At 76.2% G+C, this 111,397-nt stretch carries 119 protein-coding genes, 1 tRNA gene, 1 pseudogene and 2 riboswitches (1 of these 123 cut by a window edge); of the genes and pseudogenes, 68 read left to right on the top strand and 53 right to left on the bottom strand.

The genetic code is table 11. The features are described from left to right. The 3 genes in view from ACI79C_RS15445 to ACI79C_RS15435 are tightly spaced (at most 41 nt apart) and all read right to left on the bottom strand, a layout consistent with a single transcriptional unit that may run on beyond the window. Positions 1–1,148, bottom strand: partial view of a penicillin-binding protein gene (locus ACI79C_RS15445; protein ID WP_456946544.1) — the 5' portion only. It extends 1,225 nt beyond the left edge of the window; 1,148 of the gene's 2,373 nt are visible here — the first part of the coding sequence; the start codon lies at positions 1,146–1,148; its stop codon lies beyond the left edge, outside the window. Positions 1,149–1,189: 41 nt separating this feature from the next. Next, complete coding sequence (locus tag ACI79C_RS15440; RefSeq protein WP_456946543.1) at positions 1,190–2,443, bottom strand: ArsA family ATPase; 1,254 nt, start codon at positions 2,441–2,443, stop codon at positions 1,190–1,192. Further along, positions 2,440–3,432 (bottom strand): ArsA-related P-loop ATPase, encoded by a 993-nt coding sequence (locus ACI79C_RS15435; protein ID WP_456946542.1) that lies wholly within the window; start codon positions 3,430–3,432, stop codon positions 2,440–2,442. Before ACI79C_RS15435 ends, ACI79C_RS15440 begins: the two co-directional genes overlap by 4 nt. A gap of 135 nt (positions 3,433–3,567) precedes the next feature. Between ACI79C_RS15435 and ACI79C_RS15430 the strand changes: the two genes are divergently transcribed. The 3 genes from ACI79C_RS15430 to ACI79C_RS15420 are packed head-to-tail and all read left to right on the top strand — an operon-like array spanning position 3,568 to position 5,019. Further along, a complete protein-coding gene (locus tag ACI79C_RS15430; protein WP_456921386.1) occupies positions 3,568–3,741 on the top strand; it encodes a hypothetical protein in 174 nt (57 codons plus the stop codon). A 7-nt stretch (positions 3,742–3,748) separates the two neighbouring features. Continuing rightward, positions 3,749–4,222, top strand: coding sequence for a RidA family protein (locus ACI79C_RS15425; protein ID WP_456946541.1), 474 nt, complete (start codon positions 3,749–3,751; stop codon positions 4,220–4,222). Further along, the gene (locus tag ACI79C_RS15420; RefSeq protein ID WP_456946540.1) at positions 4,219–5,019 is read left to right on the top strand and encodes an NUDIX hydrolase; all 801 of its coding nucleotides are present in this window, start codon (positions 4,219–4,221) and stop codon (positions 5,017–5,019) included. Before ACI79C_RS15425 ends, ACI79C_RS15420 begins: the two co-directional genes overlap by 4 nt. Before the next feature lie 183 nt (positions 5,020–5,202). Here the strand turns inward: ACI79C_RS15420 and ACI79C_RS15415 are convergent, their stop codons facing one another. Then, the gene (locus ACI79C_RS15415) at positions 5,203–5,877 is read right to left on the bottom strand and encodes a Crp/Fnr family transcriptional regulator (protein WP_456946539.1); all 675 of its coding nucleotides are present in this window, start codon (positions 5,875–5,877) and stop codon (positions 5,203–5,205) included. Between the two features lie 441 nt (positions 5,878–6,318). Further along, on the bottom strand, positions 6,319–6,561 hold the full coding sequence (locus tag ACI79C_RS15410) for a hypothetical protein (RefSeq protein ID WP_456946538.1): 243 nt from the start codon (positions 6,559–6,561) through the stop codon (positions 6,319–6,321). A 160-nt stretch (positions 6,562–6,721) separates the two neighbouring features. Between ACI79C_RS15410 and nth the strand changes: the two genes are divergently transcribed. The 5 genes from nth (at position 6,722) to ACI79C_RS15385 (ending at position 10,561) form a co-directional block, all read left to right on the top strand. Continuing rightward, complete coding sequence (gene nth, locus ACI79C_RS15405) at positions 6,722–7,507, top strand: endonuclease III (RefSeq protein ID WP_456946537.1); 786 nt, start codon at positions 6,722–6,724, stop codon at positions 7,505–7,507. Then, on the top strand, positions 7,504–8,088 hold the full coding sequence (locus ACI79C_RS15400; RefSeq protein WP_456946536.1) for a TlpA family protein disulfide reductase: 585 nt from the start codon (positions 7,504–7,506) through the stop codon (positions 8,086–8,088). Before nth ends, ACI79C_RS15400 begins: the two co-directional genes overlap by 4 nt. Next, on the top strand, positions 8,085–8,840 hold the full coding sequence (locus ACI79C_RS15395) for an NUDIX hydrolase (protein WP_456946535.1): 756 nt from the start codon (positions 8,085–8,087) through the stop codon (positions 8,838–8,840). Before ACI79C_RS15400 ends, ACI79C_RS15395 begins: the two co-directional genes overlap by 4 nt. Positions 8,841–8,962: 122 nt before the next feature. Then, positions 8,963–9,376, top strand: a complete 414-nt coding sequence (locus tag ACI79C_RS15390; protein ID WP_456946534.1) for a plastocyanin/azurin family copper-binding protein — start codon at positions 8,963–8,965, stop codon at positions 9,374–9,376. A 3-nt stretch (positions 9,377–9,379) separates the two neighbouring features. Further along, positions 9,380–10,561 (top strand): MarP family serine protease, encoded by a 1,182-nt coding sequence (locus tag ACI79C_RS15385; protein WP_456946533.1) that lies wholly within the window; start codon positions 9,380–9,382, stop codon positions 10,559–10,561. A gap of 55 nt (positions 10,562–10,616) precedes the next feature. Here the strand turns inward: ACI79C_RS15385 and ACI79C_RS15380 are convergent, their stop codons facing one another. The 3 genes from ACI79C_RS15380 to acs form a co-directional block, all read right to left on the bottom strand. After that, positions 10,617–11,543: an alpha/beta fold hydrolase gene (locus ACI79C_RS15380; protein WP_456946532.1), complete on the bottom strand. Its 927-nt coding sequence runs from the start codon at positions 11,541–11,543 to the stop codon at positions 10,617–10,619. Positions 11,544–11,565: 22 nt separating this feature from the next. Then, positions 11,566–12,069: a phage holin family protein gene (locus tag ACI79C_RS15375; RefSeq protein WP_456946531.1), complete on the bottom strand. Its 504-nt coding sequence runs from the start codon at positions 12,067–12,069 to the stop codon at positions 11,566–11,568. Between the two features lie 150 nt (positions 12,070–12,219). Continuing rightward, positions 12,220–14,169 carry an acetate--CoA ligase gene (gene acs / locus ACI79C_RS15370; protein WP_456946530.1) on the bottom strand — a complete coding sequence of 650 codons (1,950 nt, stop codon included), beginning with the start codon at positions 14,167–14,169 and terminating at the stop codon, positions 12,220–12,222. Positions 14,170–14,318: 149 nt separating this feature from the next. Between acs and ACI79C_RS15365 the strand changes: the two genes are divergently transcribed. Further along, positions 14,319–15,032, top strand: a complete 714-nt coding sequence (locus ACI79C_RS15365; protein ID WP_456946529.1) for a (2Fe-2S)-binding protein — start codon at positions 14,319–14,321, stop codon at positions 15,030–15,032. Here ACI79C_RS15365 and hflX read toward each other — a convergent pair. From hflX to ACI79C_RS15350, 3 genes are all read right to left on the bottom strand, one after another. Further along, on the bottom strand, positions 15,029–16,177 hold the full coding sequence (hflX, locus tag ACI79C_RS15360) for a GTPase HflX (RefSeq protein ID WP_456946528.1): 1,149 nt from the start codon (positions 16,175–16,177) through the stop codon (positions 15,029–15,031). The two genes, ACI79C_RS15365 and hflX, sit on opposite strands and share 4 nt — an antisense overlap. Before the next feature lie 154 nt (positions 16,178–16,331). Then, a complete protein-coding gene (locus tag ACI79C_RS15355; protein ID WP_456946527.1) occupies positions 16,332–17,351 on the bottom strand; it encodes an S-adenosylmethionine:tRNA ribosyltransferase-isomerase in 1,020 nt (339 codons plus the stop codon). Next, positions 17,348–18,043 carry an SDR family NAD(P)-dependent oxidoreductase gene (locus tag ACI79C_RS15350; protein WP_456946526.1) on the bottom strand — a complete coding sequence of 232 codons (696 nt, stop codon included), beginning with the start codon at positions 18,041–18,043 and terminating at the stop codon, positions 17,348–17,350. The genes ACI79C_RS15355 and ACI79C_RS15350 overlap by 4 nt, the downstream gene beginning before the upstream one ends. A 70-nt stretch (positions 18,044–18,113) precedes the next feature. Here ACI79C_RS15350 and soxR point away from each other — a divergent pair, with 70 nt between their 5' ends. Together soxR and ygiD are read left to right on the top strand one after the other, a co-directional pair. Then, a complete protein-coding gene (gene soxR, locus ACI79C_RS15345; RefSeq protein ID WP_456946525.1) occupies positions 18,114–18,584 on the top strand; it encodes a redox-sensitive transcriptional activator SoxR in 471 nt (156 codons plus the stop codon). Positions 18,585–18,680: 96 nt separating this feature from the next. Next, a complete protein-coding gene (ygiD, locus tag ACI79C_RS15340) occupies positions 18,681–19,532 on the top strand; it encodes a 4,5-DOPA-extradiol-dioxygenase (protein ID WP_456946524.1) in 852 nt (283 codons plus the stop codon). On the opposite strand, the gene ACI79C_RS15335 is transcribed toward ygiD, so the two are convergent. The 4 genes from ACI79C_RS15335 to ACI79C_RS15320 are packed head-to-tail and all read right to left on the bottom strand — an operon-like array spanning position 19,529 to position 22,071. Next, complete coding sequence (locus ACI79C_RS15335) at positions 19,529–19,969, bottom strand: flavodoxin family protein (protein WP_456946523.1); 441 nt, start codon at positions 19,967–19,969, stop codon at positions 19,529–19,531. The two genes, ygiD and ACI79C_RS15335, sit on opposite strands and share 4 nt — an antisense overlap. Positions 19,970–19,991: 22 nt before the next feature. Next, positions 19,992–20,273 (bottom strand): helix-turn-helix transcriptional regulator, encoded by a 282-nt coding sequence (locus ACI79C_RS15330; RefSeq protein WP_456946522.1) that lies wholly within the window; start codon positions 20,271–20,273, stop codon positions 19,992–19,994. Continuing rightward, positions 20,270–21,151, bottom strand: coding sequence for an ABC transporter permease (locus tag ACI79C_RS15325; RefSeq protein WP_456946521.1), 882 nt, complete (start codon positions 21,149–21,151; stop codon positions 20,270–20,272). The genes ACI79C_RS15330 and ACI79C_RS15325 overlap by 4 nt, the downstream gene beginning before the upstream one ends. Continuing rightward, positions 21,148–22,071, bottom strand: coding sequence for an ABC transporter ATP-binding protein (locus ACI79C_RS15320; protein WP_456946520.1), 924 nt, complete (start codon positions 22,069–22,071; stop codon positions 21,148–21,150). The genes ACI79C_RS15325 and ACI79C_RS15320 overlap by 4 nt, the downstream gene beginning before the upstream one ends. 77 nt (positions 22,072–22,148) lie before the next feature. Between ACI79C_RS15320 and ACI79C_RS15315 the strand changes: the two genes are divergently transcribed. Both ACI79C_RS15315 and ACI79C_RS15310 read left to right on the top strand, forming a co-directional pair. Next, complete coding sequence (locus ACI79C_RS15315) at positions 22,149–22,733, top strand: hypothetical protein (RefSeq protein ID WP_456946519.1); 585 nt, start codon at positions 22,149–22,151, stop codon at positions 22,731–22,733. Positions 22,734–22,970: 237 nt separating this feature from the next. Further along, positions 22,971–24,620, top strand: a complete 1,650-nt coding sequence (locus ACI79C_RS15310) for a DUF222 domain-containing protein (RefSeq protein ID WP_456946518.1) — start codon at positions 22,971–22,973, stop codon at positions 24,618–24,620. A 124-nt stretch (positions 24,621–24,744) separates the two neighbouring features. Here the strand turns inward: ACI79C_RS15310 and cobA are convergent, their stop codons facing one another. The 11 genes from cobA to ACI79C_RS15255 form a co-directional block, all read right to left on the bottom strand. Then, positions 24,745–26,004 (bottom strand): uroporphyrinogen-III C-methyltransferase, encoded by a 1,260-nt coding sequence (gene cobA / locus ACI79C_RS15305; RefSeq protein WP_456946517.1) that lies wholly within the window; start codon positions 26,002–26,004, stop codon positions 24,745–24,747. Positions 26,005–26,077: 73 nt separating this feature from the next. Beyond that, the gene (gene cobT, locus ACI79C_RS15300) at positions 26,078–27,130 is read right to left on the bottom strand and encodes a nicotinate-nucleotide--dimethylbenzimidazole phosphoribosyltransferase (RefSeq protein ID WP_456946557.1); all 1,053 of its coding nucleotides are present in this window, start codon (positions 27,128–27,130) and stop codon (positions 26,078–26,080) included. A gap of 44 nt (positions 27,131–27,174) precedes the next feature. Next, the gene (cobC, locus tag ACI79C_RS15295) at positions 27,175–28,254 is read right to left on the bottom strand and encodes an Rv2231c family pyridoxal phosphate-dependent protein CobC (RefSeq protein ID WP_456946516.1); all 1,080 of its coding nucleotides are present in this window, start codon (positions 28,252–28,254) and stop codon (positions 27,175–27,177) included. Next, a complete protein-coding gene (locus ACI79C_RS15290) occupies positions 28,247–28,615 on the bottom strand; it encodes a cobalamin biosynthesis protein (RefSeq protein ID WP_456946515.1) in 369 nt (122 codons plus the stop codon). The genes cobC and ACI79C_RS15290 overlap by 8 nt, the downstream gene beginning before the upstream one ends. Further along, on the bottom strand, positions 28,612–29,451 hold the full coding sequence (locus ACI79C_RS15285) for an energy-coupling factor ABC transporter ATP-binding protein (protein WP_456946514.1): 840 nt from the start codon (positions 29,449–29,451) through the stop codon (positions 28,612–28,614). Before ACI79C_RS15285 ends, ACI79C_RS15290 begins: the two co-directional genes overlap by 4 nt. After that, the gene (gene cbiQ / locus ACI79C_RS15280) at positions 29,448–30,182 is read right to left on the bottom strand and encodes a cobalt ECF transporter T component CbiQ (RefSeq protein ID WP_456946513.1); all 735 of its coding nucleotides are present in this window, start codon (positions 30,180–30,182) and stop codon (positions 29,448–29,450) included. The genes ACI79C_RS15285 and cbiQ overlap by 4 nt, the downstream gene beginning before the upstream one ends. After that, complete coding sequence (locus tag ACI79C_RS15275; RefSeq protein ID WP_456946512.1) at positions 30,179–30,532, bottom strand: energy-coupling factor ABC transporter substrate-binding protein; 354 nt, start codon at positions 30,530–30,532, stop codon at positions 30,179–30,181. The genes cbiQ and ACI79C_RS15275 overlap by 4 nt, the downstream gene beginning before the upstream one ends. Beyond that, positions 30,529–31,236: an energy-coupling factor ABC transporter permease gene (locus ACI79C_RS15270; RefSeq protein ID WP_456946511.1), complete on the bottom strand. Its 708-nt coding sequence runs from the start codon at positions 31,234–31,236 to the stop codon at positions 30,529–30,531. Before ACI79C_RS15270 ends, ACI79C_RS15275 begins: the two co-directional genes overlap by 4 nt. Next, positions 31,223–32,608 (bottom strand): cobyrinate a,c-diamide synthase, encoded by a 1,386-nt coding sequence (locus ACI79C_RS15265; RefSeq protein WP_456946510.1) that lies wholly within the window; start codon positions 32,606–32,608, stop codon positions 31,223–31,225. Before ACI79C_RS15265 ends, ACI79C_RS15270 begins: the two co-directional genes overlap by 14 nt. After that, on the bottom strand, positions 32,605–33,204 hold the full coding sequence (gene cobO, locus ACI79C_RS15260; protein WP_456946509.1) for a cob(I)yrinic acid a,c-diamide adenosyltransferase: 600 nt from the start codon (positions 33,202–33,204) through the stop codon (positions 32,605–32,607). Before cobO ends, ACI79C_RS15265 begins: the two co-directional genes overlap by 4 nt. 16 nt (positions 33,205–33,220) lie before the next feature. Continuing rightward, complete coding sequence (locus tag ACI79C_RS15255; RefSeq protein WP_456946508.1) at positions 33,221–35,278, bottom strand: putative cobaltochelatase; 2,058 nt, start codon at positions 35,276–35,278, stop codon at positions 33,221–33,223. Positions 35,279–35,335: 57 nt separating this feature from the next. Continuing rightward, positions 35,336–35,462: riboswitch (cobalamin riboswitch) on the bottom strand. A 104-nt stretch (positions 35,463–35,566) separates the two neighbouring features. Between ACI79C_RS15255 and ACI79C_RS15250 the strand changes: the two genes are divergently transcribed. From ACI79C_RS15250 to ACI79C_RS15235, 4 genes are all read left to right on the top strand, one after another. After that, positions 35,567–36,013: a hypothetical protein gene (locus ACI79C_RS15250; protein WP_456946507.1), complete on the top strand. Its 447-nt coding sequence runs from the start codon at positions 35,567–35,569 to the stop codon at positions 36,011–36,013. After that, entirely contained in the window at positions 36,010–36,303 is a 294-nt protein-coding gene (locus tag ACI79C_RS15245) for a transcriptional regulator (RefSeq protein WP_456946506.1), read from the top strand. Before ACI79C_RS15250 ends, ACI79C_RS15245 begins: the two co-directional genes overlap by 4 nt. Positions 36,304–36,350: 47 nt before the next feature. Continuing rightward, positions 36,351–37,412: an AbrB family transcriptional regulator gene (locus ACI79C_RS15240; protein ID WP_456946505.1), complete on the top strand. Its 1,062-nt coding sequence runs from the start codon at positions 36,351–36,353 to the stop codon at positions 37,410–37,412. Positions 37,413–37,576: 164 nt separating this feature from the next. Then, positions 37,577–37,786: a hypothetical protein gene (locus ACI79C_RS15235; RefSeq protein WP_456946504.1), complete on the top strand. Its 210-nt coding sequence runs from the start codon at positions 37,577–37,579 to the stop codon at positions 37,784–37,786. Between the two features lie 81 nt (positions 37,787–37,867). Here the strand turns inward: ACI79C_RS15235 and ACI79C_RS15230 are convergent, their stop codons facing one another. Continuing rightward, positions 37,868–38,404, bottom strand: a complete 537-nt coding sequence (locus ACI79C_RS15230; protein ID WP_456946503.1) for a type II toxin-antitoxin system PemK/MazF family toxin — start codon at positions 38,402–38,404, stop codon at positions 37,868–37,870. Between the two features lie 155 nt (positions 38,405–38,559). Between ACI79C_RS15230 and ACI79C_RS15225 the strand changes: the two genes are divergently transcribed. Then, on the top strand, positions 38,560–38,757 hold the full coding sequence (locus tag ACI79C_RS15225; RefSeq protein ID WP_456946502.1) for a hypothetical protein: 198 nt from the start codon (positions 38,560–38,562) through the stop codon (positions 38,755–38,757). A gap of 10 nt (positions 38,758–38,767) precedes the next feature. On the opposite strand, the gene ACI79C_RS15220 is transcribed toward ACI79C_RS15225, so the two are convergent. Continuing rightward, positions 38,768–39,358, bottom strand: coding sequence for an MSMEG_1061 family FMN-dependent PPOX-type flavoprotein (locus ACI79C_RS15220; RefSeq protein WP_456946501.1), 591 nt, complete (start codon positions 39,356–39,358; stop codon positions 38,768–38,770). A 33-nt stretch (positions 39,359–39,391) separates the two neighbouring features. On the opposite strand from ACI79C_RS15220, the gene ACI79C_RS15215 reads away from it, so the two are divergent. After that, positions 39,392–39,778: an acyl-CoA thioesterase gene (locus ACI79C_RS15215; RefSeq protein WP_456946500.1), complete on the top strand. Its 387-nt coding sequence runs from the start codon at positions 39,392–39,394 to the stop codon at positions 39,776–39,778. On the opposite strand, the gene ACI79C_RS15210 is transcribed toward ACI79C_RS15215, so the two are convergent. The 4 genes from ACI79C_RS15210 to yczR form a co-directional block, all read right to left on the bottom strand. Beyond that, positions 39,775–41,283, bottom strand: a complete 1,509-nt coding sequence (locus ACI79C_RS15210; RefSeq protein WP_456946499.1) for a cobyric acid synthase — start codon at positions 41,281–41,283, stop codon at positions 39,775–39,777. The two genes, ACI79C_RS15215 and ACI79C_RS15210, sit on opposite strands and share 4 nt — an antisense overlap. Continuing rightward, entirely contained in the window at positions 41,280–41,945 is a 666-nt protein-coding gene (locus tag ACI79C_RS15205) for a lysophospholipid acyltransferase family protein (RefSeq protein WP_456946498.1), read from the bottom strand. Before ACI79C_RS15205 ends, ACI79C_RS15210 begins: the two co-directional genes overlap by 4 nt. Positions 41,946–42,047: 102 nt before the next feature. Continuing rightward, the gene (locus ACI79C_RS15200; RefSeq protein ID WP_456946497.1) at positions 42,048–42,797 is read right to left on the bottom strand and encodes an ANTAR domain-containing protein; all 750 of its coding nucleotides are present in this window, start codon (positions 42,795–42,797) and stop codon (positions 42,048–42,050) included. 457 nt (positions 42,798–43,254) lie between these two features. Beyond that, a complete protein-coding gene (yczR, locus tag ACI79C_RS15195) occupies positions 43,255–44,706 on the bottom strand; it encodes a MocR-like transcription factor YczR (protein WP_456946496.1) in 1,452 nt (483 codons plus the stop codon). A 61-nt stretch (positions 44,707–44,767) separates the two neighbouring features. On the opposite strand from yczR, the gene ACI79C_RS15190 reads away from it, so the two are divergent. The 8 genes from ACI79C_RS15190 to ACI79C_RS15155 all read left to right on the top strand — a co-directional run bounded on the left by ACI79C_RS15190 (position 44,768) and on the right by ACI79C_RS15155 (position 52,319). Continuing rightward, complete coding sequence (locus ACI79C_RS15190; RefSeq protein WP_456946495.1) at positions 44,768–45,067, top strand: hypothetical protein; 300 nt, start codon at positions 44,768–44,770, stop codon at positions 45,065–45,067. Positions 45,068–45,162: 95 nt separating this feature from the next. Beyond that, the gene (locus ACI79C_RS15185; RefSeq protein ID WP_456946494.1) at positions 45,163–46,692 is read left to right on the top strand and encodes a glycosyltransferase; all 1,530 of its coding nucleotides are present in this window, start codon (positions 45,163–45,165) and stop codon (positions 46,690–46,692) included. Next, positions 46,689–48,020: a hypothetical protein gene (locus ACI79C_RS15180; protein WP_456946493.1), complete on the top strand. Its 1,332-nt coding sequence runs from the start codon at positions 46,689–46,691 to the stop codon at positions 48,018–48,020. The genes ACI79C_RS15185 and ACI79C_RS15180 overlap by 4 nt, the downstream gene beginning before the upstream one ends. Beyond that, positions 47,978–48,961 carry an ATP-grasp domain-containing protein gene (locus ACI79C_RS15175; protein WP_456946492.1) on the top strand — a complete coding sequence of 328 codons (984 nt, stop codon included), beginning with the start codon at positions 47,978–47,980 and terminating at the stop codon, positions 48,959–48,961. Before ACI79C_RS15180 ends, ACI79C_RS15175 begins: the two co-directional genes overlap by 43 nt. Next, positions 48,958–50,118, top strand: coding sequence for a non-hydrolyzing UDP-N-acetylglucosamine 2-epimerase (gene wecB, locus ACI79C_RS15170; RefSeq protein ID WP_456946491.1), 1,161 nt, complete (start codon positions 48,958–48,960; stop codon positions 50,116–50,118). The genes ACI79C_RS15175 and wecB overlap by 4 nt, the downstream gene beginning before the upstream one ends. Then, positions 50,115–50,852: an HAD family hydrolase gene (locus tag ACI79C_RS15165; RefSeq protein ID WP_456946490.1), complete on the top strand. Its 738-nt coding sequence runs from the start codon at positions 50,115–50,117 to the stop codon at positions 50,850–50,852. Before wecB ends, ACI79C_RS15165 begins: the two co-directional genes overlap by 4 nt. A gap of 209 nt (positions 50,853–51,061) precedes the next feature. Continuing rightward, positions 51,062–51,631 (top strand): hypothetical protein, encoded by a 570-nt coding sequence (locus ACI79C_RS15160; protein WP_456946489.1) that lies wholly within the window; start codon positions 51,062–51,064, stop codon positions 51,629–51,631. After that, positions 51,624–52,319, top strand: a complete 696-nt coding sequence (locus ACI79C_RS15155) for a PIG-L deacetylase family protein (RefSeq protein ID WP_456946488.1) — start codon at positions 51,624–51,626, stop codon at positions 52,317–52,319. The genes ACI79C_RS15160 and ACI79C_RS15155 overlap by 8 nt, the downstream gene beginning before the upstream one ends. On the opposite strand, the gene ACI79C_RS15150 is transcribed toward ACI79C_RS15155, so the two are convergent. Beyond that, complete coding sequence (locus ACI79C_RS15150) at positions 52,288–53,418, bottom strand: cobalamin biosynthesis protein (RefSeq protein ID WP_456946487.1); 1,131 nt, start codon at positions 53,416–53,418, stop codon at positions 52,288–52,290. The genes ACI79C_RS15155 and ACI79C_RS15150 overlap by 32 nt on opposite strands. Here ACI79C_RS15150 and def point away from each other — a divergent pair. The 3 genes from def to cobM are packed head-to-tail and all read left to right on the top strand — an operon-like array spanning position 53,417 to position 55,925. After that, positions 53,417–53,974, top strand: coding sequence for a peptide deformylase (gene def, locus ACI79C_RS15145; protein ID WP_456946486.1), 558 nt, complete (start codon positions 53,417–53,419; stop codon positions 53,972–53,974). The genes ACI79C_RS15150 and def overlap by 2 nt on opposite strands. After that, the gene (gene cbiE, locus ACI79C_RS15140; RefSeq protein ID WP_456946485.1) at positions 53,971–55,188 is read left to right on the top strand and encodes a precorrin-6y C5,15-methyltransferase (decarboxylating) subunit CbiE; all 1,218 of its coding nucleotides are present in this window, start codon (positions 53,971–53,973) and stop codon (positions 55,186–55,188) included. Before def ends, cbiE begins: the two co-directional genes overlap by 4 nt. Then, positions 55,185–55,925 carry a precorrin-4 C(11)-methyltransferase gene (cobM, locus tag ACI79C_RS15135; protein ID WP_456946484.1) on the top strand — a complete coding sequence of 247 codons (741 nt, stop codon included), beginning with the start codon at positions 55,185–55,187 and terminating at the stop codon, positions 55,923–55,925. The genes cbiE and cobM overlap by 4 nt, the downstream gene beginning before the upstream one ends. A 43-nt stretch (positions 55,926–55,968) precedes the next feature. Here cobM and ACI79C_RS15130 read toward each other — a convergent pair whose 3' ends face one another. Continuing rightward, positions 55,969–57,063 (bottom strand): cobalt-precorrin-5B (C(1))-methyltransferase, encoded by a 1,095-nt coding sequence (locus ACI79C_RS15130; protein ID WP_456946483.1) that lies wholly within the window; start codon positions 57,061–57,063, stop codon positions 55,969–55,971. Between the two features lie 26 nt (positions 57,064–57,089). On the opposite strand from ACI79C_RS15130, the gene ACI79C_RS15125 reads away from it, so the two are divergent. Then, complete coding sequence (locus ACI79C_RS15125; RefSeq protein ID WP_456946482.1) at positions 57,090–57,815, top strand: cobalt-precorrin-6A reductase; 726 nt, start codon at positions 57,090–57,092, stop codon at positions 57,813–57,815. Between the two features lie 5 nt (positions 57,816–57,820). Here the strand turns inward: ACI79C_RS15125 and ACI79C_RS15120 are convergent, their stop codons facing one another. Continuing rightward, positions 57,821–58,213: a hypothetical protein gene (locus tag ACI79C_RS15120; RefSeq protein WP_456946481.1), complete on the bottom strand. Its 393-nt coding sequence runs from the start codon at positions 58,211–58,213 to the stop codon at positions 57,821–57,823. A gap of 115 nt (positions 58,214–58,328) precedes the next feature. Between ACI79C_RS15120 and ACI79C_RS15115 the strand changes: the two genes are divergently transcribed. Both ACI79C_RS15115 and ACI79C_RS15110 read left to right on the top strand, forming a co-directional pair. Beyond that, complete coding sequence (locus tag ACI79C_RS15115; RefSeq protein WP_456946480.1) at positions 58,329–58,979, top strand: HAD hydrolase-like protein; 651 nt, start codon at positions 58,329–58,331, stop codon at positions 58,977–58,979. A gap of 65 nt (positions 58,980–59,044) precedes the next feature. Continuing rightward, the gene (locus ACI79C_RS15110) at positions 59,045–59,536 is read left to right on the top strand and encodes an FBP domain-containing protein (protein ID WP_456946479.1); all 492 of its coding nucleotides are present in this window, start codon (positions 59,045–59,047) and stop codon (positions 59,534–59,536) included. Between the two features lie 250 nt (positions 59,537–59,786). On the opposite strand, the gene ACI79C_RS15105 is transcribed toward ACI79C_RS15110, so the two are convergent. The 6 genes from ACI79C_RS15105 to ACI79C_RS15080 all read right to left on the bottom strand — a co-directional run bounded on the left by ACI79C_RS15105 (position 59,787) and on the right by ACI79C_RS15080 (position 66,458). Further along, a complete protein-coding gene (locus tag ACI79C_RS15105) occupies positions 59,787–61,013 on the bottom strand; it encodes an MFS transporter (RefSeq protein WP_456946478.1) in 1,227 nt (408 codons plus the stop codon). Between the two features lie 60 nt (positions 61,014–61,073). After that, the gene (gene mftD / locus ACI79C_RS15100) at positions 61,074–62,243 is read right to left on the bottom strand and encodes a pre-mycofactocin synthase MftD (RefSeq protein WP_456946477.1); all 1,170 of its coding nucleotides are present in this window, start codon (positions 62,241–62,243) and stop codon (positions 61,074–61,076) included. 141 nt (positions 62,244–62,384) lie between these two features. Beyond that, the gene (locus ACI79C_RS15095) at positions 62,385–63,893 is read right to left on the bottom strand and encodes a precorrin-2 C(20)-methyltransferase (RefSeq protein WP_456946476.1); all 1,509 of its coding nucleotides are present in this window, start codon (positions 63,891–63,893) and stop codon (positions 62,385–62,387) included. A 56-nt stretch (positions 63,894–63,949) separates the two neighbouring features. After that, positions 63,950–64,570: a precorrin-8X methylmutase gene (locus ACI79C_RS15090; protein WP_456946475.1), complete on the bottom strand. Its 621-nt coding sequence runs from the start codon at positions 64,568–64,570 to the stop codon at positions 63,950–63,952. Beyond that, positions 64,570–65,718, bottom strand: coding sequence for a precorrin-3B synthase (cobG, locus tag ACI79C_RS15085; RefSeq protein WP_456946474.1), 1,149 nt, complete (start codon positions 65,716–65,718; stop codon positions 64,570–64,572). Before cobG ends, ACI79C_RS15090 begins: the two co-directional genes overlap by 1 nt. Positions 65,719–65,753: 35 nt before the next feature. Further along, entirely contained in the window at positions 65,754–66,458 is a 705-nt protein-coding gene (locus tag ACI79C_RS15080) for a DUF4383 domain-containing protein (RefSeq protein WP_456946473.1), read from the bottom strand. A gap of 117 nt (positions 66,459–66,575) precedes the next feature. Here ACI79C_RS15080 and ACI79C_RS15075 point away from each other — a divergent pair, with 117 nt between their 5' ends. From ACI79C_RS15075 to ACI79C_RS15065, 3 genes are all read left to right on the top strand, one after another. Then, positions 66,576–66,905 (top strand): tetratricopeptide repeat protein, encoded by a 330-nt coding sequence (locus tag ACI79C_RS15075; protein WP_456946472.1) that lies wholly within the window; start codon positions 66,576–66,578, stop codon positions 66,903–66,905. A gap of 29 nt (positions 66,906–66,934) precedes the next feature. Next, on the top strand, positions 66,935–67,390 hold the full coding sequence (gene trxA / locus ACI79C_RS15070) for a thioredoxin (RefSeq protein WP_456946471.1): 456 nt from the start codon (positions 66,935–66,937) through the stop codon (positions 67,388–67,390). A 107-nt stretch (positions 67,391–67,497) separates the two neighbouring features. Beyond that, positions 67,498–67,878 (top strand): YunG family protein, encoded by a 381-nt coding sequence (locus ACI79C_RS15065; protein WP_456946470.1) that lies wholly within the window; start codon positions 67,498–67,500, stop codon positions 67,876–67,878. 2 nt (positions 67,879–67,880) lie between these two features. On the opposite strand, the gene ACI79C_RS15060 is transcribed toward ACI79C_RS15065, so the two are convergent. Both ACI79C_RS15060 and ACI79C_RS15055 read right to left on the bottom strand, forming a co-directional pair. Continuing rightward, a complete protein-coding gene (locus ACI79C_RS15060) occupies positions 67,881–68,663 on the bottom strand; it encodes a PIG-L deacetylase family protein (RefSeq protein WP_456946469.1) in 783 nt (260 codons plus the stop codon). 106 nt (positions 68,664–68,769) lie between these two features. Continuing rightward, positions 68,770–69,468 (bottom strand): methyltransferase domain-containing protein, encoded by a 699-nt coding sequence (locus ACI79C_RS15055; protein ID WP_456946468.1) that lies wholly within the window; start codon positions 69,466–69,468, stop codon positions 68,770–68,772. Positions 69,469–69,509: 41 nt separating this feature from the next. Continuing rightward, positions 69,510–69,577, top strand: a riboswitch (cobalamin riboswitch). A gap of 52 nt (positions 69,578–69,629) precedes the next feature. Between ACI79C_RS15055 and cobN the strand changes: the two genes are divergently transcribed. Next, positions 69,630–73,235, top strand: a complete 3,606-nt coding sequence (gene cobN / locus ACI79C_RS15050) for a cobaltochelatase subunit CobN (protein WP_456946467.1) — start codon at positions 69,630–69,632, stop codon at positions 73,233–73,235. A gap of 61 nt (positions 73,236–73,296) precedes the next feature. Beyond that, on the top strand, positions 73,297–73,554 hold the full coding sequence (locus ACI79C_RS15045; protein ID WP_456946466.1) for a hypothetical protein: 258 nt from the start codon (positions 73,297–73,299) through the stop codon (positions 73,552–73,554). Between the two features lie 66 nt (positions 73,555–73,620). Here the strand turns inward: ACI79C_RS15045 and ACI79C_RS15040 are convergent, their stop codons facing one another. From ACI79C_RS15040 to ACI79C_RS15030, 3 genes are read right to left on the bottom strand one after another with little or no spacing between them, the layout of a single operon-like run. Next, positions 73,621–74,376, bottom strand: a complete 756-nt coding sequence (locus ACI79C_RS15040; RefSeq protein WP_456946465.1) for an adenosylcobinamide-GDP ribazoletransferase — start codon at positions 74,374–74,376, stop codon at positions 73,621–73,623. Further along, positions 74,373–74,894, bottom strand: a complete 522-nt coding sequence (cobU, locus tag ACI79C_RS15035; protein WP_456946464.1) for a bifunctional adenosylcobinamide kinase/adenosylcobinamide-phosphate guanylyltransferase — start codon at positions 74,892–74,894, stop codon at positions 74,373–74,375. Before cobU ends, ACI79C_RS15040 begins: the two co-directional genes overlap by 4 nt. Before the next feature lie 38 nt (positions 74,895–74,932). Then, positions 74,933–75,484 (bottom strand): histidine phosphatase family protein, encoded by a 552-nt coding sequence (locus tag ACI79C_RS15030; RefSeq protein ID WP_456946463.1) that lies wholly within the window; start codon positions 75,482–75,484, stop codon positions 74,933–74,935. A gap of 141 nt (positions 75,485–75,625) precedes the next feature. On the opposite strand from ACI79C_RS15030, the gene ACI79C_RS15025 reads away from it, so the two are divergent. Continuing rightward, positions 75,626–76,414 carry an oxidoreductase gene (locus ACI79C_RS15025; protein ID WP_456946462.1) on the top strand — a complete coding sequence of 263 codons (789 nt, stop codon included), beginning with the start codon at positions 75,626–75,628 and terminating at the stop codon, positions 76,412–76,414. Between the two features lie 138 nt (positions 76,415–76,552). After that, on the top strand, positions 76,553–77,521 hold the full coding sequence (locus ACI79C_RS15020) for an aldo/keto reductase (protein WP_456946461.1): 969 nt from the start codon (positions 76,553–76,555) through the stop codon (positions 77,519–77,521). 92 nt (positions 77,522–77,613) lie between these two features. Here the strand turns inward: ACI79C_RS15020 and ACI79C_RS15015 are convergent, their stop codons facing one another. Then, positions 77,614–78,450, bottom strand: a complete 837-nt coding sequence (locus ACI79C_RS15015) for an HAD-IB family hydrolase (protein ID WP_456946460.1) — start codon at positions 78,448–78,450, stop codon at positions 77,614–77,616. 125 nt (positions 78,451–78,575) lie between these two features. On the opposite strand from ACI79C_RS15015, the gene ssd reads away from it, so the two are divergent. The 7 genes from ssd (at position 78,576) to ACI79C_RS14980 (ending at position 83,548) form a co-directional block, all read left to right on the top strand. Next, entirely contained in the window at positions 78,576–79,673 is a 1,098-nt protein-coding gene (ssd, locus tag ACI79C_RS15010) for a septum site-determining protein Ssd (RefSeq protein WP_456946459.1), read from the top strand. After that, positions 79,670–80,818, top strand: coding sequence for a TadA family conjugal transfer-associated ATPase (locus ACI79C_RS15005; protein ID WP_456946458.1), 1,149 nt, complete (start codon positions 79,670–79,672; stop codon positions 80,816–80,818). Before ssd ends, ACI79C_RS15005 begins: the two co-directional genes overlap by 4 nt. Beyond that, positions 80,815–81,603: a type II secretion system F family protein gene (locus tag ACI79C_RS15000; RefSeq protein ID WP_456946457.1), complete on the top strand. Its 789-nt coding sequence runs from the start codon at positions 80,815–80,817 to the stop codon at positions 81,601–81,603. Before ACI79C_RS15005 ends, ACI79C_RS15000 begins: the two co-directional genes overlap by 4 nt. Next, on the top strand, positions 81,600–82,313 hold the full coding sequence (locus tag ACI79C_RS14995) for a type II secretion system F family protein (protein WP_456946456.1): 714 nt from the start codon (positions 81,600–81,602) through the stop codon (positions 82,311–82,313). Before ACI79C_RS15000 ends, ACI79C_RS14995 begins: the two co-directional genes overlap by 4 nt. Positions 82,314–82,440: 127 nt before the next feature. Then, complete coding sequence (locus ACI79C_RS14990; protein ID WP_456946455.1) at positions 82,441–82,740, top strand: DUF4244 domain-containing protein; 300 nt, start codon at positions 82,441–82,443, stop codon at positions 82,738–82,740. A 77-nt stretch (positions 82,741–82,817) separates the two neighbouring features. Beyond that, on the top strand, positions 82,818–83,165 hold the full coding sequence (locus ACI79C_RS14985) for a TadE family type IV pilus minor pilin (protein WP_456946454.1): 348 nt from the start codon (positions 82,818–82,820) through the stop codon (positions 83,163–83,165). Further along, positions 83,162–83,548, top strand: coding sequence for an Rv3654c family TadE-like protein (locus tag ACI79C_RS14980; protein WP_456946453.1), 387 nt, complete (start codon positions 83,162–83,164; stop codon positions 83,546–83,548). The genes ACI79C_RS14985 and ACI79C_RS14980 overlap by 4 nt, the downstream gene beginning before the upstream one ends. A gap of 38 nt (positions 83,549–83,586) precedes the next feature. Here ACI79C_RS14980 and ACI79C_RS14975 read toward each other — a convergent pair whose 3' ends face one another. After that, entirely contained in the window at positions 83,587–86,142 is a 2,556-nt protein-coding gene (locus ACI79C_RS14975) for a DEAD/DEAH box helicase (protein WP_456946452.1), read from the bottom strand. Between the two features lie 284 nt (positions 86,143–86,426). Between ACI79C_RS14975 and ACI79C_RS14970 the strand changes: the two genes are divergently transcribed. The 5 genes from ACI79C_RS14970 to ACI79C_RS14950 all read left to right on the top strand — a co-directional run bounded on the left by ACI79C_RS14970 (position 86,427) and on the right by ACI79C_RS14950 (position 94,533). Next, positions 86,427–88,685 (top strand): sodium-translocating pyrophosphatase, encoded by a 2,259-nt coding sequence (locus ACI79C_RS14970; RefSeq protein WP_456946451.1) that lies wholly within the window; start codon positions 86,427–86,429, stop codon positions 88,683–88,685. 169 nt (positions 88,686–88,854) lie between these two features. After that, positions 88,855–89,172, top strand: coding sequence for a hypothetical protein (locus tag ACI79C_RS14965; protein WP_456946450.1), 318 nt, complete (start codon positions 88,855–88,857; stop codon positions 89,170–89,172). Beyond that, entirely contained in the window at positions 89,169–90,671 is a 1,503-nt protein-coding gene (locus ACI79C_RS14960) for an alpha/beta hydrolase (RefSeq protein ID WP_456946449.1), read from the top strand. Before ACI79C_RS14965 ends, ACI79C_RS14960 begins: the two co-directional genes overlap by 4 nt. Positions 90,672–90,877: 206 nt before the next feature. Then, positions 90,878–93,763, top strand: coding sequence for a type I DNA topoisomerase (gene topA / locus ACI79C_RS14955; RefSeq protein ID WP_456946448.1), 2,886 nt, complete (start codon positions 90,878–90,880; stop codon positions 93,761–93,763). 5 nt (positions 93,764–93,768) lie between these two features. Beyond that, a complete protein-coding gene (locus ACI79C_RS14950; RefSeq protein WP_456946447.1) occupies positions 93,769–94,533 on the top strand; it encodes a class I SAM-dependent methyltransferase in 765 nt (254 codons plus the stop codon). Here the strand turns inward: ACI79C_RS14950 and ACI79C_RS14945 are convergent. Together ACI79C_RS14945 and ACI79C_RS14940 are read right to left on the bottom strand one after the other, a co-directional pair. Next, positions 94,520–94,861, bottom strand: coding sequence for a winged helix-turn-helix domain-containing protein (locus ACI79C_RS14945; protein ID WP_456946446.1), 342 nt, complete (start codon positions 94,859–94,861; stop codon positions 94,520–94,522). The genes ACI79C_RS14950 and ACI79C_RS14945 overlap by 14 nt on opposite strands. Then, on the bottom strand, positions 94,858–95,286 hold the full coding sequence (locus ACI79C_RS14940; protein WP_456946445.1) for a hypothetical protein: 429 nt from the start codon (positions 95,284–95,286) through the stop codon (positions 94,858–94,860). Before ACI79C_RS14940 ends, ACI79C_RS14945 begins: the two co-directional genes overlap by 4 nt. 243 nt (positions 95,287–95,529) lie before the next feature. On the opposite strand from ACI79C_RS14940, the gene ACI79C_RS14935 reads away from it, so the two are divergent. Further along, positions 95,530–96,291 (top strand): hypothetical protein, encoded by a 762-nt coding sequence (locus tag ACI79C_RS14935; RefSeq protein ID WP_456946444.1) that lies wholly within the window; start codon positions 95,530–95,532, stop codon positions 96,289–96,291. On the opposite strand, the gene ACI79C_RS14930 is transcribed toward ACI79C_RS14935, so the two are convergent. Further along, positions 96,280–97,080, bottom strand: a complete 801-nt coding sequence (locus ACI79C_RS14930) for a trans-aconitate 2-methyltransferase (RefSeq protein ID WP_456946443.1) — start codon at positions 97,078–97,080, stop codon at positions 96,280–96,282. The genes ACI79C_RS14935 and ACI79C_RS14930 overlap by 12 nt on opposite strands. A 116-nt stretch (positions 97,081–97,196) precedes the next feature. Between ACI79C_RS14930 and tmk the strand changes: the two genes are divergently transcribed. The 5 genes from tmk (at position 97,197) to ACI79C_RS14905 (ending at position 101,185) form a co-directional block, all read left to right on the top strand. Beyond that, entirely contained in the window at positions 97,197–97,952 is a 756-nt protein-coding gene (gene tmk / locus ACI79C_RS14925) for a dTMP kinase (RefSeq protein WP_456946442.1), read from the top strand. Beyond that, a complete protein-coding gene (locus tag ACI79C_RS14920; protein ID WP_456946441.1) occupies positions 97,949–99,106 on the top strand; it encodes a DNA polymerase III subunit delta' in 1,158 nt (385 codons plus the stop codon). The genes tmk and ACI79C_RS14920 overlap by 4 nt, the downstream gene beginning before the upstream one ends. Before the next feature lie 168 nt (positions 99,107–99,274). Further along, positions 99,275–99,347: transfer RNA gene (locus tag ACI79C_RS14915), tRNA-Thr, on the top strand. Positions 99,348–99,669: 322 nt separating this feature from the next. Next, positions 99,670–100,209 (top strand): hypothetical protein, encoded by a 540-nt coding sequence (locus tag ACI79C_RS14910; RefSeq protein ID WP_456946440.1) that lies wholly within the window; start codon positions 99,670–99,672, stop codon positions 100,207–100,209. A gap of 229 nt (positions 100,210–100,438) precedes the next feature. Next, positions 100,439–101,185, top strand: a complete 747-nt coding sequence (locus ACI79C_RS14905) for an SAM-dependent methyltransferase (protein WP_456946439.1) — start codon at positions 100,439–100,441, stop codon at positions 101,183–101,185. Positions 101,186–101,278: 93 nt separating this feature from the next. Here ACI79C_RS14905 and ACI79C_RS14900 read toward each other — a convergent pair whose 3' ends face one another. Next, positions 101,279–101,773: an inorganic diphosphatase gene (locus ACI79C_RS14900; protein ID WP_456946438.1), complete on the bottom strand. Its 495-nt coding sequence runs from the start codon at positions 101,771–101,773 to the stop codon at positions 101,279–101,281. A 55-nt stretch (positions 101,774–101,828) separates the two neighbouring features. Here ACI79C_RS14900 and dacB point away from each other — a divergent pair, with 55 nt between their 5' ends. The 10 genes from dacB (at position 101,829) to ACI79C_RS14850 (ending at position 111,275) form a co-directional block, all read left to right on the top strand. Further along, positions 101,829–103,259: a D-alanyl-D-alanine carboxypeptidase/D-alanyl-D-alanine endopeptidase gene (dacB, locus tag ACI79C_RS14895; protein WP_456946437.1), complete on the top strand. Its 1,431-nt coding sequence runs from the start codon at positions 101,829–101,831 to the stop codon at positions 103,257–103,259. A 37-nt stretch (positions 103,260–103,296) separates the two neighbouring features. Continuing rightward, complete coding sequence (locus ACI79C_RS14890; RefSeq protein ID WP_456946436.1) at positions 103,297–104,379, top strand: zinc-dependent metalloprotease; 1,083 nt, start codon at positions 103,297–103,299, stop codon at positions 104,377–104,379. 11 nt (positions 104,380–104,390) lie between these two features. Then, positions 104,391–105,428, top strand: coding sequence for a tRNA lysidine(34) synthetase TilS (tilS, locus tag ACI79C_RS14885; RefSeq protein WP_456946435.1), 1,038 nt, complete (start codon positions 104,391–104,393; stop codon positions 105,426–105,428). Further along, the gene (hpt, locus tag ACI79C_RS14880; protein ID WP_456946434.1) at positions 105,425–106,009 is read left to right on the top strand and encodes a hypoxanthine phosphoribosyltransferase; all 585 of its coding nucleotides are present in this window, start codon (positions 105,425–105,427) and stop codon (positions 106,007–106,009) included. The genes tilS and hpt overlap by 4 nt, the downstream gene beginning before the upstream one ends. 236 nt (positions 106,010–106,245) lie before the next feature. Continuing rightward, a complete protein-coding gene (gene ftsH / locus ACI79C_RS14875; RefSeq protein WP_456946433.1) occupies positions 106,246–108,237 on the top strand; it encodes an ATP-dependent zinc metalloprotease FtsH in 1,992 nt (663 codons plus the stop codon). 31 nt (positions 108,238–108,268) lie between these two features. Continuing rightward, positions 108,269–108,892 carry a GTP cyclohydrolase I FolE gene (gene folE / locus ACI79C_RS14870; protein ID WP_456946432.1) on the top strand — a complete coding sequence of 208 codons (624 nt, stop codon included), beginning with the start codon at positions 108,269–108,271 and terminating at the stop codon, positions 108,890–108,892. Between the two features lie 78 nt (positions 108,893–108,970). Continuing rightward, a complete protein-coding gene (folP, locus tag ACI79C_RS14865) occupies positions 108,971–109,831 on the top strand; it encodes a dihydropteroate synthase (protein WP_456946431.1) in 861 nt (286 codons plus the stop codon). Further along, positions 109,824–110,246, top strand: a complete 423-nt coding sequence (gene folB, locus ACI79C_RS14860) for a dihydroneopterin aldolase (protein WP_456946430.1) — start codon at positions 109,824–109,826, stop codon at positions 110,244–110,246. The genes folP and folB overlap by 8 nt, the downstream gene beginning before the upstream one ends. Positions 110,247–110,262: 16 nt before the next feature. Further along, positions 110,263–110,769, top strand: a complete 507-nt coding sequence (gene folK, locus ACI79C_RS14855; RefSeq protein WP_456946429.1) for a 2-amino-4-hydroxy-6-hydroxymethyldihydropteridine diphosphokinase — start codon at positions 110,263–110,265, stop codon at positions 110,767–110,769. A 5-nt stretch (positions 110,770–110,774) separates the two neighbouring features. After that, positions 110,775–111,275, top strand: coding sequence for a DUF3180 domain-containing protein (locus ACI79C_RS14850; protein WP_456946428.1), 501 nt, complete (start codon positions 110,775–110,777; stop codon positions 111,273–111,275). A gap of 21 nt (positions 111,276–111,296) precedes the next feature. Here the strand turns inward: ACI79C_RS14850 and ACI79C_RS14845 are convergent. Next, positions 111,297–111,397, bottom strand: a pseudogene (locus ACI79C_RS14845) (IS982 family transposase); the annotation flags it as partial.

Below are 111,397 nucleotides of genomic sequence, written 5' to 3'. Positions count from 1 at the left end.
AAGTTCACCGACTCGCAGTCGGGGTCGTCGCAGCCGTAGCGGCGGTTGTTCGCCATCGCCAGCACGTGGCCGGTGCCCGGCTCCACGGCCGTGTAGGTGCCGACCAGCTCGTCGCCCATCGCGAGGGTGTTGAGCACCGCCTGGTCGCCGGCGACCTGCATGTCCGGCCGCAGCGTCGTCTGGATCGTCCAGCCGCCGTTCTTGATCTCGTCCTCGCCGAGCCCCAGCGTCCCCCGCAGGTAGCCGTAGAGGTAGTCGCAGAAGAACCCGCCGACGGCGGCGTCGATGCACCCGTTGGGCGGGGAGGTGCCCGGGCGGACCTCGACCGGCGTGGGGGAGATCTCGTCGAACTGGGCCTGGTCGATGTGGCCGAGGTCGAGCATCCGCTGCAGCACCTGGTTGCGGCGGACCTGGGCGTTCTCCGGGTTGGTGATCGGGTCGTCGTTGGTCGGGCTCTGCACGAGGCCGGCCAGCATCGCCGCCTGCGGCAGGGTGAGGTCGGCGGCGTTGACGCTGAAGTACCTCTGGGCGGCGGCCTGGATGCCGTAGGAGCCCTGCCCGAAGTACACGATGTTGAGGTAGCGGGTGAGGATCTCGTCCTTGCCGTACTTCTCCTCGAGGGCGAGCGCCAGCCGCGCCTCCTTGAGCTTGCGGCCCACGCTCTCCTCGGTCGCCGCCGTCCGCTCCTCGGGCGTGGTGGCGGTCTGCACCAGGGTCTGCTTGACCAGCTGCTGGGTCAGCGTCGACCCGCCCTCGCGCACCGCGCCCGCCGCCAGGTTGGTCGCCAGCGCCCGCAGCGTGCCCTGCACGTCGAGGCCGTTGTGCTGGTAGAAGCGCGAGTCCTCGATGTCGACCAGCGCCTGCTTCATGACGTCGGCGATCTGGTCGGACGCCACCGGGGTGCGGTTGTCCCGGTAGAAGTAGGTGATCAGCGAGCCGTCGGCGGCCAGCACGCGGGTGTTGCCCGCGGGGGCCTGGTCGGTGAGCTCGACGGGGAGGGCGTCCAGCAGCGAGGCGGAGTTGCGGGCGACCAGGCCCGAGCCGCCCACGAAGGGCAGCATCATGCCGGCGACCAGGGCACCGGCGAGCACGATCGTCGCGGCCAGCTTCGCGAGGACCCGGGCGCGGGGGGAGGCGGCGGGAGACATCGCGAGCCAATGTACGGTGCCGCGCGCTCCTGACGTCGCCGTCAGCGACGGCGCGCGGGGAGGACGCGTGTCCGGGGCACGCCCGTCGGCGTGTCGTCGTCCGGGCCGGTCAGTGCGTCGGCCATCCCGCGCAGCCCGTCGAGGTCGTGCACGTCGCCGGCGGCGGCGGGCACCGTGCGGACGGCGACCTCCGGGTGGGCGCTGGTGAACCGGTCGGCCAGCCGCTGCTCCCGGGCGGCGACGGTCATCCGGTCGGCGTGCACGCGCAGCGCGCCGGCGGCCAGCTCGGCGGCCTCCCCGCCGGCCTCGAGCACCTCCTCGGCGGCACCGTCGGCGCGGGTCGCGGTCAGCACCGTCGTCGCCGGCGGGTGGGTGCGGTTGAGCACCAGCCCGGCCAGCGGCATCTGCTCGGCCGAGAGCCGGTCGACGAAGTAGGAGGCCTCGCGCAGCGCGTCGGGCTCGGGCGTCGCGACGACGACGAACCACGTGCCCGGCCGGCGCAGCAGCTCGTAGGTCGCCGTGGCCCGCTCGCGGAACCCGCCGAACATGGTGTCCAGGGCCGAGACGAACGCGGAGATGTCGCGCAGCAGCTGCCCGCCGAGCACCTTGCTGATGATCCGGCTGAACACCAGGAACCCGGCGCCGACCAGGCGCATCCCGGCCCGGCCGCCGGCGCGGGCCGGCGCGGTCAGCAGCCGGATCATCGTGCCGTCGAGGAAGCGGCTCATCCGGTTGGGCGCGTCGAGGAAGTCCAGCGCCGACCGCGACGGCGGGGTGTCGACGACGATGAGGTCCCACTGCTCGCTGGCCCGCAGCTGGCCCAGCTTCTCCATCGCCATGTACTCCTGCGTGCCGGCGAAGGAGGACGACAGGGCCTGGTAGAAGGGGTTGGAGAGGATCTGCTCTGCCCGCTCGGGCGTCGAGTGCGCGCACACGATGTCGTCGAACGTGCGCTTCATGTCCAGCATCATCGCGTGCAGCTCGCCCTTGGCCCCCGGGACGTCGACCTGCCGCGGCTCGTTGTCCAGCTCGACCAGGCCGAGGGACTGGGCCAGCCGCCGCGCCGGGTCGATGGTGAGGACGACGACGGTGCGCCCGGCCTCGGCCGCGGCCAGGGCCAGCGCCGCCGACGTCGTCGTCTTGCCCACGCCGCCCGCCCCGCAGCAGACGAGGATCCGGGTCGCCGGGTCCTCGATGAGCTCCTCCAGCTCCAGCGGGAGGGCCTGCGGCGGAGGCGGCGCCGCCGGGCGCGGGTGCCGGTGCCGCTCAGCCGCCTGGGGTGCCGGCTGGGTCACGCCGCCACCGCCGTCCGGAGGTGCTCCTCGAGCCGCCCGGCGAGCTCGAAGAGGGCCCCGAGGTCGATCGGGCCGGGCAGCAGCGGCAGCTCCACCGTGGGCCGGTCCAGTGCCTCCACCTCGTCGCGCAACTCGTCCTGGGCGGCCCAGCGCCGGGCGTGGTCGATGGCCTCGGCGGCCAGCGCGTCGGCGACCTGGGGACCGTCGTGCACGTGGGCGGCGGCGAGGGCCGGGGCGAGCTCGGCGCCGGTGAGCCGGCCCTCGGCGGCGCGCAGCAGGTCCTCCTCGGGCAGCAGCGGCTCGGTCGCCATGTTGACGACCACCGACCCGACCGGCAGCCCGGTCGCGGTGAGCTCGGCGATCGCGTCGGCGGTCTCCTGCACCGGCATGTCCTCGAGCAGGGTCACCAGGTGCACCGCCGTCTGCGGCGACTTGAGCACCGCCATGACCCCGTCGCTCTGCGTCTTGATCGGGCCGGAGCGTGCCAGCCCGGCCATCTCCCCGGTCACGTTGAGGAACCGGGTGATCCGGCCCGTGGGCGGGGCGTCGACGACGACGGCGTCGTACACCCGCTTCCCGTCACGGCGGCGGGTGACCGCCTCCTTGATCTTCCCGGTGAGGAGCACGTCGCGCAGGCCCGGCGCGATGGTGGTGGCGAAGTCGATGGCGCCCATCTTGCGCAGCGCCCGGCCGGCCCGCTTGAGGTTGTAGAACATCTCCAGGTACTCGAGGAGCGCCTCCTCGACGTCGATGGCCAGGGCCTTCACCTCGCCACCGCCGCGGGCGACGGCCACCCTCCGCTCCTCGTAGGGCAGCGGCGGGGTGTCGAACAGCTGGGCGATGCCCTGCCGGCCCTCGGTCTCGACCAGCAGCACCTGGCGGCCCTCGGCGGCCAGGGCCAGGGCGAGGGCGGCCGCGACGGTGGTCTTGCCCGTCCCGCCCTTCCCGGTCACGACGTGACAGCGCACGGGGAAGGGTTCGGGGCTCACGGGAACCAGCCTAGGAGGCCACCGTCCTCCGGGCTCCCGCACCCGCCAGCAGCGCGGCCCTCCTGCAGGGGCCCGCCGCGAGCTCGCTCGCGGTGGGGGGCAGGGGGGTCCTCCCACTGCGCTAGCGTCGCGCCCATGAGCGAACCGGCCCGCGTGCGGTGGGAGTACGCCACCATCCCGCTGCTGATCCACAACACCAAGGCGATCCTCGACTCCTGGGGCGTCGACGGGTGGGAGCTGGTCACCGTGCTCCCCGGCCCCGCCGGCGCCGAGCAGCCGGTGGCCTACCTCAAGCGCCCCCTGGGCTGAGCTCGCCATGACCACGCCGCAGACCCAGAGCTGGCACGCCCGGCTGGCCGAGCTGGGCATCCGGCTGCCCCCGGTCGCCGCCCCGGTGGCGGCCTACGTCCCCGCCGTCCGCAGCGGTTCGCTGGTGTACACGTCCGGGCAGCTGCCCTTCGTCGACGGCGGGCTGCGCCGCACGGGCAAGGTCGGCGGGTCGGTCGACCCCGAGGACGCCGCCCACGACGCGAAGGTGGCCTGCCTCAACGCGCTGGCCGCGATCGACGAGCTGGTGGGGCTGGACTCGGTCGCCCGGGTGGTGCGGGTCGTCGGCTACGTCGCGAGCGCCGAGGGCTTCACCGGGCAGCCGCGGGTGGTCAACGGCGCCAGCGAGCTCCTCGGACGGGTGTTCGGCGAGGCCGGCCGGCACGCCCGCAGTGCCGTCGGTGTGGCCGAGCTCCCGCTGGGCGCGCCCGTCGAGGTCGAGCTCACCGTCGAGCTGAGGTGACCGGACCCCGCCAGGCGGCCACCGTCCTGTTGCTGCGGGACGGCACCTCGGGGCTCGAGGTCTACCTGCTGCGCCGCACCCGCGGGATGCCCTTCGCCGGCGGGATGACCGCCTATCCCGGCGGCGGCGTCGACCCGCGGGACGCCGACGTCCGGACCGCCTGGGTCGGCCCGTCCCCGGCGCAGTGGGCGACGGCGTTCGGCTGCGACGAGCCCACCGCCCGCGAGCTGGTGTGCGCCGCCGTCCGCGAGACCTTCGAGGAGGCCGGGGTCCTGCTGGCCGGTTCTCCCGACGGCGCCGACGGGATCGGGGTGGTCCCGGACGTCACCGGGGACGACTGGGAGGCCCAGCGGCAGGCCCTGCTGACCCGTGAGCTGTCCCTGGCCGAGCTGCTCGCCGACCGCGGCCTGGCGCTGCGCTCGGACCTGCTGCGCCCGTTCGCGCACTGGATCACCCCGCCGGACGAGCCGCGCCGCTACGACACCAAGTTCTTCGCCGCCGCGCTGCCGGTCGGGCAGGAGGCACGGCACGTCACCGGCGAGGCCGACGAGGCGAGCTGGCTCACCCCGGCCACCGCGCTGGCCGAGCTGTCGGCCGGCACCCGCCCCATGCTGCCGCCCACAATTCACACCCTCGGCCAGCTCGAGCCCTTCGCCGACGTGGCGGCGGTGCTGGCCGGCTCCCCGCCGGAGCCGCTGCACCCGATCAGCCCGACGTTCGAGGACGAGCCGGACGGCCGCTGGGCGGTGCTGCCCGACGGCACGCGTATCCGGCTGGTCGTGCCGCTTCCTTCGTGACCCTCCGGGTCACCTCGCGATGACGTCGTCTTCCCACCGGCCGTCGGTGGTCGATCACCGCGGTGTCGTCGCCGACCTCGCGGTACACCGCGCGCTCGGCGAGCACGAGGCGAGGTCGGTGACGCCGGATGCACGAGAGGCCCCGGGACCCATCCGGTCCCGGGGCCTCTCGGCGTGCGTCGCTCAGCGGGCGCGACGGCGCAGGCGCTCCTCGTCGAGGACGACGACCGACTTGCCCTGCAGCTGGATCCAGCCGCGGTGCACGAAGTCGGCCAGCGCCTTGTTCACCGTCTCCCGGGAGGCCCCGACCAGCTGGGCCAGCTCCTCCTGGGTGAGGTCGTGCTTGACCCGCAGGCCCTCGCCCTCACGGCTGCCGAACCGGTCGGCCATCTGCAGCAGCGCCTTGGCCACGCGGCCGGGGACGTCGGTGAAGATCAGGTCGGCCACCGAGTCGTTGGTGCGCCGCAGGCGGCGGGCCAGCACGCGCAGCAGCTGCTCGCCGATCTCCGGGTGCGCCTCGATCCACGGGCGGATCACCGACTGCGGCATCCGGGCCAGCTTGACGTCGGTGACGGCGGTGGCCGTCGCCGTGCGCGGCCCGGGGTCGAAGACCGACAGCTCGCCGAACTGGTCCGACGGGCCCATGACCGCCAGGACGTTCTCGCGCCCGTCCGGCGACCGCCGGGACAACTTGATCTTGCCCGACAGGATGATGTAGAGGCTGTCGCCGGGCTCGCCCTCGTTGAACACGACCCGCCCCCGGGGCAGGGTGAGGGTCTCGAGGCGGCTGATGACCGTTTCCACCGCCTCTTCCGACTGCCCCTGGAAGAGCCCGGACTGGGCCAGCACCTCGTCCACTACGCGTCCTCTCGCACGACCACCGGGGAGTGCCGACAACCGGCGGCTCCCGTCAGCGCGCGCGTCCGCGCCGCGCTGTCCGGTGTGAGTCTAGGGGGCTGTGCGCGTGGTCACCCGATCAGTGGGGAGGTGGGCACCCCCGAAGGGTGACGACGCCCTCCGTGACGGCCCTCGGGACGGGGTCCTCCCTCGGACGACGTCGACGGGTCTGACTCCGCGCCGCGGTCCGCTCCTCGCTCGCTGGCGCTCGCTGCGATGCTCCCGCGGCCGTCGTCAGACGACGTCGACGGGTCTGACTCCACGCCGCGGTCCGCTCCTCGCTCGCTGGCGCTCGCTGCGATGCTCCCGCGGCCGTCGTCAGACGACGTCGACGGGTCTGACTCCACGCCGCGGTCCGCTCCTCGCTCGCTGGCGCTCGCTGCGATGCTCCCGCGGCCGTCGTCAGACGACGGGCGGCTCGGCCTCGCGGCGGACCCGGGACCTGCGCCGCCGGCGCCAGCGGGCCATCGCGCGCCGGATCCCGGAGTTGGCCAGCGTGTCCACCTCGCCGGGGCTGGCGGTGTGGAGGAACTCCGCGACCTCGCGCGGCCCGGTCGGGCGCCGCAGCGGTTCCTCCACCCGTTCCATGACCAGCAGGAAGGCGATGAGCAGCGGGGGGAAGAGGATGACGATGAGGGCGACCACCCGGTACCTCCTCTGTCCTCGTCGGGGGCGGTTCCGGCCCGGCCGGCGCCCGCGCGCACTCCTGTGTACCCCGTCACCTGCGGTCCGACGCCCGGCCCGCGGCGGCTGCGATGATGGCACGGGCCCGGAGTCGTCAGGGGATCCGCCTACCCTCGACCGCGTGTCCTCGCCCGCCTACGCACGTCCCGTCCCCCCGCACGCGCGGCGCGCCGCAGCACGCGGTGGCACGCCGTTCGACCCGGAGGAGACGCCGCTGGCGCGCACCCGCCGCGCCCGGCGGATGGCCCGGGAGCTGGCGCTGATCCACCCCGACGCCCACTGCGAGCTCGACTTCACCAACGCCTTCGAGCTGCTCGTGGCCACCGTGCTGTCGGCCCAGACCACCGACAAGATGGTCAACCGGGTCACGCCGACCCTGTTCGCCAAGTACCCGGACGCGGTGGCCCTGGCCGGTGCCGACCGCGCCGAGCTGGAGGAGATCCTCAAGCCGACCGGGTTCTTCCGCGCCAAGGCCAACTCGGTGCTCGGGCTCGCCCAGGCCCTCGTCGAGCGCTTCGACGGCGAGGTGCCCGGCCGGATGGCGGACCTGGTCACCCTGCCCGGGGTCGGCCGGAAGACGGCCAGCGTCGTCCTGGGCAACGCCTTCGACGTCCCCGGGCTGACCGTGGACACCCACTTCGGCCGGCTGGTCCGGCGGTTCGGCTGGACGGCGGAGGAGGACCCGGTCAAGGTCGAGGCCGAGGTCGCCGAGCTGATCCCCAAGCGGGAGTGGACCATGTTCTCCCACCGGGTGATCTTCCACGGCCGACGGGTCTGCCACGCCAAGAAGGCCGCCTGTGGCGCGTGCGGCCTGGCCCGCTGGTGCCCGTCCTACGGCATCGGCCCGACCGACCCGGAGGTGGCCGTGAAGCTGGTGAAGACCCCGGCCGCCTCCGACACCGAATGAGCGACCGCGGCACGGGAGCCGCCGCCGCGCTGGTGCTGCTGGCGGCGGCGCTGGCCGGGTGCGGGACCGACGAGCCGGACGCCGCGGCCGCGCCGACCGCGCCGTCGGTGGAGAACACCACCGCACCCTGTCCCCCGCAGCCCGACCGGCCGGCGTACGGCGGTGAGGTGCTCGCCGACGTGACCGTGGAGTGCCTGGGCGGCGGCGAGCTGGCCCTCGGCCGGGCGCAGGGGCTGCCGACGGTGGTCAACCTCTGGGCGAGCTGGTGCGGGCCCTGCCGGGAGGAGCTGCCGCTGGTGCAGCAGCTCGCCGACGAGGCCGGCGACCGGCTGCGCGTGGTCGGGCTGGTCAGCCAGGACCCGGCGAGCAACGGGCTGGCCTTCGCCGCCGACGCGGGCATCACCATGCCCACCGGCGTCGACGCCCAGGGGGAGCTGGCCATCGAGCAGGGACTGCGGGGCCTGCCCTACACCTACCTCCTGCGGGCCGACGGCTCGGTCGCCCACTTGCAGCTGCGCCCGGTCACCTCGCTCGGGGAGCTCGAGGGCCTGGTGGCCGAGCACCTGGGGGTGACCCTGTGACGCCGCGGGACGACGACCTGCCCGAGTACCTCCACCGGCTGCTCGACGCATCGGTCGACCTGCCGCTGCGCCACCGCATGGGCCGGCCCTCGGCCACCGCCCGCCGCTCGGCGGTGCTCATCCTGTTCGGCGAGGGCCCGCGCGGCGCCGACGTCCTGCTCATCGAGAAGGCCGCGCACCTGCGCACGCACGCCGGCCAGCCGGCGTTCCCCGGTGGCGGGGCCGACCCGGACGACGACTACCCGGTCGGCACCGCGCTGCGCGAGGCGGAGGAGGAGGCCGGGATCGACCCCGACGGCGTCCGCGTGCTGGCCACCCTGCCGGAGCTCTTCCTCGGCCCGTCGGACAACCTCGTCGTCCCGGTCGTGGCCTGGTGGGACGACCCCCGGGACGTCGCCGTCGGGGACCCGCGGGAGGTCGCGCGGGTCGCCCGCGTGCCGCTCGCCGACCTGGCCGACCCCGCCAACCGGTTCCGCACCCGGCACCCGTCGGGCTACGTCGGCCCGGCCTTCGGCGTCGCCGGCATGGTCGTGTGGGGGTTCACCGGCGCCCTCCTCGACGCGATCCTGGAGGCGGCGGGGCTGGCCCGGCCGTGGGACCAGGACGACGTCCGCCCGCTGCCGGTCCTCGGGATCCGTCGTCCGCGGCTGCTGGGGACGTTCGACCCCGCCGAGGAGGAGGAGGCCGCCGCGCCGACGGTCGCCGATCCCGCGCCGGACGGGCCTCCGACGCGTACGGTTCCCCCGCGATGAGCGGCCGAAGGACCTCCGTGCCCCCCGTGCAGGACCCCCTTGCTCCCGACCACGCGCGGGCTCGCGAGCCCCTGCAGGGCGGCCGGTGGAGGCTGGCGGCGGGCCCCTGCCGGAAGGCCGCGGTGCTCGCTGCCGCAGCGGTCCTGCTCGCCGGGTGCGGCGGTGGGGACGACGGCGGCGCGGCGGCGCCCTCGTCCTCCGCGGGCCCCGCGGTCGGCACGGTGACCACGGCGCCCGACGGCGTCCAGGAGGTCACCCTGCAGACGCAGGACGACTACGTGTTCACCCCCGACCGGTTCACCGTCGCCCCGGGCCCGGTGCGGCTGACCGTGGTGAACGTGGCCGAGCAGCTCACCCACAACTTCCGCTTCACGCCGGGCGCGGGCCCCGCGGCGATCGAACCGGAGATCCCGCTGCTGGCCCCGGGGGAGAGCCGCACCATCGAGTTCACCGTGTCCGCGCCCGGCGACTACGGCTTCGAGTGCAGCTTCCACACCCAGCTCGGCCAGGTCGGGACCATGACGGTGAGCGGTTAGGCGATGTCGATCGTGGACCTCGTGATCATCGCACTCGCGCTGGCGTTCGCGTTCTCCGGTTTCCGGCAGGGGCTCATCGTCTCGGCCACGTCCTTCCTCGGCTTCTTCGGCGGAGCGGTGCTCGGCGCGCAGCTGTCGGGAGCGGTCGCCGACCGGGTGGACGGCTCGCCGGTGACCCGGGTCTTCGCCGCGCTGGTCGTCGTCCTCGCCGGCGCGCTGCTGGGACAGCTGGTGGCCGGGGCCGTCGGCCGCGCGGTGCGCACACGGGTGACCTGGGAGCCGGCCAAGGTGGTCGACTCGGTCGCCGGCGCGGTGGTCTCGGCCGCGGCGGTGCTGCTCGTCGCCTGGATGGTGGCCTCCCCGCTGGCCAGCGCCCCGTTCCCCGAGGTGGCCGGCCAGGTGCGGCAGTCGTCGCTGGTGCAGGCGGTCGACCGCAGCGTCCCCGACGGCGTGCGGGCGGTCTACGACTCGCTGCGGGAGGCGATCGACCGACCCGGCCTGCCCGACGTCCTCGACCCCCTCACCCCGACCCAGGCCCGGGAGGTGCCGGCGCCGGACCAGACCCTGTTGGCCAGCCCGGTGGTGGCCTCGGTGCAGGGTTCGGTGGTGCAGATCAGCGGCGTCGCGCCGTCCTGCTCGCGGCAGATCGACGGCTCCGGGTTCGTCTACGCGCCCCAGCGGGTGCTGACCAACGCGCACGTGCTCGCCGGGGTCCCCGACCCGGTGGTCACCGCGGAGGGGGAGGAGTACGACGCCACCCCGGTCTACGTCGACGAGGAGACCGACATCGCGGTGCTCGCCGTCCCCGGGCTGCCGCAGGTGCCGCTGACCTTCGCGCCCGGCCCGGTGGACACCGGCGCCGACGCGATCATCATGGGCTACCCCGGAGGCGGCGACCTGTTCGTCGGCCCGGCCCGGGTGCGCGACCGCCGGGACATCAGCGGGCCCGACTTCCGGGACACGCAGACCGTGGTGCGCGATGTCTACGCGTTGTACGGCGAGGTCCGGGCCGGGAACTCCGGTGGGCCGCTGTTCGACCGGGAGGGGCACGTCCTCGGGGTCGTGTTCGCCTCGGCCATCGACGACCCGATGACCGGCTACGCCCTGACCAACGCCCAGGTCGCCGACGCGGCGCAGTCGGGGACGACGGCGACGGCGGAGGTCCTGACCGGCGCCTGCGAGTAGGAGGACCCTCTGCCCCCCACGGCTCGCAGGCCCGCCACGGGCCCTGCAGGGGAGTTCAGCGGGCCCAGGCGGCCAGTGCGGCGCTGACCTCGTCGGGGGACTCCTCGTGCGGGAAGTGGCCGATGCCGGCCAGCTCGCGCCACTCGTAGGCGCCGGCGACGTAGCGGCCGGAGCCGCGCGCCGACGAGGGCAGCACGCAGGCGTCGAGGCCGCCGTGCAACTGCAGCGTCGGGGCGGTCACCGGTGCGGCCATCCGGCGGGCGTAGCGCAGCCCGTCCGGGCGCAGCTGCGAGCGGCCGGCCCAGCGGAAGTACTCCATGGAGCCGTAGGCGGCCTGCGGGATGCGCGCCGCGGACCGGTAGCGGGCGACCGCCTCGGCGAAGTCGGCGGTCGAGGTCCACACCGGGCCGGCCCAGCGGCGCATCAGCTCGGCCACCGGGTCGTCGTCGGCGCGGGTCAGGCGCCGCTCGGGCAGCCGCGGCAGCTGGAACCCCAGGACGTGCCGCAGCGCCCGCCGCTGGGCGCGGTCCCGCAACGCCGCACGCAGCATCCGCGGGTGCGCCATGGAGAGCACGGCCAGCCGGCGGACGCTGCGCGGGTGCAGGGCCGCCACCGTCCAGGCCACCAGACCGCCCCAGTCGTGCCCGACGACGACGGCGTCCCGCTCCCCGAGGGCCCGCACCAGCGCGGCGACGTCCGCGGCCGCGGTCGGCAGGTCGTAGCCACGGGGCGGCTTGTCACTGCCGCCGTACCCGCGCAGGTCCGGGGCGACGGCGCGGAAGCCGGCCGCGGCCAGCGCGGGCAGCTGGGCGCGCCAGGCCCACCAGAACTCCGGGAAGCCGTGCAGCAGCAGCACCAGTGGACCCTCGCCGGCCTCGGCCACGTGCAGCCGGACACCGTTGGCCGACAGGTCGCGGTGCGTCCAGGGGCCGGGCAGCAGGACGCTGGTGGCGTCGGGCGGCTCCTCCTCGGGGGCACTCACCGATCCGCGCGCGGTGCCCTGGTCAGACGGTGTAGTTGTCGTTGCCGCGCAGCTGCACGCGCCCGTTGCTGACCGTCGGGACCTCGCGGCGACGCTCGCCGGGGGCCTCCCGGTGCACCACCCCGGGCAGCTCGCGCAGCGTCTCGATCGTGCGCTCGGGCTTCTCGATCTTCTTGATCTGGCTGCGGCCCACCAGGGCGGCGATCGCGGCCAGCAGCACGATGAAGGCCCAGACGATCAGGTAGGAGATCCACCGCTGCAGGCCGAGCCAGGTGATGAACTCGGCGATGGTGACGAACAGGAAGATCCCGGAGAAGGCGAGCAGGACGCCCGCGGCGCCGAACGCGCCGGCGCCGATGCCGGCCTTCTTCGCCGACGTCCCGACCTCGGCCTTGGCCAGCTCGATCTCGCTGCGGATCAGCGTCGACACGTCGGCCATGGCGCTCTGCACGAGCACGCCGATGGAGGGCTCCTCCGCGCCGGCGATCCGGCCCTGGGACGGGGTCGACGATGCGCTGTGGGCCACGGGGGCACCTCCTGAGGTCGGTGGCGACTCTGGGGCCGCCCGGCGGGCGGTCCACCTGGAGGAATGGTGCCCCATGATCACCGGGCGCGCGTCCCGGTGTCCCCCGACCGGAGTGCGGGAGCGCAGGAACCCTGCGCTCCCGCACTCCGCTCAGTCGTCGGAGGACGACGCCGGCAGCTTGTCCTTGATCAGGTTCATCACCGACGAGTCGGTCAGCGTGGTGACGTCGCCCAGCTCGCGGTTCTCGGCGACGTCGCGCAGCAGCCGACGCATGATCTTGCCCGACCGGGTCTTGGGCAGCTCCTGCACGACCATGATCTGGCGCGGCTTGGCGATCGGGCCGATGTCCTTGGCCACGTGCTGGCGCAGCGTCTGGACCAGGTCGTCGCCGGAGTCCTCGGCGCTGCCGCGCAGGATGACGAACGCGACGATGCCCTGCCCGGTCGTCGGGTCGCTGGCCCCCACGACCGCGGCCTCGGCGACCGCCGGGTGGGCCACCAGGGAGGACTCCACCTCGGTGGTGGAGATCCGGTGCCCGGACACGTTCATGACGTCGTCCACCCGGCCCAGCAGCCAGATGTCCCCGTCGGCGTCCTTCTTGGCGCCGTCCCCGGCGAAGTACACGTCCTTGCCGAACCGCGACCAGTAGGTGTCGACGTAGCGGTCGTCGTCGCCCCAGATGGTGCGCAGCATCGCCGGCCACGGCTCGGTGAGCACCAGCAGCCCGGTGGTGTCGTCGCCGAGCTCGTTGCCCTCGTCGTCGACGACCTTGGCCGAGATGCCGGGGAACGGCGTCTGCGCCGAGCCGGGCTTGAGGTTGGTGACGCCCGGCAGCGGGGTGATCATGTGCGCCCCGGTCTCGGTCTGCCACCAGGTGTCCATGATCGGGCAGCGGCCGCCGCCGATGTTCGCGTGGTACCAGAGCCAGGCCTCGGGGTTGATCGGCTCACCGACCGAGCCGAGGATGCGCAGGCTGGTCAGGTCGAAGCCGGCGGGGATGTCCTCGCCCCACTTCATGAACGTCCGGATGACCGTCGGCGCGGTGTAGAGGATGGTCACCCGGTACTTCTCGATCAGCTCGAACCAGCGGCCGCGGTGCGGGGTCTCCGGCGTCCCCTCGTACATGACGCTCGTCGCCCGGTTGGCCAGCGGCCCGTAGACGATGTAGCTGTGGCCGGTGACCCAGCCGACGTCGGCGGCGGTCCAGTAGACGTCGGTGTCGGGCTTGAGGTCGAAGGTGGCCCAGTGGGTGTAGGCGACCTGGGTGAGGTAGCCGCCGCTGGTGTGCAGGATGCCCTTGGGCTTCGCCGTCGTCCCCGACGTGTACATGATGTAGAGCGGGTGCTCGGCGTCGAACGCCTCGGGCGTGTGCTCGGTCGACTGCCGGTCGACGACGTCGTGCCACCACAGGTCGCGGCCCTCGGTCCACTCGACGTCCTGCTCGGTGCGCTTGACCACGACGACGTTGCGCACGTCGCCGCCGCGGCCGACGGCGTCGTCCACCGCCGGCTTGAGCGCGCTGGGTGCACCGCGTCGATAGCCGCCGTCGGCGGTGATCACCAGGACGGCGCCGGAGTCGTCGAGCCGGCTGGCGAGGGCGTCGGCGGAGAAGCCGCCGAAGACCACCATGTGCACCGCGCCGATGCGGGCGCAGGCCAGCATGGCGATGACCGTCTCCGGGATCATCGGCATGTAGATGGCGACCCGGTCGCCGGCCTGGACGCCCAGCTCGAGCAGCGCGTTGGCGGCCTTGCAGACCTCGTCCTTCAGCTGGGCGTAGGTGATGGTCCGCGTGTCGCCGGGCTCGCCCTCCCAGTGGTAGGCGACCTGGTCGCCGTGGCCGTCCTCGACGTGCCGGTCGACGCAGTTGTAGGCGACGTTGAGCCGGCCGCCGACGAACCACTTGGCGAAGGGTGGGTTGCTCCAGTCGAGGACGTCGTCCCACTGCTGTGCCCAGGTCAGCCGCCCGGCCTGCTTCGCCCAGAACGCCAGCCGGTCGCGCGACGCCTCCTCGTAGACGTCGGGACCCACGTTGGCCTGCGCGGCCAGCTCGTCGGCCACCGGGAACCGGCGGCCCTCCACCTCGGTCGTCTCGCTCACGACTACCTCCTGCGTGTCCGACGCCGCGACGGCGCGACGTGCTCCCCGCCACACCGTATGGTCCGGGGCCGCCTCGCGTCTGCCCCGTGCACCGTCGCCGCGGCAGTCCCGCGCGGAGTCGGGCGCGGCGCGCCGGAGAGACTGGCCGTGTGACGGCGTCGGTGCAGGCCGAGGTGGCCGCGCGGGTGCCCGGGGCGGCCGCGCTGGGCCTGGTGGCGCCCCCGGCGGCGCGGGCCCTCCCCGCCGTCCTGCTCGCCGACGCGGACTGGACCGCCGGACGGATCGCGGCCCTGGCGGAGCGGTACCGCAGCGACGACCGGCGGGTGCTGGCCACCGTCTGGTGGTACTCGGCCTCGACGGTGCTGCTCACCCCCGCCCTGGCCGGGCTGGTGACCGGGCGGCCGCTGTCGGCCCGGCTGGCCGACACCACGCTGTACGCCCTGGCCGGGGGGACGCTGGTCGCCGCGACGTCGGCGGCCCCCGGCGGCGACCTGGCCGGCGAGCTGCGGGAGTCGCTCGCGGCCGTCGTGACGGCGGTGGCCGCGGCCGGCGGGGGGCGCCCGCGGCCGCTGTGGGCGATCGCGGCGGACTCGCTCGCCGGCCGCCTGCTGGAGCTGGGGCGGGCGCTCGGCGACGTCCCCCGCGCGACCGCCCTGGCCGCGCCACTGGCCGCGGGGATCGGCCCGCCGCTGCCGGTGCCCGGCTACGTCGACGTCACCGGCGTCCGCTTCGTGCGGCGGGTGTCCTGCTGCCTGCTGTACCGCCTGCCCGGCGAGCCGCTGTGCACGTCCTGCCCGCGCCGGCCCGCCGAGCAGCGGCGCGTGCTCCTGGAGGACGCCGCCGAACGGGTGCGCCAGCGCTAGCCCAGGCGCCGCTCGATCGCCTGCCGCAGGTCGTCGACCCCCTCACCGGTCACCGCCGAGACCGCGACGGCGTCGGGATAGGCCGCCCGCAGCGCGGCGACCCATCCCGGCGGGGCGATGTCGACCTTGTTGAGCGCGAGCAGCTCGGCCTTGTCGCGGGCGCCGATCTCGTAGAGCACGCCGCGGACCGTCGTCACCTGGGCCATCGCGTCGGGGGCGGCGGCGTCCACGACGTGCAGCACCAGGTCGGCCTCCGTGACCTCCTCCAGGGTGGAGCGGAACGCGTCGACCAGCTGGTGCGGCAGGTGGCGGACGAAGCCGACGGTGTCGCTGAGGGTGTACTCCCGGCCCGACGGCGTGCGGGCCTGGCGGACGGTCGGGTCCAGCGTGGCGAACAGCGCGTCCTGCACCAGGACGTCGGCGCCGGCCAGCCGGTTCATCAGCGCCGACTTCCCGGCGTTGGTGTACCCGGTCAGGGCCACCGAGGGCACCCGGTTGTGCCGGCGTCGCTGGCGGGTCCGTTCCCGCCGCCGGGCGGTGTCCTGCACCTGGCGGCGCAGCTGGGTGATCCGCCGCCGCAGGTGGCGGCGCTGCCGCTCCAGCCGCATCTCACCCGGCCCGCGGACGCCGGTGCCCGCGCCGCCGGCCGTCCGCCCGCCACCGATGCGGGACAGCTCCGTGCCGTGCCCGGTCAGCCGCGGGAGCCGGTAGGCGAGCTGGGCGAGCTCGACCTGCGCCTTGCCCTCGCTGCTGCGGGCGTGCTGGGCGAAGATGTCGAGGATCAGGGCGGTCCGGTCGACCACCCGCGCGCCCAGGCGGTCCTCCAGGTTGCGCACCTGCGCGGGGGAGAGGTCGCCGTCGGCGATCACCAGGGCGGCGTTGCGCTGCCGCACCAGGTCGGCCAGCTCGGTGACCTTGCCCGAGCCCAGGTAGGTCGCCGGGTCGGGCCGGTCGCGGGCCTGCACCAGCCGGCCGACGACGTCCACGCCGTCGGTCTCGGCCAGCCGCTCCAGCTCGTCGAGGGGGTCGGCCGCCCCGTCGTCCCCCGCCCGCACGCCGAGCAGCACCGCGCGGGCGCCGTCCCCGTCCCCGACTCCGCCGTCGGCCTGCTCGGCCTCCGCGCCGAGCAGCCACGTCCCTGGCATGTGTCCGCCTCCCCGAGCCCGGGCCGCACCGCCCGGTCCGCGGCCGGAGGGACGGGCCGTGCTGGCCCGCTCCGGCACCGTCAGCGTTCCCCCGGGCCGGCGGTCCTGCCACCGGAGTGCGACGGCGCGGGACCCGTGCGCCGTCGCGACCGGCTCACGGCAGGAACAGCATGGTGTCGCCGTACTCGTGCCAGAGGTAGCTGCCCGCGGCGGCGTGGGCGTAGGCCCGCTCGACGAGGGCCCGCCCGGCGACCGCCTGGAGCAGCAGCAGGTGGCTCGCGTCCGGTGCGTGCAGTCCGGTGACCAGGCCGGTGACCGCTCGGGCGGGGCGGTCGGGGCCGAGGACGAGGTCGGTCCAGCCGGCGGCGGGGCGCGTGACGCCGTCCTCCCCGGTCGCGGTCTCCAGGGCCCGGGTGACGGTCGTGCCGACGGCGACCACCCGCCGTCCGGCCTGCCGGGTGGCGTTGACCAGCCGCGCGGTGACCTCCGGGACGCCGAAGCGCTCCGGTGACGGCGGCTCGTGCAGCTCGGGGCTGGAGACCCCGGCGTGCAGCACGATCGGGACGACGGGCACCCCTCGGGCCATCAACCGCACGAGCAGCCGCTCGGTGAACGGCCGGCCGGCGCTGGCGTTCTCCGCGCTGCCCGGCTCGGTCGCGTAGACGTTCTGCGCGTCGGCGAGGGTCAGCGCGCCGCGGACGTAGCCGTAGCGGATCGGCTGCCCGTGTGCCGGCAGGTACGCGACCCGGTCGACGTGCGGCTCGGGCCGGGCCCGCCACAGCCGCGAGGGCCGGCCCGGGTCCGGGAACGCCGCCAGCAGCCGCAGCCGCACCCCGCCGGGGAGGTGCAGCTCGCTGCCCGGCTCCACGCCGCGGTCGGGTCCGTCGCCGCCCGGACGCCGCACCTCGACCACCCAGTCGCCGTCGTCGAGTTCCGTCGACACGTGCAGCGGGACGGTCGTGCCGTCGGCGCGGCGGACGTCGAGCCGGGCGGGCAGCGTCGCCGAGGTGTTGACCACGACGAGGTCGCCGGGCTCGAGGTGCTCGGGGAGGTCGCGGAAGACGGCGTCGCGCAGCTCGCCGGGCCGGGCGACCAGCAGCCGGACGCCGTCGCGGGTCAGGCCGCGGTGCTCGGGCGGCGCCGTGGCCTCGGCGCCCATGACCACGGTGCTCACCGGCCCGCCTCCGCCGTCGCGGCGAGCTCGGCGGCCCGGTACCGGCCGCTGGGCACGTCCCCGTCCACCAGCCGCAGCAGCGCCGGGACGACCGACTCCGGGGCCGGCAGCCCGGTCGCGTCGGGGTCGGCGGCGCGGTGCATGTCCGTGGCCATGTCGCCGGGGTCGACGGCGTGGACGCGCAGTGCGGGGTGCTCGACGGCGAGGACGGCGGTGAGCTGGTCCAGCGCCGCCTTGCTCGCGCCGTACCCGCCCCAGCCCTCGTAGGCCTCGACCGCGGCGTCGCTGCTCACGTGCAGCACCGTGCCGCCGGCCCGCTCGAGCGCCGGCAGCACCGCCTGCAGCAGCGCCAGGGGGGCGACGGTGTTGACCGCCAGCACCCGCTCGAGGGCGGCCGCGGGCAGGTCGGCGAGGCGGGGGAGCGGGGTCGGGCCCAGCTCGCTGGCGTTGTTGACCAGGAGGTCCAGGCGGTCGGGCACGGCCGCGGCGAGGGCGGCCCGGTGGGCGGGGTCGGCGACGTCGCCGGGGACCGCCGTGACCAGGTCGGGACGCGGCAGCGCGGCGACCGCCGCGGCCAGGCGGTCGGGGTCGCGGCCGTCGACGACGAGCCGCCAGCCGCGGCGGGCGAGGGCCTGGGTGAGGGCGGCGCCGAGGCCGCGGGACGCTCCGGTGACCAGTGCTGTGCGAGTCATGGGGCCACGGTGGATCTTCAACCGCACTTGAGGTCAATACTTGGAGTCGACTTGAGCAAGGGAGGTCGTCGTGGCCGAGGAGCTGACCATCGGGCAGGTGGCCGAGCGGGCCGGGATCGCCGCGTCGGCGCTGCGGTACTACGAGGCGCAGGGGCTGGTCTCGGCGTCCCGGACCGCCGGTGGTGCGCGCCGCTTCCCGCGCAGCGTGCTGCGCCGGCTGGCGTTCATCCGGGCCGCGCAGAACGTGGGGCTGACCCTGCCGGAGATCCGGACGGCGCTGTCGGCGCTGCCGGAGGGACGGACGCCGTCCGCGCGGGACTGGGCCCGGCTGTCGCAGGGCTGGCGGGACCGGCTCGACGAGCAGATCGCGGCGCTGGTGCAGCTGCGCGACGGGCTGTCCTCGTGCATCGGCTGCGGCTGCCTGTCCCTGACGCGGTGCGCGCTGTCCAACCCCGGGGACGTCGCGGCGGGCGAGGGGCCCGGGGCGCGCTGGCTCTCGCCGGCGCTGCGGCGCGTCCCGCCGACGTCCAACGCGGGATGACCAGCGGGTCCGACGCGGGGTGAGGGCGGTCGATCTCGCCTCGGGGCCGGGTGCGGGAGATGATCGACCGACCGGCGCCGGCAGGGGGAGGGGTCCATGACGGTCATGCCCGCCGCGTTCTTCGGCCACGGCAACCCGATGAACGCCCTGGAGAAGAACCGCTACACCGAGGCCTGGCGGGCGTTCGGGGAGTCGGTGCCCCGGCCGCGGGCGATCCTCGTCGTCTCGGCGCACTGGTACGTGCACGCCACGGCCGTGACGGCGATGCCGCGGCCGCGCACCATCCACGACTTCTTCGGCTTCCCCCGCGAGTTGTTCGAGGTCAGCTACGACGCGCCGGGCCTGCCGGAGCTCCACCAGGAGGTCGCCGACGTCGTGCACCCGACCTGGGTGGGCGCGGACCTGGACAGCTGGGGGATCGACCACGGCACCTGGTCGGTGCTGCGGCACGCCTTCCCCGGCGCCGACATCCCGGTCGTGCAGCTGTCGATCAACGCGCTCAAGCCGTTCGACTACCACCTGCAGCTCGGCGCCTCGCTGGCACCGCTGCGGGAGGACGGCGTCCTGGTGATCGGCAGCGGGAACGTCGTCCACAACCTCGGCGGGGTCAGCCGCGCGATGCCCGACGGTGGCTTCGACTGGGCGCGCCGGTTCGACGAGCAGGCGCAGGAGTTCATGCAGCTGGAGCCGACCGAGGTCCTCCGCCTCGACGGGCACCGCGACTACGACCTCGCCGTCCCGACACCGGACCACTTCCTGCCGCTGCTGTACATCGCCGGGATGGCGGGGGCGACCGGGACCACCGCCGACGTCCTGGTCGACGGCTACGCCTACGGCTCGCTGTCGATGACGGCCTACACCGTCGGCATGACCCCGCCCTCGGCGGACGGGGGTGGGTTCGCCGCGCCGCTGCCCGACGACCCGCCGCCGGACGGCGCCAACATCTAGAGGCTGACCGCGACGGTGGCGGCCAGCTCCCGGCAGGCCTCGAGGTCGGCCGGGCCGGGCGCGCCGGTGAGGCCCAGCGGTGCAGCGACCAGCTTCCAGCGCAGCGCGCCGGCGATCCGTTGGACGCTGGCCAGCGCACCTGCGGTGTCGTCGTTGCCGTGCACGTAGACGCCGAAGGGCAGCCCGACCGTGGCGTCCAGGCACGGGTAGTACACGGTGTCGAAGAAGTGCTTGAGCGCGCCGGACATGTAGCCGATGTTGGCCGGGGTCCCGAGCAGCACGCCGTCGGCGGCGAGCAGGTCCGCCGGTCCGGCCGACAGCGCCGGGCGGACGGCGAGCTCGACCTCCTCCACCAGGGCGGCACCCTCCCGCACCGCCTCGAGCACCGCCTGCATCGCGGGGGAGGGGGTGTGGTGGACGACGAGCAGGCGGGGCACCCCGGCATCCTCCCGGAGCCGCTCAGCCGGCGGCGGCCGGGCGGTTCCCGTCGGCGGGCCCGGCGAGGTCGCTGATCCGCGGGAACGGCCTCGTGGAGAAGACGACCTCGACCGGGACGCCGAAGAACTCCGCGATGCGCAGCGCCAGGTGCAGGCTGGGGTTGTACTCGCCGCGCTCCAGGTAGCCGATGGTCTGGTAGTGGACGCCCAGGGCGTCGGCCAGCTCCCGCCGGGTGACGCCCTGCTCGGCGCGGAGCAGGGCGATGCGGTTGTAGACGGCGTCCCCCGTGCGCTCCGAACTCACCGGACCCACTGCAGCGCCGCATCGCGGGCCGCCGCCACCTGCGAGCCGGACTGCCGCCGCGCCATGCGCCGCAGCACCACCGGGGTCACCAGCAGCCCGGCGACCGCCCAGGCGGCGAGCACGAGGACGACCTGCCCGGTCCGCCACGAGCCGCCCAGCTCGACCGCGGCCGCCGAGTCGGGCAGGAACGCCGAGCGCATGCCCAGGCCGATCCAGTAGGTGGGGAACACCTGCGCGACGGTCTGCACCCACCCCCACAGCGCCTGCACGGGGAAGAAGATCCCGGAGACCACCGTCACGACCGTGACCGGCAGCATCCCCCACGTGCCGACCTTCTGCGTGCCGGGCACCACCGCGCCCAGGACCATCCCCAGCGGCAGGGTGGCCAGCAGGCCCAGGGACAGCACCCACGCGACGGTGAGCCAGCCGCCGGCGCCCCGCGGCATGACGCCGTCGAAGAGCAGGGCGCCGGGCACGAGGATCACCAGCAGCATCGGGAACAGGCTCAGCGAGTGGTAGACCACCTGGCCGGTGACGTAGCCCTCCATGCCGTGCGGCAGCGCCTTGTGCCGCAGCAGCGTGCCGTCCTCGCGCTCCATCGCCAGCGCGAACGCCGGGCCGATGACCACGCCGAAGGCCGCCAGCGCGGCGAGGATGCTCGGCAGTGCGACCGACGGGTAGAGCAGGCTGGTGCCCTCGACCTCGGTGTCGCGGTTGAACCACAGGAAGACCAGCGTGCCCACGCCCATGAACAGGTAGAAGCCCTGGTCCTGCGCGCTGCGCACGCTGAGCAGGAACTCCGTCCAGCCCCGCCGCAGGCCGAGCCGGACCGCGTACGCGGCGCCGACCCGCCCGCCGCCCTCGACGCTCCGGGTCACCGGGTCACCTCCGCCAGCTCGGCCCGGCTGCCGGACTCGTGCCGGGCGACCATCTCGATGTAGGTGTCCTCCAGGCTGGCCCGGTGCACCTCGAGGTCGGCGATCTCGTCGCCGTACTGCTCGAACAGTCGCCGGACGAAGGCCGTGGAGTCCTCGGTGGCGTGCACGAACCGCTCGCCGCCGCGGGTCCAGCGCACCTCGCTGGTGCCGGCGACCTGCCGGGTCAGGGCCTCGGCGCTGCCGTCGGCGACGATCCGGCCGTCGGCGAGGATGAGGATCCGGTCGGCCAGCCGCTCGGCCTCGCCGAGGTCGTGCGTGGTGAGCAGGATGCTCGTGCCCTCCAGGTCGGAGAGCCGGTGCACCAGGTCGTGGAAGTCCCGGCGGGCCTGCGGGTCGAAACCGGCGGTCGGCTCGTCGAGGAACAGCAGCTCGGGGCGGCCGATGATGCCGACCGCGACGTCCAGCCGGCGCCGGCGGCCTCCGGAGAGGGTGGAGATCCGGCGGTCGGCGTCCGCGGTGAGACCGACGGTCTCCAGCAGCCAGTCGACGTCATAGGGGCGGGGCCGCTCCGGGGTGGCGTAGGGCCGGTAGTAGCCGCCCAGCTGGGTGAGCAGCCGGCGCGGCGTCCAGCGGGCGTGGTCGCGCCAGGACTGCAGGACGACGCCGACGCGGGCCCGCCACGCGTCGTCGGCGGAGGCCGGGTCCACGCCGAGCACCTCGACCTGGCCGGCCGAGCGCAGCCGGAAGCCCTCCAGCACCTCGATCGTGGTCGTCTTGCCGGCGCCGTTGGGTCCCAGGAGGCAGACCACCTCGCCGGCGTGCACGTCGAAGTCGACGCCGGTGAGGACCTCGTGCTGGCCGTACCTCATCCGCAGGCCGCGGACCCGGACGGCGGGCCGGTCGTGCGCGTCCCCACTCATGCGCCACTCCCTCGGGGCTCGTCGGTGGGGGGATAGTAGGTCTACTACATTGGCAGTACAACTGCTTACATGGCGGCATGGGGTTGCTGCAGAGCGTGGTGCGGTCGGAGGCCGGCATCGCCCGGGCGCTCGCCGACGGGGTGCGCGGTCGCGACGACGTCCGGCCGGGGGAGGTGGCGCTTCCCTACGCCGGCCGCTTCGGCCTCGTGGTGGGCGTGCTGTGCGCGCTGGGCGTGCTCGAGACCCTGGTGGTCCACGTGCTGCTGCCGTGGGAGGTCGCGCGGTGGGTTCTGCTGGCGGTGTCGGTCTACGCGCTGATGTGGATGGTCGGCTTCAGCCTCTCGCTGCGCCAGCACCCGCACGTCGTCCGGGACGGCGAGCTGGTGGTGCGGTTCGGCCACTTCCGGTCGGTGGTCGTGCCGCTGGCCGGGCTGGCCGCGGTGCGGCGCAGCGTCGAGACGGGGCACCGGCGCACCGTCGTCCGCGAGGGCGACCGGCTGGTCGTCTCGGTCATGGGCGACACGAACGTCGAGGTGCGCTGCGAACCGCCGGTACAGGTCCCGGGTCAGGACGGGCCGGTGGCCCGCGTGGCCCTGTACGCCGACGACCCGGCCGCGGCCGTCCGGGAGCTGCGGGCCCGCGCGGTCAGCGGGGCCGGCTGACCGCCCGCGGGCGTTCCCGCCGGGTCGCGGGCACCCGGCCGACTGGGCCCGTCCGGCGTTCCCGCGGGACCGCCGCGACCCGGCCGCTGAGCCGGTCCGGTGCTCCCGCGGGAACACCATGACCCGGCATGACTCCCCGCCGCGCAGTCTGTGGAGACGTCGCGGGTCGCTGACCTGCGGAACTGTCGCCCCCGCGACCTACTCTCCGAACACTCGTTCGATCGAGGAGGGGTCGCGGTGCAGGAAGCGGAGCTGTCGCTCGAGGAGCTCGCACGGCGCATCACCAGCGGTGCGGTGCGGCTGGCCGCGGCCACCGCGGCGTGGCTGACACTCGTCGCGGAGTTCGACCGCCGCGAGGGGTGGGGCGCGATCGGCATCCGCTCGTGTGCCCACTGGCTGGCCTGGCAGTGCGGCCTGTCGCCCGGTGCGGCCCGCGAGCACGTCCGGGTGGCCCGCGCGCTGACCGCGCTGCCGGCGACCGCAGATGCCTTCGCCGCCGGACGGCTGTCCTACGCCAAGGTCCGGGCGCTCACCCGGGTCGCCGAGCCGGACACGGAGCCGGCGTTGCTGGAACTGGCGCACGAGCTCACCGCCTCGCAGCTGGAGCGGGTGGTCCGCGAGTGGCGCAGGTCCGACGCCGTCGACGCCGGCACCGTCGCCGTCAAGCGCCGCTTCGACCACTGGTGGGACGACGACGGGATGCTGCACGTCCGGATGTGCCTGGACGCCGAGGAGGGCGCGGCCTTCCTGGCGGGTGTCGACTCCCTGGCCGAGCGCACCGCCCGCCGGGAGCGGGCCGCATCCAAGCGGGACGCTGCTGCCGCGCGGACCGACCAGGGCGTCGCCGCGGGCGACGGGGGCCTCGCCGAGGGCGATGGGGGCTTCGCCGAGGGCGATGGGGGCTTCGCCGAGGGCGACGGGGGCCGGGCGGAGGACGACGAGGTGGCGCTGGCCCGGGAGCGGACCACGGAGCGGCGCTGTGCGGCGGTCGCACGACTGGCCGCCGCGGCCGCCGACGCCGACCGGCGGCCGGGCGATCCCCCGCGCCGCGAGGTGGTGGTCCACGCCGACGCCGCAGTCATCGCCGCCGACGCCGCGGCCGGCCGCGCCCATCTCGAGGGCGGTCCGGCGCTCCACCCCGCTCACGTCCGGCGGATGCTGTGCGAGGCGACCGTCGTGACGATGCTGGAGCGCGGCCGCGAGCCGCTGGCCGTCGGCCGCACGAAGCGCTTCGCCACCCGTGCCCAGCGCCGGGCCCTGCACCGCCGCGACGGTGGCTGCGCCCGCCCCGGCTGCGCCGAGACCCGCATCGAGCGGCTGCACGCGCACCACATGCGGCACTGGCTGTTCGGTGGGGCGACCGACGTCGCCAACATGGTGCTGCTCTGCGACACCGACCACGGCCTGGCCCACGACCTGGACCTGGTCATGACCCGCCGCGACGGAGAGCTCGTCGTCACGTCGCCTGACGGCCGCCGCGTCTGGGGCCCGGCCGACGCCGCCTTCCGCGGGGGACTGCCGGCTCCGGGTGCCCCCACCACGGCCGTCGCGGACGACTGCTCCGCCGGGGTCTCTCCGATCGACTCCGTGGCGGACCGCCGACCCGCCACCGCAGCGCGACCGGAGGCGCAGGACCGGCTCACCGGTCTGGAACGGCTCGCGGGTCAGGACCGGCTCGCGGGTCAGGACCGGCCGGCGGGCGTCGGTGCGGTAGCCGACATCACGCGACTGCTCTTCCCCGACCGGGCACCCGACCTGCCCGACGCCCTGCCGGTCAACGGTGAGCCGATGGACCTCGCCTACGTGGTCGGCGTCCTGCTGGGCAACCGTGACCTCGAACGACGGCTCGCCGCCGAGAACGCCGGACGGCTCGCCGCCGTGGCCTGACGGAGGACCCCGTCCTCCGCAGGCCCGGGGCGAGCTCCCGCCGGGGTCGGAGGACGTCTCCGCGGGAACGCCCGCGGGCTCCCCGGGAGAACGCCAGCGGGCCGTCAGCGAGGGGCGCCGGCCGTCAGCGGGGGGCGCCGAGTTCCGCGGCGAGCCGCACCACCTCGCCGACGACCCAGACGGCGGGCGGCCGGATGCCCTCCTCGGCCAGCGTCCTGCCCAGGCCGGCGAGGGTGGTGCGCACCGTGCGCTGGGTGGGCGTCGAGCCGTCGGCGACGACGGCGACCGGGGTCTCCGGGTCGCGGCCGTGCTCGACGAGGGCCGCGGCGATCGCCGGGGCGGTGTCCACGCCCATGAGGACGACGAGGGTGCCGCGCAGCCGCCCGAGCGCGGCCCAGTCCACCAGCGACTGCGGGTGCCCGGGCGGCACGTGCCCGGAGACGACGGCGAACTCGTGGGTGAGTCCACGGTGGGTGACCGGGATGCCGGCCAGCCCGGGGACGCCGATCGCGCTGGTCACCCCGGGGACCACCTCGACCGGGACGCCGGCCGCCGCGCAGGCCGCCAACTCCTCCATCCCGCGGCCGAAGACGAACGGGTCGCCGCCCTTGAGCCGCACCACCCGCTTCCCGGTCCTGGCGTGCTCGACCAGCAGCGCGTTGATCTGCTCCTGGGCCATGTACCGGCCGCGAGGCAGTTTCGAGGCGTCGATGACCTCGACGTCGGGCGGCAGGGAAGCGAGCAGTGACTGCGGCGCGAGGTGGTCGGCCACGACGACGTCGGCCTGCGACACCGCCTGCTGGCCGCGCACGGTGATCAACCCCGGGTCGCCGGGGCCGCCGCCGACGAGGACGACGGTCCCCGGCCGGCCCTCGGGCATGGCGCGGGCCGCCCGGTCGCGGATGCTGCCGTCGGTCAGCCCGGCGACGACCGCGTCCCGGACGGCGACGGCCCGCTGGGGGTCCCCGCCGCCGTGGACGCCCACGACGAGGTCCCCCTGCCGGCCGACGGCGGGGGTCCAGACGCTGGACGCGGACCGGTCGTCGGCGCGGGCGCAGAAGACCCGGGCCCGCTCGGCCTCCTCGGCGACCGTGGCGTTGACCGCGGGGTCGTCGGTGGCGGCGACCGCGTACCAGGCGCCGTCGAGGTCGCCGGGCCGGTAGGAACGGCGCACCCAGGTGACCGCCCCCGGACCCACCAGCGCCTCCAGGGCCGGGGTGACCTCCGGGCTGACCACGGTCACCCGTGCCCGGGCCTCCAGCAGGCCGGCCACGCGGCGGTGGGCGACCTGGCCGCCGCCCACGACCACGACCCGGCGGTCGAGCAGCCGCAGGCCCACGGGGTAGACCACCCCGGAGGCCGGGTCGACGGGGGTGGCGTTCACGGTCGCTCCTCGCCGGCGCCCGTCGCGGGCGGGAACGGCGTCGCCGCGGTCGTGCGGGAGCTCGCGAACTGGCTCACCGGGCCTTCTCCGTCACGCCGGCGGAGTCGAACGTGGCCACGTCGCGCAACGCCCGCGCGGCGCTGGCCACCAGCGGCAGCGCCAGCAGGGCGCCGGTGCCCTCGCCGAGGCGCAGGTCGAGCCCGAGCAGCGGCCGCAGACGCAACGCGCGCAGGGCGATCGCGTGCCCGGGCTCGGCCGACGCGTGCCCGGCCAGCGCGTGCTCCAGCGCGGTCGGGCACAGCGCGGCGGCCACCAGCGCGGCGGAGCCCGCGATCACGCCGTCCAGCAGCACCGGCACGCGGGCGGCCGCGGCGCCGAGGACGAACCCGGCCAGCGCGGCGTGCTCCAGGCCACCCACCTCGGCGAGGACGGCCAGCGCCGCCTCGGGCGTCGTCGGCCGGACCGGCACGCGGCCGACCGCGCGGGAGACGACCGCGACCTTGCGGGCCAGCGTCGGGTCGTCGACGCCGGTGCCCCGGCCGGTCGCCTCCGCGGGGGTCGCGCCGGTGAACGCACAGACCAGCGCGGCCGACGCGGTCGTGTTGGTGATGCCCATGTCGCCGGTGACCAGGCAGCCGTGGTCGGCGGCGAGGTCGGTGGCGACCTCGATCCCGACCTCGACGGCCCGCCGGGCCTCGTCGGAGGTCATGGCCGGGCCGACGGCGAGGTCGGCGGTGCCGGGCCGCACCTTGCGGGGGAGCAGCGCCGGGCTGGGCTCGACCGCGTAGCCGGTGGCGACCCCGACGTCCACGACCACCACGTCCGCGCCGAGCTGGGCGGCGAACGCGTTCACCACCGCACCCCCGTGGGCGAGGTTGACCACCATCTGCGCGGTGACCTCCTGCGGCCAGGGCGTCACCCCCTGGGCGTGCACGCCGTGGTCGCCGGCGAAGACCGCGACCGCAGCCGGGGTGGGCAGCGGCGCCGGGCACGCGCCGGTGGTGCCGGCCAGCTGCGCCGCGACGTCCTCGAGCACGCCCAGGGAGCCCGGCGGCTTGGTCATCCGGTCCAGCCGGTCGCGGGCGGCGCGCTCGGCCGCGGCGTCGCGCGGCGCGATCGCGGCGATCGTGTCGCCCAGCAGGGTGCCCGCGAACGGGGCCGGGTCGGTGCTCAGGGGATCTCCTCGGGCAGGCGGGGCGCGGCCCGCGGCGTCGGTGGCGCGGGAGGGATCGCCTCCAGGATCGCAGCCAGCTCGGCGGCGAACGCACGCGAGGTGGCCGGAGCGCGGACGGCGACGCGCAGGTGGTCGCCGTCCAGGCCGGGGAAGGTGTCGCCCCGGCGCACCGCCCAGCCCCGCGCGCGCAGCTCCGTCCGGACGCGCTCGCCGTCGGGGACCCGCAGCAGCACGAAAGACGACCGGGGCCGCCCGAGCACCTCCACCCCCGGCGGCAGGGCGTGCAGCAGCACCTCGCGGTGGTCGATGAGGTGGTGGGCCGCCGCGACGGCCTCGGCGCGCGCCTCCGGGCCGGTGCACGCGACGAGCGCGGCCAGGGCCGGGGTGCCCAGCGGCCAGGGCGGCTGGGCGGCGGCGAGGGTCGCCACCAGGTCGGCCGGGCCCAGGCAGTAGCCCACCCGGAGCCCGGCCAGGCCCCAGGTCTTGGTCAGGCTGCGGACCACGAGCAGCCCCGGCAGGTCGCGGCGGCCGGCCAGCGACTCGGGCTCGCCGGGCACGGTGTCGGCGAACGCCTCGTCGACCACGAGCACCCGACCGGGCCGGGCCAGCGCGGCGACGTCCTCCGCGGCGTGCAGCACCGACGTCGGGTTGGTCGGGTTGCCGAGCACGACCAGGTCGGCCTCGTCGGGCACGGCAGCCGGGTCCAGCCGGTACCCCGGCGCCGCCAGCAGGTGCCGCTGGACCGGGTGCCCCGCGGCGCGCAGCGCGGCCTCCGGCGCGGTGAACGACGGGTGGACGACGACCGCCCGGCGTGGCCGCAGCGCGCGGGCGACCAGCGTGAACGCCTCGGCCGCACCCGCGGTGAGCAGCACCTCCCCGGTCGGGCGGCCGTGGGCCGCGGCGACCGCGGCGCGGGCGGGGCCGGCGTCGGGATAGGCGGCGCTGGCGTCGAGCGCCTCGTGCAGCACCGCCCGCAGCCACGCCGGCGGGGTGCCGGGGCGCACGTTGACGGCGAGGTCGACCAGGCCCGGGGCGAGCTCGGCGTCGCCGTGGTGGTCGAGGTCGGGCTCAGGCATCGGCCACCGCCACCGTGACCGGGCCGACCACCGTGCGCCCGACCAGCAGCGTGCCGCCGCCGAGCAGCGCCGCGGCCTCGGCGACCGACGGCGTCCCGACCGCGGCGGCCACCCGCGCCGACGGCGAGGGCACCGGGACGGCGGCCAGCGCGACGGCGGGGTGCGCCGTCAGCTCCCAGCCGCGCCGGGCCGCGGCCTCCACCAGGCCCGGCTCGCCGGCGCGGGCGTCGAGCGTGGCCAGCCGGACGACGTCCGCACCGGGGGGCAGGACGGCGTCCACCGCGGCCAGGACGGCGTCCACCGCGGCGAGGACCTCCGCGGCGGTGACCCCGGGGCGCGCGCCGACGCCGACCACGATCACGGTGCGGCCCCCTGGGGCAGGGCGGCCAGCAGCTCGTCCGCGTCGCGGGGGAGGGCGCCGTCGGGGAGCAGGCCCAGCGCGCGCAGCCGGGCGCCGACCGTCAGCGCCCAGGGCCGGTCGAGCCGGGCACGGGCGAGCAGGGTGTCGTCGGCGAGCACCTCGGCGGGCGGACCCTGCACCACCGTGCGGTCGACGACCACGGCCACCTCGTCGGCCCAGCGCAGCGCCAGGTCGACGTCGTGGGTGCTCATCACCACCGTCGAGCCGTTCTGCCGCAGCCGCTCGAGCGCGGCCAGCGCCTCGACGACCGCCGACGGGTCCAGCCCGGCGGTGGGCTCGTCGAGCAGCAGCACGCAGGGCCGCATGGCGACCGCGCCGGCGATCGCCACCCGCTTGCGCTCCCCGTAGGAGAGCTGGTGGGTGGGCCGGCCGGCCAGCTGCGTCACGCCGAGCAGGTCCAGCGCCTCGGTCACCCGCGCGCGGACGGCGTCCTCCGCCAGCCCGAGGTTGAGCGGGCCGAACGAGACGTCCTGGGCCACCGAGGCGCTGAACAGCTGGTCGTCGGGGTCCTGCAGGACGAGCTGGACCTCCTGCCGGTGCGCCCGCAGGCCGCGGCGGCTGTGCTGGAGCCGGTCCCCGTCGACGGCGACCGTGCCGGCCACCGGCACCAGCGCGCCCGACAGGCACCGCAGCAGCGTGGTCTTGCCCGAGCCGTTGGCGCCGAGCACCGCGAGCCGCCGTCCGGCCGGCACGGTCAGCGAGGCACCGTCGAGGACGCGGCGGCCCCGCTCGTACCCGGCGACCAGGCCCGTGGCGGTCAGCGTGCGATGGCTCATGCGAGCAGCCCGACCGAGACCAGGGCCGCGAGCCCGGCGGCCGTCCCCGCGAGGAACGCCCGGGACGACGGGAGCGCCTCCGGGAGCACCCGCAGACCGGTCTCCATGCCCCGGCCGGCCAGGCCCTCCTGCATGCGGCGGGCGCGGTCCCAGGAGCGGGTCAGCACGGCGGCGGCCAGCGCCCCGGACGACCGGGAGGACCGCCGCCACGTCGAGTAGCCCATCCGTGCCGTCTGGGCCTCCCGGACCGCGCGCAGGCTCCCCAGCAGCACGAACAGCATCCGGTAGGTCACCGCGGCGACCTCGACCACCGCCGCGGGCACCCGCAGCCTCCGCAGTGCCGGCAGCAGGTCCGACACCGGGGTGGTGGTGGCCAGCAGCAGCACGGCCGCGCTCCCGGCCAGTGCGTGACCGGCGAGGGCACCGGCGCGCGCGGCGGCGTCGGGTGCCCAACCCAGGCCGTCGTCGCCGACCGAGACCACGGCGGTGAGGGTCCCGACGGCGGTGAAGGCCAGCGGCCAGCGCACCACCCGGCCGAAGAGGCGGGCCGGCACCCGGGCGGGGCCGAGGGCGAGGACGACCGCGGTTCCCCCGACCAGGAGGCTGCCCGGCCAGGCCGGCAGCACCAGCGCGCAGACCACCAGGCCCAGGGACAGCAGCAGCTTGTCGCCGGGGGCCCGGCGGCGCCAGGCGCTGGCCCAGGCGGCGTCGTCGATCGCCAGGGAGCTCACTGCCCGGGGGTCCCCGCGGGAGCCGGTCCGGCCCCGGTCGCCGGCTCCGACTCCGCCGCCGCGCGGGCCTCGCGGAGGGCGCGCCGGCCGTGCAGCCGGCCGAGCACGTACCCGAGCACCCCCGCGCCGGCCGCGGCCTGCAGGGCGAACAGCCCGGACTCGAGCTCGGCGGACCCGGGGGAGAAGACCGACTCGAACCACGGGGTGTAGCCCGACTCCTCGATCAGCTCGGTGGCCCGGCCGTCGGTGCCGCCGAACTCGGAGCTGCCGACGTGCAGGACCATCGGGACGACGACCAGTGCGACCACGCCCAGCACGAGCAGGGCGGTGACCACGTGCCGCCGGTTCACCGCTGCCCCTCCTCGGCCGCCGGGGCGGCCGACGGCTCGGCCGAGCGGCGGAGGATGCCCAGCCGCTCCAGCTCCGGCCGGGCGTTGACGGTGAGCACCCGGAACAGCAGGACGCCGAGCAGTCCCTCGGCCAGCGCGAGCGGGACCTGGGTGACGGCGAAGACGCCGAGGAACTTGGCCGCGGCGCCCTCGAGGCCGCTCTCCGCGTCGGGGAACGCCAGCGCCAGCTGCAGCGACGTCGTGACGTAGGTGGCGAGGTCGGCCACCGCCACGCCGGCGAACACCGCGCCGAGCAGGCTGCCGCTCACCCGGCGGGTGAGCAGGTACGTGCCGAAGCCCGCCCAGGGGCCGACGACCGCCATGGAGAACGCGTTGGCACCCAGCGTGGTGAGCCCACCGTGCGCCAGCAGCAGGGCCTGGAACAGCAGGACGACGGTGCCGAGCAGGGCCATCACGGGTGGTCGGAAGAGGATCGCGCCCAGCCCCGTGCCGGTCGGGTGGCTCGAGCTCCCGGTCACCGACGGCAGCTTGATCGCGCTGAGCACGAAGGTGAAGGCCCCCGCGGCGCCGAGCAGCAGCGTCGACTCCGGGTTCTCGCGGACCTCCCTGACCACGGCCCGCGCGCCGTGCACCACGAACGGGGCCGCGGCGACCGTCCAGCCGATCGCGTGGGCCGGGGGCAGGAAGCCCTCAGCGATGTGCATGCGGTGCCCCTTCCGGGAGCCGCGCTGCGGCGGCGACGAGGCGGGAGGCCATCCCCGGGCAACCGGCCCAGTGCAGGTGCAGGTACGAGGCGTGCACGCTCCCGGCGACGAACCCCTCCGGCCCGGATCCCGGCCACCGCCAGGCCGGGTCCGCCCCCGCGCCCGGCGTGACGACCGTGCGGTGGAACTCGTGCCCGCGCACCCGCGTCCCGGCCGCGGCGAGCACCGAGTCGGTGAGCGCGACGGCCTCGCGGTAGCCGAGGGTGAGCCCCGGCGACATGGCCGCGTCGGCGGGCAGCACGCCGCACATCGGGGCGCCGTCCAGGCTGCGGGCCAGGTACAGCAGCCCCGCGCACTCGGCGGCGACCGGGGCGCCCCGCTGCGCCAGCCCGGCGACCTCGGCCCGCAGCGCGGCGTTGGCCGACAGCTCCGCGGCGTGCACCTCGGGGAAACCCCCGCCGACCACCAGCCCCGCGGTGCCCTCGGGCAGGTGCTCGTCGCGCAGCGGGTCGACGGTCACCACCTCGGCGCCCGCGGCCTCCAGCAGCTCGGCGTTCTCCGCGTAGCCGAAGGTGAACGCCGCACCCCCGGCGACGGCGATCCGCGGCCGGCCCTCGACCCGGTCCACCTCGGCAGCGGGGTCCCACGGGACGGCGTCCAGGGCCGGGGCCGAGCGGGCCAGCCGCAGGACGGCGTCCAGGTCGAGCGCGCCCGCCACCACCTCGCCGAGCCGCCGCACCGTCGCCAGCGCCTCGGTGGACCGCTCGGCGGCGGGCACCAGCCCCAGGTGCCGGGAGGGGGTGCCCAGTTCGTCGAGCCGCCGGATCGCCCCCAGCACGGGCACCCCGGACCCGCCGAGGGCGTCGCGCAGGATCTCCTCGTGGCGGTCGCTGCCCACCCGGTTGAGCACGACGCCGCCCATCCGCACGGTCGGGTCGAACGTGGCGAAGCCGTGCACGAGCGCCGCGACGCTCTGCGCCTGCGCCGAGGCGTCGACGACGAGCACGACCGGCGCGCGCAGCAACCGCGCGACGTGCGCGGTCGAGGCGAACCCCGGCTCGACGGCGGGGGAGGTGGCGCCGTCGAACAGGCCCATGACGCCCTCGACGACCGCGACGTCGGCGCCGCGCGCCCCGTGCAGGAACAGCGGGACCACCCGCTGCTCGCCCGCGAGCACCGGGTCGAGGTTGCGCCCGGGCCGGCCCGCGGCCAGGCCGGTGTAACCGGGGTCGATGTAGTCGGGCCCGACCTTGTGCGGGGAGACGGCCAGCCCGTGGGCGGTGAGCGCGGCGACCAGTCCGGTCGCGACCGACGTCTTGCCCGCGTTGCTCGACGGGGCGGCGACCACCACGCGTGGGACGGCGGTGGTCACCACTCGATCCCCCGCTGGCCCTTCTGGCCGGCGTCCATCGGGTGCTTGACCTTGGTCATCTCCACGACCAGGTCGGCGGCCTCGACCAGGGCCGGCGGGGCATCGCGGCCGGTGACGACGACGTGCTGGCTGCCGGGGCGGTCCACCAGCGTCCGCACCACGTCGTCGACGTCCACCCAGCCCCACTTCAGGGGGTAGGTGAACTCGTCGAGCACGTAGAACCGGTGCGCCTCCGCGGCGAGGTCGCGCTTGATCTGCGCCCAGCCCTCGGCGGCGTCGGCGGCGTGGTCGACCTCGGTGCCCTGGCGGCGCGACCAGCTCCAACCCGAGCCCATCTTGTGCCAGACCACCGGCCCGCCCTCGCCGGTCTGCTCGTGCAGCCGGCCCAGTGCGGTGAGCGCGTTCTCCTCGCCCACCTTCCACTTGGCGCTCTTGACGAACTGGTAGACCGCGATCGGCCAGCCCTGGTTCCACGCCCGCATCGCCATGCCGAACGCGGCGGTCGACTTGCCCTTCATCTCGCCGGTGTGCACGGCGAGGATCGGCCGGTTGCGCCGGGCCCTCGTGGTCAGCCCGTCGTCCGGGGTGATCGCCACCTGCCCCCGGGGCACCTCAGGCCGCCTCGCGGGCGGAGCGCACGGTCGCGGCCAGCGACTCGGCGGCCAGCTCCTCCAGCCGCAGCGTCCGTGCCCCGAGGGCGGCGCCGAGCGCGCCGGCCAGGCCGAGGCGCACCGGCCCGGACTCGCAGTCGACGACGACGCCCGCGATCCCGGCGGCGGCGAGCAGGCCCGCGGCGGCGTGCGCGTCGGCCACCGCGGTGTTGCCGCGCGCTCCCGTCGCCCGCCCGTCGGTGACGACGACCAGCAGCGGACGACGCTGCGGATCACGGACCCGCTCCACCCGCAGCGTCTCGTGCGCGCGCAGCAGGCCCGCCGCCAGCGGGGTGCGCCCGCCGGTCGGCAGCTCGCGCAGCCGGGCCGCGGCGGCCTCGACCGACCACGTCGGCGGCAGCGCCAGGTCCGCGCCGGTGCCCCGGAGGGTGACCAGGCCGACCTTGTCCCGCCGCTGGTAGGCGTCGAGCAGCAGGGAGAGGACGGCGCCCTTCACCGCGCCCATCCGCGAGCGCGACCCCATCGAGCCGCTGGCGTCGACGACGAAGAGGACCAGGTTGCCCTCGCGGCCCTCGAGCGTGGCCTGGCGCAGGTCCTCACCGGCGATCCGCAGGCCCGGCCCGGTGCGGCCGCGGGCGGCCTGGTGCGGCGCGGCGGCGAGCACGGTGTCGGTCAGGTGCAGCCGCGTGACCGGGCCGCGCGGGCGGGTCGAGCCGACCACCCGGCCCCGCTCGGCGCGCGCCCGGGAGCGCCGCCCGGCGACCCCCGTGCCGACGCCGGGGACCTCCAGCCGGCGGGCGCGGAACGCCTCGTCGGGGGCCACCGCGGCCCGCTCCGGTGCCGGCCCGGGACCGCCACCCTCCTGCGGTGTCGGGAGCTCTGCTGTCGTGTCGGGGCCTGATCCGCCCGCATCGCCTCCGACACCGGGGGGTCGGGAGCCGGTGTCGGGGCCCGGCCCGCCGCCGCCCGGCCCGCCGCCGCCCGGCCCGCCGCCGCCCGGCCCGCCGCCGCCCGGCCCGTCGTCCTGCGGCCCGTCGTCCTCGGGCTCGTCGGGGCGGGAGTCCTCGAGGGCCCGGTCCAGCGTCTGCTCGTCCAGGCCGGGGGCGTCGAAGGGGTTGCGCCGGCGGCGGTGGGGCAGCGCCAGCCGGGCGGCCACCCGCACGTCCTCCTCGGTCACCTCGTCCCGACCGCACCAGGCGGCGTGCGCGATCGCGGCGTGGGCGGTGACCAGGTCGGCGCGCAACCCGTCCACGTCGAAGGCGGCGCAGACCGCGGTCACCTGGCGCAGCGCGTCGTCGGAGAGGACGACGTGCGGCAGCCGGGCCCGGGCGGCCCCGATCCGCGCGGCCAGGGCGCCCTCCTCGGCCGACCACGTGGCGGCGAACCCGGCCGGGTCGGCGTCGAAGGCGAACCGCCGGCGCACCACCTCGGCGCGGACCGCCGGGTCCCGCGGCGCGGCGACCTCCACGGTCAGCCCGAACCGGTCGAGCAGTTGCGGGCGCAGCTCGCCCTCCTCGGGGTTCATCGTCCCGACCAGCAGGAACCGCGCCGCGTGCCGGACCGACACGCCCTCGCGCTCGACGTAGGCGGTGCCCAGCGCGGCGGCGTCCAGCAGCAGGTCGACCAGGTGGTCGTGCAGCAGGTTGACCTCGTCGACGTAGAGCAGGCCGCGGTGGGCGGCGGCGAGCAGGCCCGGCTCGAAGGCCTTCACGCCCTCGGTGAGCGCCCGCTCCAGGTCCAGCGAGCCCACGACCCGGTCCTCCGACGCCCCGACGGGCAGCTCGACCAGGCGCGCCGGCCGCGTCTGCCCGGGCGCGTCTGCGTCGTGCGGGCCGTCGGGGCAGGCCGGGTCCGGGGCGGCGGGGTCGCAGGCGAACCGGCAACCGGCCACGACGTCCACCGGCGGGAGGACGGCGGCCAGCGCGCGCACCGTCGTCGACTTCGCCGTCCCCTTCTCGCCCCGGACCAGCACCCCCCCGACCGCGGGGGAGACGGCGTTGAGCAGCAGTGCGAGACGCATGTCGTCCATGCCGACGACGGCGCCGAAGGGATAGGTCACCCGGGCGTCCTTCCTCCCCGGGTGTCCACGCCCGGAGGGAGCAGGGACGACGGCGGGAGTCTCCTGGCTGCCGGATCGTCGTCCGCCCCCGACCTTCCCGTCCCCGGGGGGACAGTGGCCGAGCGTGGGGGCGTACTCCCCGGTCACAGTGGCGGGACCGCGCCGGAATCTCACCGGGCTTCCTCCACTGCCGTCGCTGTGGCCCGGTCATGCAACCACGGCACGGCGCCGCGCCGACAGCCCCCCTTCACTTGACGGATCGGAAAGTCATGACCCACACTTTCCGACATGGAAAACGACGCGATCGACCGGGACACCGCGGCCGCCCAGCTGGCCACCCTCCGGGCGGACCGGGCCGCGCTGGCCGACCGGGTCCGGGCACCGTGGTGGTACGACGTCACGCTCGGGTTGCTGCTGTTCGGCTTCCTGGCCTCCTACGCCGTGGACTCGCTCTGGGTGACCTTCCCGGCGCTGGTCGTCTTCTGCGCCGGACTCGGCGCGCTGGTGGCGGCCTGTCGCCGGATCACCGGCATCTGGGTCAACGTGACCTGGGGCGCCATGGCGGCGTGGACGGCCGTGGTGCTGCCCGTGCTCGTCGCGGCGTTCGTGCTGGCGGAGGGCTTCGACGAGCGGTGGGCGATGGTGGTCGCGGGCGCCGTGCTCGGGGTGGCCGTCGTCGTGTTCGGCCGGTACTGGGGCCGCAAGCTGGTCGCCGAGATGCGGACGTCGCTGTGACCGTGGTGGCGCCGCACTTCGACACCGTCATCCACCCACCGCCCCGGCTGCAGATCTGCGGCCTGCTCGCCGCGGTCGACACCATGGAGTTCGCCGCCGTCCGCGACGCCGTGGGGGTCAGCGACTCGGTGCTCTCCAAGCACGTCAAGCAGCTGGAGGAGGCCGGCTACGTGAAGGTGCAGAAGGCCACCATCGCCTCGCGCCAGCGGACCAGCCTGTCGCTGACGAAGACCGGGCGCACGGCCTTCGACGCGCACGTCGCCGAGCTGCGGCGGATCACCGGCGCCTGAAGCCCCCTGCACGCCGGGTGTCCGCGCCGACCGGCAGAGTGGGCGCCGTGACGGGGAGGGGGCGCATCGTCCGGCTGGGGGACGCGGCCCTGGTCGTCGCGGGCGCGGTGGTCGCGACGCTCGCCTTCGACACCCTCGACCTGCCCTCGTCCTCGCTGTTCGGTGGCCTGCTGGCGGGCCTGGTCCGGGGCCTGGCCGGACGGCGGCGGCTCGCGGTGCCGCGCCCGGGGATGCTCGCCGCCCAGGGCCTGATCGGGGTCTCCATCGGGGCGCTGGTCGACCCGGAGACGCTCGCCGCCATCGGCGAGGACTGGCTGCCGGTCCTGCTGGTCGTGGTCGGCACGCTGGTGCTGACCCTGCTGGCCGGGTCCCTGATGCGGCTGCAGCCCGGGATCAGCCCGGTGACCGGCGCCTTCGCCATGATCGCCGGTGGCGCGTCGGGCATCACCGCGATGTCCCGGGAGCTGGGCGCCGACGAGCGGATGGTCGCCGTCCTCCAGTACCTGCGGGTGCTGCTCATCGTCGTCCTCATGCCGCTGGTGGCGACCGGCCTGTTCGGCGCCTCGCCCGGGTCCGGGGGGACGACGGCCGGCGAGGCCGGGCCCGGCTGGCCGGCCGGGCTGCTCTTCGCCGCGGTCTGCGTCCTCGTGGGCCTGCCGGCGGCCCGGCTGCTGCGGATCCCGGTGCCCTCGCTGCTCGGGCCGATGCTGGTGGCCGCCGCGCTCGACCTCAGCGGGCTGTCGCGGGGCGCTCGGGTGCCCGAGCCGCTGGAGCTGGGCGCGTTCCTCGTCATCGGCCTGATGGTCGGCCTCAACTTCACGCGGGAGAGCCTGCGCACCGTCGGCCGGGCGCTGCCCCTGGCGCTGACGGTCATCCTGGGCCTGGTCGTCGCCTGCGCCGGCCTCGGCGCGGTGCTGACCGTCACGACCGACGCGAGCGCGCTCGACGCCTACCTCGCCACCACCCCCGGCGGCCTGTACGCGGTCCTGGCCACCGCGCAGGACGCCGGGGCCGACGCCACCTTCGTGCTCGCCGTCCAGGTGCTGCGGCTGTTCGTGATGCTGCTGTCGGCGCCGCTGCTGGCGCGGTGGCTGCGCCGCGCCGGCTGACCGGCGTCGGCCTCGTCACCCCTCCGGGCAGCCCCCCGGTCGCCGGTCGGGCCTACCCTCGACCGGGCGCGAGGGAGGTGAGGACGCTGGCGGAGGACACGACGGACACGGACGCGAGGGCCACGGACGAGACGGGCACGGACGAGACGGGCACGGAGGACGCCGTGCTGCTCTTCGTCGGTGGCCCGCTCGACGGGCGGGTGGAGATCCGGGAGGCGCGGCACGGGCAGCCGTTGCCGACGATCACCCACGTCCACCTCCACGGCGGTCCCAAGGTCGTGCACCGCTACGACCTGACCGCGCTCACCGACACGGCCGGGGTCTACACCGTGCGGCCGCGCCAGACCGTGCGCGACGAGTCCGTCGCCGACTGACCGCTCACCGGAGGCGGAGCACGAACCCCGCGTGGCCGGACGCGTCGCCGCACCCCGCGAGGTCGGCGGCGACGCGGCGGGTCAGGCCCCGTGGAACCCGCGGACCGCCGTGACCACCTCGTCGAAGCGGCGGCGGTCCAGGGCGGCGCCCATGCGGCGGGCGGCGGCGACGGGCACCTCCAGCAGGCGGTCCAGCCGCACCTCGCTGGGCCGGTCCTGTGGGTCCCAGTCCCCGCGGCCGACGTCCATCCAGTACCGCCCGTGCCGGGCCTCGTCGGCCGCGTCGCGGTCGTGGTCCTGGCTGGAGAGCATCAGGCCGACCAGGTCCTCGCCGCGCCGGCCGACGACGAGCACCGGGCGGTCCTTGCCGCGACCGTCCCCCTCGTCGAAGGGCACCCAGGCCCACACCACCTCGCCCGGGTCGGGCCGGTCGTCGGGGCGCGGGCGGTAGCCGAGGTCGACCCCGGCGAGACCGCCGTCGAGGTCCCGGACGCCCGGGCCGCCCGCCCGCAGCGCCGCCGGGGCGGGGCGGCGGGTGGTGCGTGCCGCGCGGGTCGCCGGCCGGGCCACCGCGCGCAGCACGCCGGTGAGCCGTCGGACCAGCCCGCTGCGCGCCATGCGGGCACGGTACGGCGCCCCGGTCCCGGACCTCGTGTGTCCCACGTGACACACAGGCACCAATCGGTCACGTCCGCGGTTGGAACTGCCGACACGGGGGCACCATGGGCGCACGGGGCGGTCAGTCGAGGCCCTCCGAGAGAGGGGGGTCCTCGATGACCTCGGCCGAGCCGGCCCGTCCGGCCGCACCGCGCACGCGAGAGGTGCAGGCCAGCGTGCTCGCCGCCTTCCAGCTCGTCGAGGACGCCCGCTACCTCGGCACCGACCGCCGCAGTCGGCGGGGGCGACGGCGCGCGCTCGCCGAGCGCACCGTCGCCTACCGCAAGCTCGCCCGCGACCTGCGCGCCAGCTGAGCCGGGCCGCTCAGAGCTCCTCGGCCAGCCCCGCCCGCATGACCGCGTCGTCGGGCAGCGGGGTGGTGAGCCGGCAGTGGTCGCCGAAGACCTCGCGCATCGGGGCGAACGCCGAGCGCTGGACCTGCCGCTGCGGGTCCCACAGGCCCGAGCGCATCACCGACTTGGCGCACTGGAAGTACGCCCGCGCGACCGTCACCACGAGCACCGAGCGGGGCGCGCGGCCGAACTCGGTGAGGTCCACCGCCAGCTCCTCGGGCCCGGTCAGCTCGGCGGTGCCGTAGACGCGCAGGGTCTCCTCGATCCCCGGGACCAGGAACAGCAGCGCGACCCGCGGGTTGCCGGCCACGTTGCGCAGGCTGTCCACCCGGTTGTTGCCCGGCCGGTCGGGGAGCGCCAGCCGGTGCTCGTCGAGGACCTTGACGAAGCCCGCGTCGCCCCCGCGCGGCGAGACGTCCGGCCAGCCGTCGGGGGAGGCGGTCGACAGCGTCGCGAACGACGAGAGCCCGATGAAGGCCCGGCAGTGGCGGTCGAGGTGGTCGATCACCTTGTCCTGCACCAGCTGGGAGGGGTCGCGGTACCGGGCCAGCACGTCGTCCATGGCCGAACGGTAGCCGGGCTAGCGTCTGCTCCCGTGCCCGCGCAGTGGAGTGCCCCCGTCCGGTACGTCGAGTGCGACCAGCAGGGCGTGGTGTTCAACGCCCACTACCTCACGTGGGCCGACGAGGCATCGAACCCGTGGTGGGCGTCGATGGGGCTGTCCTGGGACGAGCTGACCGAGCGGCGGATCGACCCGCTGGTCAAGGCCAGCACGCTGGAGTGGTCGGCCCCGGCCCGCTGGGGCGACACCGTCACCGTGGACGCCGAGACCGAACGGGTGGGCCGCACCAGCCTGACCGCGCGGTTCACGGTGCGCGTGGGCGAGCGGGTCTGCTGCGTCGTCCGGACGACCTACGTGTGCGTGGCCGACGGCGTCGCCGCGGCCTGGCCCGACGACGTCCGCGCGCGGCTGGAGGCCTAGCGCCCGGCGCCCGGCGGCAGCAGCGGCAGCCCGTCCGGCGCGCCCTGCTCGACCAGCCGCCACAGGGCGTCGGTGTCGGCGTGCTCGGCGACCAGGTCGCCCAGGGCGTCGAGCCGGCGCTCCCGGACGGCGGCGAAGTCGGTGTCCGGTGCGGGGACGAACCGCCGGCCGGCCACCCGCGCCACCTCGGTGAGGAACGCGCGACGGAAGCCGTCGTTCTCGAACGCCCCGTGCCAGGTGGTGCCCCAGACGGCGCCGGAGCGCGCGCCGTCGAGGAACGGCTCGGCGGTGTCGTCGACGGTGACCACCCCGTGGTGGATCTCGTAGCCGCGGACCGGCTGGCCGAACGCCGTGCCCACCGGCCGGCCCAGCGTCTTCTCGCGGGCGAAGCGCACGTCGGCCGGCAGCAGCCCGAGGCCCGGCACGGCCCCGGCCCGCGACTCGACGTCGTCGGTGATGGTCCGCGCCAGCATCTGGTGGCCGCCGCAGATGCCCAGCACGGGGCGGCCCTCCGCGGCCCGCCGCGACACGGCGTCGGCCAGCCCGGTGGCGCGCAGCCAGCGCAGGTCGGGGACGGTGGCGCGGGTGCCGGGGAGGACGACCAGGTCGGCGTCGGCCAGCTCTCCCGGCGTGGTGGCGAAGCGCACCAGCACGCCGGGTTCGGCGGCCAGCGCGTCGAGGTCGGTGACGTTGGACAGCCGGGGCAGGCGGGCGACGGCGACCCGCAGCACGTCGGCCCCGTGCGGGGGGCCGGCCGCGGCCCGGGGCGCCCCGATGCCGAGGGAGTCCTCGACGTCGAGGTCGAGGCCGTCGCGCCAGGGCAGCACGCCCAGCGTGGGCCGTCCGGTCAGCCCGGTGAGCGCGTCCAGGCCCGGGCGCAGCAGCCGGACGTCGCCGCGGAACTTGTTCACCAGGAAGCCGGCGACCAGCCGCTGGTCGGCGGGCGGCATGAGCGCGACCGTGCCGTAGAGGGCGGGGAACAGCCCGCCCCGGTCGATGTCGCCGACGACGACGACCGGCAGCCCGGCCGCGGTGGCCAGGCCCATGTTGGCGATGTCGTCGGCCCGCAGGTTGATCTCGGTGGGCGACCCCGCGCCCTCGCAGACCACCACGTCGAACCGGCCGCGCAGGTCGGCCAGGCTGGCCAGCACCTGCTCGAGCAGGGCCGCCTTCATCGGCCGGTAGGACAGCGCGGTCACCTCGGCGACGGGCCTGCCGAGGACGACGACCTGGCTGGAGTCCTCACCGCCGGGCTTGAGCAGCACCGGGTTCATCGCCGCCTCGGGCTCGACGCGGGCGGCGGCCGCCTGCACCACCTGCGCCCGGCCGATCTCGGCGCCGTCGGGGGTGACCATCGAGTTGTTGCTCATGTTCTGCGCCTTGAACGGGGCCACCGACACCCCCTGGCGCACCAGCCAGCGGCATATGCCGGCCGTGACGACCGACTTGCCGGCGTCCGACGTCGTCCCGGCGACGAGCAGGGCGCCGGGGCGGCGCCGGGTCATGCCGCCTCGCGGGGCGGGCCCCACCCGGCCTTCTCCTGGCCCGACAGCTCGGCGATCGCCTCCATGATCCGGTCGGTGACCGCCCGGCGGGCCCGGCCGTTCCCGGCCATGCCGCGGTACTCGGGGAACGCGAGAGGCTCGCCGAAGGTCACCGAGACCTTGTGGGGCCGCGGCCAGCGGGAGTCGACCGGCTGCACCTTGTCGGTGCCGGCCACCGCGACCGGGACGACGGGGCAGTCCGCGGTCAGCGCCAGCCAGGCCACGCCGGTCTTGCCGCGGGCCAGCCGGCCGTCGCGCGAGCGGGTGCCCTCCGGGTAGATGCCGAACCCCTCCTCGCGGCGGAGGACCCCGAGCGCGGTGTCCAGCGCCTCCTGCGCGGCCCGGGAGGTCTGCCGCTCCACGGGCATCGCGCCGAGCGCGGTGAACAGCTGCTTGGACAGCCACCCGCCGATCCCGGGCGCGGTGAAGTACTCGGCCTTGGCGAGGTAGTGCACCCGCCGCGGGGCGGAGAGGGGGATGACCATGCTGTCGATGAACGACAGGTGGTTGCTGGCCAGGATCACCGGCCCGGTGGGCGGGACGTTCTCCTTCCCGGTCACGTGCATGCGGAACACCGCGTGGAACAGCGGACGCAGCAGGAACCGGGCGACGAGGTAGAGCACGCCGCGCTTCCCCTCTCGACTCGGGGACCGCCGGCGGCTGCCGACGACAGCGGGCATTCTCCCGTGCCGCCCTGCCCGGGTCGCTCCAGGGGCGGGCGGACCTCAGTGCATGCGCGGCGTGGGAGGGCACACGTCCCGGATCAGGGCGCGCACGTCCGCAGGCAGCGACGACCGGCCGGCCGCGGACTCGGCGATCGCCACGGCCACGTCGCGGACCTTCCGGTGGCAGTTGCTGGAGATGTGCGCCAGCAGGTCGAAGGCCACCTGGTCACCGCAGCTGGTGAGCAGCATCAGGATCCCCTTGGCCTGCTCGATCGCCGCCCGGCTGGCCATCGCGGTGCGCAGCTGGGCCACCTCGGTCTCCAGCTCGCGCACCCGGTCGTCGCCGGACCCGTGGACGCACGACGGCACGTCGCCGTCCGCCTCCTCGGGCAGCCGGACGAGCAGGCCCTCCAGGCCGTCCACCGACCCGGCGGGATCCACCACCGGCTCCCCGACGAGGACGGCGGGAGTCCCGGGTCCGCTCCGGCTGCCGAGCCGGACGCGCAGGGAGAAGGGCTTCCCGTCGGAGCAGGCGGTGGTGATCGCCTCGAGGGTCCGCGGCCGGTCGCCCGGGTGCAGGGAGCGCACGAGCAGCTCCGTGCAGGGGTGGGCCCCGCCGCGCGGGAGCCCGAGCAGCGCGGCCATCTCGGCCGACCACGCCCAGGTGCCGGTGCGCCGGTCGTACCGGAACCGCCCGGCCACCCGGTGGTTGGCGGGGACCGACCGGGACGCCGGGGTGCCGTGCCGGGTCCCGGGTGTGGGGTGGGCAGCTGCCGTGCGGGGGAGTGTGGGGGAGGGCGTCGCTGTCATCTCGACTCCAGCGGGTGCCGCCGGGCACGGCCCGGCGTCGGGCGCCGCAGGCCGCTGCTCGACCACCGCGGTACGCCGGCGGGGAGACCGCCGGCCGCTCCGTTGCCTGAGGACGGTACGGCGCGTCCGGGCGTTCCGCACGGGGAGCGATCGTCCCGTCGCACGCCGCGCCGCGTCGCCACGGGCTGTCCGCGGGCGGACTCCCGGAGGCGTCGGCGCCCTCGAGTCCTGGTGGCCCCGTCCCGGGTCCCGCCCTGAGCTCGCGAAGGGTGGGGCGGGCGGACTCCCGGAGGCGTCGGCGGCCTCGAGTCCTGGTGGCCCCGTCCCGGGTCCCGCCCTGAGCTCGCGAAGGGTGGGGCGGGCGGACTCCCGGAGGCGTCGGCGGCCTCGAGTCCTGGTGGCCCCGTCCCGGGTCCCGCCCTGAGCTCGCGAAGGGTGGGGAGGACGGGGTCCTTTCTCAGACGACCGTCGCCGGGCGGGCGGGGGAGCGGTCCCCGGCGGACCGCGCGGGCAGGCTCGCCGACACCTCCGCGAGCAGCTCCACCGCGGCCCGCAGCCGCTCCGGGGGGAGGGTGAACGGCAGCCGCAGGTGGTCGTCGAAGGCGTGGCCGGTGCCGAACGCCCGCCCCTCGGCGAGCACCAGCCCGCGCCCGGCTGCCGCCGCGGTGAGCGCGGCCGAGCTGGTGCCCGCCGGCAGCCGGCACCACACCGACAGCCCGCCGGCCGGCCGGGGTGCGGTCCAGTCGGGCAGGCGCCGGGCCAGCTCGGCCAGCAGCACCTCGCGCCGTTCCCGCAGGGCCTCCCGGCGCCGCTCGAGGATCCCGTCCAGCTGCCGGACGAGGACGGTGGCGGCCAGTTGGTCCACGACGCCGACCGACAGCTGCCGGCGTCCCAGCGCGGCGCCCAGCTGGTCGGCGAGCGCGGCGTCGGTCCGCAGCCAGCCGATGCGCAGCCCGCCCCAGACGGCCTTGGCCAGCCCGCCCACGGTGACGGTCGCGGCGTCCGGCAGCCCGGCGGCGAACGGGGGCAGCGGCCCGTCGTCCAGGAAGAGCTCGGCGGTCACCTCGTCGACGACGGCCAGGACGCCGTGCTGCCACAGGGTCGCCGACAGCCGGCGTCGTCCGGCCGCCGACAGCCGCGCGCCGGAGGGGTTGGAGAAGTCCGGCATCAGGTAGGCCATCCGCGGGCTGCTCTGCCGGGCCACGATCGCGGCCGCGCCGACCAGGGCGTCGGGGTCGGCGGCGTCGACCGGCGCGGGGACGCAGCGGCCCCCGGCCGCGTCCACCATCCCGATGGCGCCGGGGTAGGTGGGGTGCTCGACGAGCACGCGGTCGCCGGGCTGCAGCAGTGTCTGGACGGCGATCGCCGTGGCGTCCCCGGTGCCGGCGGTGACGACCACCTGGTCCGGGTCGGTGGGCAGGCCCCGGGCGGTGAACCGGCCGGCGATCGCCGCCCGCAGCTCGGGCAGGCCGCTGGGCGCGTAGCCGTGCCCGGCGGTGTACCCGCGCAGCGCCGCGACCGCCTGCTCGTAGGCGGCGAGCACCTCGGGCACCGCCTCCGGCGCGGCGTGGGCCAGGTCGAGCACCTCCGGGTCGGTGCTCGGCGCCCGCCAGCCGCTGCCGGCCGTCGGCAGCTCGGTCACCGTGCCCGAGCCGTGCCGGGTGACGGCGAACCCCTCGGCACGCAGCAGCCGGTAGGCCGAGGCGATGGTGACCCGGCTGGCCTCGAGCGCGGCGGCGAGCTCGCGTTCCGCGGGCAGCCGGGTGCCCACAGGCAGCGACCCGGTGGTGACCAGCTCGCGGATCCGCCGGGCCAGCGCTCCGTACCGGGGACCGGGGAGCGCGTCCAGGGGCCCGACGAGCGTGGCCAGCTCGTTCGCCGAAGTGGACTGGCCGATCGCGGATGGCATGCGGTCCACCATGCCGGAGTGGACTCATCCGCGCCACTGGCGACGATGCCAATCTCAGGCCATGACCTCAAGTGGTGTCGTCGTCCTGCTCGTCCTGCTGGGGCTGGTCGCCCTGTCGGTGACCACCCTCGTCATCGCCGTCCGCGGTGGTCGCGGTCCGGCCGACCCGCCGGCCAGCCACCTCCGGATCGACCCGGCCGGCTTCCCGTCCCTGTCCGAGCCGCGGGGCATCCTGCCGCGGCACCCGGCACAGCCGCGGCAGGCGCGGGGGGCGCGCCGGAGCCGGCCGAGCCCGCGCCCGGCGCGGCCCGCCCCCGCTCCGCTGCCGGGGGCCGGCTCGGGCGCGACGCCCTCCTGGTGACGCGACCGGGTTGCGCTTCAGGTCAGCTCTCCCACTGCCGATGAACCCGAACGGTGGACCGGGTCCACCGTTCGGGTCCGGGAGAGGGGGGAGACGTGACCGCCGGAGTGGCCTGCGTCGACCCGACTCCTCCCGCGGCCCGCCCGGCCCCGGTGCACGGCTCCCGCCCCGAGGGGCGCAAGGCGGTGCTGGCCGGCTACGTCCTCGCCCTCACCGCGGCGGTCCTCGCGTTCGGGGTCGACCCGACGTTCGGTGTCCTCGCGGGTGTGCTCAACGTCGTCTTCGGCGTCTTCTTCTGCCGTCACCTGGCCTTCGCCGTCGCCGCGGCGCGCTGGGCCGAGCGCGACCTGCTGGCCGCCGACGTCGGGCTCGCCTCCTACACGCCCAGCGTGGCCGTCCTCGTCGGCTGCAAGAACGAGGAACTGGTCGTCGACGGCATGGTCGCCGCGCTGCTGGCGCTGGACTACCCGCCCGACCGGCTGACCCTGGTGGTCGTCGACGACGGGTCCGACGACGCCACCGGCGCCAAGCTCGACGCCTGGGTCGCGGTCGAGCCGAGGCTGCGCGTCCTGCACCGGCCGCCGGGCTCGGGCGGTGGCAAGTCCGGCGCCCTCAACGACGCCCTCGACCTGGTCGACGCCGAGGTCGTGCTCGTGTTCGACGCCGACCACGAGCCCGAGCCCATGGCGCTGCGCCGCCTGGTGCGGCACTTCCGGGACCCGGTCGTCGGCGCGGTGATGGGCCGCTGCGTCATCCGCAACGGCAAGGACTCGGCGATGGCCGGGATCGTGTTCGTCGACTTCCTCTCGGGCTACCTCGTCAACGAGTACGGCCGGCAGGCGCTGTTCGAGCTGCCCGCCTACGGGGGCGCCAACTGCGCGGTGCGGATGTCGACCCTGCGGGCCCTGGGCGGCTGGAACCCCGAGACCGTCACCGAGGACACCGACCTCACCCTGCGGGTGCTGCTGGCCGGTCAGCGCGTCCGGTACGACGTCTCCGCCGTCGACTTCGAGGAGGGCGTGCTCAGCGCGCAGCGGTTCTGGACCCAGCGCTACCGCTGGGCGCGCGGACACCAGAAGTGCCTGCGTGACTACTGGCGCCTGCTCATGCGCTCACCGCACCTGTCCTGGGTGGAGAAGGTCGAGACGACGCTCTTCCTGCTCATCTACCACGTGCCGATGCTCACCGGCCTCGGGCTGCTGCTCACCGTCCTGCGGGCCCTCGGCATCGGCGACCTGCCCGTCGTCGGGCTGCTGCCGCTGTCGATGCTGCTGTTCGTCGGCCCGCTCGCGGAGCTGTCGGTGGGCCTGCTGATCGGCCGCGTCGAGCGCCGCTCGGCCTGGCGGCTGCTGGGCTTCCTGCCCGCGTTCGCCCTGTCCATCTGGTGCACGTCGAGGGCCTACCTCGACGGCATGCTGGGCCGGCCCTACAGCTGGGTGAAGACCTCGCGGTCGGGGGCCACCTCGACCGTCCGCCGGGATCCGCCGGCAGCTCCGGCGGCGGCGGTCAGCGCGGGGCCGTCGCCCGCCGTCCCGTCGTCCCCCGCCGTCGCACCGCTCGCGGGCGGCGGGCGGCCGCGGTCCTTCGCCGTCCCGCCGGCGACCGGTGGGGACGGAGAGCGGTGACCGCGACGCCCCTGGGCGCCACCCTGCCGCTGCGCCGGCGTCGGTCGCGCGGCAGCACCCGCCGGATGGTCCCCGTCGCGCTGGACCTCGCGCTGGCCGTCGTGATCTGCCTGCTCGGCTTCCGGTACCTCGCCGGGTTCCTCCAGACCGTGGAGGCGCTCGGCGTGGTCGGCGTGCTGCGGCTGGTCGGGTTCGACGAGGTGTCCGGGGTGCTGCCGCGGCACGTCCTGGTCTTCCGCGGCGAGGGGGAGGACGCCGAGATCATCAACGCCGTCATCACGGCGTCGTGCTCGTCGGTCCTGTCCGTCCTGGGGCTCGCCGCGCTGACCGCGGTCGTGCTGCGCAGCCGCAAGCTGCACGCCCTGGCCGGCCTGCTGGTGGCCGTCGTCCTGGTGGTGCTGCTCAACCACGTCCGGCTGGTCCTGTCGACGCTGGCCGGGGTGTGGTGGGGGCAGGGCGCGCTGGTGCTCTTCCACGACTGGGTCGGGGCCGTCTGGAACATGGCCGCCACGCTCGGCGGGTTCCTGCTCATGGTCTACGTGACCCTGCCGACGCGGGAGCGGGCCGAGCAGGACGTCGCCGGCCGGCACACCGCCCGCCGTCCCGACAGCTGGGCCCGCCCGGGGCTCGGCTACCGGACGGCCGACGTCGAGGGCGGTCCGGGCGGCCGGCGGACGACGGTCACCGGGCTGATGCACCGCTACGTGCTGCCCCGACGGCTCTCCCGCTGGCTGTCCGCCCGGCGGGAGGCCGGCCGGATCGACTACCGGATCGGTCACCTCTCCGCCGACGACCGGGCCGAGCGGCTGCGCGAGCTGGTCGCCGACGGCCTCGGCGTGCACACCGCCACGCTGCTCGCGGCAGCGGCCCGCGACGAGGACCCGGTCGTCCTCGACGCCCTGGCCGAGGCCGTGGCCGCCCGGCAGTGGGAACCGGTCACCGGGCCCCGGGTGGACGCGCTGCGCCTGTGGGCCCGCGGCTGGCTGCTCGCCCGCCCCCAGGCCGAGCGCCTCGCGATGGAGCCGGTCCCCAGCACGCCGGCCACGCTCCGCATCCCGCGGATCGCCGTCCCGGTCGGCCCGCCGGTGGTGCCCGCCGTGCCGCAGGTCCCCCCGCCCCTGCCCGGCCGGCACCGCGACCGCACCGACCGCCCCGTCTCCTACGCCCAGCCCAGCCCATCCCGCCACCTCGAGGACGCCCGGTGTCACACCTCCCGCCCCGCCCCGCCCCCGCCGGGGACCTGCTCACCGCCCGCCCCCCGGCCGGTCCGGGATCAGCGCCCGCCGTGCTCGTCACCGGCGCCGGCGGTCCGGCCGGGATCGCGGTGATCCGCCGGCTGGTCGCCCTCGGGCACCGGGTGGTCGCCGCCGACGCCGACTGGACGGCCGCCGGCCGTGCCCTGGCGCACGAGGCGGTCACCGTCCCGCACGCCCGCCACCCCCGCTTCGTCGAGGCGCTGGTCGGCGTGGCCCGGGCGCACGGGGTGGACGCGCTCGTCGGGACGGTCGCCGAGGAGCTGCCGGCGCTGGCGGCCGGTGCCGACCGGCTCGCCGCCGCGGGCGTGGCCACCTGGCTCCCCGAGCCCGCCGCCGTCGACCTGTGCTGCGACAAGGCCCGCTTCGCCGAGTGCCTGCACGCCGCCGGGGTCCCGCACCCGGTCACCACCGACCGGCTCGAGGACCTGCCCGGCGTCCCGGGGCCCTGGGTGGTCAAGCCCCGGTCCGGCCGGGGCAGTCGCGGGGTGCTCCTCCTCGACAGCCTGCGGGACGTGGTGGCCGCGCTCGGTGCCGACCCGGACCTGGTCGCGCAGACCCGGCTCACCGGCCGGGAGTGGACCGCCGACACCCTCGTCGGCCGCGACGGCGAGCTCCGGACGGTGGTGCCGCGGTGGCGGTCGGAGACGAAGGCCGGCATCTCGGTGAAGGGCTGCACGTTCGACTCCGAGGCCGTCACCACCGTGGTCGCCGACGCGCTCGCCGCCGTGCGCCTCACCGGCCCGGCCAACGTGCAGGGTTTCCTGGCCGACGACGGGACGGCCACCGTGATGGAGATCAACCCGCGCTTCTCGGGTGGACTGCCGCTGACCCTCGCCGCCGGCGCCGACGTGGTGGGCGCCTACCTCACCGGCGTCCGCGACCCGGCAGCCGAGCTGCCGCTGCTCTGGTTCCGGCCCGGCGTCCGGATGAGCCGCTACTTCGCCGAGACCTACAGCAGCGACGACGGCAGCCCGGTCGCCGACCCCTGCGCCCCCGTGGCGGTGCGGGCATGAGCGGCCCCCGGCGGGAGCGCAGCGTGCTCGTGCCCTTCGGCACGCGGCCGGAGGTGGTCAAGCTCGCCCCGGTCGTGGCCGCGCTGACCGCCGCCGGCCACCGGGTGGACGTCATCGACACCGGGCAGCACACCGACCCGGCCCTCAGCACCCGACTGCAGGAGGCGCTGGGGCTCACCCCCACGATGCGCTTCGAGCTGCCCACCACCGACCCGGCCGAGCGCGTCGGCGCGCTGCACGCCGACGCCGCCCGTGCGCTGGCCACGTGCACACCGGACGTCGTGCTGGCCCTCGGGGACACCAACACCGTGCCGGCGTACGCGCTCGCCGCCCGGGCCGCCGGCGTGCCGTTCGTGCACGTCGAGGCCGGGTTGCGCAGCTTCAACGGGCGCAGCGTGGAGGAGGTCAACCGGCGCGTCGCCGCGGCGGTCGCCGCGCTCCACTTCGCCCCGACCCGGCGCGCGGCGGACTTCCTCGCCCGCGAGGGGGTCCCGGCCGAGCGGGTCTTCGTGGTGGGCAACCCGGTCGTCGACACCCTCGTCGCCCGCGGGGTCCGGCGGGTGCCGGTCGCCGAGCGCCGCGGCGTGCTGGTGACGGCCCACCGGCCCACCAACGTCGACGACCCGGTGCGGCTGGCCCGCCTGGTGGGCGTCATCCGGGCGCTGGCCGACCGGGTCGGGCCGGTCACCTTCCCGGTGCACCCCCGGACGGCGGCCCGGCTGGACGCGGCCGGGCTGACCGGCGAGCTGGACCACCCGGGGATCACGCTGAGCGGCCCGATCGGGTACGACGACCTGCTGACGGCCCTCGGCCGGGCGCGGCTCGCGGTGACCGACTCCGGGGGCATCCAGGAGGAGGCTGCCTACCTCGGCGTCCCCGTCGTGGTGCTGCGCCGCTCCACCCCGCGCTGGGAGGGCGTGGAGGCGGGGACGACGACCCTCGCCGGCCTCACCGACGACCGCGCGGCTGCCGCCGTCCTCGCGGCGGCCGCGGCGTACACCAGCCCCGAGGGGCAGGACCGGGCGGCGTCCCTGCCTTGTCCCTACGGCGACGGGACCGCCGGGCCGGGGGTCGCGGCGGTCCTGTCCGACCCGCGCACCGACGCCCTCCTGGCCCTCGAGGAGCCCGACCTCACCGACGGCCGGCTGCCGTGGTGAACCTCCCGCCGTGGTCCGGACCGCCGCCCCTGGGGGTGGTGGTCGACCTCGACGACACCCTCTTCCCGCAGGCGGACTACCTCGCGGGGGCCGCGGCGGCCGTCGGCCGCGCCGCGGGCGAGCGGGAGCTCGACGGCGACGCGGTGCACGCCGCGCTCGCTGCGGAGCTGGCCGCGGGCTCGGACACCGGGGGGACGATCGACCGGGCGCTGCTGGCCGCCGGCGTCCCCGCCGCCCGGGTGGCCGACCACGTCCCGGCACTCGTCGCGGCCTTCACCGGCCACCGGCCGGACCGGCTGTCCCCCTACCCCGGGGCGGAGGAGGCGCTGCGGGCGCTGGCTGCCGCCGCCCCGCTCGGCTGCCTGACCGACGGCAACCCGGTGATCCAGGAGGCCAAGCTCGCCGCGACGGGGCTGGGCCGGCTGCTGCCCGCGGTGGTGGTCACCGACGCGCTCGGCGGGCGAGCGGCCCGCAAGCCTGCGCCGGACGGGCTGCTCGCGCTGGCCGTCCGCATGGGGGTGTCGGCCGACCGCGTGCTCGTGATCGGGGACCGCCCGGCGAAGGACGTCGCGGTCGCCGCGGCCGTCGGTGCCCGGGCGGTGCGGGTCCGGCAGGGCGAGCACGCCGCGGCGCCCGACCGGCCCGAGGCCTGGGCGGTGACCGACGACTTCCCGACGGCCGCCGCGCTGGCCCTCGCCGTGCTCACCGGCGCCGGGGTGCCCTCACCCGTCTGAGCGTCCCGGGACCCCGATCGGGTGCACCGCACGCCGGCGGGCCTGTGGTCGCCGGTGCGCCGGGTCGATGGGGCGGTGCGACGTCGTCCTTCCCGCCTCCTCCCCCCTGGGGGTGACCCGCCTCGTCCAGGGCTCCGGAACCGCCCGTCCCCTGCCGACAGACCAGGGGTGGGGCGGGTCGGCCGCCCTCGGAGAACGAGGACATCGCCATGGAAGGCACCACATCGAAGGCGCTCACGCGCGCCACCACGCGCATCGCGCGATTGCTGCTGGCCCTGGGGGTGGCCGCCGTGGCGCTGGTCGTCACACCGGGCACCGCCTCCGCGACGGGCGGCGTGACCGGCATCGTGTCCTGCTACACGGACAACCTCGACGGCAGCTACACCGTGGTCGTCGGGTACACGAGCTCCTACCCGGACACCGTGACCCTCCCGCTGGGACCGACGAACCAGGCGTACCCGACGCGGCTGCAGGGCGCGCAGCCGACCGTCTTCAAGCCCGGGACCCACCACGCCGCCTTCACCGTCCAGATCACCAACGCCGACCTGTGGGCCAACGCCCGCTGGGAGCTCGACGGCACCGTGCTGCAGTACAACTCGCTGGTCAGCTACGCCACCGTCTGCCCGAGCTCGACCCAGATGCCGGCCGACGGCAACGGCTCCGGGCCGGTCATCGCGCTGGCCGCCGCCGGGCTGGTCGGCGCCGTCGCCGTGGTCCGCTCCCGCCGGCGTGCTGCCGCGACGACCGAGCCGGCCGCGCCGGAGGTCACCGGTGCGTAAGGTCCTCGCCGTCGGGGCGCACCCCGACGACATCGAGCTGGGCTGCGGCGCGACGCTGCTGGCCCACGCGGCCGCCGGTGACTCGGTCACCATGCTGGTCATGACCGGCGGGGAGAACGGGCCGGGGGACAGCCTCCGGGTCGTCAGCCGCCGGGCCGAGCAGGAGGAGGCCGCCCGGGTGCTGGGCGCCGACCTGCGCTGGGGTGGCCTGACCGACTGCCTGGTGAGCGCGGACGCGGCGACCGTGGGCATCGTCGAGCAGGTGGTCACCGAGCTCGAGGCCGACGTCGTCTACGTGCACGCCCCCGACGACAGCCACCAGGACCACCGGGCCATCGCGGCCGCGACCCTGTCGGCGGCCCGTCGGATGTCCCGGGTCATGCACTACCAGAGCCCGTCGACGCTGACCTTCACGCCGACGGTGTACGTCGACGTGACCGCCTTCCTCTCCGGCAAGCTCACCGCCCTGCGGGCGCACGCCTCGCAGGTGGAGCTGTCCGCGATGGTCGAGCCGGACGCCGTCGTGGCCTCGGCCCGGCACTGGGGTGCCCAGGCCCGCATCGGGTACGCCGAGGCGTTCGCCCCGACGAGGATGGTCCTGGACCTGGTCCCCGCGCCGCGACGGGCCCCGGCCCAGGTGCCGGGGGCCTACCGGCTCACCCCGTCGTTGGCCGCCGCCTTCGGCTGAGCCGCAGGCTCCCTCCCCGCAGCCGCCGCCCGGGCCCGCCCGGCCGGCGGCTGCGTGCCGTCGCCGCCCCGACGGCCGCGGTGAGCCAGACGGCCCGCGAGAGCCGCACGGCCCGCGGGATGTCCCCGGGTACGGGCGCCCGCCCGCTGCCCAGCGTCGGACGGTCCTCCACCCGGGTGCCGTAGACGTTGCGGCCGCCCAGCCGCAGTCCCAGGGCGCCGGCGAGCGCGGCCTCGCAGTGCCCGGCGTTGGGGCTCGGATGGGCGGCCCCGTCGCGGCGCCAGGCGGTCCAGGCGCCGCGCGCCGACCCCCCGACCCACGGGGCGAGGACGACGGTGAGGGCCGCCGTGGTCCGCGCGGGCAGCCAGTTGGCGACGTCGTCCGCGCGGGCGGCGGCCCAGCCGAACCGCGCGTACCGCGGCGAGCGGTGACCGACCATCGCGTCGAGGGTGTTCACCGCCCGGTAGGCCAGCAGGCCGGGCAGCCCGGCGACCGCGCCCCAGAACAGCGGGGCGACGGCGGCGTCGGAGGTGTTCTCGGCGACCGACTCGACCGTGGCCCGGGCGAGTCCGTGCTCGTCGAGGGAGTGGGGGTCCCGGCCGGCGAGGGTGGGCAGCAGCGCGCGGGCGGCGGGCAGGTCCCCGGCGTCCAGCTCCCCGGCCATCGCGGTCGCGGCCCGGCCCAGCGACGTGCCGCCGAGCACCGCCCAGGTGGCCGCGGCCGTGGCGAGGGCGCGCACGGCGGGACGGCCGCGCGTGGCCCGGCCGGCGCTGGCGCCGAGACCGGCCACCGCGACGACCAGCGCGGCGGCATACCCGGCCCCGGCGGCGCGGGAGTCGCGCCAGACCCGGCGCTCCAGCGCCCCGGCGACCCGGCCGAACCCCGCGACGGGGTGGCCGCGCCGCGGATCGGCCAGCAGCAGGTCGGCGGCGGCGCCGAGGGCGAGACCGGCGGCGGTGGGCGTGGTCAGCAGGTCCTCCTGCGGGTGCTCGTGCTCTGCGTGCCGTGCGCAAGCAGAGCACGAGCACGCGCAGGGACACCCGCAGCCCACCGCGGGGGTCACCTGCACGCCGGAGCCGTCCCTAGGATCGGCGTCCATGCGCCTGCCCGGCCGGTACTCCGGCACTGCCCGGCCGATCGTCACCTACGGCAGCGACCCCGTGCTGCACCGCCCGTGCGCGCCGGTCACCGAGTTCGGCAAGGACCTGCGCCGCCTGGTCCTCGACATGTTCGCCTCGATGGAGGCCGCCGACGGCGTGGGCCTCGCGGCCAACCAGATCGGCGTGGACGCGCGGGTCTTCGTCATCGACTGCCCCGACGCGGCCGGGGAGGACGTCGTGGGCTACGTGGTCAACCCCCGGCTGACCGTCCTCGAGCCGCACGAGGGCGAGCCGGCCGAGGAGGTCACCGAGGAGGGCTGCCTGTCCGTGCCCGGGCCCTACGCCGAGCTGCCGCGGGCCTTCCGGGCACGGGTGGACGGCGTCGACGCGGCGGGTGCGCCGGTGTCCATCGAGGCCACCGGGATGGCCGCGCGCTGCCTGCAGCACGAGGTCGACCACCTCGAGGGGACCGTCTATGTCGACCTGCTGCCGGAGGTGCTGCGGGAGCGGCTGCTCGCCGAGGCGGCGGGGCCCGGCGGGGAGCTGCCGGCGTGACCGTGGCGGAGTCGCCGCTGGTCGTCGTCGGCATCGGCGCCGACGGCTGGGACGGGCTCGCGCCCGCGTCCCGCGCGGAGGTGGAGCGCGCCGAGGTGCTGCTGGGCAGCGCTCGCCAGCTCGCCCTCGTCCCGCCCGCGGTGGGCGCGCGGCGGGTGCCCTGGCCCTCGCCGCTGAGCGAGGCGCTGCCGGGGCTGCTGGAGGAGCACGCCGGCCGGGCGGTGGTCGTCCTGGCCAGCGGAGACCCGATGCTGTCGGGCATCGGTACCACGCTGACCCGGCTGCTCGGCTCCGACCGGGTGCGGGTGCTCCCGGCGCCGTCCTCGGTGTCACTGGCGTGTGCCCGCCTGGGCTGGGCGGTGGAGGAGACCGAGGTCGTGACCCTGGTCGGCCGCCCGATCGAGCTGCTGCACCCGCACGTGCAGCCCGGGCGGCGGCTGCTGGTCCTCGGGTCCGACGGCCGGACCCCGGCGCGGATCGCCGAGCTGCTCGCCGCCCGGGGCTACGGCACCAGCCGGCTCACCGTGCTCGGCGGGCTCGGCGGCCCGGAGGAGGAGGTCCGCACCGGGACCGCGGCCACCTGGTCGCAGCCGGCGCCGCCACTGGCGGTCACCGCGGTCGAGTGCCGGGCCGACCGGGGCACCGCGCCGCTGCCGACCACGCCCGGGCTGCCCGACGCCGCGTACGAGCACGACGGGCAGCTCACCAAGTCCGAGGTGCGCGCGATCACCCTGGCCCGCCTCGCCGCCGTGCCCGGGCAGCTGTTGTGGGACGTCGGCGCGGGCGCGGGCTCGATCGGCATCGAGTGGATGCGGGCGCACCCCACCTGCCGGGCCGTCGCCGTCGAGGCCTCCGCCGAGCGGGCCGAGCGGATCGCCCGCAACGCCGCCCGGCTCGGCGTCCCGTACCTGCGGGTCGTGCACGGCGCCGCGCCCGAGGTGCTGGCCCGGCTGGCGGCGCCGGACGCGGTGTTCGTCGGCGGCGGTCTCACCACCCCGGGTGTGCTGGAGGCCTGCTGGGACGCGCTGGTGTCCGGCGGCCGGCTGGTGGCCAACGCGGTGACCGTGGAGAGCGAGGGGGTGCTGGCCGGCTGGCACGCCCGTGCAGGCGGCGAGCTGGTGCGGGTCGCCGTCGCGCGGGCCGAGCCAGTGGGCTCCTTCACCGGCTGGAGGCCCGCGATGCCCGTGACCATCTTCAGCACGGCGAAGCCATGACGGTGCACTTCATCGGGGCCGGGCCGGGAGCGGCCGACCTGGTCACCCTCCGCGCGGCGCGGCTGATCGCCACCGCCCCCGTCTGCCTCTACGCCGGCGCGCTGGTGCCGCGCGAGCTGCTCGACACCGCGCCGCCCGGCGCCCGGCTGGTCGACACCGCCGACCTCGACCTCGACCAGATCACCGCCGAGCTGGTCGCGGCGCACGCGGCCGGCCTCGACGTCGCCCGCCTGCACTCCGGGGACCCGTCGGTCTACAGCGCGATGGCCGAGCAGATGCGCCGCCTGGACGCCGCCGGGGTGCCCTACGAGGTCGTGCCCGGGGTGCCGGCGTTCGCGGCGGCGGCCGCGGCGCTCAAGCGGGAGCTCACCGTGCCGGGGGTGGGGCAGACCGTCGTCCTCACCCGGACGTCGGCCCGGTCCACGCCCATGCCGCCGGGGGAGGAGCTGGCCGCCTACGCCGCCACGGGGGCGACCCTGGTGCTGCACCTGGCGGTGCAGCGGATCGCCGAGCTGGCGCCGCAGCTGGCCGAGCACTACGGCGCCGACGGGCCGGTGGCGGTGGTGGCCCGTGCCAGCCGGGACGACGAGCTGGTGCTGCGGGGCACGCTGACCGACATCGCGCAGCAGGTCGAGGACGCCGGCGTGCGGCGGACGGCGGTCGTCGTCGTCGGCCCGGTGCTCACCGCCGAGCAGTTCCCCGACAGCCACCTCTACTCGGCGACCCGCCCCCGCTGAGCGGAGGAGGACTGTGCGCGTGACGCGGACGAGACCCCTGCGCTCACGCGCGGCCGACCACGGCGCCGGCCCGGTCGACCACCACGACGTCGACCGCGACCGGAGCGCCGCGCAGCACCCCGAGCGCGGTCCTGCGGGCACCGGCGGCCACCAGGTCGCCCAGCGGCAGCCCCGCCGCCTGGCACTGCTGCAGCGCGTGGAGCGCGGTGTTCGCCCGCCGGACGCCCTCGACCAGCTCCGGGGGGCCGCCCGCGTCCCGGATCATCGCCGCCAGCGAATCGGTCGACACCTGGGACCGGCCCGAGTGCAGGTCCAGGTGGCCGTCGGCGAGCTTGGCCAGCTTCCCGATGCCCCCGGCGACGGTCAGCCGCGGCACCGGGTGGCGCCGCAGGTACTTGAGGACGGCGCCGGCGAAGTCCCCCATGTCCAGCAGCGCGTCCTCGGGCAGCCCGTAGAGCTGGGTGACCACCCGCTCGCTGGTGGAGCCGGTGCAGCCGGCCACGTGCTGGTGCCCGGCCGCGCGGGCGACGTCGATGCCCCGCCGGATCGAGTCGATCCACGACGAGCAGGAGTAGGGGACGACGACGCCGGTCGTGCCGAGGATGGACAGGCCGCCGAGGATCCCCAGCCGCGGGTTCCAGGTCCTGCGGGCCAGCTCCTCGCCGTTCTCCACCGAGACCTCGACGACGACGTCCCCGCTGCCGCCGTGCCGGGCCGCGACCGCCGCCACGTGCTCGCGGATGAACTGCCGCGGCATCGGGTTGATCGCCGGCTCGCCGACCGGCAGCGGCAGGCCCGGCTTGGTGACCGTGCCGACGCCGGGCCCGGCGCGGAAGAGCGCGCCGCTGCCGGGCTCGCCGTGGGTGACGCGCACCGACACCAGGGCGCCGTGGGTGACGTCGGGGTCGTCGCCGGCGTCCTTGACCACGCCGGCGCAGGCCTCGACGCCCGGCGACAGCGACTCGGTGGCCAGCGCGAACGTGGGGTGCCGGTCGTTCGGCAGGTCGATGCCCACCGGGTCGGGGAACTCGCCGGTGAGCAGCGCGGTGTAGGCAGCCGTGGTCGCGGCGGTCGCGCAGGCGCCCGTCGTCCAGCCGGAGCGCAGCCCCGAGGTGCGCTCCCGCCCGGCCTCCGTCACCGCCTCAGCATGCACGGGCGGCGGACGTGACCGGCCGGGTGCTGGTGCTCGGCGGTACGGGGGAGGCCCGGCGGCTGGCCGAGCGGCTGGTCGCCGAGGGCGTCGACGTGCTCAGCTCGCTGGCCGGCCGGGTCGCCGACCCGGTGCTGCCGCCCGGGGAGGTCCGCATCGGCGGGTTCGGGGGCGCCGAGGGCCTGGCCGCGGCGCTGGACGAGGTCGCCGCGCTGGTCGACGCCACCCACCCCTTCGCGGCCACGATGACCGCGCACGCCGCAGCGGCCGCGGCCGCGACGGGGACGGCGCTGCTGCGGCTGCAGCGGCCCGGCTGGACGGCCGGGCCCGGGGACGACTGGCGCTGGGTGGACTCGCTGGAGCAGGCCGCGGAGAGCGTGGCCGGGGCCGGGTCGGTGTTCGTCACCACCGGCCGGCGGGGGCTGGCCGCCTTCGCCGGACTGCGCGGCTCCTGCCTGGTGCGCGCGGTCGACCCACCCGCGCCGCCGCTGCCGGCACGGACGACCGTGGTGCTCGCCCGGGGGCCGTTCACCGTGGAGGAGGAGCTCGCGCTGATGCGCGAGCACGCCGTCGAGGTCGTCGTCACCAAGGACAGCGGGGGCGGGATGACCGCCGCCAAGCTCACCGCGGCGAGGGAGCTGCGGCTGCCGGTGGTCGTCGTCCGCCGGCCACCGGTGCCGCCCGGCGTGCCCGTCGTGGCCACCGTGGAGGAGGCGCTGGCCTGGCTGCACGCCCGGTGAGGGCGCTAGCTGCTCGCCGGCCAGAACGCCCAGGCCGTCGTCCACACGATGCCGATGGACACCAGCAGGGCGACCGGGACGTGCGCGGCGATCTGCCCGGAGCTGCCGAGCCAGGCCTGGAGGAAGGTGAGCAGGAAGGTCGCGCCGCTCAGCGCGGCCGGCCACCACACGCCGGTGCGCCGCCCGTGCAGTCCGGTGGCCAGCAGGAGGAGGCCGGTGGACACGTGCAGGGCGATCGCCCCCGCGCCGTGCCCGCCACCGCCGGTGCCGCCGGTCATCAACTGTCCGGCGGAGAAGAACTGCCAGAGCAGCACGATCACCGACAGCGCGGCGGCTGCCTGCACCGGCCGGATCGTGGACGTGGGCGCTGCGACGGTGGTGTCACGGGTCCGGGTCATCGGGTCCTCCGGTGCGGGGTCGAGGAGAAGTGTTTGAAGATTGGAGCACCATCGGCAGGGCGGCGCCAGAGCCCGGGACCGGACGATCACTCCCCGAAGCGGGGGGAAGCGACCGGTGACCCGCCTGGTCCTCTTCGACCTCGACGGCACCCTCGTCGACTCCTCGCCGGGGATCCACGCGTCGGTGCGGGTGGCCGCCGCCGCGCTGGGCCTGCCCGACCCCACGCCCGAGCAGCTGCGGGCGATGGTCGGCCCGCCCCTGCAGGACGGGTTCGCGCTCGTGCTCGGCGTCCCGCCGGCCGACGTCCCGCGTGCGGTGGCCGCCTACCGCGCGCACCACGCCGCGGGTGCGCTGCTCGACGTGACCGTCCACGACGGCATCCCCGAGCTGCTCGCCGCGCTGCGGGCCCGCGGCGCCACGCTGGCGGTGGCCACCAGCAAGCCGGAGACCTTCGCCGTCCGCGTTCTCCGGCACACCGGCCTGCTGGACGCCTTCGCCGGTGTGCACGGAGCCACCCTCGACGGCGCCGTCCGGCACAAGGACCAGGTCGTGGCCGCGGCGCTGGCCGCCCACCCCGGAGGGCGCGACCCGGTGCTGGTCGGGGACCGCGCCCACGACGTCCTCGGCGCCGCGGCGCACGGGCTGCCGTGCATCGGCGCCGGCTGGGGGCCGGCCGAGGACGGCGAGCTGGAGGCGGCCGGCGCGGCCGTGGTGGTGGCCACCCCGGCGGAGGTGCTGACGGCGCTGGGCCGGAAAATGGGCTGACCCGCCGGCCGTTCTCCCGCAGGATGTCCGCCGGCAGTCGGACGGTGAACGAGGGAGGACGCACGGTGAACGCGCTGACCGAGAAGCAGGTACGGCGCTCGTTCGTCAACTGCTCGCGCGGGGAGGCCGGCGGCCTGACCCTGCCGCCGGGCTTCGGCGAGGTCGACTGGGCCGAGCTGGAGGTGCTCGGCTGGCGGGACCCCAAGGCGCCGCTGCGCGGCTACCTGGTCCTCGAGGTCGACGAGGAGCCGCTGGGCATCGCGGTCCGTGCCGCCGAGAGCAGGATGTCCAGCCGGACGGCGGCCATGTGCCTGCTGTGCCAGACGGCGCAGCCCGGGGACGGCGTCTCGCTGTTCACCGCGCGGCGGGAGGGCGAGGCCGGGCGCAACGGCAACACCGTCGGCACCTACATGTGCGCGGACCTCGCCTGCTCGCACCGGGTCCGGACCGACATCCCGCCGTGGCTGCAGGACCGCGACCCGGCCGAGGTGGTGGCCGAGCGGGCCGCGGAGCTGCACGAGCGGGTGCGCGCGTTCGTCGCCGCCGTCCGCCGCTGACCCGGTCGTCGGTCGACGGGCCGGGCCGGCCCCGTCCAGGGCCCACCCCGAGCCTGCGAGGGCTGGGGAGGACGGGGTCCTTCCTCACGCGGCGTCCGTGGCGTGACTCCGCGCCGCGGTCCGCTCCTCGCTCGCTGGCGCTCGCTGCGATGCTCCCGCGGCCGTCGTCACGCGGCGTCCGTGGCGTGACTCCGCGCCGCGGTCCGCTCCTCGCTCGCTGGCGCTCGCTGCGATGCTCCCGCGGCCGTCGTCACGCGGCGACCGGCTCGGCCTGCTCCACCGGCTCGGCCCGCCGCAGGGTGCGCCGCCGGCGCAGCAGGCCGGCCACCGCGACCAGCGCCAGCGCGATCACCGCGACGCCGTAGACCTCCGCGGTCGGCTGCAGGCCGACCTCGCCGGCGGCCAGCCCGGCGACGACCGCCGGCACGCTGAAGCCCAGGTAGCCGACGACGAAGATGCTGGCGAACAGCCCCGCCCGCTGGCCCGGGGCGACGCCGGCGGTGACCGTGGCGACCGCGCCGAGGAACGCCGACCCGAAGCCGAAGCCCGACACCGCGGCGGCGACGAAGAACAGCGCCACGCTGCCGGTGAGCAGCGAGACGATCGTGCCCGCGACGCCGGCGGCGAACACCAGGCAGCCCACGAGCATCGCCGTGTGCGGCGCCGCGGCGCGCATGCCCACGCCGCCGACGGCGCCCATGCCCTGCATCGCCAGGATCAGCAGGCTGCCCACGAGGTGGTCCTCGATGCCGAAGACGCCGGCCGTGAGGGAGGGGCCGAGGGAGAGGTAGAGGCCGCCCAGCGCCCACATCGCCACCAGGCAGGGCAGCGCGACGAGGAAGGCCCCCCGCTGCGCGCGGGGCACGTGCACCTGCGGCCGGAGCGAGGCCAGCGCGCCCGGCAGCCGCGGCGAGGACTCCGGCAACAGCAGGGCCACCCCGGCGGCGAGGACGAAAAGCGTGGTGAGCGTGCCGAACACCCAGTCCGTGGGTGCGGGGACGAACTCCACCGCCAGGCCCGCGCCCACGGCACCGAGCGCCAGGGCGAATCCGGGGGAGGCGCTGTTGACCAGGGCGCCCAGTGGGCGGTCGGTGCGCTGCAGGTCCAGCAGGGTCGCGCCGAGGGCGCCGGTCAGGGCGCCCACGGACAGGCCCTGCACGACCCGGGCGGCCAGCAGCCAGCCGACGCCGTCCGCCGCGAGGAACAGCACGCTGGCGACCACCTGGAGGAGCAGGCCGGCGGCGATCACCGGACGGCGCCCGACGTGGTCCGACAGCGCGCCGACCACCAGCAGGGCGAGCAGCAGGGCGATCGCGTAGATGCCGAAGACCGTGGTGAGGACGCCGGGGGAGAACCCGAAGCGCTCCTGGTAGACGCGGTAGAGCGGGGAGGGCACCCCTGAGGCGGCGAGCACCAGCACCAGCAGCGTCGCGACCGACCAGAACGCGGTCCTCGGGGGCAGGCGGCGGGAGGGCACGACAACGAGCAAGCCCTCCCGCCGCGACCGCATTCCCCGGCCGGCGGCGGGTCGCCCCGGTCAGCGCCGCTCGAAGCCCGGCGGCAGGACGACGTCGTCGCGGGTGAGGTCGTGCACCGAGGACCGGCCCAGGCCCAGCAGCGCCTCGTCGATGCCCTGCCGGATGATCGACAGCACGTTCTGCACGCCGCGCTCGCCGTTCGCGGCCATGCCCCACAGGTAGGCGCGGCCGATCATCACGGCCTTGGCGCCCAGGGCCATCGCCTTGACCACGTCGGCGCCGCGCCGCACGCCGCCGTCCATGAGCACCTCGACCCGGTCGCCGACGGCGTCGACGATCGCCGGCAGGGAGCGGATCGCGCCGGGGGTGCTGTCGAGGTTGTTGCCGCCGTGCGTGGAGACCGAGATCGCGCTCACACCGGCGTCCACCGCGCGGCGGGCGTCGTCGACCCGCGTGACGCCCTTGAGCATGAACGGCCCGCCCCACTGCTCACGCAGCCAGGCGACGTCCTCCCACGTCGGGAGGGGGGTGCCCATCCACTCGCCGTACGCGCCGAAGAAGTTCGGCGGCTCCTGGTCGCCCAGGGCCAGGTTCGGCACGCGCAGCTCGGGGATCGAGCCGGTGCGCAGGTAGGTGGCCAGCCAGCGCGGCTTGCGCAGCACCTCGGGGGCGAACGCGACCGCGTTCCTCAGGTCGATCTTCTCCGGGATCGGCGGGCTGCCCCAGTCGCGGCGCGAGGCGAACGACCAGTCCAGGGTCATGATCAGGCCCTTGGCGCCGGCGGCGCGGGCCCGCTCGGCGCGGGCGAGGATCGTCTCCCGCGAGCCCACCCAGTACATCTGGAAGAACAGCTTGTCGTTGGCGGCGCCCACCTCCTCGACCGGCTTGCTGGCGAAGGAGGACAGGCCCATCGCGACGTCCTCGGACTTGGCGGCCCGGGCCACGGCGACCTCCCCGTCGGGGTGGACCGCCTGTACGCCGGTGGGCGAGATGAGCACCGGCATGGAGACCTGCTGGCCCATGACCGTGGTCGCCGTCTCCCGCTTGGCGGAGAGGCCCGCCACGTGCGGGCGCCAGGTGATCTCGTCGAAGGCGGCGACGTTGTCGCTGGCCGTCAGGCCCTTCTCGGTGCCGGCGACCAGCGCGAGGTAGACCGACCGCGGCAGCCGCTTCCTCGCGCGGTGCTGGGCCTCCTCGACGGTCTCGAACCAGTCCTTGGTGCTCGCCATGGGTCCCTCCGCGGTCGACAGCCGGGTGGCGGGACCGGATTCCGGTGACGCCCGCCACGTCCCGCGACATGGTGCCAGGGGTGGCACTGAGTGTCACGGGGCTCGTGCCAGGTCCCGCCCCGGGGACGGGAGGGTCTCGCCCTACCCCAGGTGGGACGGGTGCGAGCGGGGGCTGTAGACGGCGCCGGTCGGGCTGACCCGGGTCTGCGAGGAGCCCACGAGCACCAGGCAGCGCATGTCGACCGTCTCCGGGTCGAGCGCGCCGAGCGTGGTGACCGTGACCCGCTCCTCGGGCCCGCCGACGTCCCGGCCCACGACGACGACCGTGTCCGGGTCCCGGACCTCCAGCAGGACCTCCCGCGCGAGGCCCAGCTGCGCGGGGCGGGCCTTCGACCGGGGGTTGTAGAGGGCGATGACCAGGTCGGCGGCGGCGGCGTGGCGCAGCCGGTCGACGACGACGTCCCAGGGCTTGCGGACGTCGGAGAGGCTCAGGACGGCGAAGTCGTGACCCAGCGGGGCGCCCACCCGGGCGGCGACGGCCTGGGCGGCGGTCAGCCCCGGCAGCACCCGCACCGGGACACCGGCGAACTCCGGCCGCGCCGCCACCTCGAGGACGGCCGCGGCCATCGCGAAGACGCCCGGGTCGCCGCTGGAGACGACGGCCACGCGCCGTCCGCCCCTCGCCAGCTCCAGGGCGTGCGCCGCCCGCTCGGCCTCCACCCGGTTGTCGCTGGGGTACCGGGTCTGCCGCGGGTTGACCGGCACGCGGTCCAGGTAGGGCCCGTAGCCCACCAGGTCGTCCGCGGCGGCGAGCGCCTCGGCCGCCTCGGGCGTGGTCCACGAACGCCGGCCCGGACCCAGCCCGACCACGACCACCTCGCCGGTGCGGGGGGCGGACTCGTCGTGCTGCTCGGGCCCCGGCACCGGCCCGGTCAGCGGGCTGGGCAGGAGGGCGAGGGAGAAGTACGGGACCGTCGCCGGGTCGACGTCGGCCAGCGGCAGACAGCGCTGGCGGTCGGTGGTCGCCCGCTCGACGTACAGCGCGCGGTCGAGGACGCCGGAGCGGTCGAACGCCTCCCGCACCTGCGGGAAGGTGCGGCCCAGCTTGAGGACCGCGGCCGAGTCGGTGGTGGCCAGCTCCTCGGCCAGGCGTTCGGCGCCGAGGGTCCCCGGCAGCACGGTCAGGACCTCGTCGCGCTCGACCAGCGGCCGACCGACCGCCGCGGCGGCTCCGCTCACGCTGGTCACGCCGGGCACGACCTCGGTGGGGTAGCGGTGCGCGAGCCGCTTGTGCATGTGCATGTAGGAGCCGTAGAAGAACGGGTCCCCCTCGGCCAGGACGACGACGTCGCGCCCGGCGTCCAGGTGGGCGGCGAGCCGGGCCGCGGCCGCCTCGTAGAACTCGTCGATCGCACCCTGGTAGCCCCCGGGGTGGTCGGTGGTCTCGGTGGTGACCGGGTAGACCAGCAGCTCCTCGACCTGCCCCTCGCGCAGGTAGGGCGCGGCGACGGCGCGGGCGACCGACCGGCCGTGCTGGGCGGCGTGGAAGGCGACCACGTCGGCGGCGGTGATGAGCCGGGCGGCCTTGACGGTGACCAGCTCGGGGTCGCCCGGGCCGAGCCCCACCCCGTACAGACGGCCGGTGCTCACTCGATGCCCCCCGCTCCTCGCTCGTGCCTCGCTCACGGGCTCCCGCCCCTGCCCGCTCACTCGGCCTCGCTCGCGATCGCGTTGACCGCGGCGGCGGTGATCGCGCTGCCCCCGCGACGGCCGCGGACGACGAGGAACTCCAGGTCGCTCGCCGCCAGGGCCTCCTTGGACTCCGCGGCGCCGATGAACCCGACCGGGACGCCGACGACCGCGGCCGGACGGGGCGCCCCGGCGGCGACCATCTCCAGCAGGTGGAACAGCGCGGTGGGCGCGTTGCCGATGGCCACGACCGCGCCGTCCAGCCGGTCGCGCCAGAGCTCGAGCGCCGCGGCCGTGCGGGTGGTGCCCAGCTCCGCGGCGAGGCCGGGGGTGCGCGGGTCGTCCAGCGTGCAGACCACGTCGTTGTCCGCGGGCAGCCGGCGGCGGGTGATGCCGGAGGCCACCATCTGCGCGTCGCAGAGCACCGGGGCGCCGGCGTCGAGCGCCGCCCGGGCCCGCGCGACGACGCCGGGGGAGAAGGCGAGGTCCTCGACGAGGTCGACCTGCCCGCAGGCGTGGATCATCCGCACCGCCACTCGGGCGACGTCCCCGGGCAGGCCGGCCAGGTCGGCCTCGGCGCGGATCGTCGCGAACGAGCGCCGGTAGATCTCGGCGCCGTCCTTCACGTACTCGAACATCACGCCTTCCCGATCCGGTACCCGGTCCCCGTCGCCACCACGTCCACGACCGTCCCCTGCGGGCGGCCGCAGCGGCGCTCGCACCCGGCCCAGTGCTGCCGCGCACCACCTCCGGGCAGGACGCCGGTCGCGACGGCGTGCGCCGCGTCGGCCCGGACGTCGGCCCGGCTCTTCGCGCACCCCGGCCGTCCGGCGCAGGCGGTGACCCGCAGCCAGGCGCTGTCCGGGTCGAGCACCAGCCCGGCGGCGGTGAGCACGGGCGCGGCGGCGTCGTCGGGGAGGTCGGGCAGGACGACGCTGCGCCACGGGGTGAGCTGCAGGTCGCGGGCGACACCGGACACCAGCGCGGCCTGGTCGGCGGTCAGCCGGCCCAGCGGGACGACGGCGACCAGCGCCACGCGCCCGTCGTCCTGCCGCACGGGTCCCGCCGGGACCGAGCCCCCGGAGCCGGGCTCGGCGCGGCCCGCGGACCCACCCAGGCGGGCGGCGACGCGGGCGGGGCCGTCGTCGAGCTCGGCCAGCCGCCAGGCCGGGGAGCCCTGCGCGGCGCGCTCGTCGAGGAAGGCCCGCGTGGCGGCGAGGGCGAGCGCCACCGCGTCGTCGGGGGCCACCCGCAGGCCGGTGTCGGCGCCGGCGAGGGTGAGGGCGACGGTGCCGGGGCACAGGGCGCGCAGGCCGACGTCCCCACCGAGACCGGCGACGTCGCCGCGGCCGTCGTCGACGGTCAGCAGGAACCGGCCCGGCAGGGCGGCGAACGCCGGATCCGCGCACAGGCCGGCGTCGAGTGCGGCCACCCACGGCCGGACGTCGAGCCGCCCGCCGGCCCGACCGGTGAGCGCGCTGGCCAGCACGTTGCGCACCCGCTCGTGCGTGGCGCTGGGCAACAGCCCGGCGGCGGCGAGCCGGTCGCCGAGCGCGGCCTCCGTGCCCGGCGCCAGGCCGCGCAGCTGCACGTTGCCGCGGCTGGTCAGCTCCAGGGCGCCGTCCCCGAGGTCGTGCGCCGCGCCGGCGAGGACCCGCAGCTGGGCCGCGGTGAGCAGCCCCCCGGGCACCCGCACGCGCGCCAACGCCCCGTCGGCCGCGGCGTGGGTCTGCAGCGCGCCGGGGCAGGCGTCACCGCGGAGGCGGGCGGCGGGGATGGCGGTCATGGCGCTGGCGAGATTACGTCCCGCCCGCGCCGGCGCTATCGGCGCAGCTCGCGCCCGCTGTCGTCGAAGGACATCCACACCCGCCGGCGGTCGGCCCGCGAATGCACCCGGGCCATCGCCTCGACCCGGCGTCGCTGGTCCTCGGTGGCGACGTGCTGGACGACGGCGACCTCGGCGTCGCGCATCGCCCGCTCGGCGGCGACCTCCGCCGGCGTGGACGGGAGGTCCTCGTCGTACTCCTCCTCGACCGCCCGCGGGTGCGCGTACGGGCTGTCGTCGGGCAGGTGCCCACCGATCCGGCCGTAGGCACCGAGCACCAGCAGCAGCAGGCCGACGACGACGGAGAAGGCGACGTTCTCGAACTCGAACGCCAGGAAGTTGAACGAGGTGCGCAGCACCGCCAGGTTCACCAGGGCGGAGAGCAGGAACAGCGCGCCGATGACGATCATCACGGTCGAGGCGGTGCGGGGGCTGCGCGCGGCGGCCACCAGGAGCACGAGCGCCACGACGACCGAGATGGTCGACAGCAGGCCGTTGGACGACAGGCCGAGGACGCGTTCACCCTCGGTCGAGAAGAAGTCCAGGCGGTCGGCGAAGCCGAGCAGGCCGAAGACCAGGAGGAACAGCGCCACCAGGACGGCGCCGATGCGCTGGACCATGAACACACGGGCGCCCAGGTGCCTCTCCTCGGCGGTGGGCTGCGGTGTCGTGCGGTGCGGGAGGTGCAGACGACGTGCCATGACGACTCCCCTGAGGAGTGGGACGGTGCCCATTGTTCGCCTCCCGGACGGTTCCGGGATGCGGTCGGCCCGGGGAATCCGGGGAAGGCGGGGACGCTCCGCACCGTTGCACCGGACATGACCCGGCCGTTCGAGATCGACCTGCACTCGGAGTTCCTCCGCGCGGACCTGTTCCTCGCGATGGGGCAGCCGATCGAGGCGGCGAAGGTGCTCGCGGCCGTCGTCGAGGCCGAGCCGGGCAACCAGGCGGCCCTCGAGCTGCTCGCCCGCGCCTACTTCGGCTCGGCGCAGCTCGGTCGCGCCGAGGAGACGCTGTCCCGGCTGGTCGCGCTCGCCCCGGCCAACGGGTGGGCGCGCCGGGCCCTCGCCCGCACGCTGGAGCGGCAGAGCCGTCCCGGCGAGGCGGTGGCGCACCACCGGGTGGCCGACGCGCTCGGCGCCGACTGAAGCCCGGGCCCGACGAGGGAGGAGCAGCCGTGACCAGCAGCCGGATCACCACCTGCGGGGTCTGCGGGCGCCGCAACCGCGTGCCCGCGGCCGCGGCGGGCACCCCCCGGTGCGGGCAGTGCCGCACGCCTCTGCCCTGGGTGGCCGACGCCGGGGACGAGGACTTCGCGGAGGTGGCCGAGCGGTCCCCGGTCCCCGTGCTCGTCGACCTGTGGGCGACGTGGTGCGGACCGTGCCGCGCGGTCAGTCCCGTCCTCGAGCGGCTGGCCGCGGCCTCGGCCGGCCGGGTGAAGCTGGTGAGGGTCGACGTCGACCGCGCACCGCGGTTGGCCCGGCGGTTCGCCGTCCAGGCCGTGCCCACGCTGCTCGTCCTGGACCGGGGTGAGGTCCTGGCCCGCCAGGCCGGCGCCGCACCGGAGCCGGCGCTGCGCGCCTGGCTCGACGAGGCCCTCGCCTCGCGCACCGGCGGCTCCGGGCGTCCCTGACCGGCGGGGGCGCTGACCGCACCCCTCATCGGCCGCGCTGCGCGGCCCAGGGGCGATGCCGGACGCGCCGGCCGGGTGCTGTCGGTCCCGCCTGGCAGCCTGTGCCCGTGCCCACCCTGGACGACGTCGCCGCGGCGGTGCGCGCGGCCTGGTGCATCGAGACCTGCGACGACGTGGACGTGCCGGACTGGACGCCGGAGAACCCCGCCCGCGGCCAGTGCGGCGCCACCGCCCTGACGGTGCACGACCTGCTCGGCGGGGAGCTGTTGCTGGCCGACGTGCGCCGGCCGGACGGCTCGCTGCAGGGCGTGCACTGGTGGAACCGGCTGCCCGACGGGACCGAGGTCGACCTCACCCGCGAGCAGTTCGCGGCCCTCGAGGTCGTGCAGGCCCCGCGGGTCGTCGAGCGCCCGCCGGGCCCGCCGCGCCGCTGCGCCGGGCAGTACCGGCGGCTGCGGGAGGACGTGTCCGCCGCTCTGACGGGCTGACCTCAGCCGACCCGCTCGGCGGCCGCCCGCATCGCCTCCCGGGCGATCGCCGGCGGCGCGGCGAAGTCGAAGGCCCGGAACAGCACGGCGTGCTCCACCCCCAGCGCCGGGCCCTGCAGCGCGGTGATCCCCGGGATCATCACGCGGGGCGGCGGGTGGCCCGGGATCCCCGCCAGGTACTGGCCGTGGGCCTCCAGCGAGGCCACGCCGCGTTCCAGCGGCTCGCCGGTCACGTCGACGCCGTGGGTCGGGCGGGGGTCGCCGCTCACGAGCAGCCAGCGCACCGCGACCGGCTCGAGCCCCTCGTCGAGCAGGTCGGGGAAGACCCACCGGTTGCCGGCGTCCCGCAGCGCGTCCAGCGCCGCGAGCCCGGCGACCCGGTGGTCGGCCTGGTTGAGCCCGGCGACGAACTCGACGTCCCACGACCCCACGAGCAGGGCGTCGGGCCGGTACCCGCGGATCACCCGCGCGATGTCCCGGCGCAGCCCCAGGCCGTACTCCAGCACGCCGTCGGGGTGGTCGAGGAACCGGACGTCGGTCACGCCGACCACGTCGGCCGCCGCCACCTGCTCCGCCGTCCGCAGCCGCGCGGTCTCCTCGGGCCGGAGCGCGTCCATGCCCGCCTCGCCCCGGGTGAGGAGCAGGTAGGCGACGTCGATCCCGCGCGCGGTCCAGGCCGCGACGGCCGAGGACGTGCCGTACTCCACGTCGTCGGGGTGGGCGACGACGCACAGCACGCGGGAGAACGCGTCGGCGGGGAACGGCGCCACCGGGGGCGGACCCATGCGCGGCAGGCTAGGGCCGCGGAGCGGTCGCCGGCCCCCGACCGCTCCGGCCCCTCCCGGGTGCCGGAGCGTCGCCACCCGCAGGAGCCGGACAGGTGGACGCGGGTCAGCCCCGGGTCAGCCGCAGCAGGGAGCGGGCGCCGCGCTGGAACTCGTAGCCGACGTCCTGGACCTCCGCTGCCACCCCCGCCGCGGCGAGGTCGGCGACGAGCCCGTCGAGCAGGCCCGGCAGCGGCCGGCCCGCCTGGTCGACCAGCGGGTACACCCGCACCTGGCCGCGGCTGACCCGGACCAGCTCCAGGGCCGCCGCCCGGTGGAAGGCGCGGTCGAGCCGGTCGGCGTAGGTGAACAGCAGGTGGGAGGAGAGGACGAGGTCGAACGCGCCGTCGCGGAAGGGCAGCGCGGGCAGGGCCGCGCAGACGTAGCGGCCGGGGGTCGCGGCGCGGTCGGCGGTGAAGGCCCGTGCCGCCTCCGCGCGCAGCCGGGCGTGGCCGGCCGGGTCGCCGTGGAAGTCCCAGACGTAGCGGTCGGCGTGCGCCTGCGCCCAGGCCCGACCGCGCTCCAGCTCGCCGGCCAGCCGCGCCCCGAGCGCGGCCGGCGGGGTGGCGTACACCGGGTCGACGGCGACCGCGTCGGTCCCGCGCGCCCGGGCGACCGCGGTGAAGCCCGCGCCGCCGCCGGGGCAGTCCAGGACGCGGCCGGCGAGGTCGGCGTCGGTGAGGCCGAACATGGCCCGGTACTCCTCGAACGACCGGGCGCTGACCAGGTACTCCCCGATGCTCAGGTCGCCGACGGGCTCGCGCACCGCCGGACGGTAGCGTCTGCCCACCTGACGCGGCAGTCGACGAGGAAGCCGGTGCGAACCCGGCGCGGTCCCGCCACTGTGTGCCCGGTCCCGGGCGAGCCAGACACTCCGGCTGCCGTGACCGACGACCCGGGGCGCGGACCCCGAGTGAGGACCTGCCCGTGTTCACGCTGCTCTCCACCAGCGACACCGACCTGCTCTCCGCCCGCGCGAGCGGCGCGCCGTGGCGGCTGGGCAACCCCGCCCGGCTGGACGCCGACGGGGTCGCCGCGCTGGTCGAGGGCGCGCAGCTGGTCGTCGTCCGGCTGCTGGGGGTGCGGCGGCAGTTCGAGGAGCTGCTGGCGCCGCTGCTGGCCGGGCCGGCGCCGGTCGTCGTCCTCGGCGGGGAGCTGCTGCCCGACGCCGAGCTGATGGAGCTGTCCACCGTCCCGATGGGCGTGGCGACCGAGGCGCACGGCTACCTCGCGCAGGGCGGGCCGGGCAACCTGGTCCAGCTGCACCGGTTCCTCTCCGACACGGTGCTGCTGACGGGGGAGGGGTTCGAGCCGCCGGCGGTCGCGCCGGACTGGGGTGTGCTGGAGCGGGAGAGCCGGGGGAGCGGCCCGACGATCGCCGTCCTCTACTACCGGGCGCACCACCTGGCCGGGAACACCGCCTTCGTCGAGGCACTGTGCACCGCGGTCGAGGACGCCGGTGGCCGTCCGCTGCCGGTGTTCGTCAGCTCGCTGCGCGGCGTGCCCGACGACCTGCTCCAGCTGCTCCGGACCGCCGACGCGCTGGTGGTCACCGTGCTGGCCGCCGGTGGGTCGAGGCCCGCGACCGCGCAGGCCGGCGGGGACGACGGCGCCTGGGACGTCGGCGCGCTGGCCTCGTTGGACGTGCCGGTGCTGCAGGGGCTGTGCCTGACCCGCTCCCGCGAGGAGTGGTTGGCCGACGACGACGGGCTCTCGCCGCTGGACGTCGGCAACCAGGTCGCGATCCCGGAGTTCGACGGCCGGCTGGTCAGCGTGCCGTTCTCCTTCAAGGAGACCGACGCCGACGGGCTGACCAACTACGTCGCCGACCCCGAGCGCGCCGCGCGGGTGGCCGGGACGGCGGTCGCGCACGCGCGCCTGCGGTCGGTGCCGCCCGCCGAACGGCGGATCGTCGTGATGCTGTCGGCCTACCCCACCAAGCACGCGCGGATCGGCAACGCCGTCGGGCTCGACACCCCGGCGTCGCTCGTCCGGCTGCTGGCGGCGATGCAGGGGGCCGGCTACGACCTCGGCCCCTTCGACGGGCCCGCCGCCCTGCCCGGCGTCGCCGACCTGGACGGCGACGCGCTGGTGCACGCGCTGATCGCCGCGGGCGGCCAGGACGCCGACTGGCTCACCGAGGAGCAGCTGTCGGGCAACCCGGTCCGCATCCCGGCCGCCGACTACCGCGCCTTCTTCGACACGCTCCCGGACGACCTGCGCGCGGCGATGGTCGAGCACTGGGGCCAGCCGCCGGGCTCGCTGTTCGTGGACCGGGACGAGATCGTCTTCGCCGCGCTGCGCGCCGGGAACGTCGTGGTGATGGTCCAGCCGCCGCGCGGCTTCGGGGAGAACCCGATCGCCATCTACCACGACCCGGACCTGCCGCCGTCCCACCACTACCTGGCCGCCTACTGGTGGCTGCGTTCGGTGTTCGGCGCGCACGCCCTGGTGCACGTCGGCAAGCACGGCAACCTGGAGTGGCTGCCCGGCAAGACGGTCGGGCTGTCGGCCTCCTGCGCGCCGGACGCCGCGATCGGGGACCTGCCGCTGGTCTACCCGTTCCTGGTCAACGACCCGGGCGAGGGCTCGCAGGCCAAGCGGCGGGCGCACGCCACGCTGGTCGACCACATGGTCCCGCCGATGGCCCGCGCGGAGTCCTACGGCGACATCGCCCGGCTGGAGCAGCTGCTCGACGAGCACGCCAACGTCGCGGCGATGGACCCGGCGAAGCTGCCGGCGGTGCGCGCGCAGATCTGGACGCTGCTCCAGGCGGCCAAGCTCGATCACGACCTCGGGCTGGCGGAGCGGCCGGAGGACGACCACTTCGACGAGATGATCCTGCACGTCGACGGCTGGCTCTGTGAGATCAAGGACTCGCAGATCCGCGACGGCCTGCACGTGCTCGGCGTGCCCCCGACCGGCTCCGACCGCGTGGACCTCGTGCTGGCGATGCTCCGCGCCCGGCAGGTCTGGGGCGGCGCGGTGGCCCTGCCGGGGCTGCGGGAGGCGCTGGGGCTGGCCGAGGGCGCGTCCCGGGCCGACACCGACGCCGTCGAGTCCCTCGCCGCCGCGCTGGTTTCGGGCATGGAGGAGGCCGGCTGGACGGCGTCGGCGGTGCCCTCGGTGGCGGCCGCCGTCCTCGGGGCGCCGGCCGAGCCGGTCGAGGCGGTGCTCCGGTTCGCCGTCGACGAGGTCGTCCCGCGGCTGGAGCGGACCACCGACGAGATGGACGCCGTCCTGCACGCGCTCGACGGCGGGTACGTGCCGGCCGGCCCGTCCGGGTCGCCGCTGCGCGGGCTGGTCAACGTGCTGCCGACCGGGCGGAACTTCTACTCGGTGGACCCGCGGGCGATCCCGTCGCGGCTGGCCTGGGAGACCGGGCAGGCGATGGCCGAGTCGCTGGTCGAGCGCTACCGCGCCGACACCGGGTCCTGGCCGCGCTCGGTGGGCCTGTCGGTGTGGGGCACCTCGGCGATGCGCACCTCCGGGGACGACGTCGCCGAGGTGCTCGCGCTGCTCGGCGTCCGGCCGCTCTGGGACGACGCGTCGCGGCGGGTGACCGGTCTCGAGCCGATCCCGCTGGAGGAGCTCGGCCGGCCGCGGATCGACGTCACGGTGCGCATCTCGGGCTTCTTCCGGGACGCCTTCCCGCACGTGGTGACCATGCTGGACGACGCGGTGACGCTGGTGGCAGGGCTCGACGAGGCGGCGTCGGAGAACCACGTGCGCGCCCACGTCGACGCGGACGTCGCCGCCCACGGCGACCGACGGCGGGCCACGACGCGGGTGTTCGGCTCCAAGCCGGGCGCCTACGGGGCCGGGCTGCTGCCGCTCATCGACAGCCGCGACTGGCGCGGGGACGCCGACCTCGCCGAGGTCTACGCGGTGTGGGGCGGCTACGCCTACGGGCGCGGGCTGGACGGCGTGGCGGCCCGGCCGGACATGGAGTCGGCCTACCGGCGGATCGCGGTGGCGGCGAAGAACGTCGACACCCGCGAGCACGACATCGCCGACTCCGACGACTACTTCCAGTACCACGGTGGGATGGTGGCGACCGTCCGGGCGCTGACCGGCCGGGCGCCGGCCGCCTACATCGGGGACTCGACCCGGCCGGAGTCGGTGCGCACCCGCTCGCTGACCGAGGAGACCGCCCGTGTGTTCCGCGCGCGGGTGGTCAACCCGAAGTGGCTGGAGGCCATGCGCCGGCACGGCTACAAGGGCGCCTTCGAGCTGGCCGCCACGGTCGACTACCTGTTCGGCTACGACGCCACCACCGGCGTGGTGGCCGACTGGATGTACGAGAAGCTCACCGAGACCTACGTGCTCGACCCGCAGAACCGGGAGTTCCTCGAGCGGTCCAACCCGTGGGCCCTGCACGGCATCGCCGAGCGGCTGCTGGAGGCGGTCGACCGGCAGATGTGGAGCGCCCCGGACCCCGCGCTGCTGGCCGCGCTGCAGCAGGCCTACCTCGACACGGAGGGCGACCTCGAGGGCGGCGAGACCCCGGCCCAGCAGGGCGCCGGAGGCTGACTCCCGGCCCGGACCTGCCCACTCCGTGCATCGACCGGGCCCGGCGGGGTACCCAACGGGCATGAGCATCCTCGGACGACTGATGGGCACCGCTGAGAACACCGCGCGCTCCGCGACCCGCGGGGGTCGCGCCACCGGACGGGGGATGGCACGGTCGACCGGCCGCGGCATGTCGACCGGCCGCGGGATGGGGCGTGGGACGGCGGCGAGCGGCCGTGGCATGGGCCGGAAGACGATGTCCACCGGCCGGGGCCGGCCGACGACGGCCGCCTCCGGTGGCCTGAGCCGGCTGATGGGCGGCCTGCTCCACCGGCACTGAGGGAGGGCCCCCTTCCGCCCCACCTCCTCGCACACTCGGGGCGGTGCCCCGGGAGGGGGCCTCGTCTCAGGCCAGGGCCGCGGCCACCAGGAGGGTGACCGCGGCCGACGTCTCGCCCATGGCCCCCATGACGTCGCCGGTGACGCCGCCCAGCCGGGCGCGCGCCCGGCGCAGCAGGACCTCGGCCGCGGCCAGGCCCGCCGCCGCGCTCGCGGCGAGCTGACCGGCTCGGGCGAGGTCACCGCGTACGGCGACGACCAGCAGCACCGCGGTCGCGAGGACGCACGCGGCCAGCCACCCCCGTGACACCGTGCCCGCGACCGCCCGCCCGAGCGAGGAGCCCTCGGCCATGGGGACGCCGGGCAGCCCGGTGCGGGCCATCGCCACGCGGGCGGTGACGACCGCCGTCCAGAGGGCCGCCCAGCCGGCGTCCCCGGTCAGGAGGGCCGTGGCGCACGCGACCTGCAGCAGGACGGTCAGCACCAGCGTGACCACGCCGAACGGGCCGACGTCGCCCTGGTGCATGACCTGCAGGGCCCGCTCGCGGCCCCGCAGCGGCCCGAGCCCGTCGGCGGTGTCGGCCAGCCCGTCGAGGTGCAGGCCGCGGGTCAGCACGGCCAGGACGGCGACGCCCAGCACGGCGCCGACGAGCGGTGACACCAGCCGCGTGCCGGCCACCGCGACGCCGGTCGCCACGCCGCCGAGCACCAGCCCGACCAGCGGAGCCCAGGGGAGGACGCCGCGGGTGGAGGCCGCCGCGCGGGCCGGGACCCGCAGGACGGTGAGCAGCGCGGCGGACTCCAGAGGGCCGGTCCACCTCATCGCAACTGCAGGGGGATGCCGGCGACCACGAACCAGACCTCGTCGGCGGTGCCGGCCAGCCGCTGGTTGACCGCGCCGAGGGTGTCGCGGAACAGCCGGCCCGACCGGGTCTCCGGGACCACCCCGAGCCCCACCTCGTCGGAGACGGCCACCACGTGGGCGGGGCTCATGGCCCAGGCGTTGACGAGGGCGTCGCAGCGCTCGGCGACCCGGGCCGCCGCGCCCGGGTCGTCGGTCCACACGCCCGTCTCGTCCATGAGCGCGGCGACCCAGGTGGTGACGCTGTCGACCAAGACCGTGCCGCGGCGCAGCAGGTCGCTGGGGGCCGTCGTCTCCACGGTCGTCCACGTGGCCGGACGGCGGGCCCGGTGGGCGGCCACGCGGGCGGCCCACTCGGCGTCGTCCTGCACGGGGGGAGAGGTGGCCAGGTAGGTGACGGCGTCCGCGCCGGCCACCAGGTGCTCCGCGTGCGCGGACTTCCCGGACCGGGAGCCGCCCAGCACGAGCACCTTGCTCACCGGACGGCGCTCACCGGACGGCGCTCACCGGGCGGCGCTCACAGCACGAGCTCCAGCCTCGTGATCGTGCCGTTGTGCGGTGTCACGACCGGCATCGCGTCCGCGCCCAGCCCGGCAGCGACCGCCTGGGCGGCCCGGATCGTGTCGCCGTGCGTGACCAGCCCGATCACCGCGGCGGGCGGTTCGGCGCACAGGTGCTTGAGGTAGGCGGCCACCCGACCGTGCAGCTCGGCCAGGCTCTCGCCGCCCTCGGCCGCCCAGTGCGGATCGCTCCAGTCGACGACGTCCCACAGCTCCCGCGACGGGCGCCCCTCGAGCACCCCGTAGCCCTGCTCGCGCAGCGCCGGCGTGGTGGTGAACGGCAGACCGGTCGCGGCGGCACAGTGCTCGGCGGTCTGCACGGCCCGGCGCAGGTCGCTGGACACCAGCGCACCGGGGCGCAGCCCCGCCAGTTCCCGCGCGGCCCGGGACGCCTGGGCGTGCCCCAGCTCGGTGAGCGGCACGGAGGCGGTCTGGCCCTGCATCAGGCCCGCGGCGTTCCACGCGCTCTGCCCGTGGCGGACGAGGAGGAGGGTCAGCGGCTGGGCCATGGTGGGGTGGAGCGTAGCCAGGGGCGCGCCGGTCACCGTCGCCTCCCTCGTACCGTCGATGCGGCGGGCGCGCGGGCCGGCGCGCCCGTGCCCCCAGCACCGTTGGTCACGAGACCGACGAGCGTTCGCCAGGAGGATCTCGTGACCATCCCCGTCCGCCCCAGCGCTGCCCGCTCCGCTCCCCGCTCGAGCGGCCCGGACCCGCTGGCCCCCCTCCTCGAGCTGCCCGGCGTGCGGGACGCCGCCGACGCCGCCCGCGCCGGCATCGACCGGCTGCTGCGCCATCGGCTCATGCGCAACCGGTCGGCCGAGGTCAGCACCGAGTCGGCGCTGCGCGGCGCCCGCGCCTCGGCCGCGCTCGAGGGGGTCGACGTCCCGCTGGCCGACCTGCGCGCCGGTTCGGTGCAGGACCCGGTCGTGCAGGGGGCGCTGCGCACGTCGGTGGCCCTGGGATCCATGGTGGAGACCTGGTCGCGGGCGCCCGGCCAGGTGCTGGCCCGGTTGCACGTGCTCGCCGCGGCCGACCTCGCCGACCGGGCGGACCTCGGCCGGCCCGCGGCCCACGCCGGCCCCCGGCTCAGCGGACTGTTCTCCCTGGTGACCGGGGAGACCACCGTGCCCGCCGTGCTCGTGGCGGCGCTGGTCCACGGCGAGCTGGCCGCCCTCACGCCCTTCGGGACGGCCGACGGCATCGTGGCGCGGGCGGCCGCCCGGCTGACCGGCATCGCGCGGGGCCTGGACCCCAAGGCGGTGTCGGTGCCCGAGGTCGGCTTCGTGGAGCTGGGGCGGGAGGAGCACGTCCACGCACTGGCCGGATACGCCTCGGGCGGACCCGAGGGCGTGGCGACGTGGCTGGTGCACTGCTGCCGGGCCACCGAGCACGGGGCGCTGGAGGGGCTGGCGATCGCCGAGGCCATCCTGCGCGGCTGACCCCGGGCCGTTCCCGGGCCGCCGTTCCCGGGCCGCCGTTCCCGGGCCGCCGTTCCCGGGCCACCGTTCTCGGGCCGCCGTTCTCGGGCCGCCCTCCTCGGGACAGCCGGTCCGACCCGGGGCAGGCACACTGGCGACGTGCGGACTCTCGACGTCGACGGGCTCGGAGCGGTCAGCCGGGTCGGCCTGGGCACCTGGCAGTTCGGCTCGCGCGAGTGGGGGTACGGCGACGCCTACGCGTCCGGGGAGGCGGGCCGGATCGTCCGGCGGGCACGGGAGCTGGGCATCACGCTCTTCGACACCGCCGAGGTCTACGGCTTCGGTCGCAGCGAGCGGATCCTCGGGGACGCCCTGGGCGCCGAGCGCGCCGGCGTGGTGGTCGCGACCAAGGTCTTCCCGGTCGCCCCGTTCCCGCCCGTGGTCCGGAACCGCCTCGCCGGCAGCGCCCGCCGGCTCGGCCTGCACCGGGTCCCGCTCTACCAGGTCCACCAGCCCAACCCGCTGGTGCCGGACTCGGTGATCATGCCGGGGATGCGCGACCTGCTCGACGCCGGTCGCATCGGCGCCGTCGGAGTCTCCAACTACTCCCTTCAGCGCTGGCAGGCGGCCGACGCCGCGCTGGGCCGGCCGGTGGTCAGCAACCAGGTGCACTTCTCGCTCGCCGTGCCCGGCCCGCTGGAGGACCTGGTGCCCTTCGCCGAGCGCGAGAACCGGATGGTCATGGCCTACAGCCCGCTGGCCCAGGGACTGCTCGGTGGGCGGTACACCGTGGACCACCGGCCGGGTGGTGTGCGGGCGGCCAACCCACTGTTCGGCACGGAGAACCTCCGACGGGCCGAGCCGCTGCTCGGCGTCCTCCGCGAGGTCGCCGCGGCGCACGACGTCACGCCGGCCCAGGTCGCCCTCGCCTGGTTGATCTCCCTGCCGCGGGTCGTGGTGATCCCGGGGGCGTCGAGCGTCGCCCAGGTCGAGGCCAACGCCGCTGCCGCGGAGATCGCGCTGCGCCCGGACGAGCAGTCGGCGCTCACCACGGCGGCGCGGGCCTTCCGGCCCGTGTCGGCGGTGCGGACCCTGGTGGACCGCGTGCGGGAGCACCTCCCGATCTGAGTCCTCGGGTCAGGGCCCCCTGCAGGGGTCGGCCGCGGCCCGTCCCGGGTCGCGCCCCGAGATCGCGAGGGTGGGGAGGGCGGGGTCCTTCGTCAGGCGCCGCGTCGACGCCGTCGACCGGTTCCCTGCGCCGACGGGTTCAGCCCGACCATCGCCCGGCGACGGGCGTACCAGGCCAGGCCGACGACCGCGGCGCCCACGCCCATGGCCGCACCGGTCGCGACCGGCGCCGTCGGCACCGGGAAACGGGAGCGCATCGACACCGGGCGGCTGAACTCCAGGACCGGCCAGCCCCGCTCGGCCGCGGCGCGGCGCAGCGCCCGGTCCGGGTTGACCGCGGTGGGGTGCCCCACCTCGGAGAGCATCGGCAGGTCGGTGACCGAGTCGCTGTAGGCGTAGCAGTCGGCCAGGTCGTAGCCCTTCTCGGCGGCCACCTCGCGGACCGCGACGGCCTTGTTCTCGCCGTAGGCGTAGAACTGGATCTCGCCGGTGTAGCGGCCGTCGACGGTCACCATGCGGGTGGCCACCACCCGGTCGGCGCTGAGCATCTCGCCGATGGGCTCGACCATCTCCGCGCCGCTGCTGGAGACGATGACGATCTCGCGGCCGGCCGCCCGGTGCTCCTCGATGAGGTCGGCGGCCTCGGCGTAGACCAGCGGGTCCACGATGTCGTGCAGCGTCTCGCGGACGATCTCGTGCACCGTCGCGACGTCCCAACCGGTGCACATCTGGGTGATCTGCGCCCGCATGCGCTCCATCTGCTGGGCGTCCGCGCCCGACAGCGAGAAGACGAACTGGGCGTAGGCGCCCTTCAGGACGGCCCGGCGGTTGATCAGGCCGCCCTGGAAGAACGGGCGGCCGAAGGCCAGCGTGCTGGACTTGGCGATGACAGTCTTGTCCAGGTCGAAGAACGCCGCTGCGCGGGTCACGGTTCACGACTGTAAGTCGACCGGCTGACGGTGACGCGGATCGCGCGCTGTCCACACCCCTTCGGGTCATCCACAGATCCCTCGCGCCCCTCCCGCCCCGCGGTCCCCCGCACTGGGCTGGGCGCGTGCCTGCTCTCCGGACGCCGCCCACCCGCCCCCTCGTCGTCAGCGCCGACGAGGACCTCCTCGACGACCTCCTGCGGGTGCTGGCCGCCGCCGGCGCCGAACCGGAGGTCGCCACCGGCGGCCCGGCCCTGCGTCGGGCCCACCGTGAGTCGCCGCTGGTCCTGCTGGGGGCCGACGTGCTCGCCACCGGCCCGGTGCGAGAGCTGCCCCGGCGTCCCGGCGTGGTCGTCGTGGCCCCGGCGGAGCTCCCCGGCGCGGCCTGGGCCGCCGCGGTGGAACTCGGCGCGGAGCGGGTGGCGGTGCTGCCCGCGGACGAGAGGTGGCTGCTGTCGCGGGTGACGTCGGCCCTGTGCCGGCCGGTCGACCGCGGCCGGCTGGTGGTGGTCGGCGGGAGCTGCGGCGGCGCGGGCGCCAGCACGGTCGCCGCCGCTGTCGCCCTCACCGCTGCCCCTGCGGGCGACGGCGTCCTGCTCGTCGACACCGACGGTTTCGGCGGCGGGCTGGACCTGCTGCTGGGTGCCGAACGGACCGAGGGGCTGCGCTGGCCGGAGTTGGCCGGCCTGCGCGGCCGGGTCGCCGGGGACGCGCTGATGGCGGCGTTGCCGGAGGTCGCAGGGGTGTCCGTGCTGGCGGCCTCCCGCGAGGCGCCCGGAGACGTCCCGGCCGGGGCGGTCGGTGCCGTGGTCGAGGCGGCCCGTGCGGGCGGCTGGCCCGTGGTGGTCGACCTCCCGCGCACCGCCGGCCCGGAGGTGACCGACCTGGTACTGGCCGACGCCGACCTGGCGGTGCTGATCGTGCCGGCGCGGCTGCGCGCGGCGTCCGCGGCTCGCGGCCTGGCCGAGCCCCGTGCCGACGGGTCTCCGGGCGCCTGGTCCTCGGCCCGGCTGGTCGTCCGGCCGGTCGCCGGCGGGTTGTCCGCCGACGAGATCGCCGACGTCGTGGGCCGCCCCGTCCTCGGCGAGCTGGGACACGACCGCAGCGCGGTGGCCCGTGGCGAGCGTGGCGAACCCCCGCAGCTGGGCCTGCGCTCACCGCTGGGCTCGCTGGCCCGGCGCGTGCTGGCCGAGCTGCCCTCGCCGATCGGGCTCGCGGCATGAGCGGCGCCCTGGTCGACCGGGTCCGGGCCCGCCTGGCCCTCGAACCGGAGGCGTCGACGCGAGCGGCGGTCGCCGCGGTGGTGCGGGAGGAGTCCGCCGGTCTGCTGGCCGACGACGAGGTGCTGCGCGCGGTGCGCGAGGCGGTGGACGAGCTGGCCGGCGCGGGGCCGCTCGAGCCGCTGCTGCGGCAGCCCGGGGTGAGCGACGTGCTCGTCAACGGTGCCGACGAGGTGTGGGTCGACCGGGGAGCCGGGCTGGAACGCACGCCGGTGCGGTTCCCCGACGAGGACGCCGTCCGCCGGCTCGCCGTCCGGCTGGCGGCCGCGGCCGGACGGCGGCTCGACGACGCCGCCCCGTGGGTGGACGTCGGCCTGCCCGACGGCACGCGGCTGCACGCGGTGCTGCCGCCGGTGTCGGGCCCCGGGACGTGCCTGTCCCTGCGGGTGCTGCGCCGGGCGTCGATGCCCCTCGCCGAGCTGGCCGCCCGCGGCACGCTGCCCGGCCGGTCGGCCGACCTGCTCACGGCCCTGGTCGCCCGCCGCCTGGCCTTCCTGGTCACCGGCGGCACCGGGTCGGGTAAGACGACGCTGCTGTCGGCGCTGCTCGGCCTGGTGCCGCCCGGGGAGCGGTTGGTGCTCTGCGAGGACGCGCCCGAGTTGGCGCCGGCGCACCCGCACGTGGTCCGGCTCGCCACCCGGCCGCCGAACGTCGAGGCGGTGGGTGAGGTGACCCTGCGCGACCTGGTCCGCCAGGCGCTGCGCATGAGGCCGGACCGCCTCGTGGTCGGCGAGGTGCGCGGTGCCGAGGTCACCGACCTGCTCGCCGCGCTCAACACCGGCCACGACGGCGGGTGCGGCACGCTGCACGCCAACCGGCCCGCCGAGGTGCCGGCGCGGCTGGAGGCCCTCGGCGTCGCCGCGGGGCTGGACCGGCTGGCGGTCCACAGCCAGGCGGCGGCCGCGCTGGCGGTGGTGGTGCACCTGCGACGCACCCCGTCGGGGCGACGGGTCGAGGAGATCGGCGTGGTCCGCCGGGCGGGGGAGCTCGTCGTCGTGGAACCCGGCTGGCGGGCCGACGGGGGACCGTGCCCGGGCACGGACCGGCTGGCCGACCTCCTCCGACCGGCGCGGGACGCGCTCCGGTGACCGGTCCGCTGGTGCTGCTCGGCGCCGCGCTGCTGGTGTGGCCGGACGGCCGGGCGGCGCGCCGGGCGCGGTGGGCCGAGGTGGCCGGACGGCGGGTGCCCCGGCGGAGCGCGTGGCCCCTGCCCCCGCTCCCGCTGGCCTGGGGCGGGAGCGCGGCCGCGGTGGGCGTGGTGACGAGCACCTGGCTGGTGGCGGTGCTGGCCGGGACGGCCGCGGCCCTCCTCGCCCGCGCACAGCTGCGGCGCCGGGCCGCCGCGCGGGAGGAGGCCCGGCTGGCGGCCCTGGCCGGCGCGCTGGCGGCCATCGCCGCGGAGCTGCGCGCCGGCCGGACGCTGGAGGCCGCCACGGCGGCGGCCGCCCGTGCCTGTGCCGACGAGGAGAGCGGACAGGCGCTGGTCCGGGCGGTGCGCAGCCCGGCGGGCTCCGACGCGGGAGTCAGCGGTGAGCTGGGGGACGCGCTCAGCCGCGTCACGGCTGCCGCGGCGCTGAGCCTCCGGACCGGGTGCTCCCTGGCCGCCGTCCTCGCCGCCGTGGAGGACGACCTGCGCGCCCGGCGCCGGCAGCGGTCCGACCTGCGGTCGGCGACGGCGGGATCCCGGGCCAGCGCGCTGCTGCTCGCCGCATTGCCGGTCCTCGCCCTCGCGATGGGCAGCGGGATCGGCGCCGACCCGTGGCGGGTGCTGACCACCACGCCGACCGGCCAGGTCCTGCTCGTCGCGGGGGTGGCTCTGGAGGCCGCCGGGCTGGCCTGGTCGTCCCGCCTCGTCCGCCGGGCCGTGCGGTGACCGCCGCGGCGGTCCTGCTGTTGGCGGCCGCGCTGGCCGTCTGGTCACCGGGCCGGTCGGTCGTCGCGGCCCGGGCGCGGGACCTCGCGCGGCCGGACCCGGCGGAGGTTCCTGACTCCCCGGCGCTCCCCGAGGGGCGACGCCGCTGGGTGCTCGCGGGGGCGGCGGGGCTGGCCGGCGGGCTCCTCGTGGGCGGGGCGACCGGCGTGGTGACGGCCGCGCTGGTCACCCTCGCCGGGGAGCGGTTGCTGCGGGGGAGGGGACCGTCACCGGGGCCGCCGATGGTGGCCGACCTGCCGGTCGCCTGCGACCTGCTCGCGGTGTGCCTGGCGGCCGGACTGCCGGTGGGGCGTGCCCTGGCCGCCGTGGCCGGTGCCCTGCCGGCGCCGCTGGGGCCCGAGCTCGCCACCGTCGCCCGGCTGCACCGGCTCGGCGCTCCACCGCGGCAGGCGTGGGACGACGTCCCGCCGGAGCTCGCCGGTCTCGGGCGGGTCCTGGTGCGGGCGGGGGAGTCCGGGTCCGCCGTCGTGTCCGCGCTGCAGGCGCTCGCCGCGGACACCCGCGCGGAGACGCGAGGACGCGCGGACGCCGCCGTCCGCCGGGCCGGGGTGTGGGTGCTGGCGCCGCTCGGTGCCTGCTTCCTGCCGGCCTTCCTCTGCCTCGGGGTGGTGCCCCTCGTCCTCGGCATCGCCGCTGACGTCTTCGGCTGACCCGCACCCGGCCGTCCACAGGGGCCCGTCCCCTCCACAGATCCCCGCCGTCCCTGGAGCCGGCCTCCGGTCGCCGCGAGGGTCGGACCAGCGGCCCGGACGGCGGGCCCGACACCGAGGAGACCCTGTGACCAGCACCCCCGCACCGCAGCTCGCCCCCGAGGTGGCCCACCCCGACCTGCCGGTCGACGACGCACCCGAGGTCGCCGGACCCACGGAGACCGGCCGCCCGGCCCGGAGCGCGCTGTGGGCCCGCTGGGCCCGGGTCCGCGCGACGGGAGAGGCCGGCATGAGCACCGCCGAGTACGCGGTCGGCACCGTGGCCGCGTGCGCCTTCGCCGCGGTCCTCTACCGCGTCGTCACCGGCGGCTCGGTCGTGGACGCGCTGGGGGAGCTGGTCTCCTCCGCGCTGGCCACGCTGTCCTGACCGTGGGCCGGGCACGGGCACGGGGGCGGTCGTGCCGCGCCGGAGCGCCGCGGCGCCACCTCCGCGGCGAGGAGGGGATGGTGACGGCCGAGACGGCGGTCGTCCTCCCCGTGCTCGTCCTCGTCCTCGCCGGAGCGGTGGCGGCGGTGACGGTCGTCGCCGCCCAGTTGCGCTGTGTCGACGCCGCCCGGGAGGGGGCCCGGGCGGCGGCCCGGGGCGAGACGACCGCGCTGGTGGTCGACCTCGCCACCCGGGCGGCACCCGACGGCGCGGTCACGACCGTGGCCGAGGACGGGTCGGCGGTGACGGTCACCGTGGCGGCGGAGGTGGCGCCGCTGGGACCGGTGCCCCTGCGCCTGCGGGTCTCAGCGACCGCCGTCGCCCAGCGCGAGCCCGGAGCCGGCGCGCAGGCGGGGACCGGATGACCACCCACCGTCGGCCGGCCGGGGACCGTGGGTCGGCCACCGTGTGGGTCGTCGCGCTGTCGGGGGTGCTTGCCGCCATCGGGGTGGCCGTGGTGCTCGTCGGTGCGGCCGTGGTCGGCCGTCACCGGGCGACGGGCGCAGCCGATCTCGCAGCCCTGGCCGGCGCCGAGTCCGCGGTGCGCAACAGCCCCGACGTGTGTGCGGCGGCCGAGCGGGTGGCCCGTGCCAACGGCGCGCGTCTCACCGCCTGCAGCGTGGACCCGGGGGCGATCGTGGACGTCGCCGTTGAGGTCCGGGTCCGCCTCGGCCCGCTCGGCACCGCTTCGGCGACCGCCCGCGCCCGCGCCGGGCCCGTGCTCCCCGAGCCGGTGGTGCAGCCGTGACCGCGGCACCGCCCGCGTCAGAAGACGATGTCGTCCTCTCAGAAGACGATGTCGTCCTCGTCGAGCCGGCCGGCGGCCCGGTCGGGCGCGGCGGACGGGCCGGCCGGGGCAGAGGCGGCGGTGCCGGGAGCCGCGGCGGTGGTCCCTCGCTCCGTGTCGACCGGGTCCTCGCCCTCGCCCTCGCCCTCGCTCTCACCCTCGCCCTCGTCGTCGCCTGGTGCGTCGGCGTCCTCGGCGTCGGCCAGCTCGTCCAGGACGACGTCGAGCACCCGGACCGCACCGTCCTTGTCCAGGGGCTCGTTGCCGTTGCCGCACTTCGGCGACTGCACGCACGAGGGGCAACCGCCCTCACACTCGCAGCTGGCGACCGTGGCCCGCGTGGCCTGCAGCCAGCGGCGCAGCACGCCGAACCCCCGCTCGGCGAAGCCCGCGCCGCCGGGGTGGCCGTCGTAGACGACGATCGTCGCCGCGCCGGTGTCGGGGTGCAGGGCCGTCGAGACACCGCCGAGGTCCCAGCGGTCGCAGGTGGCCAGCAGGGGCAGGATGCCGATCGCGGCGTGCTCGGCGGCGTGCAGGGAACCGGGCAGGGCCGCGTCGTCCACCTCGGCCCGTGCCACGGCCTGCTCGTCGAGGGTCAGCCACACGGCGCGGGTGCGCAGTTGCCGGGCCGGCAGGTCGAGCGGGAACTCGGCGAGGACCTCGCCGGTGCCCAGCCGCCGCCGCTGGTAGGCCACCACCTGGTTGACCACGTCGACCACACCGGTGTGCGCGGTCACCGTGCCCAGGCGTCGCGACCGGTCCGTCGAGACGATCGACAGGTCGGTGACGTCTCGGGCGACCGTCGTCCAGTCCGGGCTCTCGGGGTGCACGACCGCGACGGCGTCCTCCACGGAGAACTCGTCCACGACGTAGGTCTCCCCGCGGTGCACGTACACGGCGCCGGTGTGCACGGTCGCGTGCGCGGCATCGCCGTCCACGGTGCCCAGCAGCCGGCCGGTGGCGCCCTCGATGATCGTCACCGGCTCGAGGCCGCTGCCCCGGATGTCGACGTCGGGGCGTCCGCGGCCGGCCCAGTACCAGCCGGTGGGACGTCGCCGCAGCAACCCCTCGGCGACCAGTTCCTCGACGCGGGCCTCGGCGGCGGCACCACCGAACTCGACGAGGTCCTCCGGGCGGAGGGGGAGCTCCGCGGCGGCGCAGCACAGCTGCGGGCCGAGCACGTAGGGGTTGGTGGGGTCGGTGACCGTGGCCTCCACCGGCCGCCCGAACACCGCCCGGGGGTGGTGGGCCAGGTAGTGGTCCAGCGGGTCGTCGCGGGCGACGAAGACGACCAGCGACTCCCGTTGCGCCCGCCCGGCCCGGCCCGCCTGCTGCCACAGCGAGGCCAGCGTCCCTGGGTACCCGGCCAGGACGACGGCGTCGAGCCCGGCGATGTCGATGCCGAGCTCGAGGGCGTTCGTGGTCGCCACCCCGAGCAGCTCCCCGGTCGACAGGGCACGCTCCAGCTCCCGCCGCTCCTCGGGCAGGTAGCCCCCGCGGTAGGAGTCCACGCGGCGGGCCAGGTCCCCGCGACCGCGGTCGGCCAGCGAGCGCCGGGCCTGCTCGGCGACCGACTCGGCACTGCGGCGGGAGCGGACGAAGGCCAGGGTCCGGGCTCCGCGCTCGACGAGGTCGGCCAGCAGGGTCGCGGTGTCCGCGGCGGCCGACCGGCGCAGCGGAGCGCCGTGCTCACCGGTGCGCTCGGTCAGCGGCGGCTCCCACAGGGCGAAGGTGGCCCCGGGGCGGGGCGAGCCGTCCTCGGTGACGGCGACGACCGGTGCGCCGACCAACCGGCTCGCGGCGGCGGCCGGCTCGGCGACGGTGGCCGAGGCGAGGAGGAACACCGGGTCGGCGCCGTAGCGGTGGCAGATCCGCCGCAACCGCCGCAGGACGTGGCCGACGTGGGAGCCGAAGACCCCGCGGTAGGCGTGGCATTCGTCCACCACCACGTACGCCAGGCGGCGCAGCGTGCTCGACCACCGCTGGTGGGCCGGCAGCACCCCGCGGTGCAGCATGTCCGGGTTGGTGACGATCCAGCGCGAGTGCCGCCGGACCCACTCCCGCTCCTCCATGGGGGTGTCGCCGTCGTAGGCCGCGGGTCGCACGGAGGGGTCGGCCAGGGCGGCGACCGAGGAGAGCTGGTCACGGGCCAGCGCCTTGGTCGGCGCGAGGTAGAGGACACAGGCACGCGGGTCCTCGGCCAGCCAGGTCAGCGCCGGCAGCTGGTAGGCCAGGGACTTGCCCGACGCCGTCCCGGTGGCCACCACGACGTGCCGCCCGTCGCGGGCGAGCTGCGCGGCCTCCACCTGGTGGCGCCACGGGGCGCGCAGGCCCTGTGCCTCGAGCCGCTCGCGTACCTGCGGGCTCACCCACGCCGGCCACGGCTGGGTGCGGCTCTCCCGCACCGGCATCCGGTGGACGTGGGTGACCGGCTGCTCCTCCTCCGGCGTCCCGGCCAGCAGAGCGGCCAGCAGGTCGGCGCCGGGGAGGACCCCACCGGGAAGAGGGTCCGTGCCGGGAGGGGGAGCCGACCGGACCGGGTGGAGCGTGGTCACGCGTTCTCCTCGCTGGCGCTCGATGTCCGCGCGCCCACGGGTGCTGTGTTCCTGGGCGACCGCGCGAGCGCGGTCGCCCCTCCACTGTCACACCTCCGGGCAACCCCCGCGCCGATCTCCTGCGGATGCGGTCACGAGCGGATCGTCGAGCTATCGGTACGGCGTGTGATCTCCCTTACACTCACGCGGCGCCCAGGCGTGCGGACCCCCGCACCCTGGACGGAGACCTCCGCCGACCGGAGCGCAGGTGGCCCCGGGGGCAGCCGACCGCTTGGAGGAAACACATGCCGGACAGCGCACTCTCCGGCGGGGACGTCGTCCTCGTGACGATCGTCCTCGCCATAGCCATCGCCGCCCTCGCCTTCGCCGCCTACCTGGTGCGCGCCGTCATGGCTGCCGACCAGGGCACGCCGACGATGCGCGACATCGCGAGGGCGGTGCAGGAGGGTGCGGCGGCGTACCTGCGCAGACAGTTCCGCACGCTGGGCGTCTTCGCCGTCATCGTCTTCCTGCTGTTGCTCGTCCTGCCCGTGCACGACGGCGGGTGGGGGACCCGCATCGGCCGCGCGCTGTTCTTCCTGATCGGCGCCCTGTTCTCGGCGATGGTCGGCTTCATCGGGATGACGCTGGCCACCCGGGGCAACGTCCGCGTCGCCGCCGCCGCCCGCACCGGGGGGTACCGGCCGGCCTTCCGCATCGCGTACCGCACCGGCGGCGTCTGCGGGATGATCACCGTCGGTCTCGGCCTCTTCGGCGCCGCCCTGGCGCTGCTGCTGTTCGACGAGACCGCCCCCGTCGTCCTCGAGGGCTTTGGGTTCGGCGGTGCGCTGCTGGCCATGTTCATGCGTGTCGGCGGCGGCATCTTCACCAAGGCGGCCGACGTGGGTGCCGACCTCGTCGGCAAGGTCGAGGCGGGCATCCCCGAGGACGACCCGCGCAACGCGGCCACCATCGCCGACAACGTGGGGGACAACGTCGGCGACTGCGCGGGCATGGCCGCCGACCTCTTCGAGTCCTACGCGGTCACGCTCGTCGCCGCGCTCATCCTCGGGCAGGTCTTCTTCGGGGCGGTCGGGATGGTGTTCCCGCTGACCGTGGCCGCCATCGGGGTCATCGCCTCCGTCGTGGGGATCCTCGCCAGCAACCCGGGCAAGGGCGACTCCAGCGGGCTGGCGCCGATCAACCGTGGCTTCTTCACCTCCGCGGTTGTCTCCCTCGTGCTCGTGGCCGTTGCGTCCTTCACCGTGCTGCCGAGCGTCGCCGACGTCCCGGACTCCGTGGTCAGCCCGCAGGTGCTCGGCTTCGTCGCAGTGCTGGTGGGCATCGTGCTGGCCGCGGCCATCCAGCTGCTCACCGGCTACTTCACCGAGACCAGCCGCAAGCCGGTCCAGGACGTCGGCCGCAGCTCGCTGACCGGCCCGGCGACCGTCGTCCTCTCCGGCATCTCCCTGGGCCTGGAGTCGGCGGTCTACGCGGCGCTGCTCATCGGCGGTGCGGTCTACGGCGCGTTCCTCGTGGGCGGCGGCGCCGCCCTCTACGCGGTGGCCCTCGCCGGCTGCGGCCTGCTGACCACCGCCGGGGTCATCGTCTCCATGGACACCTTCGGGCCGGTCAGCGACAACGCCCAGGGCATCGCCGAGATGTCCGGCGACATCGACGAGGACGGCGCCCGGGTGCTCACCGACCTCGACGCCGTGGGCAACACCACCAAGGCGATCACCAAGGGCATCGCGATCGCGACGGCGGTGCTGGCGGCCACCGCGCTGTTCGGCTCGTACAACGAGCAGGTCCGCGCGGCGCTCGAGGGGGTCGACCTCGGGCAGGCCTTCAGCCTCGTGGAGCCGGACAACGTCGTCGGCGCGGTGCTCGGGGCAGCGGTGGTGTTCCTGTTCTCCGGCCTGGCGATCAGCGCCGTCTCGCGGGCAGCCGGCCGGGTCGTCTTCGAGGTCCGCGAACAGTTCCGGACCCGGCCCGGGATCATGGACTACACCGAGCGGCCCGACTACAGCGCGGTCGTCGACATCTGCACCAAGGACTCGCTGCGCGAGCTGGCCACCCCGGGCCTGCTCGCCGTGCTCTCGCCGGTCGCGGTGGGCTTCGGCCTCGGCTTCGGCCCGCTGGCGGCCTACCTGGTCGGCGCGATCGCCGCGGGCACGCTCATGGCCGTCTTCCTCGCCAACTCCGGCGGAGCCTGGGACAACGCCAAGAAGATGGTCGAGGACGGTGCGTTCGGTGGGAAGGGCAGCGAGGCGCACGCCGCCACGGTCATCGGCGACACCGTCGGCGACCCGTTCAAGGACACCGCCGGCCCGGCGATCAACCCGCTGATCAAGGTGATGAACCTGGTGGCGCTGATCATCGCCCCGGCCGTGGTCGGCATCTCCGTCGGTGAGGACGCGAACACCGTCCTGCGCGTGGTCATCGCCCTCGTGGCGACCGCGATCATCGTCGGCGCCGTCGTCGTCTCCAAGCGGCGGTCGGTGGTCGTCGGCGGCGCCGCGGACACCCCGGCGGACACCACGCTCACCACCACCGCTCCCTGATCGCACGCCGGGATCCTCCGGCCGGCACGTCGCCGGCCGGAGGATCCCGGCGTGCTCTGTGGACGTCGGTGGCGTCTGTGGACAGGTCGCGGCCGGTGGTCGCCGGCCCTCCCTACCGTCCCGCGGCACCGGTCCCACGGGTGGACCGGACGACCGTCGGGAGGTCCCCGTGTCCACGACCATCACTGCCCAGCTCGATGCCATCGACGGGCTCGCCGACGAGCTGACCGGGCTCGCCACCGAGCTGGGAGACGACGCGCAGCTGTGCCGGTCCACCGCCGTCTCCCTAGGGACGGCTCTGGGCGGGGAGGCCGGAGACCGGGCGGGAGCGGCGGGAGTGGGCTGGGGGACCCTGCTCGAGCTGCTCGCTGAGCACACCCGCGGCCTGGCGGAGACGCTCCGGGCGGCGGTGGACTCCTACCGGCTGACCGATGCCACGCTCAGCGACCGGCTACTCGCCCGGCGCGCCGGAACGGCCGCCCGGTGAGCGCCACGACCCTGACCGCCGTCGCCGGCTGGGACCTCCCGCTCCTGCGCGGCGCGGTCTCCACCCTGGTCGCGGTGGCGGACCGGCTGCCGGCCTGGCGGGCCCGCGCCGAGGCCGTCGGCCGCGGCCTCGGTGACACCGACTGCTGGTACGGCCCGGCCGCGCAGGCAGCCGCCGCGGCGCTCGTGCAGGTCTCCGGCGTGGCGACCTCGGTGACGGCGGCGCTGGGGGAGTCCCTGACCCGCGCCCAGCAGCTGCTCGCCGCGGCCGACACCGCGCAGGACCTCGCCGAGCAGGCGCTGGCCGCCGCGGCCGCCGTCCCCGTCAGGCTCGACGACACCGGCCGGCTGACCGGCCCCCTCCCGGTGGACCCCGTCACGGGGACCGACGAGGGGTCCGTCGCCGCCGCGCGGCGCGCCGAGGCGCTCGGGATCGACGCCGTGGAGGCCGGCCGACGCGCCGTCCTCGCCGCGACCGACGCGACCGACGCCCTCGCCGGCCTCGGGATCGGCGGTGCGCTCTCCCCGGCGACCTTCGAGGACCTCGCCTGGCTGGTCACCGTCGAGACGTCGGCCGTCCCGGCTCCCCCGCCCCCGGCGGGAGGCGGACCGAGCGCCGCGGCGGCCTGGTGGGCGGGCCTGTCCACCGCCGCACGGGTCAGTGCCATCCACGGCCACCCCGAGCGCATCGGAGCGCTGGAGGGGCTGCCCACGTGGGCCCGGGACCGCGCCAACCGGCTCCTCCTCGGCCGGGTGCTGGCCCTCCCGGCGGCGCGCGGTCACGAGGTCGCGGTGTCGGTCGCCGCGGAGATCGCGGACCGCGAGGCGGCCGGCCACGAGGTGCAGCTGCTCCAGTTCGACGCGGCCGGCCAGATGGTGGCCCTCGGCACGGGTGACCTGGACACGGCCGACTCCGTCGTGCTGACCGTGCCCGGGATGCTGAACAGCCCCGACGACGACCTCGACGAGCTGGCCGACAGCGGGGACGTGCTCGTCGAGGCCGCCCGCGCCGCCGCCCCGGGACTGGCCGTGGCCTCCATGGCCTGGTTCGGTTACCGGCCGCCGATGGGCCCCGGCGCACTCGGGACCACGCGCAGCCTCGAGGGCGGTCGGGCGCTCGACAGCGCCCTCGACGGCCTGGCGGCCGCTCGCGCCGGCGACCCGGCGCGCGTGGTCGTCAGCGCGCACAGCTACGGGACGACGGTGGTGGACGCCGCCGCCGACGCCCCGGGCGGGCTCGCCGCCGACGCGGTGGTCCTCAACGGGAGTCCCGGCATGGACAACGACGCCGAGGGGCTCGAGGTCGCCGAGGTCTACGAGGCGTCCTCGCCGGCCGACCCGATCACCTGGAGCGACTGGCACGGTGAGTACCCGACGTGGGACGACTCCTTCGGGGCCGTCGAGCTGCCCACCGGCGCGTTCATGTACCACTGGGAGTACTACGACGACTTCTTCCCGACCGCGGCGGCGATCGGCGAGATCGTCGCCGGGACGCGGTGACCGGGACGACGCCCTGGTCCGCGGCGGGAACACGGGGCCGTCCCCGGCCATTGGAGCGGGTGACGGCACGCCCACGGTGGCTCGCCCGGCGGCTCTGCGTCGGGGTCGTGGCCTACCGTGGCGTCGCCGAGGGTGTACGCCCAGCAACCGCGTCGCCCGGCGCCGAACCGCCGGCGCCTGCACCCAGCAGCACCGACAGGAGCACCGTGGCCCCCACGAAGACCGCGAACAACGGCACCCAGACCGCCGGCCGGACGGCCGCGGGCACGAGCACCCCTGCCCGTCGCCGGACCGCCGCCGCCGGTGGAGGACGGCCGCTGGTCATCGTGGAGTCCCCGACCAAGGCCGGGAAGATCGCCGGCTACCTCGGCAACGGCTACGTCGTCGAGGCCAGCGTCGGGCACATCCGGGACCTCCCGCGCAACGCCGCTGACGTGCCCGCCGAGCACAAGGGGGCCTCCTGGGCACGGCTGGGCGTGGACGTCGACAACGCCTTCGAGCCGCTCTACGTCGTCAGCCCCGACCGCAAGCAGCAGGTCAGCCGGCTCAAGCAGCTGGTGAAGGACGCCAGCGAGGTCTACCTCGCGACCGATGAGGACCGCGAGGGCGAGGCCATCGCGTGGCACCTGGTCGACACCCTCAAGCCGCGCGTGCCCGTGCGCCGGATGGTCTTCCACGAGATCACCCCCGAGGCGATCGCCCGGGCGGTGGCCAACCCCCGCGAGCTCGACACCGCGCTGGTCGACGCCCAGGAGACCCGCCGGATCCTCGACCGCCTCTACGGCTACGAGGTCAGCCCGGTGCTGTGGAAGAAGGTGCTGCCCAAGCTCTCGGCCGGCCGCGTCCAGTCGGTGGCCACGCGCATCGTCGTCGAGCGCGAGCGCGAGCGGATGGCCTTCCACGCCGCCGACTACTGGTCGCTGGAAGGCACCTTCGCCGTCCCGGACCGCCGGACCGGTGCCGACGAGGGGGAGCCGACCACCCTGCGCGCCCGGCTGGTCAGCGTCGACGACAGCCGCGTCGCGACCGGCCGCGACTTCGACCCCGCGACCGGGCGGGTCACCGGCGACGTCGTGCACCTCGACGAGGCCGGTGCCCGCGGGCTGGCCGCCCGGCTCGAGGGCCGGCAGGTCACCGTCAGCCGGGTCGACGAGAAGCCCTACCGGCGGCGTCCGTACGCGCCCTTCACCACCTCGACCCTGCAGATGGAGGCCGGCCGCAAGCTGGGCTGGTCCTCGGCGCAGGTCATGCGCGTGGCCCAGCGGCTGTACGAGAACGGCCACATCACCTACATGCGGACCGACTCGACCAACCTCTCCAACGAGGCGATCAACGCCGCCCGCACCCAGGCGCGCCAGCTCTACGGCGATGCCTTCGTCCCCGCCGAGCCGCGCCGGTACGCGAAGAAGGCCAAGGGCGCCCAGGAGGCGCACGAGGCGATCCGACCCGCCGGCGACAGCTTCCGCACCCCCGGCCAGCTCGCCGGGCAGCTCGCCCGCGACGAGTTCCGGCTCTACGAGCTGATCTGGCAGCGCACCGTCGCCTCGCAGATGGCCGACGCCGTCGGTCAGACCGTCAGCATCCGGCTGGCCGGGCGCAGCAGCACCGACGAGGCGGTCGAGTTCACCGCCAGCGGCCGCACCATCACCTTCCCCGGGTTCCTGAGGGCCTACGTGGAGTCCCGCGACGAGGGCGCCACGGGCGACGACGAGCACGGCAGCGACGACGCCGAGCGGCGGCTGCCCCGCGTGGAGCGCGGCCAGCTGCTCGACACCCGGGAGCTGGAGGCCAAGGGGCACACCACCACCCCGCCGTCCCGCTACACCGAGCCGAGCCTGGTCGCCCGGCTCGAGGAGCTCGGCATCGGCCGGCCCTCGACCTACGCGTCGATCATGCAGACGATCCAGGACCGCGGGTACGTCTGGAAGAAGGGCGCCGCGCTGGTCCCCTCCTTCGTGGCGTTCGCGGTGGTGAACCTGCTGGAGCAGCACTTCGCCCAGCTGGTCGACTACGACTTCACCGCCAGCCTGGAGGAGGAGCTCGACGAGATCGCGGCCGGCGACCTGCGCCGCGTCGACTGGCTCACCGAGTTCTACTTCGGCGGCGAGGGCCGGCACGCCGGGGCGATCGCCAAGTCCGGGGGGCTCAAGCAGGTGATCGGCCAGCGGCTGGAGGAGATCGACGCCCGCGGCGTCAACTCCATCCCGCTGCGCGCGACCGGCCCCGATGGCGAGCCGGTCGTGGTCCGCGTCGGCCGCTACGGCCCCTACCTGCAGGTCGGCGGCGAGGAGGGCCCGCGGGTCAGCCTGCCCGATGACCTCCCGCCCGACGAGCTGACCCAGGACAGGGTCGAGGAGCTGCTCGCCGCCCCCTCAAGCGACCGGACGCTCGGGACCGACCCGGAGTCCGGCCTGCCCGTCGTGGTGAAGGCCGGCCGGTACGGGCCCTACGTCACGACGGTCGTCCCGGAGGGCAGCAAGGAGGCCCCGCGGACGGCGAGCCTGTTCTCCTCGATGTCGCCGGAGACGGTCACCCTCGACGACGCCCTCAAGCTGCTGACCCTCCCGCGCACGGTCGGGGCGGCGCCGGACGGCGAGGAGATCCAGGCGCTCAACGGCCGCTACGGGCCCTACCTGAAGAAGGGCACCGACTCCCGGTCGCTGGACGGCGAGGACAGGCTGTTCACCGTCACCCTCGACGAGGCACTGGCGATCTTCGCCCAGCCCAAGCAGCGGGGACGGCGGGCCGCCGCAGCGCCGCTGAAGGAGCTGGGGCCCGACCCGGTGAGCCAGGGGCCGATCACCGTCCGCGAGGGCCGGTTCGGGCCCTACGTGACCGACGGCGAGACCAACGCCAGCCTGCGCAAGGGTGACGAGGTCGAGAGCATCACCCTCGAGCGCGCCGCCGAGCTGCTCGCCGATCGCCGGGCCCGGCCGACCACGAAGAAGGCCACGAAGAAGAAGGCGGCGGCGAAGAAGACGACGGCCACCAAGGCCACCGCGGCCAGGAAGGCGACGGCGACGAAGGCGGCGGCGAAGAAGGGCACCACGAAGAAGGCGGCGGCGGGCAACGACGCCGTCCCGGCCGGCTGAGGCCCGTGCCGACGGGCGACCTCGACCCCTCGACCTGGCAGGCCCGGCGGAGCTCCTTCGGCTCCGTCGCGGCCGGCTACGCGGCGCTGCGCCCGACCTATCCGGCCGACGCGGTCGCCTTCCTCCTCGGCGAGCGGCCGCGCCGCGTGGTGGACCTGGGCGCGGGCACCGGTCTGCTCACCGGCGTGCTGCTCGCCGCCGGGCACGAGGTGGTCGCCGTCGACCCGGCCGAGGGGATGCTCGCCGAGCTGCGCGCCCGCCACCCGGAGGTCGAGGCGGTCGTCGGCGGTGCGGAGGCCGTGCCGCTGCCGGACGCGGCCGCCGACGCCGTCGTCGCCGGTCAGGCCGCGCACTGGTTCCAGCCCGCGCCGGCGGCCGCGCAGATGCGGCGGGTGCTGCGCCCCGGCGGCGTCGTGGGTCTGGTCTGGAACACCCGGGACGAGGAGGTCTCGTGGGTGGGCGCGCTCGGGCGGGTGCTGGCCGCGGAGTCCCGCGACCACGAGGCCGACCAGCGGGTCGTCGAGGAGTTCGCCCGCGAGCTCGACGCCCGCGTGGAGCACCGCCGCTCCGGCATCGTCCAGCGGATCACGCCGCAGCAGGTGGTGGACGGGATCGCCACCCGCAGCTACGTCGCGACGATGGACGACGACCGGCGCGCCGGGTTCCTGGCGGAGGTCCGCGCGGTGCTCGACACCCACCGCGACACCCGCGGACGCGACCTGGTCGAGCTGCCCTACCGCACCGACGCCTACCGCCTCACTCCCGGCTGAGCGGGGGGAGCGCGCCGTCGGCGATCGCCCGCAGCGCGGCCACGTGCGCGCCGAAGGCCTCCCGGCCGCGCCGGCTCAGGCGCAGCCAGGTCCGGGGGCGCTTGCCGACGTACCCCTTGCGCACCTCGACGTAGCCGGCCTTCTCCAGCGCGCTCACCGTCTTCGACAGCAGTGAGTCGCTCACCTGGACGCCGTCCCGGACGAAGCCGAACTCCGCCTCCTCGGCCGAGGCGAGCGTCGCCATCACCGAGAAGCGCACCGGGGCGTGGATGACCTCGTCCAGCCCGTGTCGCGGGTGCTCCTCACCGGGGGCGCCCGGCGCGGTCACCGCGGCAGCTCGCGCCAGGCGCCGACCAGGCAGGGGGCCGCGACGAGGACCGCCAGCGGCGCCCAGAACGCCCAGCCGCGGTCGGCTCCCGGTGTCAGGCCCACGGCGAGCCCGACGGCCAGCACCGCCGCCCAGGCCCCCATCGCCAGGCCGAAGCGGCGCGAGAAGCCGTGCCGGGTGGCCTGCAGCCCGACGAGGAGCGCCAGGGCCGCGCCCAGGACCGCCGGCGCGAAGACCAGGGCGGTGGCGAGCACCGCGCGGTCGCCGTCGGCCACCGCCTGGGCCAGGAAGAACCCGGCGCTGGCGCAGCCGAGCGTGGTGAGGAACCCCGACGGGGCGGGGCTGGCCGCCCGCGCCACGCGGGCGTCGGCGGCCCCGGCCTCGGCGAGGAAGGCGGCGGCGGACTGGGGCGTGGGGACGGACATCGGCTTCCCTCTCGGCCGGACGGCTGGACGACGACCGTGGCAAGTACTTTCCCGCGCGTCAAGTACTTGTCGCCGCGAGGGTCACCCGCCGGGGTCGAGCGGACGGCCTGGGGTCGGGCGACCACGGCCGGTCACGAACGCGCCAGTTCCGGATCCGCGCTGACCGCCGAGCCCCGTCGGGGAGCTTGCGGCCGCCCGGGCGCGTGCCCCTAGCCTGCGCTCGACGCCGAGGGAGGGGTCGACATGCCGACTCGCGCAGGCCACGTGCTGACCGCACTCGTGACCGCCGTCCTGGCCGGGGTGGCCACCCCGGCCGCTGCCGACACCGCCGAGTCGACAGCGCCCGTGGGCGCCGACGCCCGGGCCGTGACCGTCCCGGGGATCGGCCCGGCCGAGGACTTCGACGCGGACTACGAGCAGGCGCTGAGCACCGTGGACGGCTACTGGGAGAGCCACTGGGACGAGTTCTTCCCCGGCGCCTACACCGCCCCGTCGCTGGTCCAGGGCTCCCGTGCGCCAGGCCTCTACGACGACCCCGTCGACGAGGTGTACTGCGGCGAGGTCCGGCTGTCGGGCGAGAACGCCTGGTACTGCGGGGCCGGGGACTTCCTCGCCTTCGAGATCGACCTGATGATGCGCTCACAGGACCTCGGCGACGCCTTCGTCTACCTGGTCGTGGCCCACGAGTGGGCGCACGCGGTCACCACCCGCATCGACCCGGCGCTGGTGTCGGAGGCCTACGAGCTGCAGGCCGACTGCCTGGCCGGGGCGACGCTGCAGGGCGCCGCCGACGACGGCACCCTGGCCCTGGAGGACGGGGACACCCAGGAGTTCGTCGACTCCCTCGCCGCGGTCGCCAGCGACGTCCCGTGGGGGACGGTCTACGTCGACGACAGTGGCCAGGAGCAGACCGAGGTCCACGGCAGCGCCCAGGAGCGCACCGACGCCTTCCAGCGCGGGGTCTCCCACGGGGTGCGGGGCTGCCTGGCCAACTCAGTGGGCTGACGCCGGCGCCCGGCCGATCGCGAACACCCGCCGGAACGGCAGCACGGTCGTCCCGTCGGCCCGGACCGGATAGGCCTCCCGCAGTGCGGCCGCGTACTCGGCGGTCAGTTCGGCGGCGTCGTCCTCCTCGAGCAGGGCGAGCACCGGCCGGAGCACCGTGCTCCGCACCCAGTGCAGCACCGGGTCCTCGCCGGTGAGCACGTGCAGGTAGGTCGTCTCCCAGGCCTCGGCGTCCAGCCCGGCACCGGCCAGGACGTCGAGGTAGCCGACGGGGTCGAGGACGGCGTCCTCGGACGGCGCCGCACCGGCGAGCAGGCCCGCCCAGCGCGTCGACCGGCACAGCCCGGCCAGCAGGGCGTGCGTCGGTGCCCGCCAGTTGCCGGGCACCTGCAGGGCGAGCCAGCCCCCGGGTGCCAGGTGCCCGGCCCACCGGCGCAGCAGCTCCTCGTGACCGGGCACCCAGTGCAGGACCGCGTTGGTCACCAGGACGTCGACCGGTTCCCCAGGTGCCCAGTCCCGCACGTCGCCGAGCGCGAACTCCACTCGGCCGGGCACCTCGTGCGCCGCGGCCACGGCGAGCATCTCCGGCGAGGAGTCCACGCCGGTGACCCGTGCGCGGGGCCAGCGCTGCGCGAGTGAGGCGGTGAGCGCGCCCTCCCCGCAGCCGAGGTCGACGACCACACGGGGGTCCGCGGCGCCGACGCGGGCCAGCAGGTCGGCGAACGGCCGGGCGCGCTCGCCGGAGAAGCGGAGGTAGCCCGCCGGGTCCCAGGCGCCGGTGCTCGTCACGGACCCCGACCCTAGGGCTCCGACGCGGGGCCCGGACACGCCCGGGACCGTCGTCCCGCCCCGGTACCGTGGCGGCCGCACCCCTCCCTCCCGCACGACTGGAGCCCGCGATCCCCGTGTCCGACGACGGTCCGCCCGCCCTGCCCGTCGCGGCCGACGGCGCGTCGGCGCCGGGCCTGTTCCTCGCCTTCGAGGGCGGCGAGGGCGCGGGGAAGTCCACCCAGGTGCGGCTGCTGTGCCAGTGGCTCACCGCGCAGGGGCGCACCGCGCGGGCGACCCTCGAGCCGGGCGGGACGCCGGCCGGTGCGGCCATCCGCGCCATCGTGCTCGACCGCGCCCACGCCGGGCTGGCGCCGCGTGCGGAGGCGCTGCTCTACGCCGCCGACCGGGCCCAGCACGCGTCCGCCGTCCTGCGGCCGGCGCTGGCCGCGGGGGAGGTCGTGGTCACCGACCGCTACATCGACAGCTCGCTGGCCTACCAGGGCGCCGGGCGGACCATCCCGATCGACGACGTCCGCGCGCTCTCCCGGTGGGCGACCGAGGGTCTGCGCCCCGACCTGACCGTCCTGCTGGACCTCCCGCCGGAGGTCGGGCTGGCGCGGGCCCGTGGCCGGGCGGTCGCCGACCGGCTGGAGTCCGAGTCGCTGGACTTCCACCAGCGGGTGCGGACGACGTTCCGCGCGCTGGCCGACGCCGACCCCGGCCGCTACCTCGTGCTGGACGCCACCGGGACGGTCGACGACCTCGCCGCCGCCATCCGGTCGCGGGTCGCGGCGCTGCTGGGGGTGCGGGTGAGCCAGCCGGCGAGCTCACCCGTCAGCACGGCAGCGGCGCGAACGGAGCCGACGAGCGCCGGCGAGGAGGCGAGGTGAGCGTCTGGGACCAGGTGATCGGCCAGCCCGCGGCCGTCGCCGAGCTGCGCGCCGCGGTCGCCGACCCCGCCGCGATGACCCACGCGTGGCTGTTCACCGGGCCACCCGGCTCCGGCCGCTCGGTCGCCGCCCGCGCCTTCGCCGCCGCACTGCAGTGCCCGGACGGCGGCGACGGCACCTGCCACGACTGCCGCACCGCGCTCTCCGGCACGCACGCCGACGTGAACGTGATCGTCCCGGACGGGCTGTCGATCGGCGTCGCGGAGGCCCGCGAGCTGGTGCGGGTGGCCGGCCGGGCGCCCTCGCAGGGCCGGTGGCAGATGATCATCGTCGAGGACGCCGACCGGATGAGCGAGGCGGCGGCCAACGCGGTGCTCAAGATGATCGAGGAGCCACCCCCGCGGACCGTGGTCATGCTGTGCGCGCCGAGCCTGCACCCCGACGACGTGCCGGTGACCATCCGGTCGCGGTGCCGCGTCGTCAGCCTGCGCACGCCGTCGGTCGACGCGATCGCTGACGTGCTGGTCCGCCGGGACGGGGTGGACCCCGCGCTGGCGGCCTGGTCCGCCGGCGCCGCGGGAGGCCACGTCGGCCGCGCCCGGCGGCTGGCCCGGGACGAGGACGCGCGCCTGGCCCGCAAGGCCGTGCTCGACATCCCGCTGTCCCTGGTCTCCCTCGCGGCCTGCCTCAACGCCGCCGACGACCTCGTCGGCGCCGCCCAGGAGGAGACCGACGCGGCGACCGAGGCGCTCAACGGCGCGGAGACCGAGGCGCTCAAGGCCAGCCTGGGCGTCGGGGCGCGCGGGCCCGGCGTCGCCGCCGCCAGCAAGGGCGCCGGCCAGATCAAGGAGCTGGAGCGCCGGCAGAAGTCGCGGGCCACGCGCATCGGCCGGGACTCCCTGGACCGCGCGCTGGTCGACCTCGCCGGGCTCTACCGGGACGCCCTGGTCCTGGACTCCGCGGGGTCCGAGTCGCTGCCGCTGAACCACCCGGACCGCCGCGCGGACGCCGAGGAGCTGGCGCGCCGCATCGGCGCCGAGGGGGCGCTGCGCCGCATCGACGCCGTCCTGGCCTGCCGGGTCGCGCTGGAGCAGAACGTGAAGCCGCAGATCGCCGTGGAGGCGCTCACCGTGGCGCTGCGGCTGCCGGCGTGAAGGACCCCGAGAAGGACCCCGAGAAGGACCCCGTCCTCCCCACCCTTCGCGAGCTCAGGGTGGGACCGGGACGGGGCCGCCAGACCCCTCGCAGGCTCGGGGCGGTGCCCTGGACGGGGCCCACGCCGGGACCGCCGAGCCGTCACGTAAGCTGTTCGCCGCACGCCCGCCGCCTTAGCTCAGTCGGTAGAGCATCTCACTCGTAATGAGAAGGTCGTCGGTTCGATTCCGACAGGCGGCTCTCCTGTGACCAGCGGCTTCGCCTCTCCGGGCGGGGCCGTTGCGTCCCTCCGGACCCATGCGGGCGGAGGTGACCGGTGGGGCCGTGAGCGCCCCCGTCGGGGACCAGGGCGCGGCCTGCGTCGGCCGCCCTGACGCCCGACTCCTCGGAGCGGGTGGCGTCGATGTCTCCTGCGCTCGTCCTTCCGGCCCCTCCCGGCCGGGCCGGACCGGCGACCCGTTCGAGGGATGTCTGCTTCGGGCGCTACACCGCCGCGTTCCGGTCGCCGATGTCGTCACCCGAGGCGCGGGCCGGCCGCCCCGTGGACGGACCGAGGGACGTGATGGGTGAGACACAGCGGTGGCCGGCGATCCGGATGCGGCTCACTGCGAGCGCCGCAGTGGGCGCGGCCCTCGTGCTGGCGACCCCCGGCACGGCGAACGCGACGGACCCGTCCGTGGTCGCCCTCGTCTCCTGCGTGATGCCGGTGCAGGACGGTCAGTGGACCGCCGTCTTCGGTTACGACAACACGACGTCGGTCACCCGACGAGCGCAGGTGGGCACCAGCGACAACCGCTTCGATCCCGATCGCTTCGACGGGTCGCAGGTCGACACGTTCTCGCCGGGCACCCACCAGGGTGCCTTCTCGGTGCGAGTGCCATCGTCCTACGCCAGCATCGAGTGGAGGCTCTTCGAGTCACGGGTCATCGCGCGCAGGGACGGCAGCAATGCGTGTCCACGGACCACGGAGATGCCGGCCGACGGCAACGGCACGGGTACGGCGGTGGCATTCGGCGCGGCAGGCGTGGCGGCCGCGCTGTACCGCTTCCGCCGCCGGTCGGCGCGCCTGGCGGAGGTCTCGGCGTCGGCCGAGGCGGTCTGACCGCGACGCGCGGCGTCCCGGCCGTCAGCACCCACCCGGGGTGGTGGTGCGCAGCCCCTGCCCGCAGCGCCGGCCGCCGAGCAGTCTGTCGCGAGGGCCGCGGCACCGCGCGTCGGTCCTGCGAGGTCCCGTCCGGGGAGCGAATCCCACCGGCCGGGTCCGGGCGGCGCGCGGAGGACCCGAGACGGCTGCGCGTGACCGCGGGCCGTCCGGCCAGCACGATGCCCGGGTGGACAGAGCCCTGGCCAGCGCGGTCGCGCACCGCTGGCACCCGATCGCCGCTCCGCTGTCCGACGAGAGCGTCCGCCTGCTGCTGGGCCGGCTCGAGCCGCCCGACGGCGCCCGCGTGCTCGACCTCGGCTGTGGCTCGGGCGCCTGGCTGCTGCCGCTGCTGGCGGCCCGGCCCGGGCTCACCGGGGTCGGGGTGGACCTGTCCGCGCCCGCGCTCACCGAGGCCCGGCGGCAGGCGCAGCAGCGGGCCCTGACCGACCGGGTGGAGTTCGTCGAGGGCGACGCGGCGGCCTACGACGGCGACCGGTTCGACGTCGTCCTGTGCGTCGGGGCCAGCCACGTCTTCGGCGGGCCGGCCGGCACGCTGAGCGCGGTGCGGGACCACCTGCGGCCCGGCGGGCGGGTGCTCTTCGGGGACGGCTTCTGGGAGCGCGGGCCGAGTCCGCAGGCCCTGGCCGGTCTGGGCGCCGAGCCGGGGGAGCTGCCCGACCTGGCCGGGCTGACGGCCGAGGTCGCCGGCCAGGGCTACGAGCTCGGCTACGGCCACCTCAGCACCGCGGCGGAGTGGGACGAGTACGAGTGGTGCTGGACCGGTGCGCTGACCGGCTGGGCGCTGGGCGAGGCGCCCGACGGCGACCGCGACGCGGCCCTGGAGATGGCCCGCACGCACCGCCGGCAGTGGCTGCACGGCTACCGCGGCGAGCTCGGCTTCCTCACCGTCGTCCTGCACGACCTGCGGCGCTGAGGACGCCGACGGCGGTGCACCCCGGGGGAGGGGCGCACCGCCGTCGGCGTCCGTCGTGCGCTCGGCGGCCGCTCGGTGAGGGGCCAGCGGCCTTCAGTGGTGGGGAGCCGCGTCCTGGGCACGCTCCAGGGAGGCGTTGATCTCCGCCTCCGCCTCGGTCCGGCCGACCCACTCGGCGCCCTCGACCGACTTGCCCGGCTCGAGGTCCTTGTAGGTCTCGAAGAAGTGCTGGATCTCCAGGCGGTCGAACTCCGACACGTCCCCGATGTCGGTCAGGTGCGCCATCCGCGGGTCGGTCGCCGGCACGCAGAGGACCTTGTCGTCGCCGCCCTTCTCGTCGGTCATCCGGAACATGCCGATGGCCCGGCAGGTGATGAGGCAGCCGGGGAAGGTCGGCTCCTCGAGGAGGACCAGGGCGTCGAGCGGGTCGTCGTCCTGGCCGAGGGTGTTCTCGATGTACCCGTAGTCGGCCGGGTACCGGGTGGAGGTGAAGAGCATCCGGTCCAAGCGGATGCGTCCGGTGGCGTGGTCCAGCTCGTACTTGTTCCGCTGGCCCTTCGGGATCTCGATCGTCACGTCGAACTGCACGGGTCGTAGTGTGGCTGATCGGACCCCGGGCGACCGCCGGAGGTCGTTCCGGGGGGTGGGCACCATCGCGTCGAGCGGGTCGGCGACCGTCACGCCGAAGTACTCGCGGTTCCGCCGCCGACTCGTCCTGGGCACCCTCGCGCTGCTGCTCGTGATGGCCGCCGTCGTGTGGTTCGTCGTCGCCCCCGGCAGCGGGGACGACGCCGCGCCGGCCGACGCGGGGGTCGCCGAGGCCCGCCTCCCCGACGTCGAGGCCGCCGCCCCGGTGCTGGCCGCACTGGGGTCCGAGGCCCCCGTCCCGGACAGCGACGCGCTGACCGCCGAGCTCGACCCGCTGCTGTCCGCACCGGCGCTGGGCACCGGGGTCGGCGCGGAGGTCGTCGACGTCTCCTCGGGTGAGGTGCTGCTGGACCGGGATGCCGACCAGCCGGCCACCCCCGCCTCCACCGCGAAGTTGCTCACCGCCGTCGCGGCGCTGACGACCCTCGGTCCGGAGGCCACCCTCGAGACCACGGTGGTGGCCGGCACCACCCCAGGTGAGGTCGTGCTGGTCGGGGGCGGCGACCCGACGCTGTCGCGCACCGCGCCGTCCCTGACCTACCCGGGGGCGCCCACCGTCGAGGACCTCGCCGCCCAGGTGCGCGCCGCCCTCCCCCAGGGGACCGAGGTGACGCGCGTGGTGGTCGACAGCTCGCTGTTCGAGGGCCCGCTCACCGCGTCCGGCTGGGGCCCTGACGACGCCCCGTCCAGCTACGCCGCCCCGGTCACCGCGACCGCCGTCGACGGCGCCCGCGTCCGCTCCGGGGAGAACCCGCGCAGCGGCCAGCCGGGCCTCGACGCCGGGGCCGCGCTGGCCGACGCCCTCGGCGTGCCCGGCGCGACGGTGGCGCTGGGCGAGGCCCCCGACGACGCGCAGACGCTGGGCTCGGTGCGGTCGGCGCCGGTCGCCCGGCTGGTCGAGCAGGCCCTGTCCCAGTCGGACAACCTGCTGGCCGAGACCCTGGCCCGGCACGTGGCGATCGCCCGGGACGAGCCGGCCACCTTCGCGGGGTCGGCGCAGGCGGTCACCGACGCGCTGTCCGAGGCGGGCCTCGACGTCACGGGGGTGGAGCTCTCCGACGGCAGCGGCCTCTCGCTGGAGGACCGCGTCCCGGTCTCGCTGCTCGCCGACCTCCTCGCCGGGGCCGCCAACGGTTCCCTGTCCGACGCCTCGGCCGTCGTCTCCGGGCTGGCCGTCGCCGGCTACGACGGCACCCTCGCCGACCGCGACGACGCCGACCCGCAGACCGCGCCGGGCACCGTCCGCGCCAAGACCGGCACGCTGCTCGGCGTCCACGGGCTGGCCGGCACCGTGGTCACCCTCGACGGCCGGCTCCTGGTCTTCGCCGTCGTCGCCGACGGTGCGCCGGCCGACGGGCAGGCCGCGGAGGACGCGCTGGACGACGTCGCGGCGGCGCTGGCCCGCTGCGGCTGCCGCTCGCAGTGAGCGGCGGCGGGGTCCTCCTGCCGCGTACCGTGAGGCGATGAGCAGCGCTTCCTCGATGGTCGACTGGGACCTCGCCGGCCGCACGGCCCGCCGCCTCGTCGGCCCGGGGCCGCAGACCACCCGCGAGGAGGCCGCGGCCGTCGTCTCCGAACTGCACGAGGCGGCCGCCACCGCCGTGGCCCACGTCGAGGGCCTCACCGGGCTCACGCCCGTCCCCGGCGGGCCGGTGCCCCAGGTCGCCGTCGTGGACCGCCCCGGCTGGGTGGACGCCAACACCTCGGGGATGGCCGCGCTGCTCGACCCACTGGTCGACGCGCTGACCGCCAAGCAGGAGACCCGCCCAGGCCCGCTGGCCACCGCCATCGGCTCGCGCGCCACGGGCGTGCAGGCCGGCGGCATCCTCGCCTTCCTGTCCTCCCGGGTGCTCGGCCAGTACGAGGTGTTCGGCACCGGGGGCCGGCTGCTGCTGGTGGCGCCGAACATCGTCGACGCCGAGCGCCGCCTCGGGGTCGACCCCAGCGACTTCCGGCTGTGGGTCTGCCTGCACGAGGTGACCCACCAGCTGCAGTTCACCGCGGTGCCCTGGCTCAAGGACCACCTCGAGGCGCAGATCGCCGAGTTCGTCGAGGCCACCAACCTCGACCCCGACGTGCTGCGGGAGCGCCTCCGCGACCTGCTGCACAGCATCGGTGACGCGGTGCGCGGCGGGGACGGCGACGACAGCGGGCTGATGGCGCTCATCCAGGACCCCGCCCAGCGCGCCGTCCTGGACCGGGTCACCGCGGTGATGAGCCTGGTCGAGGGCCACGCCGAGTACGTGATGGACGGCGTGGGCCCGGACGTCGTCCCGTCGGTGAAGACGCTGCGCAAGCGGTTCGCCCAGCGGCGCAAGGGCCGCGGTCCGCTCGACCGCGTGCTGCGCCGGCTGCTGGGCCTGGAGCAGAAGATGAAGCAGTACGCCGACGGCCGGCACTTCGTCGGTGGCGTGGTCGACCTCGTCGGCATGGAGGGCTTCAACCGCGTGTGGTCGGGGCCGGAAAACCTGCCGCGGATCGAGGAGCTCACCGACCCGGCGCGCTGGGTCGAGCGGGTGCACGGCCGCCCGGCCATCCCGGCCTGAGGACCGGGCCGGTGACCGGCCCTCCCCGCGCGGTCGCGGTGCTCCGGCGCGCGGTCCGGGAGGGGCTGCGCTGCTGCCCGCAGCCGGTCCTGGTGGCGTGCAGCGGGGGAGCGGACTCCGTGGCGCTGGCCGCCGCGCTCGCCTTCGAGTCCCGGTCACCTGCCGTCCGGGTCGGCGGCGTCACCGTCGACCACGGCCTGCAGCCCGGGTCCGCCGCGCGAGCGGACGCCACTGCCGAGCTGCTCCGCGGCCTCGGCCTGGACCCGGTCCTCGTGCTGCGGGTGAGCGTCGGCGGCGAGGGTGGCCCCGAGGGCGCGGCGCGGGCGGCCCGCTACGGCGCGCTGGCCGACGCGGGCGTCCGGCACGGGGCGCGGATCGCCCTCGGGCACACGCTCGACGACCAGGCCGAGACCGTGCTGCTCGGGCTCGGACGCGGGTCGGGCCCGCGGTCGGTGGCGGGCATGGTGGCCGAGCGCTCCGAGGCGGGCGTGACCTGGTGGCGCCCGCTGCTCGGTGTCCGCCGGGCGACGGCCCGGCGGGCCTGCGCCGACCAGGGGCTGGAGGTGTGGGACGACCCCTGGAACACCGACCCCGCCTACACCCGGGCCCGGCTGCGCGGCGAGGTGCTGCCCCTGATGGAGGAGGTCCTGGGCGGGGGCGTCGCGCCGGCGCTCGCGCGGACGGCCGCGCTGCTGCGCGAGGACCTCGACGCCCTCGACGCGCTGGCCGCGGCGGAGCTGGCCCGGCTGGCCGGGGAGGCCGGGGACGGCGGCCTGCCCGCCCGACCCCTGGCGCCGGTCCCGGCGGCGGTGCGCCGGCGGGTGCTGCGCCGCTGGCTCCAGGCGGCCGGGGTGCCCGACCTGCAGGCGGTGCACCTGCGGGCGGTCGAGGCCCTCGTCACCGCCTGGCGGGGGCAGGGCCGGGTGGACCTACCCGGCGGTGCGGGGGTGCTCCGGGCGTCTGGCAGGCTGGTGTTCCTGCCCCCCGGCGACGCGCGGGGCCCCCAGTCCGGGGACGTACCAGACACCCTCGAGGAGCCATCGGCGTGACCCAGGCCGGCAGCGATCCCGAAGAGCTCGGCAACCACCACGGCTACGGCCCCGACATCGACCACGTGCTGCTCAGCGAGAAGCAGATCCAGGCCAAGATCGGTGAGCTGGCGGCGCAGATCGCCGAGGACTACGCCGGCAAGGAGGTCCTGCTGGTCGGCGTCCTCAAGGGCGCGGTGCTGTTCATGAGCGACTTCGCCCGGGCACTGCGGCTGCCCACCCAGATGGAGTTCATGGCCGTCTCCTCCTACGGCTCCTCCACCAGCTCCTCGGGCGTGGTCCGGATCCTCAAGGACCTCGACCGCGACATCAGCGACCTGCACGTGCTGGTGCTCGAGGACATCATCGACTCGGGGCTGACCCTGTCCTGGCTGCTGAAGAACCTGGGCAGCCGCCGTCCGGCCTCCCTCGAGGTCTGCGCGCTGCTGCGCAAGCCCGACGCGGTGAAGGTCGACGTGCCGGTCCGCTACATCGGCTTCGACATCCCCAACGAGTTCGTCGTCGGGTACGGCCTGGACTACGCCGAGCGCTACCGCGACCTGCCCTACATCGCCACCCTCAAGCCCGAGGTCTACGCCTGACGGGGAGTCCCTGACGTCGCCCGCGGGGCGGCACCGCGGCCGTGTGCGACCGGCTCGCCCACAGGGTGCTCCCGGCTCGCGGACGGCTGTCGCACAGGTTCCCCGGTGTACCGTCGATCGCAACGACGCTGCACCGAGCGCCGGGGTGCCCCGCCCAGGTCGCAGGGAGCGTCCCGGCGGACGATCAGGAGGGTGGACGGGTCAGGCCGGAGACCCCGGCCGCCCGGCATCGGTGTATGGAACGCAAGAAGATCTTCCGCTCCGTGTGGTTCTGGGTCGTCCTCGTCGTCCTCCTGGCGTTGGCGTTCTCCTCGCTGTTCCGCGGCAACGGCGGCTACGAGGAGGTCAGCACCCGCACCGCGATCGAGCAGATCACCAGTGGGAACGTCGACCAGGTCACGATCAACGACAAGGAACAGACCCTCGACCTGGACCTGAGGAGCCCGGTCGAGGGCAGTGACAGGGTCACCGCCTCCTACCCGCTGGGTGCCTCCGACGACGTCTTCGACCTGGTCTCGGGTCTGAACGGCAACGGCGACGGCGTCGACTTCAACACCAACGTCACGCAGGACAGCGTGCTGGTCAGCCTGCTGATCAGCTTCCTGCCGTTCGTGATCCTCCTGTTGCTGCTGTTCTGGCTGTTCAACTCCATGCAGGGCGGCGGCCGGGGCGTCATGGCCTTCGGCAAGTCCAAGGCCAAGGTGGTCAGCAAGGACACCCCGAAGACGACGTTCGCCGACGTCGCCGGCGCCGACGAGGCGATCGAGGAGCTGCGCGAGATCAAGGACTTCCTCGCCAACCCGGTCAAGTTCCAGGCCGTCGGCGCGAAGATCCCCAAGGGCGTGCTGCTGTTCGGCCCGCCCGGCACCGGCAAGACGCTGCTCGCCCGCGCGGTCGCCGGCGAGGCCGGCGTCCCCTTCTTCTCCATCTCCGGCTCGGACTTCGTCGAGATGTTCGTCGGCGTCGGGGCCAGCCGCGTCCGCGACCTGTTCGAGCAGGCCAAGCAGAACGCCCCGGCCATCATCTTCGTCGACGAGATCGACGCCGTCGGCCGCCACCGCGGCGCCGGCATGGGCGGCGGTCACGACGAGCGCGAGCAGACCCTCAACCAGATGCTCGTCGAGATGGACGGCTTCGACGTCAAGGGCGGCGTCATCATGATCGCCGCCACCAACCGGCCCGACATCCTCGACCCGGCGCTGCTGCGCCCGGGCCGCTTCGACCGGCAGATCGCCGTCGACCGGCCGGACCTGGAGGGCCGCAAGGCCATCCTCGCCGTCCACGCCAAGGGCAAGCCGCTCGCGCCGGACGTCGACCTCGAGACCGTCGCCCGCCGCACCCCCGGCTTCACCGGCGCGGACCTGGCCAACGTGCTCAACGAGGGCGCGCTGCTGACCGCCCGCAACAACGGCACGGTCATCACCGACCCCGTCCTGGAGGAGGCGATCGACCGCGTCATCGCGGGCCCGGAGCGCAAGACGCGGGCGATGAGCGAGAAGGAGAAGAAGGTCACCGCCTACCACGAGGGCGGACACGCCCTCGTGGCGCACGCGCTCCCCAACCTGGACCCGGTGCACAAGGTGACGATCCTCCCGCGCGGCCGTTCGCTGGGGCACACGCTGGTGCTGCCGACCGAGGACAAGTACACCCAGACCCGGTCGGAGATGATCGACACGCTGGCCTACGCCCTGGGCGGACGGGCGGCGGAGGAGCTGGTCTTCCACGAGCCCACCACGGGTGCCGGCAACGACATCGAGAAGGCCACCTCGCTGGCCCGCGCGATGGTCACCCAGTACGGCATGAGCGCGAAGCTGGGCGCGGTCAAGTACGGCAGCAACGAGTCCGAGCCGTTCCTGGGCCGTGACATGCGCTCGCACCCGGACTACTCCGAGGCCGTCGCCGCCGACATCGACGCCGAGGTCCGCGCGCTGATCGAGGCCGCGCACGACGAGGCCTGGGAGATCCTGGTGGAGTACCGGTCCGTGCTCGACCAGCTCGTCCTCGAGCTGATCGACAAGGAGACCCTGTCCAAGGAGGACATGGCGCGCATCTGCGCCCCGGTCACCAAGCGGCCCTCCCTGGCCCCGTACAACGGATTCGGCAAGCGCACCCCGTCCGACCAGCCGCCGGTGCTCACCCCCGCCGAGCGGGCGGCCCAGAACGGCAACGGCCGGGTCGGGGAGGGCTCCACTGCGGTCGGGGACGTCGGCGCCCCGGTGCAGAGGTGAGCGAGCTGGCGAGCGCCGGCGAGGAGGGTGCGTGAGCGAGGTCCCGGCCGAGCCCGACGACCTGCTGCTGGAGCGGCCGCCGAGCGCCGGGGTGGACCACGAGCGGGCCGCGGCCGCCGTCCGTGAGCTGCTGATCGCGGTGGGGGAGGACCCGGACCGGCCCGGGCTGAGGGACACCCCTGGGCGGGTGGCGCGCGCCTACGCGGAGACCTTCGCCGGGCTGTGGCAGGACCCCTCGGACATCCTCGCCACGACCTTCGACGAGGACCACGACGAGATGGTCCTGGTCAAGGACATCCCGATGTACTCGACCTGTGAGCACCACCTGGTGCCCTTCCACGGGGTCGCGCACATCGGCTACATCCCCGGCGAGGACGGCAGGGTCACCGGCCTGTCCAAGCTCGCCCGGCTGGTCGAGGTCTACGCCCGACGCCCGCAGGTGCAGGAGCGGATGACCAGCCAGATCGCCGACGCGCTGGCCGAGGTCCTCAAGCCGCGCGGCGTCCTGGTGGTCATCGAGGCCGAGCACCTGTGCATGGCCATGCGGGGCATCCGCAAGCCCGGTTCGACCACGGTGACCTCCGCCGTGCGGGGCATCTTCCGGGACAACCCGGCGACGCGCAGCGAGGCGATGAGCCTCGTCATGCGAGGGTGACGGGCGAGTGAGCATCGCAGGGAGCGCCAGCCACCGAGGAGCGGAGCGAGCCCGGGACCGAGCCGTGGACAGGGGCCGGTGACCGCCCTCCCCGTCCCGCGCCCCGGCCACTGCGTGGTCATGGGGGTCCTCAACGTCACGCCCGACTCCTTCTCCGACGGCGGCTGCTTCGCCGACGCCCCGTCGGCGATCGCCCACGGTCTGGCCATGCACGCGGCGGGTGCCGACTACGTCGACGTCGGCGGTGAGTCCACCCGGCCCGGCGCCGACCGGGTCGGCGCCGACGAGGAGTGCCGGCGCGTGCTCCCGGTGGTCCGCGAGCTCACCGGCGCGGGCGTGCGGGTCAGCGTCGACACCACCCGGGCCGAGGTGGCGGAGGCCGCGCTGCACGCCGGGGCGGTGCTGGTGAACGACGTCAGCGGAGGGCTGGCCGACGCCGGCATGGCCCGGCTGGTGGCCGACGCCGGGGTCCCGTGGGTGCTCATGCACTGGCGGGGCCACAGCCGGGAGATGTACGCCGCGGCCCGCTACGGCGACGTCGTCACCGAGGTCTGCGCCGAGCTCACCGCCCGCGTGGAGGACGTCGTGGCCGCGGGGGTGGCGCCCGAGCAGCTGGTGCTCGACCCCGGGCTGGGCTTCGCCAAGCGCGCCGAGCACAACTGGGCGCTGCTCGCCGGCCTCGACCGGCTGATCTCCCTCGGCCTGCCGGTGCTCGTCGGTGCCTCGCGCAAGACGTTCCTCGGCCGGCTGCTGGCCGCCCCCGACGTCACCGTGCGCCCCGCGGAGCAGCGGGACGCCGCCACGCTGGCCACGACCGTGCTCGCCGCCGAGGCCGGCGCCTGGGGCGTCCGGGTGCACGACGCGGGGGCCTCCGCCGACGCCGTCCGCACCGTCGCCGCCGTGCAGGCCGCCCGCCGGGAGAGGAGGACGCATGCCTGACCGCATCGCCGTCCGCGGCCTGACCGCGCACGCCCACCACGGGGTCTACGGCTTCGAGCGCGAGCGGGGGCAGACCTTCCGCGTCGACGCCGTCCTCGAGCTGGACACCGCACCCGCCGCGGCGGGGGACGACCTCGGGAAGACGGTGAACTACGCCGAGCTGGCCCAGGCGCTGCACGCCGTCCTGACCGGGGAGCCGGTCGACCTGCTGGAGACGCTGGCCCAGCGGCTGGCCGACGTCTGCCTGGCCGACCCCCGGGTGGACGCCGTCGAGATCACCGTGCACAAGCCCGAGGCCGACCTCGGCGTGCCGTTCGACGACGTCACCGTGAGCATCCGCAGGCAGAAGGACCCGTCCCTCCCCACGACTCGCGAGCTCGCCGTGGGTCCCGAGGACGGGCCGACGAGCGCATGACGAAGGAGCCCCTCTCGTGAGTCGGGCGGTGCTGTCCCTCGGCGCCAACCTCGGCGACCGGGCCGCCGCGATCCGCGGCGCGATCACCGCGCTCAAGGACGACGGTGTGCTGGTGGCGCGCTCCACGCTCTACGAGACCCCGCCGTGGGGGCCGGTCGATCAGCCGCCGTACCTGAACGCGGTGGTCGTGGTCCGCGGGCCCCGCGACGCGGCCGGGTGGCTGGCGCGCGCCCACGAGCTCGAGCAGGCAGCCGGGCGGACCCGCGAGGTCCGCTGGGGGGCGCGCACCCTCGACGTCGACGTCGTCACGGTGACCGGGGACGACGGGCAGCCGGTGCTCTCCCGGGACCCCGACCTGACCCTGCCGCACCCGCGCGCGCACGAGCGGGCGTTCGTGCTCGTGCCATGGGCCACGCTCGACCCCACGGCGGTGCTGCCCGGCTGCGGGCGGGTGGTCGACCTGGTCGCCGCGCTGCCTCCCGAGGAGGTCGCCGCGGTGGTCCGCTGGGAGCACCTCCATTGAGGCCGGTGTCCCGGCGGGACCTCGCCGTCCTGGCCGTGGGGCTGGCGGTGGCGGTCTGGCTGGTGGTGCGTGCGGTCTACGGCTCCCTCCCGGAGCTGCGCTGGTGGCTGCCGGTGCCGATCGGGGTGCTCGCCGTCGCCGAGCTGCTCGGCGCCCGGACGCTGCGCGCCCGGCTGGCCGCCCAGCGGGACCACCGACCGCCCGCCGAGCGGGGGTACGCGCCGGTGCGGCCGGTGGAGCCCATGCTGGTGGCCCGGCTGGCGGTGCTCGCGCAGGCCAGCGCCTACGTCGGCGCCGTGTTCCTCGGTACCTGGGTCGGGCTGCTGCTCTACGTCGTCCCGGCGCTGTCGCGGCTGCAGGCCGCGGGCGGGGACACCATCACCGGCGTCCTCGGGGTGGCGTGCTCCGCCGCGCTGGTCGGTGCCGCCCTGTGGCTGGAGTCGGTCTGCCGCATCCCGCCCTCGCCTGATGGGGACGAGCGCCCACCCGCCGACCCCGCCACCTAGACGAGTAAGTCCGAAGTCCGGTCAGTGGTCATAGGCGATCAGGGAGCGGGTGACTGGCTGGCCGGTGGCCCGGTTGTGCCAGATGGCGGCGGTGAGCGCGAGTAGCCGCTGAGCGACTCGGG

It is taken from the genome of Geodermatophilus sp. SYSU D00697, from assembly GCF_054050175.1.
Note: the sequence above shows the minus strand (reverse complement) of the source record. Positions and strands in the feature narration are given on the sequence as shown.

Coding starts and splice junctions, on each gene's coding strand:
- ACI79C_RS15430 (WP_456921386.1), top strand. CDS start 3,568: ATGAGCGAACCGGCCCGCGTGCGGTGGGAGTACGCCACCATCCCGCTG.
- ACI79C_RS15425 (WP_456946541.1), top strand. CDS start 3,749: ATGACCACGCCGCAGACCCAGAGCTGGCACGCCCGGCTGGCCGAGCTG.
- ACI79C_RS15400 (WP_456946536.1), top strand. CDS start 7,504: ATGAGCGACCGCGGCACGGGAGCCGCCGCCGCGCTGGTGCTGCTGGCG.
- ACI79C_RS15385 (WP_456946533.1), top strand. CDS start 9,380: ATGTCGATCGTGGACCTCGTGATCATCGCACTCGCGCTGGCGTTCGCG.
- hflX (WP_456946528.1), bottom strand. CDS start 16,177: ATGCCAGGGACGTGGCTGCTCGGCGCGGAGGCCGAGCAGGCCGACGGC.
- ACI79C_RS15350 (WP_456946526.1), bottom strand. CDS start 18,043: ATGACTCGCACAGCACTGGTCACCGGAGCGTCCCGCGGCCTCGGCGCC.
- ygiD (WP_456946524.1), top strand. CDS start 18,681: ATGACGGTCATGCCCGCCGCGTTCTTCGGCCACGGCAACCCGATGAAC.
- ACI79C_RS15320 (WP_456946520.1), bottom strand. CDS start 22,071: ATGAGTGGGGACGCGCACGACCGGCCCGCCGTCCGGGTCCGCGGCCTG.
- ACI79C_RS15315 (WP_456946519.1), top strand. CDS start 22,149: ATGGGGTTGCTGCAGAGCGTGGTGCGGTCGGAGGCCGGCATCGCCCGG.
- cobC (WP_456946516.1), bottom strand. CDS start 28,254: ATGCCTGAGCCCGACCTCGACCACCACGGCGACGCCGAGCTCGCCCCG.
- ACI79C_RS15285 (WP_456946514.1), bottom strand. CDS start 29,451: ATGAGCCATCGCACGCTGACCGCCACGGGCCTGGTCGCCGGGTACGAG.
- ACI79C_RS15270 (WP_456946511.1), bottom strand. CDS start 31,236: ATGCACATCGCTGAGGGCTTCCTGCCCCCGGCCCACGCGATCGGCTGG.
- ACI79C_RS15250 (WP_456946507.1), top strand. CDS start 35,567: ATGGAAAACGACGCGATCGACCGGGACACCGCGGCCGCCCAGCTGGCC.
- ACI79C_RS15230 (WP_456946503.1), bottom strand. CDS start 38,404: ATGGCGCGCAGCGGGCTGGTCCGACGGCTCACCGGCGTGCTGCGCGCG.
- ACI79C_RS15225 (WP_456946502.1), top strand. CDS start 38,560: ATGACCTCGGCCGAGCCGGCCCGTCCGGCCGCACCGCGCACGCGAGAG.
- ACI79C_RS15220 (WP_456946501.1), bottom strand. CDS start 39,358: ATGGACGACGTGCTGGCCCGGTACCGCGACCCCTCCCAGCTGGTGCAG.
- ACI79C_RS15210 (WP_456946499.1), bottom strand. CDS start 41,283: ATGACCCGGCGCCGCCCCGGCGCCCTGCTCGTCGCCGGGACGACGTCG.
- ACI79C_RS15200 (WP_456946497.1), bottom strand. CDS start 42,797: ATGACAGCGACGCCCTCCCCCACACTCCCCCGCACGGCAGCTGCCCAC.
- yczR (WP_456946496.1), bottom strand. CDS start 44,706: ATGCCATCCGCGATCGGCCAGTCCACTTCGGCGAACGAGCTGGCCACG.
- ACI79C_RS15190 (WP_456946495.1), top strand. CDS start 44,768: ATGACCTCAAGTGGTGTCGTCGTCCTGCTCGTCCTGCTGGGGCTGGTC.
- wecB (WP_456946491.1), top strand. CDS start 48,958: ATGAGCGGCCCCCGGCGGGAGCGCAGCGTGCTCGTGCCCTTCGGCACG.
- ACI79C_RS15160 (WP_456946489.1), top strand. CDS start 51,062: ATGGAAGGCACCACATCGAAGGCGCTCACGCGCGCCACCACGCGCATC.
- def (WP_456946486.1), top strand. CDS start 53,417: ATGCGCCTGCCCGGCCGGTACTCCGGCACTGCCCGGCCGATCGTCACC.
- ACI79C_RS15150 (WP_456946487.1), bottom strand. CDS start 53,418: ATGGACGCCGATCCTAGGGACGGCTCCGGCGTGCAGGTGACCCCCGCG.
- cobM (WP_456946484.1), top strand. CDS start 55,185: ATGACGGTGCACTTCATCGGGGCCGGGCCGGGAGCGGCCGACCTGGTC.
- ACI79C_RS15120 (WP_456946481.1), bottom strand. CDS start 58,213: ATGACCCGGACCCGTGACACCACCGTCGCAGCGCCCACGTCCACGATC.
- mftD (WP_456946477.1), bottom strand. CDS start 62,243: ATGGCGAGCACCAAGGACTGGTTCGAGACCGTCGAGGAGGCCCAGCAC.
- ACI79C_RS15090 (WP_456946475.1), bottom strand. CDS start 64,570: ATGTTCGAGTACGTGAAGGACGGCGCCGAGATCTACCGGCGCTCGTTC.
- cobG (WP_456946474.1), bottom strand. CDS start 65,718: ATGACCGCCATCCCCGCCGCCCGCCTCCGCGGTGACGCCTGCCCCGGC.
- ACI79C_RS15080 (WP_456946473.1), bottom strand. CDS start 66,458: ATGGCACGTCGTCTGCACCTCCCGCACCGCACGACACCGCAGCCCACC.
- ACI79C_RS15075 (WP_456946472.1), top strand. CDS start 66,576: ATGACCCGGCCGTTCGAGATCGACCTGCACTCGGAGTTCCTCCGCGCG.
- ACI79C_RS15060 (WP_456946469.1), bottom strand. CDS start 68,663: ATGGGTCCGCCCCCGGTGGCGCCGTTCCCCGCCGACGCGTTCTCCCGC.
- ACI79C_RS15045 (WP_456946466.1), top strand. CDS start 73,297: ATGAGCATCCTCGGACGACTGATGGGCACCGCTGAGAACACCGCGCGC.
- ACI79C_RS15040 (WP_456946465.1), bottom strand. CDS start 74,376: ATGAGGTGGACCGGCCCTCTGGAGTCCGCCGCGCTGCTCACCGTCCTG.
- ACI79C_RS15030 (WP_456946463.1), bottom strand. CDS start 75,484: ATGGCCCAGCCGCTGACCCTCCTCCTCGTCCGCCACGGGCAGAGCGCG.
- ACI79C_RS15005 (WP_456946458.1), top strand. CDS start 79,670: ATGAGCGGCGCCCTGGTCGACCGGGTCCGGGCCCGCCTGGCCCTCGAA.
- ACI79C_RS14985 (WP_456946454.1), top strand. CDS start 82,818: ATGGTGACGGCCGAGACGGCGGTCGTCCTCCCCGTGCTCGTCCTCGTC.
- ACI79C_RS14980 (WP_456946453.1), top strand. CDS start 83,162: ATGACCACCCACCGTCGGCCGGCCGGGGACCGTGGGTCGGCCACCGTG.
- ACI79C_RS14970 (WP_456946451.1), top strand. CDS start 86,427: ATGCCGGACAGCGCACTCTCCGGCGGGGACGTCGTCCTCGTGACGATC.
- ACI79C_RS14940 (WP_456946445.1), bottom strand. CDS start 95,286: ATGTCCGTCCCCACGCCCCAGTCCGCCGCCGCCTTCCTCGCCGAGGCC.
- ACI79C_RS14935 (WP_456946444.1), top strand. CDS start 95,530: ATGCCGACTCGCGCAGGCCACGTGCTGACCGCACTCGTGACCGCCGTC.
- ACI79C_RS14910 (WP_456946440.1), top strand. CDS start 99,670: ATGGGTGAGACACAGCGGTGGCCGGCGATCCGGATGCGGCTCACTGCG.
- ACI79C_RS14890 (WP_456946436.1), top strand. CDS start 103,297: ATGAGCAGCGCTTCCTCGATGGTCGACTGGGACCTCGCCGGCCGCACG.
- ftsH (WP_456946433.1), top strand. CDS start 106,246: ATGGAACGCAAGAAGATCTTCCGCTCCGTGTGGTTCTGGGTCGTCCTC.
- folB (WP_456946430.1), top strand. CDS start 109,824: ATGCCTGACCGCATCGCCGTCCGCGGCCTGACCGCGCACGCCCACCAC.